Below are 113,421 nucleotides of genomic sequence, written 5' to 3'. Positions count from 1 at the left end.
GCTGTGCGGGCCTACTGGGTCTCAAACACAATACGCGCCCGCGAATCCCCCATCGGCAGGCCCATGTTCAAACGATTTTTCCGGCTCCGTGGCGAAGCGCGCCAGGCCCGCGACGGCAAGCGCATGCTCGCCGCGATGCAGGCGCTTCAGGCCGCGGACGACAGCGCCCGCCTGCCGGCGCTGGCCGGAATCATCGCCTGGCTGCGGCCCGACGATGCCGAAGCAGCGGAACCCGCGCGTCAGCGTCTGCAGGCGCTGACCGAGCTGATGCGCACCGATGCCGCCTCACGCGCCGCGCTGCGTCACGCGCTGCTGTGGCTGGTGCTGCAGAAGCAGCCGCTGCGCCTGCTCAGCGATTCGGGCGTGCTCACCGGCGAAGGCCTGGTCAGCGGCCTGTGGCGGCGCATGACGCAGGGACTGCTGCCCGAGGAGCTCGACCCCGCACAGCTCAAGGACGCGGTCAGCCTGATCTTCCGGCGCGACGACGACCATCTGTGGGTGGCCGCGATCGACGACGACCAGTGGATTGCCTTGCTCGATGCACTCGACCTCGGCGCCCTCGGAGCGCTGTCGAATCAGACCCCGCCGCTGCAGATTCTTGAAGCGATGCTGGTGGTCTCCTACCGCATTGCCTCGCTGGGTCTGGAGCCGGAACTGGTGCGCAACCATCCGGCGATCGAGCGCTACGAGTCGCCGTTCCTGACCCAGAACGTCGAGATGCGTCAGTTCATCGACGAGCGCAAGGCGGCGCAGCTCGACAAGCGCGAGCCGACGATCGACGACAAGCATCTGCTCGTGCTGCTCGATCAGTGCGAACAGATCATCAGCAAGGTCCGCAAGCAGGCGGCGCAGACCGGCGCCAGCGTGAGCCTTACCGTGCTGCTGGCGCGCCTGGCGCAGAACATCGCGCGCCTCAAGCTGATGCTGCAGCTGCTCGAGGGGCGGCCGGTGCACGAGCTCAACGAGCTGCGCGTGCGTTTCTTCAAGCAGATCGTGCGTGCCGAGAACCGGCGCAACCACGTGTCCGAGATGTGGGCGCAGACCGTCGATCTGCTGTCGACGCGCATCGTCTCCAATGCCAGCAAGGCCGGCGAGCAGTACATCACCAGCAGCCGCGCCGAATTCTTCGCGCTGTTCCGCTCGGCGATGGGCGCCGGCCTGATCGTCGTGCTGGCGTCGCTGGCGAAGATCGCGCTGTTCGACGACGGCCGCTCGCCGATCGGCCAGGCGCTGGTTTACAGCGCGGTCTATGTCGTCGCATTCGTGCTGATGTACGTGTTCCATTTTTCGCTGGCGACCAAGCAGCCGGCAATGACGGCGCATGCGATCGCGCAGACGCTGGAGGGCAACGCCGACAGTGCGGGCAGGCGCATGGCGGCGCTCGCCGATCTGGTGGTGCGGACCTTCCGCAGCCAGTTCATTGCCTTGCTCGGTAATCTGATCATCGTCGTGCCGCTGGCCTTGTACGTGGCCCAGGTCTACTGGTGGCAGCACGACAAGCACTATGTCGACGCCCACAAGTCCGCGGCGCTGCTCGCCGAGGTCAACCCGCTGAGTCCGCTGGTCTGGTTCTGGGCCGCACTGACCGGCATCTGCCTGTTCGCGACCGGCCTGATCTCCGGCTACTACGACAATCGCGCGGCCTACGATCGCGTGCCGCAGCGCGTCGCCAAGACGCGCTGGATCCGCCGTCTGCTTGGCAAGGGTGGCGCGGCGCGACTCGGCGCCTATATCGAGAACAATTTCGGCGGCCTGATGGGCAGCATCCTGTTTGGCGTGATGCTCGGCTCGTTCGGCGCATTCGGCCGCATCTTCGGCCTGCCGATCGACACGCTGCACGTGACCTTCACGTCGGCGAACACGGTCTATGCGCTGTCCGCCGCGACGCAGCCGGCGGCGACCCTGGCGCTGTCCGCGATCGGCGGCATTGCCATCATCGGCCTGCTGAACCTGCTCGTGAGTTTCATCCTCGCGCTATACGTCGCGATGCGCGCGCAGCGCGTGAAGTTCGATGCCTGGCGCGCCTTGCTGCGGGCGCTGGGAAGCCATGCGCTCAGCCGTCCGCTGGAATTCTTCTGGCCGCCGCGTGATGTTGTGGTTGCGGTGGATGAGGAAGCGCCGGCGAAGTAGAGCGGCGGCGTCGGTGCGGGTCTCTCGATACACCGTGCGCAGGCGCACGGCACTCGAGACGAACGGCGCTTTTGCGGTCGTCAGGCACAACAAAATCCGTTCGTCTCGAGTGCCGGCGAAGCCGGTGTATCGAGAGACCGCAGCCCAACTACATCGCGGCCTTGGTCGACGCCGCGTCGAAGATCTTCTCGGCGTTGGCCGCCAGAAAATTACGGAAGATCAGCGGCTCGCCATCTTGTTGCCAGAGACGATGGCCATCGGCATCGCTGGCCTGGCCGCGTTCGATGATCTCGACAAACTGCTTCTCGGTCTGCGCCACACCGTTGCCGCCATCGGCTTCCAGCACCGGCGTGTCCATCGTCGCCGCCAGTGTCGCGGTCTGCCGCAGCATCGTGCCGGGTGCGCCCTGGATCGCCGGCAGCAGGCGGAAGCCGCGCGTCTGCATGGCCTGCGCCATTGCCTCGATGCCGGCGAAGCCGGCGGCGCGAACGTCGATCGTCACATGATTGAAGTCGGGACCGAGCGCCATCGCGCTGGCGGCTTCGCCGGAGATTCGCGCCACCGCGTCCAGCGTCGCTCGTTGCAGCGGCGGGCCGTTGCGGGCCATCAGCCGGTCGACAAACAGCGCCACGAAGCGCTGGCCATCGGTCGCGCTCAATGCCCCCTGGGTTTCGAACTGTTCGATCAGTGCGAGCAGCGGCGCATGATCGACAGCCGCCGCCTGCAGCGCGTTGTCCTGACGGATCAGCGCGGCGACCTCGGCGGGGAAGGCATCGAGATCCACCTGCGAAACGAAAATCTTGAACTGCGTCGAGTCCTCGCCAATGACCTGCAGGTCGCAGGACACGAGCTTCTTGGCGGGAAAACGGTAGTCGCGCTCGCGGCGCAGACCGAGCACCTGCGCGGCACGCAGAAACAGCTGGGTCGTCGCGGGATCGGTGGTGCGGATTGCACCGTGGTCGTTGCGGAACTGTCCGCCCTGTTCCTGGACCAGGGCCTGCAGGCGGACGAAGTCCGGCACGTTGCGCGCGAATCGTGCCGTCGCGTAGTCGACGAAGGCCTGGCGCAGTGCGCTGGAAGTCAGCATGGCGGTCATGCGGTCCGCTCCTTCGATGGGTGGCGCACGCGCAGTGTATCCAAGCGATGCTCTGTCGTAGCATGGGAAAACCCTGAGACCCGGACGTTGTGATCTACCAGAAGCACTGCCCCGGCTGTTTCGTCGACAAGAACAGCCTGCCCCTGTGTCCGCATTGCGGGTACTCGGAGTCGGCACCGCGTTCGCCGCTGTACCTGCCGCACGGCCTGGTGATCGGCGGCCAGTTCCGCATCGGCCGCGTGCTCGGTCAGCCCGGCGGTTACGGCATCAGCTATCTGGCCTGGGATGTCCACCTGCAGCAGCGCGTGGCGATCAAGGAATACCTGCCCAAGGCGCTGGCCGGGCGGGCCGCCCGTTCCTCCGACGTGCAGGTGCACGCGCCCGAACACCGCGGTGCCTTCAACGAAGGTCTGGAGCACTTCGTGCACGAGGCGCGGCTGCTTGCCCGTCTCGATCATCCGAACATCGTCAGCGTGCGCAGCTTCTTCCGCGCCCACGGCACGGCGTATCTGGTGATGGACTATTACGAGGGCGTCAACCTCGGCGATTACCTCGGCGCGCTTGATCAGGGCCGCGTCGATGCGAGCACCGCCGTGGCGCTGCTCGGGCCAGTGCTGCTCGGTCTGGACTTCGTGCATCGCAAGGGCATCGTGCATCGCGACATCAAGCCGCAGAACATCTACCTGGCGACGGGCGGCCGCGCGATCCTGCTCGACTTCGGCGCGGCGCGGCAGCAGGCCAACGAGACGATTCGCAGCGGCATGGCGGTGATGCTGTCGGAGGGCTATGCACCGCTCGAGCAATATCAGCGCAACAGCGAGCAGGGCCCGGCGACGGACATCTACGGCGTTGCCGCGACGCTGTTCCGGATGATCACCGGTGCGCCGCCGCCGCCGGCGCCAGAGCGCATCGGCCGCGATGCGGTGGCGGCGCGCAAGGATCTGCAGCCGCCGGCGTTCGCCGTTGTCCTGCGGCGCGGGCTCGCACCCAAGGCGCAGGACCGCTACCCGACGGCTGCCGCGTTTCAGGAAGCCCTTTTCGAAGCACTCGATCTGCCGGGGGCAGCGTCGTCAGCAACCTCGATCGGGATGCCGGGTTCGCGCCTCGCGCGCCTGCGCGCTGCCTGGCGGCAGTCGCGCTGGCGCGGTACCGAGCTGATCGCCGCGGCGATCGTGATCGGCGCGGCGATGATTGCCCTGGCGCTGCGCTTCAGGCCCCTCTGAGGGCGTCGACGATCGGCAGACGCGCTGCGCGCACCGCCGGGAACAGGCCGCCGATCAGGCCCATCGCCAGCGCCCAGGTCAGGCCCTGCTTGACTAGTTCCGGCGTCACGCGGAAGTCGAAGGCCACCTGGCTGAAGGTCTGGAAGTTCAGCGTATTGACGGTGAAGCCGTTGAAGAACAGATAAGCGCCGGCCGCGCCGACCACGCCGCCGGCGAGCGCCAGCACCAGCGATTCGATCAGCACCGAGATCACGACCGGCAGGCCGCCGAAGCCGATCGCGCGCAGCGTTGCGATCTCGACGCTGCGCGTCGCGACGGCTGCGTACATGACGTTGAGCGCGCCGAAAACCGCGCCGATGCCCATGATCACCGCCACCGTGTAGCCGAGCACGTTGATCATCGTGTGCAGGCTTTCCGAACGCGACGCGTAGTAATCCGGCTCGCGCTGCGCCGAAACGACCATGCGCGGATCGCTGGTCATGGCGTCCTTGAAGGCCTGGAAGGCTTCGGGATTTTCGAGCTTCACCGACACCGAGTTGTAGGCGGGGCGGCGCGCGATCGTCATCAGCACTTCGGCGTCGACCCACAGCTCGGACTGGTGCACATCGCCTTCGGTCTCGAAGATGCCGACGATGTTCCAGGGGCCGTCGCGGACATCGACGGTGCCGCCGATCTTGAGGTTCTCGAACTGACCGGCGAGGCCGCGGCCGACCACCACATCACGCGTGCCCGGCGTCAGCATGCGGCCTTCGACGATCTTGAATTCCGGACGCAGGCCGATGCGGGAAATGTCGGTGCCGCGGACGACGACGTTGTTCGGCGAGTTGGAGCCGGGCTTGGCAACGTCGGTCAGCAAGTAGACCTCGGCGAGCGATAGCGGCCGGCCATCGGCGCCGTCGGCGACGCCGGGCGCGTCGGCGATGATCTGCGCCTGCTCGCGGGTGATGACGCTGCCGAGTTCGTCGTTGGAGCCGCCGCGCAGCACGATCGCGCGCTCGACCGTGCCGGTGCCGCCGAGCGTGGCTTCGAAGCCGGCGCCCATCGACAGCAGCGCGACGAGCACGCCGACAACGCCGGCGATGCCGATGACGATGACCATGGAGGTGCCGAGGCGCGCCGGGATCGAGCGCAGGTTCATGCCGGTGACGGCGATGACTTGCTTGAGGGTATTTGACATGGTGTGTTCCTCAGTGCGCTGCCAGCGCATCGACGATCTGCAGGCGCATCGCGCGCAGCGCCGGCGGCAGGCCGACGATCAGCGCGAGCAGCAGCGCCAGGCCGAAGGCGCCGGCCATCGTTGCCGGCGTCAGCGTGAGGCCGGAGAAGCCGGGCATCTGCGCGGCGATGCCGGGCAGCATCAGCGCGGCGAGGCCGATGCCGAGCGCGGCGGCGATCAGGCACAGCGCCGCCGATTCGGCGAGCACCAGACTCAGCACCTGCACGTCGGAATAGCCGAGCGTCTTGAGCACCGCGAGTTCCGGAATGCGCTCTCGCACCGACTGCATCATCGTGTTGCCGGTCAGGAACAGCAGCGTGAAGAACACCGCGCCGATGATCGACGACATGATCAGGCCGATGTCGCCCATCTGCTTGGCGAACGATTGGTTGAAGGCCTTCTCGGTGCTGGTGCGCGTCTCGTTCGGCGAGTTGGCGAACAGCGCGTCGATCTTCTTGATCATGTCCTCGGTCTGCGCCGGGTCGTCGATTTTGACGACCATCCAGCCGACCGTGCCCTTGCCGAACTGGCGCGCCTCGTCGAAGTAGTCGTGATGGAACAGCATCATCTCGAACGCGGTGCGGTCCTTCGGGTTCTTGGTATCGAAGATGCCGACCAGGTCGAACTCCCAGTTGTTCGAGCCGTTCGCGAGCGGCCAGATGCCGGCGATGATCGGAATGCGGTCGCCGATCTTGAAGCCGTAGCGATCGGCGAGGGTCTTGGCGATGATCGCGCCGGTGCGCGTGTTGAGCATCGCCTGCTTCTGGTCTTCCGGCAGCACCATCTCCGGATAGATCTCCAGATATTCCTTGATCTGCGTCGGGAACTGCGGGAAGAAGTTGCTCTCCTTCTGGTAGTAGCCGCCGAACCAGCCCTGGCCGGCGACGCTGTGCACACCGGGCAGGCTGCGCACCTGCTGCAGATGGCCCTGCGGCAGCACCTGGGTCAGCGAGTAGCGGCCGGTCGTCACTAGGCGATCCGCGCCGGCAACCTCGAAGCCCGCGTTGAACGCCGCGTTGACGCCGGACAGCAGCGCGTAGAGCAGGAACGCGACGAGGATCGACAGCATCGTGAAGATCGTGCGTGGGCGGCGCCTCCACAGCGCGGCCCACACGAGTGGGAAGTACTTCATGCGGCGTTCTCCACCAGCGCGCCCTTGTCGAGATGCAGCGTGTGGCTGGCGAACTCGGCGGCCTTGGCGTCATGGGTGACCATGACGATGGTCTTGCCGTGCTCGCGATTGAGCACCTGCAGCAGGTGCAGAACCTCATCCGCGGTCTTGCGATCGAGGTCGCCCGTCGGTTCGTCGCAGACCAGCAGCGTCGGATCGGCGACCAGTGCGCGGGCGATCGCGACGCGCTGCGCCTGACCGCCGGAGAGTTCGTTCGGCTTGTGCTTGGCGCGTTCGGCGAGGCCGACGACGCCGAGCGCGATCTGCACGCGCTTCATGCGTTCCGAGGACGACAGCGATGTCAGCAGCAGCGGCAGCTCGACGTTGCGCTCGGCAGTCAGCACCGGCAGCAGGTTGTAGAACTGGAACACGAAGCCGACGTTGTTGGCGCGCCAGCGCGTCAGCTGCGCGGTCGACATCTGGTCGAGACGTGCTTCACCGACGCGCAGCTCGCCGCTGGAGGGCTTGTCGAGTCCGCCGATGAGATTGAGCAGCGTGGTCTTGCCCGAGCCCGATGGCCCCATCAGCGCGAGGAAGTCGCCCTTGGCGATGTTCAGATCCAGGCTCTGCAGCACTTCGACCTTCTGCTTGCCGCGGACATAGCTCTTGGAGACGCCGCGCAGGCTGACAATGGCTTCGCTCATGTGAATGCTCTCTCAGGCGTACAGAATGTGATTAATTGTTTACAAATAAATATAAAAGACGTTACTTCTTCTCATCCGGCTTGGCGATCTCGATCAGCATGCCGTCGCTGAATTTCGAAAGATCGCCGACCGCGAGGATATCGCCCGCAGCCAGGCCGCTGACGACGCGGACGTCGCTGCCGACCGTGCCGCCGACGCGCACCGCACGGCGTTCCAGCTTGTCGTCGCGGACCACGAAGACCACGCCCTGGTCGCCGTTCTGCTGCACGGCATTGCGATCGGCGAGCACGCCGGTCGGGGCCGCGGCGGTGCCGTCGGTCTTGGCGGCATCGCGGAAGGCCACTCGCACGCCCATGTCCGGCAGGATGCGCGGGTCGCGCTGCTTGAAGCCGACGCGCACCTTGACCGTCGCCTTCGAGCGGTCGGCGGTCGGGATCACCGCGACCACCTCGGCCGGAATTTCCCAGTCCGGATAGGCGTTGAGGCGCGCAGCGACCGGCTGACCGGGGCTGACGCGGTTGATGAAGTTCTCGTTGACGTCGACTTCGATCTCCAGCGATTCCATGTCGACCAGCGTGCCGATGCCGGTGCGGGTGCCGTCGCCGCCGGCCGACAGCGGCGAGATCATTTCGCCCGGCTGCGCGTTCTTGACCGTGATGACGCCGTTGAACGGTGCGCGCACGACGGTGTCCTCGACGTTGCGCTGCTGCACCTGCACGCCGCGCTCGGCGACCTCGACGTTGCTCTGCGTGCTGGCCAGCCGCGCGACCTGCGCGTCGTAGGTGGCCTGCGCGGTGTCGAGTGCCTGCACGCTGACCAGCTTGCGTTCGGCGAGCTCGCGCGTGCGCTCAAGCTGACGCTGCGCCTCGGCCTGCTGCACGCGGACTTCGACCAGCTGAGCGCGTGCGGCGGCAAGCTGGGCATCTGCCAGCTGCTGCTGGGCGACGGCATTGATGTCGTCGATGCGCGCCAGCACATCGCCGGCCTTGACCGCCATGCCTTCCTCGACCAGCACTTCGACGACCTTGCCGGTCACCTTGGAGGACACGGTCGCCTGACGCCGGGCAACCACGTAGCCGGACGCGTCAAGCACCGAAGCCTGGGCGCCGCCGCCGGAGGGCAGGGCACGTACGGTCGTTGTCTGGATGACCATGTTGCCGGAGCCGCCAAGCAGCCAGACCAGCAGGCCTGCGACGACCAGTGCGGCCAGGCCGACCCATAGCCACAGGCGCTTGCCGCCGGAAGGGCTATCCAGGTTGTTGCCACGATCTATTTTCAACTGGCCCAGCAGGGCAGAAGTGTCATTCATTGGGAGTGTGGAAGGCGGGGCAGGAACCTGCCGGAACGTGCTAATCCAGCGGCGAAGTGTGCCGACTTTCGCGGTGCGCGGCCAGCGCTGGTTTCTGACAGTCAAAGGGCCTGGCCGCGTATCGCCGGACCGGCCGATCCCCGCATAATCTGCGGGCGGCCATCCGGCCGCGGTTGTCCGCACAGGGGCCGTCCTTTCTCCATGAGCGCCGTCGTCACTGCCCAGAATCCCGCCGGCAACGGCCGCCCCAGCTGTCTGATCATCGGCGCCGGTCCCGGCATCGGTCAGGCGGTCGCGATGGCTTTCGCGAACGAGGGCTACAACATCGGCTTGCTCGCGCGGCATCGCGAACACCTGCGCGAGCACTGCGAGGCCATCGAGCAGAAGACCGGCCGTCGCGCGCTCGCGGTTGCCGCGGATGCTTCGGACGATGCTTCGCTGCAGGCTGGCATCGAGACCGTACGCTCGACGCTCGGCGCGCCTGATGTGCTGGTCTACAACGTCGCCTCGCATGCGCCGGGCCGGCCGCTGAGCGTTTCGCTCGACCATGTGGTCGCCAACTTCAAGGTCAACGTGGTCTCCGCGCTGCTGGCCGCACGGTCGGTGGCGCCGGCGATGATCGAGCGCAAGCGCGGCACGATCCTGTTCACCGGCGGCGGCTTTGCGTACGAGCCGGCGGCCGACTACAGCTCGCTGTCGATGGACAAGGCGGCGCTGCGTTCGCTGACCTACACGCTGGCGCAGGAGCTCGGCATGCATGGCGTGCACGTAGCGACGGTGACGGTCTACGGCTTCATCCAGCACGGCACGCATTTCGATCCGACGCGCATTGCTGCTTCGTACATCCGGCTGCATCGCCAGCCGAAGGGTCATTTCGAGACGGAAGCGATTTACAAATAGCCGATGAGCGCCAATCCCGCCTTCCCGCTGATTCGCGACACCGCCGCATTGGCGGCGCGCGAGTTCGACGTGCTCGTCATCGGCGGCGGGATCTATGGCGCCTGGACGGCCTATGACGCGGCGAGCCGCGGATTGTCCGTCGCGCTGATCGAGCAGAACGACTGGGCGTCCGGCACGTCATCGGCGTCGAGCAAGTTGATCCACGGCGGCCTGCGCTATCTGGAGCATTATGAATTCGGCCTTGTGCGGCATGCACTCAAGGAGCGCCGCACGCTGTACGGCATCGCGCCGCATCTGGTGCGGCCGCTGAACTTCGTGCTGCCGATGTGGAAGGGCCCGCGCGCGAGCCCCTTGATGATTTCCGCCGGACTCGTGCTCTACGACCTGATGGCCTATGGCCGCCAGCCGGTGCCGCGCCACAAGTTTCATCGCCCGCGCGAGCTGCTCGCGCGCTATCCCTTCGTCGATCCGCAGCGCCTGCTCGGCGGCTTCCGTTATGGCGACTGCCAGGAAGACGATGCGCGCGTGACGCTGGTCGTCGTCGCCGCCGCGCAGGCCAGCGGTGCGGTCTGCGCGAACCGGCTGCAGGCGGAAGCGCTGATCGAGGCGCAGGGGCGTGTGGTCGGTGCGCGCGCGCGCGATGTCTCGAGCCGGCAGTCGCTCGAGATTCGCGCGAAGGTCGTCGTCAACGCAGCCGGACCGTGGGCGCCCGGGCTGCTCGGTGCCGCGGCTCCGAAGGTCAAGCTGATCAAGGGCACGCACCTGGTGCTGCCGGCGATTGCCGGCTGCAACGAAGCGTTTCTGCTGACCGCGGCGGATGGCCGCGTGTTCTTCGTCATTCCCTGGTACGGCCGCACGCTGGTCGGTACGACCGAGCAGCAGATCGACGGCCCTGCGCAGGCGGTTCCCAACGACGACGAGACCGGCTACCTGCTCGACGGTGTGCGCCGCGGCCTGCCCGGCATCAACTGGACCGAAGCCGACGTCATCGGCCGCTTTGCCGGCGCGCGCATGCTGCAGGCCGAAGATACGGAATCGCTGGCGGCGGTCACCCGCGAGTTCGAAGTGCTGACGCCCAAACCCGGGCTCGTCATGCATGTCGGTGGCAAGTTCACGACCTCGCGCAGCGACAGCACCGAGATCGTCGACAAGGTGTTCCGCCTGCTCGACCGCAAGTCGCCGCGCTCGCAGACGCACGATCGAACCTTGCCCGGCGCGCCGCCCGAGCCGTTCGAACACTGGCAGTCGCAAGCGATCGCCGATCTGGTGCATGCCGGCGTCGACACCGAAGCGGCGCGCTGGCTGTCGCTGCGCCACGGCACCGGGATTGCCGCGATCCTCAAGCTGATTGCCGAGCGCCCGGCGCTGGTGCAGCGCATCGACGCCCGCGCGCCCTTCATCGCCGCCGAGGCGGTGCACGCGGTACGCGCGGAAATGGCCGGCAGTCTCGAGGACGTCGTGCGTCGCCGCATGCCGCTGTCGTTGCTGGTTGAGGATCAGGCCTGGCGGCCGGCGCTGCTGGAGCTGCTGCGCGCCGAGAACCCGGACATCGCCGACTCTCGCTAGGAGCCGGCTTGCCGGCTCCTAGCAGGTCTATCAGGCCGGTTCGGCTTCGGGGGCCAGCGGAATTTCCACCGGGTCGCCCAGGAACTTCGGCTGCGTGCGCAGCAGGAACAGATCGAACACCGCCTTCGTGCGCGCGAGAATCTCGCGCGGCGGATTGCGCATGCCCATGCCGCCGTCGCTGGTGGCGGGCGCCAGATAGGCGACCACATCCATGCCGAGCTTGCGGCTCAGGAAGATCGCGCGATAGCTGTGATAGCGCTGGGTGACGAGCGTGTAACGGGTCAGGCCGAAGATGGCCTGCGCGCGCATCACCGAATCGAGCGTACGGAAGCCGGCGAAATCCATCGTGATCGCGGTTTCCGGAATGCCGAGCTTGACCAGCTCCTGATACATCCGGCGCGGTTCGTTGTAGGTCTCGTCCGGGTTCGCACCGCTGACGATCAGATGGCGAACCTTGCCGTTCTTGTACAGCTCGGCCGCCGCGGTGATGCGTCCGCGGAACTCCGGACTCGGCTTGCCGCTTTCCAGATACTTGCTGGTGCCAAGCACGAGGCCGACGTCGTTGAACGGCAGCAGCGCCCAGTTCGTGTACATGTACGCGTCGGTGCTGTTGATGACCCAGCGATTCGACAGCAGGACAACGAGCACGAGCGCGCTGGCTCCCATCAGGATCCAGCGGCGCAGCAGACGGCGGGCAGACGGTCTCAAGCGCACAGACCCCACAGCAGGTAGCCGAACAGGCCGAGCTGCACAAAGTAGAAGGTTGCGCGGATCATCACCAGCCAATGCGAAACGCCGATCAGGTGCACGACGCTTTGCGCGATACGCGCATACAGCACCCAGCAGGCGACCGCGTCGACCATCGGCGACTTGCCGATCGTCGCGGCGGCCAGAACGATGACGGCGAAGATCGGCAGATTCTCCAGCGTGTTCAGGTGCGCGTGCTCGGCACGGCGGATCAGCCCGGGGCGGTCGGCCTCGGTGCCGCGGCCCCAGCTGTTGGCAGGCTTGCCGCGCAGCGTCTCGATGCCACGCCACAGCACGACCAGCAGCACCAATGCCAGCGTCCAGGCGGTGTAGCCGATCAGCGCGGTCATTCCAGTCATCTGTGTTCTCCCGATGTTTTGCTTGTCGTGGCAGCCGCGCCAGCGCGGCCATATCCCGTCATTCTAGGGTCTGCGGCATTTGCCGGCGCGGCTTAGCGGCGCGCCGGCATGCGGAACATCAGATCAACGTTGCGATCGCTCGCCGTGCCGACCCGCACGCCGCCCTGCGCGCACAGGGCGGACAGGTTGGCTTCGCTGATCGCGGCGGCGACGGCAGCCGGATCTGTCAGATAAAGCGCACAGCGGTCGTCGGCTTCGGCCAGCGGCTTGGATGCGGCGAACTGATGCTGCAGCACCGACGCCCTTATCGTACCGCTGCCGTCGCCATTGTCGAGCAGTTCGAGCAGGCGCTGTTCCTGCGGATGATCGATCAGCGACGCGCTTTCGATCTGCCAGAAACCCGTGCAGGCGCCTTCCTGCTTGCAGGCGACCGGGGTCTCGACCGTGCCGTTGCTGCCGATGCCGTTTTCGACCTTGAACGCGCGGATGCGATGTTGGTGCGTATGGCCGGCGACCCAGGCGACGACATGCGGCCAGCTGGCCAGCTCGGCATCGAGTTGGGCCGCGGTGACTTCGATGTTCACCAGCGCGCCGAAGATGCCGTACTCGGCGAACGTCAGGTCCGGATGGTGCGAGAAGATCAGTGCCAGCTGGCCGCGGCTCGACGATGCGGCGAGTTCCGCCTGCAGCCACTCGAACTGGACCTGGTCGATGCTGCCGTCCGACAACGCGAACGGATTGCGCAGCACCGACAGCGGAATGCGCGGGTCGACGCCGTCGATGATCGTGTTGAGCACGATCAGGCGCACCTTGCCGCCGGCGGCATCGGTCGCGTAGTGGCCGTCGTTGCGCGAGTCGTCGTCCATGCGCCGCGCGGTGTCGGCGTAGTTGAAGCCGTGACCGACCGGACCCGGCACCGGATTCGTGACGAAGAACTCGTCGATGAACTCGTGCGCGTCGAACATGTAATGCCGCCCGGTCAGCAGCGAGATTTCGTTGAGCGGCGTGGTGATCGCCACGGTGCCGCGCAGGTAGCCGTCGTGGTTGCCGAAGGCGACGTACCAGGGCATGTCGAGCGCGACATTCGCGCAGCCGGGGCCTTCGCTGCAGCGCAGGACTTCCGGCATGCCGGGTGCGCGCGTGAAGGTCTGGCGCGCCGGATCGATCGAGCCGTCCGCGGCGCGACCGGTCAGTGCGGCCTGCTCGGTCGCCAGCAGCTGGCGCACGCTGCGAGTCAGGATCAGCTGGAAGCTCGGGTCGGTCGGATCCGGATCGGCGGTCTGCGTATCGGCGATGCCGCGACCGGTGAAGCGCGTGCATTGCGTCGCGATCGCCGATTCGGAGGCGCCGGCACCCAGATCTGCGACGCACTTGGCTTCGAAGTCGCTGACCCGGTCGAACGTGCCGTCGAGATTGTCGATGAAACGGCGTGTCTCGGCGACGGTCGTCAGATCGGCGCTGTCGCCGGTGACGATCATGAATTCGGCCGGGAACTGCGCATTGCATTCGTTGACGCGGACGATCATGTCGTTCATGACCTCGTCCGTGTACTCCTCCTGCAGGCGCTGAGCGGCCTCGAAGGTCGGCGCCAGCGGATCGAGGATCGATGCGCCGTTGATCGCCTGCGCCTCGTCGTCGAGGATGTGATCGTCGGTGAACTGCACGAAGCGCAACAGCAGCTGGGCATCGTCGCGCCGCTGGCCGGCAGCCAGTTCATTGCGCGTCACGTAGGCGTCGCTGGCGATCGCGGTGCAGCGGGCGATACCGCCGCCGCTGCCCATGTCGTCCGGCGAGCGGGCATCTTCGCTGCAGCCCGCCAGCGCGACGACAAGCAGCCATGCAGCAAGCAGATTTGTCTGTCTCATTATTGTTTTCTCCCCAGCAGGTGCCACTCAACTCAACGGGTCAGTCTGCGCATTCCTTGCTCCAGGCCGGCGAGCGTCATCGGAAACATGCGCTCCTTTCCAAGCAGTTCCTGCGTGACCTGGATCGACGGCGAATACTCCCAGTGTGACTGGGTCTCCGGGTTGAGCCAGACCAGATGCGGGAACACGTCCATCACGCGCTTGAACCAGACGGCGCCGGGCTCTTCGTTCCAGTGCTCGACGCTGCCGCCGGGGTGGACGATTTCATACGGGCTCATCGTCGCATCGCCGACGAAAATCACCTTGTAGTCCGGCGTGTACTTGTGCAGCACGTCGTAGACCGGAATCTTCTCGGAGTGCCGACGGTTGTTGTCCTTCCAGACGCTTTCGTAGAGGAAGTTGTGGAAGTAGAAATATTCGAGATGCTTGAACTCGGTCTTGCAGGCCGAGAACAACTCTTCACAGACCTTGACGTGCGGGTCCATCGAGCCGCCGACGTCGAGGAACAGCAGCACCTTCACCGCGTTGTGGCGCTCCGGCACCATCTTGATGTCGAGATAGCCGGCATTGCGCGCGGTCGAGGCGATCGTGTCGTCCAGATCCAGCACGTCCGGCGAACCCTCGCGCGCGAAGCGGCGCAGCCGGCGCAGGGCGACCTTGATGTTGCGCGTGCCCAGCTCGATCGTGTCGTCGAGATTGCGGTACTCGCGCTTGTCCCAGACCTTGACCGCGGATTTTTGTCCGCCCGGCCCGCCGATGCGCACGCCCTCGGGGTTGTAACCGCTATTACCGAACGGTGAGGTGCCGTTGGTGCCGACCCACTTGTTGCCGCCCTGGTGGCGTTCCTTCTGCTCGGCGAGGCGCTGACGCAGGGTTTCCATCAGCTCGTCGAGCCCGCCGAGCGCCTTGAGCTTGGCTTTCTCTTCCTCGCTGAAATGGCGCTCGGCCATCTGCCTGAGCCATTCCTCGGGGATGTCGCCGAACATCTCGCCGGTAATCGCTTCGACGCCCTTGAAGTAGGCCGCGAAGGCCTTGTCGAAGCGGTCGAACTGCGACTCGTCCTTGACCAGCGTCGTCCGCGCCAGATGGTAGAAATCCTCCAGCGAGAAGATCGCGACGTGACGCGACAGCGCCTGCAGCAGCATCAGGAATTCGCTGAGGCTGGTCTTGAGTCCGGCTGCGCGGAGGGTGAAAAAGAATGTGAACAGCACCGGGGCGACCTCTTGTGCCAAGCTGCACCATGGGTCTGCATTGTAACGGGCCGCGGCCGGGCCTGAAGTCTGCGAGACGGGGGAGACGATGGCGGCAATTCACGAGGCGCTGCGCGCGGCGGACCGGCATCTGCTGGCCTGCGATCCGGTACTCGCTCCGCTGGTCCGGCAGTACGGCCCCTGCGGCCTGGTGACACGCCGCCGCGAACCGTTCCAGGTGCTGTGCGCGTCGATCATTTCACAGCAGATTTCCAGCCGGGCGGCGGACACCATTCATGCGCGGGTCGTCGCCGGCTTCGGCGAGCGCGGCAAGATCAGCGCGGCGCTGCTGGCCGCCGCCGATTTCGACACCTTGCGCGCCTGCGGCCTGTCGCAGGCCAAGACCAAATGGCTGCAGCATCTGGGCGCGCAGACGGCCAGCGGCGCGCTCGACTTCAAGCGTCTGCGCAGGATGGACGACGAAGCCGCGATCGAAGTGCTCGACGCGCTGCCGGGCATCGGCCGCTGGACTGCCGAGATGTTCCTGATCTTCGCGCTGCACCGGCTCGATCTGTTCGCGATGGACGACGTTGGTCTGCGGCGCGGCGTCGACATGCTCTATGGCAAGGGGCGCAAGCTGGCGGAGCCGCGCGTGCTGAAGATCACCAGCGTCTGGGCGCCGTATCGGTCAGTGGCGAGCTGGTATCTGTGGCGCTACGCCGACGGCCAATCGGAGACCTGGGCCTGATTCCACGCAGTCCGTTCACATCGAACGCCCGGTTCGTAGGATGGGCCGCAAGGCCCATCGCCCGGTGTCGAGCTGCGAACACGATGGGCCTAGCGGCCCATCCTACGGCGCTTTGCGGCGGCTCAGGCTGCGGCTTTGCGCGCTGCGGACAGCGGCGTCACCTTGCCCGAGGTCGTGCCGGCCTGGTTGAGATGATCGAGCTGGATCCAGCGCAGGACTTCGATACGGCCGTTCATGTCTTCGGTCAGCGCAGTGCAGGATTCAACCCAGTCGCCGCAGTTGTAGTACATCACGCCGTCGATCTTGCGCGCTTCTGCGTTGTGGATGTGCCCGCAGACGACGCCATCGAGGTCGCGGCGGCGGCATTCCGCCGCCAGTGAATCCTCGAAGGTCGAGACGATGTTCACCGCGGTCTTGACGTGCTGCTTGGCGAAGGCCGACAGCGACCAATAGCCCATGCCGAACTGGCGCCGCACGCGGTTGAACCAGTAGTTGAACTTCATCGTGCCTTCGTAGATCGCATCGCCGGCCAGTGCGATCCACTTGTGATAGCGGGTGATGACGTCGAAGAAGTCGCCGTGCGTCACCAGCAGCTTGCGGCCATCGGCGGTTTCGTGGATCGCTTCGTTGACGAGGCGGATGTTGCCGATCTCCAGCTTGTAGTCGACGAACTTGCGCAGGAACTCGTCATGGTTGCCGGTGACGTAGATCACGTCGGTCTCGCGCTTGGCCTTGGTCAGGATCTTGCGCACGACGTTGGTGTGTTCCTGTGGCCAGTACCAGCCGGTCCGCAGCTTCCAGCCATCGATGATGTCGCCGACCAGGTAGAGCGTGTCGCAGGTATGGCTCTTGAGGAAATCGACGAGGTGCTCGGCCTTGCAGCCGGCGGTGCCGAGATGGACGTCGGAAATCCAGATCGTGCGGTAGTGCGTGGTGCCCTCGCTGCGCTTCGCGGAAGGCTTCTTGTTTTTCGTTCGCGTCGTCTTGTCTGTCTTCATGCGCGCGACTATCGCCGAGGGCAATGTGCGAGATATGACAGGAAAATGAAGTTTGCATGACAGTGCCGGCCACGCGGCGGTGGCCGGTCTGCCGTCGATATCCCGTCAAGGGAGAGATCACATCGAACGACACAGGCCGGACAGCAGGGGCAGCGCGGCGAATGAACATTCCGCACCCTCGGGCGCGACGAACAGGTTGCCGATAGCAGCATGGAGCGCATCGATCATCGGAACCAAGGTCGGATCCGTCTTGCTGCCTTCGCTGGCCTGCGCAGTGTCCAGAACCGCGAGGACGGTTGGCAGCAGATCGCTTTCGACCGGCGCGAGAACCGCCGCCAGTGCGCTGTCGAGCGCGGCGGTCTGTGCCGGAGTCGCGGCGGTTCCGACGCTGCTCTGCCAGAGGCTGCCGTAGTTGGCGACGCTGATGCGGATCGGAAAGCCGATCAGATCAGGCTGTCCGGCGTGGCTTTCGATCGCGCGCACCGGCAGCACCTGGGTGGCCGTGTTGATCAGGGTTTGTTCGAGCTGGATGCGCAGACTCTCACCGATCGCCGCCGGGTCGTGACTGAGCACGGCGGCGAGCACGGCGCTGTTGCTGGTGAGCGCGACCGCCACCGTATGCAGGATGCCGCCAACGATCGGGGTGCGTCGCGCTTCGAGGGGAACGCGCTGCAGGCCGAGCTGCATCGCGTAGTCGATGTCCGCGAGCAGCTCCGCGACCCGCTCGACGCTCAGGGGTTCGGTTCCGGCCTTCGGATCGTCGTGCCTGTCGACCAGGGTGGCAACGCGAGCCAGCAAGGGGCCTAGCGTGGTTCCCAGCGGCTCGAATGGCGTGCCGACCAGCGGATTGTCGTTGAAGCCGATCTGTCCGAGGCTGGCGCTGCTGTCCACGCAGCCCTCACCGCCGCCGGCCAGGGCCTGCAGCAGCTGCGTCAGATTGATGGCGACGCTGCCGAGCAGATTGGTCAGTTGCTGTTCGTCGGGGCGCAGAGAGGTGTTACCGCCACTGCGCTGGCTCTGCTGGAGCTGCGCGAACGCACTGTCGGCAATATCGAGAATGTTGTGGCTCACGATCGCGTCGGTACAGCGCAACAGGGCTTCGAGCGGCGTGCCGGCGACGGCGCTGGTGACGGGGGTCAATATGGAGGTGCCGAGCCGGGTCTGTGCGGTGTCCAGAGGTCCGTCGACCGACTGGACGCTGATGACTCCGTCGCCGCCCTGGTCCTGCTCGGCCGTCAGCGCCGCCGGTTCCGGCGCGGCAGCGTTATCGGGTTTTCCGGTGCAGCCGCTGATGAGCGCAACGACGCCAATGACAGCTGCAGAAATCGATCGATTCAGCATGGTCATCCCTCCGATATGTATGTCTTTTTGTGTCGCTGAAAATCAAAATACAAGAACACAAGGGGCAAAAGGTACTTATCTGACGAGCGGCACTCAATGTATCCAAGTGCAGCGACAAACCAGTTAAAAATCAGTCCTCTGAAATTCACTCCTAAGGGGAACAATGAAGCTTCTACGCCCGCTAATACTGGAAATTAGTCAGTAGTTTGAGAAAGATCAGAAATAGTCGATCTGGAAAGAAAAACGGGCCGCGAGGCCCGTTTCCCCTACCGCTAGACGGCGCTGCTCAGACGAGTCCGCAGAGGCTGCCCAATAGCGGCAGTCCAGCAAACGGGCAGGTCTCGCCGCCTTCACCACCCTCACCACCACCACCCAGGCTACCGAGCAAGCCCTGAAGCACGCCGGTGACTGCATCAATGACCGGCGCCAGCGGCGTGCCGGCGAGCGGATTGCCGAGATCCGGGACGCCACCACCCAGTCCGCCGGTCAGCGCTTCGGTCAGTGGTCCGAGAATGGTTGGCAGCAGGCCGTTCTCGATCGGATCGAGCACCGGCTCAAGCACGCCACCGAGCAGGGTTTCCAGTGCCGGCGTCGTGATCGTGCCGACCGCATTCGCGACAGTCGCGGAGAACGTGGCGACGGCGGCTTCGATCGGGCCGCTGATCGCGCCCGGCTGGCCGGCCTGGTCTTCGATCATGCGCACCGGCAGGATGTTGGTCAGCGCGTTGACGACCGTGTTGTTGAGCAGGGTCTGCAGGCCCGCCGTCGTGCCGGTCGCGTTGTAGACGAGCACCGAGCCCATCAGATTGTTGGTGTCCTGCAGGGCAGTCGATACGGTCGTGAGCACGCCGCCGACGACCGGTGTTTCGTAAGCCTGGGCCGGAATCTGCGCCAGAGCGGTCTGCATCGCGGTATTGAGCTGCGAGATCAGCGTGGAAACCTGGCTGAGCTGCAGGTCTTCTTCTTGGCCGTCGTAGCTGTCGAGCACGGTCGCGATCTGCGCGAGGACGGGGCCGAGCTGGGTGCCGAGCGGTTCAAGCGGCGTACCGACGAGCGGATTGGTGCCCGAAGCAAAGCCGATCTGGCTGAGTGTGAACGTGCTGGCGAGGCAACCGCCGCCGGTGTCGGCGAGGCCCTGCAGCAGCTGGGTCAGATTGGCGGCAAGACCTCCGAGCGAGGCGGCGAGTGCGGCCGGATCCGGACTCATCGACACCCCGCCGCCATTGACCAGACTGGTCTGCAGCTGGGCGAGAACTGTGTCGGCGAGATCGAGCGTGCCCTGCGTGACCGTTTCATCGGCGCAGCGCACGACGCCTTCCAGCGGTGTGCCGGCGACGGCAGTGCCAAGCTGACCGAAGACGCCGCTGAGCTGATCCTGCACCGGGTCCAGCGGACCGGCGACGCGCTGGCTGACGATGAGGCCGTCGCCATTCTGCGTGGTCGGCGGCGGGGTCGGTGCCGGAGCGTCGGAGCCGCCGCTGCTGCCACCGCAGCCGGTGAGGAGAAAAGCGCCGCCGACGGCGGACGCGAGCAGAATCTTTTTGAACATGGGGGACTCCGGTTGAGCGGGGGTGATGACGAACCCAATCTACAAAGCGGAATCCGGATAAAGAGGGCGCAGCGATTGAACGGTGCGGTCGTGGCGAACCAAAGGTCGTGAGCGCGATAGTCAAGACCGCTGGTCGCGTCGCAACTGCAACAGGTCGCCGATATGGGTAGGACGATGCCTGACAGCGCGCGCACCGTCTCGATCGGCAGGCAAAAAAATACCCCGCCGTAGCGGGGTATTTTCATGCAGCGGACTGCTTACTCGGCGACGAGCACGCCGTCGGTGCAGACTTCGTGCAGGTACAGCGCTTCCGCAACGTCTGCCGAGAGCAGACCGGAAGCCAGGCTCACCGCAACGCGGTTGTACGGCTGGCTGACCTTCATGCCGACCATGGCGTACGGATCGCCCACCAGCGGCAGGCCGAGCAGTTCGATCGACGTCGCGTCGAACGTGGTGCTCTCGAGCGCGATGTCGTTGTTGTACGTCGTGACGGTCACGCCGGTCAGCAGGCCCAGATTGACGAGGCCACGCGGGAACGAGATGGCTGCGACGGCGTACTTGCCGGCAGCAATCGTCGAGCCACCCGGGGTGTAGACGTTCTGCTCGATCGTATCGATTGCGGTGCCGAGCAGGCTGGCCGTCAGCGTGTAAACCGAGGCGGTGCGGAGATCGGCGTCGATCGCCTTGTCCGGGCTCGTCACGCTGTTGAGCAGCGAGGTGGCGCTGCCGCCGCCCAGCATGTTGACCAAATCCGTCAGCGGGCCGCCGACCAGGCCGTTGGCACCGACGTCGGTGCTTGCGCCGAAGTCGCTGTTGAAGGCTGCACGGCACAGGAAGCGCCTGCCGCTGGTGCCGCCGGCGACGTCGGTCTGATCGCCGCTGCCGGTGCCATCGTCTTCGACAACCTGATTGGCGACATCCTCGAGACCCGGCGTACCGACCGAGTTCGGGATGCCGGTATCGTCGTTGTCCACGGTGCCGGAATCGCCGTCGGTACCTTCGACTTCGCCGGTCTGGTCGTCAATGCCATCGTCGCCGTTGATGGGCGAAGTGCCGTTGCCGTTCGGGCCGCCGTTGGTGGAGCCGTCGGCGTCAGCCTGGCAGCCCGACAGTCCGGCGACGAGGAACGCCGCGATCAGGGTCGTCTGGAAAATCTGTTTGATCATCATGATGTGATTTCCTGTTTTCGATTGCCGTGCGGCGTCTTAGTTGAGAATGCGCAGTTCAACGCGACGGTTGCGCTCGCGGCCTTCTTCGGTGTCGTTGGTGTCGCGCGGCTCGGACTCGCCGTAGCCCTTCACGCTCACCTGCGTATCCGGAATGCCCTTGGAGACGAAGTAGTCCTTGACGGACTGTGCACGGCCTTCGGACAGCTTCTGGTTGTATTCGTCCGAACCGATGTTGTCGGTGTGGCCGGCGACTTCAACCAGCATATCCGGGTACTTCACGAGAATGCCGGTCGCGTAGTCGAGAATCGTCTCGGCGTCCGGACGCAGGCGGGTCTTGTTGAACTCGAAGGTGACGCCCTTCAGCTCGATCGTCTTGTCCAGCGGGCAGCCGTCGCCATCGACGCGCGTGCCAGCCGGGGTATCCGGGCACTTGTCCTTCTCGTCCACAACGCCGTCACCGTCGGAATCGGTCAGGCCGGTCGGGACCTGCACGACTTCAACCGATTCGGTCGCCGCGACTTCGACCATCTGCTCTTCGAACAGCGGGATCTCGATACCGAGATTGACCTGCGGTTCGCTGTAGCCGTCCATGAAATCGTCGTAGATGTAACGCGCTTCACCGCGGATGCGGATCTGGCCGCGCTTGGTCACCGGACCGGTGACGAAGCCGAGGCCTGCATTGGCCGTCCAGCTCCAGTCGTCTTCGGTGTCCGGCAGCGCGTCGTTGTAGGCCGCGGCGGCGCCGATCAGGAAGAACGGCGTGAATTCGGCGCGCGAGCCGAACGAGTAGGTCAGGTCGAGGTTGAGACCCGAACGGTAGTAATCGACACCGTTCGACTTGTCGGTCTCATAGTTGTCGAAGAAGCCACCGACTTCGTAGCCCCAGCTGCTGTCCTGTTCCTTGTGACCGTAGAACAGACGCAGGCCGGTGGCATAGTCGAGGTCTTCGCCGCCGCGGTCTTCGTCCGCGAAGGTGTAGCCACCCAGAATGCCGATATAGGCTGGCGAAACCAGCTTGTTGGTAGTCTCCGCGAGGGCCGGAGCAGATACCAGGGCGCCGGCCATGCCGGCGGCGAGAATTGACGCGATCTTCTTCATGACAACCCCTGTCCTTTGTTGTTGTGAACTCACTGTGTACAAATGCCTGCTGCCAATACCTGCTGCGCAGCATTTGGCTGCGCATCGTCCATAGTGCCGCTGACTCACAGCTGAGCGATATGGACAATTCTTTGCGCGCGAGCCCGGGCCGCGGCTCGCGGGGACCACTTATATCGGTGTTTTCCTGCCTAACGTCTTCATTGCACTTGCCGGTTGATCCTGCGGGCGCTGGGGGGCGCGCGATGAACACAGCGAGCGGTTGGCAGGTGAGTCGCTATTGCGGGGATCGCTCCCGCGCCTTTACAACCCCCTGCGTTCCTCTTGGTAGATCCTGGTTCCTGCACGGTGACGGGCCGCCAACGACGCAGTAGACAGCTGGTAAATCAAGCCTAAGTAGGAACAATTACAGCTATTAGTAGCATAGGTCGCATGCCCTTGCCACGACCCGCAAGAAACTTGCGGGTCGGTTGCACCAAAGCGGTGCGAGCAAGGATGGCGAGCCCAATCGAATGAGCGGAATTGATTAAAACTGATACTTCACGAAAGCCTGGGCGTAGTCGCGGTCGCGGTACAGATTGTGTTCGCCGCCGCCGAAGAACCAGGTATAGCCCAGCGTGAACGACAGCGAGCTGCGATAGCGGGTTTCGATGTTGAGCAGCATCTGCTTGCGTTCGTCGACGAAGTTCTCGGCCGGTCCCGGCGCGGTGCCGTTGACGTCGTGCGACCAGATCATGAACGGCTGGATGCTGAAGGGACCGTAGACGCCCTCGTATTTCCAGATCGCGATCAGGCGATAACCCCATGAGAACTTGTCGACGTAGCCGTCGAGGTCGGCCTGCGTCGGATTGAAGCGCAGACCATCGACACCGACGAGGCAGGTCACGGTCGACGAGCAGGCTTGCTGCGAGCCATCGGCACCGGTGCCGTCGGCGCCGGCGCTGGCATGCGTGAAGATGCCCGGCGCTTCGATCTGCAGTTCGTCGAGGTCCGGCAGGCCCGGAATCCACACCGCACCGAATTCACCGACGAGCTGGATCTGATCCGCGCCGAAGGGATTGTCGGTGTTGCCGAACAGCTGGGTGAAGCCGAGGTTGAACTGGAAGGTCTCGAACTTTTCCCAGCCCTGGATGTAGCCCGGGTTGCTCGAGTTCAGCGGACGGTTGAGGTCGGTCGGCGCATTCTCGCCGGCGACGCCGCCGCGATAAGGAATGATGAAGTTCGGGAACGAACGCGCCGAGCCCGGTGCGTGGCCGAGCAGGATGTTGATCGTGTCGTTGAAGCCCGCGTAGTCGCTGGAGCCGTACCAGGGGCTCTGGCCGATGCCGCTGTGGCTGCCGTCCTCGTAAAAACCGGAGCCGGCGGTGGAGCCGGCGCAGTTCAGGCTCGGATCGTGGCAGCGCGTCAGCGTCGGGCCGGCGGCGGCGAACGACAGGTCGGCAATCGCGATCTGCAGCGGCTGGGCCGGACGGTAGGCCACTTCACCCTGCACCGAAATCTCGCCGAAGGTGGTGTTGAAGCTGGCGCCGAACATCTGCAGGTCTTCGGGATACTCGAACTGAATCATCGCGCTGTCGAGCGGCACCGCGTTCGACAGCGGCGCATTCGGATTGCCGCCGAGCAGCAGATCGGTCAGCACGCCGAGCGCGGCGACCGGATTGGCGAGGATGGCCGGATCGGTGATGCCCAGATCGTTGATCAGGATGCCCGGGTTGGCGAGGATCAGCGGCAGCGAATCCTGCAGCAGCTGGGTGCGCGCGCTGGCGATCGCCATGACCGGCAGATTGTCGCAGGCCTGCAGGAAGCTGACGGTGCTGTTGGCGTCGATGCCCAGCGAATTGCCTTCGCGGCGCGCGCACGAGGCCTGCGTCGAGTAGAAGCTGACGTACGGCAGCTTCGAGTGATAGTTGATGAAGTACAGACCGAACTCGGTGCCGTTGTTGAGATCTTCGGCGTAGTACTTGAAGGCGACACCGAACTGGCCGGAGTCCTTCGCCTCGTTGTCGCGCACGCGCAGCACGGTGGCCGAGGTGTCGGTGATCAGCGTCAGCGGATTGTCGAGGAACACGCCGAGCTGGTCCGGATCTTCGGCCGAACCGCCGAAGCTCAGGTTGGCGTTCATGACCGCGTTGTTGGTGCCGATGTCGGCGAAACCGAAATAGCTGCCCGGCGTCGGCGCTTCAACCGGTTCCCACTCGTACTGGTAGTAAGCCTCGACCGTCGCGTTCTCGAACAGATCGGTGCTGAGGAAGATCGAGCCGGTTGGCGTGAAGACTTCCTCGACCTGGAAGCCGATGCGATAGAGGTTGTTGGCGATGACCGGGTTGGCCTGGTTGACGCTGCCGATGGCGAGCAAGGTCGACTCGCCCCAGTTGACGATCTGGCGGCCGATCTTGAACGTCAGCTCCTTTTCGCCCCACAACGGCAGATGGCCGTAGAAGTTGAAGTCGAGCAGCTGCAGGTTGGTGCCGACCTGGTTGAGGATTTCACCGTCGGTGCGCTGGTTGCGCACCACGCCGCCCGGGCCGAAAGTCTGATCGTAATAACGGTTGGCGATCGGATCGCCGCGGAAGCCGACTTCGTCGACGTTCTCGGCGGTGATGCGGTTCGGGTGGTACTCGGTGAAGTCGTTGTTGACGAAGTCGTAGAAGTACAGCCACTTCGCGAAGAAGCCGAAGTCGCCATAGGTCAGGTTGAGATCCTGCGTGACCTTGAGCAGGCCCGAGAGCATGTCGTGCTTGTCGTAATTCAGGTTGCCGTCGTCCGCGCGCATCGAGGCCATGCCGGGCGACGTGCGGATGCGCTCGCCCGGATAGCTCTGCGCCTGGAACAGGCCCTGGCAGGACTGGTACTGACGGGTGCAGACCAGCGGATCGAGGTTGGCCTTGCCGACCAGATCGTGAGCGCGATCCTGCATGCGCCAGCCGCCGCCGAGAATCACGGTCGTGTTGAGCACGCCCTCGATGTCACCGTCATCGTCGACCTGGAAACTCAGGGCCTGGACCGAAGCGCTGTTGAGCAGGAGGAATACGGCGGCGAGCAAGCCGGCGGATCGACGGATGGTCTTGTTCATGGCGTGATCTGTATCGCAACGGTGCATGGGGGATAGCGACGGGCTCCCATGCCTGTCGCAATGCACAAAACAATATCACGCAGATGTAACTTCCGGCTGCATTTTTGTGCAGCCGGAAGCGTTGACAAAACTTACTTATCGATGTGCCTGGGGTTGAGCTTTCGGTATGGGGCATCGGCCTCGGGCCCCAGCTTTCCGCTCAGCGACAGCGCCTTGCCGTGGCGCATCACATCCATATTCACGGCACTGCCTTGCGCGTTGGCGAGTTGTTCCCAGGCCGCGACCGGACTCGCGACCGAGCGGCCGTTGATGCGCTGGATGACATCGCCGCTCTTCAACGCCAGCGTGCCGCCGGCCGGTGCGCGCAGTACGAGCACGCCGTCCTTGGTCCTGAAATATCCGGCCAGTTCATCGTCGATGCGTGCCAGCTGCAGTGCCTGTCCGCCGTCGGCATCCGACCATGACCAATGTTGCGGCGGCACCGGCGGCACCGGCGGAATCACGACATTGATGTCCTTGTCCTCGTGCCAGTCCATCATCGACTCCGGTGCGATCGCTTCGACCGGCCGCGTGGCGATGACCTTGGTGCTGCCGCGTTTGCCGTCGCGCTTGTAATCCAGCGTGACCGGATCGCCGGGCTTGAGCGGCTCCATCACCGACCACAGCCGCTTGGACGGCGTGGTTTCATCGACGGCGGCGAGGCCGACCCCGTTGGCGACGAGCAGCAGGTCGCCGGTTTTGATGCCGGCCTTGTCGGCGCCGCTGCCGGGCGTCACGCCGGTGATCAGCACGCCGGCCGAGCGGCCTTCGACTTCAGCGCCATCGGTGATCGTGACGCCGAGCATCGCGCGGTCGGGATCGGTCGCGAACTCGTAAGCGAAGGCTTTCGGATTGCTCAGCTTCTGCTCGCGGCTGATACGCACCATCTCTTCCGCCGCGCGCTTCATCTCGGCCTGGGCCCGCTTCATCTCCGCGCGCGCACGTTCCATCTCGGCCGCAACCTGCGGGCTCGGCGCCTGCGGTGCGACCGGCGCGCTTGGCGCCAGAGGCGCTTCGGGAGCTTTGGGCGCCAGCGGCGCGGTCGGCGCGCTGCCGGCGAGGGCCGGGCCCAGCTGCAATGCCAGGGCGAAGGCCGTCGCAGCGCTCGCGACGCTCAAGGGCATTCGCGCATTCATAGGTTCCACTCCTGTGCCGCGGTATTCGAGGCCTGCGGACGATTGCCGAGGCTGGCGGCGCGATGGGTTTCGACAAGGCGCGACATCAGCGCGACGCGGTCCTGCCACAGACGGCGTGCGCCATCGGCGTCGGCATGATTGAGTTGCAGATCGACCATGGCGAGGCGGCTTTCCAGCGTCTGCGTTGTCGCCGCCAGGCGGCCGTCCCAGACCACGACCTGCGGGCGTACCTGGGCGAGATCGCTTTCCAGCGCACGCGAACGCGCCATCAGGCCGGCGATGGCGCCGTCCGCGGCCTGCGCCGTCGCGACGTTCGTGGCCGGGGCGGATTTGAGCGTCGATGCGAGCGGCGCGGTGGAAGCGACGGGGGCGACGGGGACGTACGCCAGCCAGCCGGCCGCGATCATCGTCAGCACCGACGCGGCAAGCGCCAGCGGCGTGGCGCTGCGCCGCCGACGGCGCGATGCGACGGGTTCAAGCTGCGCCTGCAGTCGCGACCAGCCATCGGGCGGCGGATCGAACTCGGGCAGTGCCCGCAAGGATTCGGACAAGGTGCTCATGGCAATGCTCTCAACGAGGGGGCCGCGAGTGCAGGGCGGCCGTCATCCAGTGCGACCCGCAGGCGCGCATGCGCCCGCGACAACTGGGATTTGGAGAAGCTGGCGGTCTTGCCGCACAGCTCGGCGATTTCGGCGTGGTTGTAGCCTTCGACGTGATACAGCCACAGCACCGCGCGCGGCATCGGCGGTAGCAACTGCAGCGCACGTTCCAGATCGAGCTGACACAGCGCATCGACGCTCGGGGCGTCTTCGTCGATCAACAGCTCCGGCTCGAACAGCTCCAGCCAGCGCCGGCCGGCGCGCAGGTGCATCAGCGACTCGGTTGCGCAGATGCTGCGCAGCCAGTGACCGAAGGCCGCTTCGCCGCGGTACTGATGCAGCGAGCGGAAAGCGCGCAGGAAGGTGTTCTGCATGACGTCGGCCGCGGCGTCGGGACATTGGGTCATTCGACGCGCGAGGTTGTAGACCGCCCGCTCGAACTGGCGGTAGATCGAGGCCTGGGCCGCGCGCACGCCGGTCCGCAGCTGATCCATCAGCTCGGCGTCTATCGCAAGGTCAAAGCCCGTTCCCATCGCGGTTCCCATGGCTCCTTAGATGCCGCGGATCGAAAAAGGGTCGCAAGCCGCTTATCCGGCCGAAGGCGGCAGTCCGTGGCGTGTCAGGAAAGACCGGATCAGCGGTGCAACCCTGTCCGGATCTTCCTGCATGAAGCAGTGCCCGCCCGCAACTTCGATGGCCTCGAGCTGGGGCATGCGCCGGCCGACCATCGCGACCGACTTTCGCATGAAAGGGTAGCTGTCGCGGCCATGGATCAGCAGTACCGGGCAGTGAACATGCCGCAGCATGCGCCAGGGATAGACCGGGTTCTCGAAGATCGAGGCTTCCTGCTCGCGCGGGCAGCACAGGATGCGTTCGTCGCCGTCGTCGCGGGTCGCGTACTCGACGAAACAGTCGAAGCCCGCATCGCTCCAGTTGCGATAGATGCCGCGGTTATGCAGGCGTTGATGGCATTCCTCGCGCGTCGCCCAGCGGTCGCGCCGGCGCCGGGTCGCGACCGCCATCGGGTTGCGGCCTAGCCTGGAAGACAGCCAGGACAGTGCCCAGGTTGCCGGCGGCAACAGGATGGGATCGAGCAGCACCAGCACCTTGAACAGCTGCGGATTGCGCGCGGCGACGGCGAGCGTCACCGCGGCGCCGAAGCTGTGGCCCATGCCGATCAGCTGCGGCTGGATCAGGTTCTGCTCGCCGATGACCGCGGGGATCCGGCGGATGATCTCGGCGGTCCCGGAGTAGTGCGCCGGCGCGTCGCTCGCGCCATGGCCTTCGAGGTCGTGGCAGAACAGGCCATAGTCGGGCAACAGACGTCCGAGCAGCGGCCAGTACACACCGCCGCAGAAGCCGTTGCCGTGGACGAAATGCAGCATGGGCTGGCGCAGCGGCGTGCGCCGGCCGCGCAGCGTCGGCCCCTGCCCGGCACTGGACTGCCAGGCGGTGGTGGTGTCGACAAAGCCGCGCGCGGAAAGATCGGACATCGCGGAAAATCAGAGCGGAATCGAAGCGCGATCTTACGTGAGCTAGGTGAACAAGGGGCCGATGCGCGCGGCGTTGCGCCCGCGCTTCTTGACGGCGTACAGATGCGTATCCGCGCTGTGATAAAGCTCGGACATTGGCAAGCTGCCGTCGGAGATGACGCCGCCGATGCTGGTCGTCAGCACGCCGAGCGGCGCGTCGACGTTGCTGATCGCAAGGCCGGCGACTTCCGCCACCAGATTCTCCAGCAGGCGCCGGCCATCGTCCTCGTTGCAGTCGTAGAGCAGGATCGCGAACTCTTCGCCGCCGAGACGGGCGACGACATCGAGCGGGCGCCGGCCGAACTGGCTGAACAGCACGCCGACTTCGGCCAGCACGCCGTCGCCGAAGTCGTGGCCGTAGCTGTCGTTGATGCGCTTGAAATAGTCGAGATCCGCCAGCGCGAAGACGATGGGCTTCTGTTCGCGCCGCGCCTGCGCCGCGGCGGTTTCGAAATGCTGCTCGAACGAGCGGCGGTTGCGCAGACCGGTCAGCGGATCCTGATAAGCCTGGATCTGCAGCAGGCGCCGCGCAGCCCAGCTACGTCGCCGTGTGGTTTCCATCCACAGCGCAGCGACGGCCGACAGGCCGGCAAGACAGATTTCGCCGAGCCACATCGACGGCGTGCGCAGCCGCGCATCCATCCAGTGTTCGCAGGCCAGCACGACGGCGAAGTACACCGCGATGATGATCAGCACGCGGACGAAGCGGAAGCCGCCGAGGATGCAAAGGCCGACCGGAACGGCGATGGCCATCGAGTGATCGAGGTCGACGCCGCGACGCGCGCATTCCGTCCGCAGATATTCGATGGCGATGACGATCAACAGGCCCGCGATCGTGATGATGCCGCTGGACGAGGCGCGGTGCGGCTGCAGCCAGCAACTCGCCGCGGCAATCAGACTGCAGGGCAGCACGATGCCGTAGGCCACCGCGCGCAGCAGCAGCGAAAGCTCGTCGGATACGCCGAGAAACCATTCCGCCCAGAACGGGATGATGCCGAAGATCAGCGTCGGGATCAGGCTCAACAGCGTACGAACGTGGTTGGCGGTGACTCGCCATTCGTTGCGGTATTGGTTTTCGACTTCGGCGGGGAAGCTCAGCACCGAGCCGGCGCTTTTCGAGATGGTTTCCAGTGCGCGTACCGTCGGCAGCGTCAGCTCATGCGCGGACGCAGCCTGACTCGCCGCGGCCCTGAGGCCGCGGTGGCGCAATCGCATGAAAACGTTCGCGCTCGTCGCGCGTCCCGCCGCTCCGTCAAACACGCTGTCCGCACACCCCCGAACGCAGCGCATTGAGGCGGCAGCCTCAGCGGTGATGCGTCCTACGTTGTATAGCCGCTGATGCGCCGCCGGAGACAGGCGACCTCAAGGCCCCCCGGCCCAGCCCGTCCTGCGTGCGCAGGCCCGCATTCTATGTGAAACCCGGGGCTGCGGCCTGCCTAGCCCTGGCGCAGGAAATCCGCGATCAGGCGGCCGGTTTCGAGCGGCGCATCGAAGTGCAGCATGTGACCGGCATCGGCAATCGTGACGTCCCGGCGTTCGCGGAAGCAGGCGCGGCGCTCGGCATGTTCCTCGGCGCTCAGGGCCTGGGCGAGGGCCGACTTGCCGGCGTCGATGAACAAGGTCGGCGCCGTGACCTGGCGCCAGATTTCCTTCGATTCGGCGGCGCGGTACAGATGCGGCATCGGCAGATGGTGCTTGGGGTCGGCCAGCAGGCGGATGCGGCCATAGGCGTCCTCGGCGCCCCAGCAGCGCGCGATGAACAGCGCCCGCTCGGGCGTCAGCTGCGGGTGCTGGACGCGGACCCGCTCGGCGAGGTACTCGAAGGACTGATACGTCCGGGTCGGCGGTTTGCCGGGCCAGATATCGACCCAGCGGCGCAGGTGCTTGGGAGCCAGCCGGGCTTCCATGTCGGGCAGGAACAGACCGTCGAGGCAGACCAGGTGGCTGACCTTCTGCGGACGCATGCCCGCGTACAGGCTCATGATCTGCGCGCCCATGCTGTGGCCGACCAGGACCAGCGGCGTGCCCGGCGAGAAATGGTTGACCAGGCCGTCCAGGTCGGCGACATAGTCCTGGAACCAGTAGCCGTCGACAGGCCACTGGCTGTGGCCGAACCCGCGCCAGTCGGGCGCGACGACGCGCCATTCGGCCAGCAGCGGCTGGACCAGGTCCTGGAACGTCGCCGAGACATCGAGCCAGCCGTGGCCCAGCATGACGATCGGCCTGGCCGGGTCGCCCCATTCGCGGACGTGGTGGATCAGGCCGCGCAGCCGCAGAAAATGCGAGCGGCTGGTGACGGCCGGCGGGGCGGGCGCGGGCTGCAATTCAGTGGTATTCATGGCGGGCGCAGTATACGGAGGCTTGCCCGCCCTCCGGCCGGTCACGCCGAACTGGCAAGCCTTTTGCGCGCAATAGCGGCGATTCGACCCATTACGAAGGCTCATGTCCATACACGTTGCCCTGCATCACCAGACCCGCTACAGCTACGACCGGCGGGTCGGCATGTCGCCGCAGATCATTCGCCTGCGGCCGGCACCGCACACGCGGACCGAGGTGCTGAGCTACGCGCTGCACATCTCGCCGGACCCGCATTTCATCAACTGGCAGCAGGACCCCTTCGGCAACTGGCAGGCGCGCGTCGTCTTCCCGGAGAAGGTCAAGGAATTCGTCGTCACGGTTGATCTGGTCGCCAATCTTTCGGTCATCAATCCTTTCGACTTCTTCGTCGAGGAAGACGCACAGAAATTCCCGTTCAACTACGAGCCGACGCTCAAGGCCGAGTTGCTGCCGTATCTGCGCCAGCAGCGCCCCGCCGGCCGTCCGCGCTACTCCACGGGCCGCGAGCTGCAGAAGTTCATCGACGGCGTCAGCCGCGAGCCGATGTCGACGACCAACTTCCTGGTCATGCTGAATCACAAGATCCAGCAGGAGATCAAATATCTCGTGCGCATGGAGCCGGGCGTGCAGACGCCCGAGGAAACCCTGACGCTGGGCTCGGGCTCATGCCGCGATTCGGCCTGGCTGCTGGTACAGGTGGCCCGGCATTTCGGCCTGGCGGCGCGTTTCGTTTCCGGTTACCTGCTACAGCTCAAGCCCGATGTGAAATCGCTGGACGGACCGAGCGGTGCGGAAGCCGACTTCACCGATCTGCACGCCTGGGCGGAAGTCTTCGTGCCGGGTGCCGGCTGGCTCGGTCTCGACCCGACCTCGGGTCTGTTCGCCGGCGAAGGCCATATCCCGCTGTGCGCGACACCCGAGCCGTCGTCGGCGGCGCCGATCACCGGCGCGGTCGACGAATGCGAGGTCGAGTTCGGCCATGAGATGCGCATCCAGCGCATTGCCGAAGTACCGCGCGTCACGCTGCCGTTCAGCGAAGCATCCTGGCAGCGCGCCGATGCGCTCGGCGCCAAGGTCGACGAGCAGCTTATCGCCGACGATGTGCGCCTGACGATGGGCGGCGAACCGACCTTTGTCGCCGTCGACGATGCGCAGGCCCCCGAATGGAACACCGCCGCCGTCGGTCCGACGAAATCGCAACGCGCGCTTGATCTGGCGCTGCAGCTGCGCGAGCAGCATGCGCCGCAGGGCTTGCTGACCTACGGACAGGGCAAGTGGTATCCGGGCGAATCACTGCCGCGTTGGGCCTACACGCTGTACTGGCGTCGCGACGGCCAGCCGCTGTGGCGTCAGCCGATCCGCTCGCCCGATCTTGCCAAGCCGCCGACGCTGCTGCAGGCCAACCAGTTCATGCTGGGTCTGACGCAGCGTCTTGAACTCGATCCGCGCAATGTCGTCGAGGCCTACGAGGACACGATGCACTACCTCGTGCGCGAGCGGAAACTGCCGATCAATCTCGATCCGAAGGACAACCGCCTGACCGATCCGGAAGAGCGCGCGCGCCTGCTGCAGGTTTTCGAACGCGGCCTTGGTACGCCGCGCGGCTACGTGCTGCCGGTGCAGCGCTGGCAGGCCGCCGCGCGCTGGATGAGCGAACGCTGGCTGTTGCGCACCGGCAAGATGTTCCTGATTCCGGGCGACTCGCCGCTTGGCTTGCGCCTGCCGATCGATTCGCTGCCGGCGGTGCCCGGCGGCGGCGTGCCGATCACCTGGCCGGCCGATCCCTGGGGTGTCACCGGCGAACTGCCGAAGCCCGATCCGCGCCGCCAGCCGTATCTGCAACTGCGCGGTCGCTCCGAAGCCGAGAAGGCCGCGGAACAGGCGGCGCAGAAACTCGGCAAGGAGCCTGAGAAAAAGCCGCCGCCGCGCGGCACCTACCTGAACGGCAACAACGTGCGCACCGCGTTGACGGTGGAGTCGCGCGATGGCTGGCTGTGCGTGTTCCTGCCGCCGGTCGCGCGCGCGGAAGATTTCATCGAGCTGATCGCGGCGATCGAGGACGTTGCCGCCGAAACCCAGCTGCCGGTGCGCATCGAAGGCTATTCGCCGCCAACGGATGCGCGCCTCGAACTGCTGAAGATCACGCCGGACCCGGGTGTCATCGAAGTCAATGTGCAGCCGACGCGTGGCTGGGCCGAACTGCGCGACAACACCGAATCGCTGTACGAGCTGGCACGCCAGCGGCGCCTGACCGCGGAGAAATTCCTCATCGACGGTCGCGCCGTCGGTAGCGGTGGCGGCAACCACGTCGTGCTCGGCGCCGCGACGCCGCCGGACTCGCCGTTCCTGCGCCGGCCCGACGTGCTCGGCAGCATGATCCGCTACTGGCAGAACCATCCGTCGCTGTCGTACCTGTTCTCCGGCCTGTTCATTGGCCCGACGTCTCAGCACCCGCGCGTCGACGAGGCGCGCGACAGCCAGCTGTACGAACTGGAGATCGCGCTGTCGCAACTGCCGCGCAAGGGCAGCAACGTGCCGCCCTGGCTGGTCGATCGCATCCTGCGCAATCTGCTGGTCGACCTGACCGGCAACACGCATCGCGCCGAGTTCTGCATCGACAAGCTGTACTCGCCGGACAGCCCGACCGGGCGCCTTGGTCTGGTGGAGCTGCGCGGCTTCGAGATGCCGCCGCATGCGCGCATGAGCCTCGTGCAGCAGCTGTTGATCCGCGCACTGGTCGCCTGGTTCTGGCGTCAGCCGTACACACAAGCGCTGGTGCCTTGGGGCACGCAGCTGCACGACCGCTGGATGCTGCCGCATGACAACTGGCAGGACCTGCGTTCGGTGCTCAAGGATCTGCGCGGCGCGGGCTTCGCCTTCGAGGACGAGTGGTTTGCCGCGCAATTCGAGTTCCGCTTCCCGCGCCACGGCGTATTGCGCAGCGACGGCATCGAGATCGAGCTGCGGCATGCGCTCGAACCCTGGCCGGTGCTCGGCGAAGAGCCCGGCGGCGGCGGTACCTCGCGCTTCGTCGATTCGTCGATCGAGCGCGTGCAGATCATGGCGACCGGCCTGACGCCGGGACGCCATGCGATCACCGTCGGTGGGCGCGAGCTGCCGCTGCGCAGTACCGGTGTGCAGGGTCAGTACGTCGCGGGTCTGCGTTATCGCGCCTGGCAACCGGCGTCGTGCCTGCATCCGACGATCGGTGTGCAGACGCCATTGATGTTCGACCTCTACGATCGCTGGAGCGGTCGCGCCGTCGCGGGCTGCACGTATCACGTCGCGCACCCGGCGGGCCGCAACTACGACAGCTATCCGGTCAATGCCTTCGAAGCGGAGGCGCGTCGCATCGCGCGCTTCCAGCCCTGGGGCCACAGTGCCGGACCGTATCGCCTGTATCCGGAGCGGCCGAATCCGAACTACCCCTGCACGCTGGATCTGCGTTTACCGGCACCCTGGCTTTGAGCCTTACGGACTGAGTCGCGTTGCGCGCAGGTCGAAGCGGATCGCGACCGGGTCCTGCACGGCGATGACGCCGCCGAGGATCGACAGCGGCGTCACGCCGAACTCGGTCTGCCGCAGCACCAGCTCGCCGCGGGCGCGCAGCAGCAGCTCGTCGCGCTCGACCTGCAGCAACAGCTCGCGTTCGCGGCGCACGCCGTGCATCTCGACCGCCACCGTCGCGACGAGCATCGGCCAGTCACCGGCGACCGCCAGGGCGCTGACACGCAGCGCCGGGAACTCGTCGGCACCGAGCACGCGCGGGCCGAGCATGTTCTTGCGCGTGCCGCTGATGTCGGACTCCGACCGCGTGCCGGCGAAATTGCCGCCGGTCTGCTCGCGCAGCTTGGGATCGTCGATCCGCAGTTCGTCGAAGCGGAACAGCAGATCGAAACGGGCGTCGGCCGCGGCGTCGCCGGCAACGCTCACATACCCCTCGAAGCGCGGCGCCGACAGCACATGATTGTGTCCGAGCCTGGCCGCCTTTCCGCCGCGAAAAACATAGATGCGCAGATCCGACGCGGCCGGATCGACGCGCCAGACCTGGGCGCCGCCCGCCAGCAGCGCCTGGTAATCGGCGGCTAGATCGACGCTGGCCGTAGCGGCGGGCGCATCTGCAGCAGGCTGTGGCGCAGGGGTCTGGCAGGCGCCCAATGTCAGGGTCAGCACTACAACGGCCAGACCGCGCGGCGTCTTCATCCGCCCAGCCGTCCGCCGAGATAGGCGCCCATCAGGTCGAGCCGATCGTTGCCCCAGAACAGGGTATCGTCGACGAAGAACGCCGGCGCGCCGAAGACGCCGCGACGCACGGCTTCCTCGGTGTTGAGCTTGAGCTGGTCCTTGACGGCCGGATCCTGAGCCAGCGCCAAGCTTGCCTGTGGATCGAGGCCCAGCGCGCTTGCGATCTCCTGCAGCACTTCGGATTTGCCGATGTCTTCGCCGCGCCCCCAGTACGCCTGCATCAGCGCCTGGGCCCAGCGGCCGCAGTCCTGCGCGGGCAGGCCGCAGGCAATGCGCATTGCAGTGATGCTGTTGGTCGGGAACACCGAGGGCATCGTCAGCGGCACGCCGTAGTAGCGCGACCATAAGGTCAGATCGCGGAACATGTACTTGCCCTTGGCCTGCACCGTGATCGGCGGCCGGTTGCCGCTGGCTTCGAGCACCTTGCCGAGCAGCATCGGCTTCCAGATCAGGGTCGTGCCGTGCTTTTGCGCCAGCGGTTCGATCTGGGTTGCCGCGAGATAGGTGTAGGGACTGACCGCGTCCCAGTAGAACTCGATGTTACTTGGCGGCATGGCGCGGAGGTCCGGGAGAGGATGCGGCAGTCTTGCACGCTGGTTTTCGGCGGCACAAGTTATGCATGAGGGGGTGGGCGGCGGCAGCGGCGGCGCAGATTCCTTAAACTGCGCGCTGGCGAGACGTCGACGAGCGGTTCCGTCAGCGCTGCTACTAGCGGTTGATAACCTAAAAAAGCTGAATACGAATGACTTATTGCGTCGCCATCAAGGTGAATGAGGGACTGGTTTTCGCAGGCGATACCCGCACCAGCGCGGGTATCGACGATGTCCGTACCTACAACAAGCTGCATGTCTTCGAATTTCCGGGAGACCGGGTTTTCGTCGTGATGTCGGCCGGCAACCTCGCGACGACGCAGGCCGTGCTCGCGACGATCAAGCGCGATCTCGACAACCCCAACGCCACGACCAATCTGCGCAGCGTGCGTCACATGTACGACGCCGCCGAGTACGTCGGCTCGGTATCGGTCCGCTCGCAGAAGGAAACCGCGGACAAGATGCAGTTCGGCGGCACCGTGGATCTGCGCACGACGCTGATCCTCGGCGGCCAGATCCAGGGCGAGGAGCCGGCGCTGTATCTGATCTATCCGGAAGGCAATTGCATCTCGACGTCGCCGGAAACGCCGTATCTGCAGATCGGCGAGAGCAAGTACGGCAAACCGATCCTCGATCGCGCCATCAACGTCAACACATCGATGGAGGACGCCGCGCGCTGCGCGCTGGTGTCTCTGGATTCGACGATGAAGTCCAATTTGTCGGTCGGTCCGCCGCTGGATCTGGCGATCCTGCCGCGCGATGCGCTGCGCATCACCCACACGCTCAGACTGGATCTGGATACGCCGCTGCTGGCCGGGATCCGCGAGGCCTGGGGTCGTCAGCTGCTGCAGGCCTTCCGCAGTCTGCCGCGCTTCGACTGGGAAATGCCGGAAGCGCAGCAGAGCCTGATTCAAAACGATCCGTAGGCGCGGCTGCGGTCCGGCCGGACTCTGCGCGGTCTGCGCAGAGTTTTCTCAGGCGGTGAAGTAGCTCTCGGCCAGCGAAGCGTGCAGGTTGCCGATGCCAACCTGAACTTCGTCGATCCATTCGTGCAGGCCGCTCTCGAGCAGGTGCTCGATGTTGGCGTCCTGAACCAGCGCACGGACGCGTTCCAGCGCACGCTCGGGCGACCGGCTGGTCGGCAGATGCGGCAATGTGCGGCCGATCAGACTGAAGCAGTACATCACCGAACGCGGAAACTCGCGGCTCTGCAGCAGGAAGCGCAGCACTGCCGTGCCGGACACGCGCGAGCGCTCGTGGCGACGGTACATGTGATACGCCGTCAGCGACTGCAGTGCGCTCATCCACTGAAGATTCTGGAACGAGCGGGTCAGTTCGTCGCTGGTGCGCGAGCTTGAGAAACTGGCGGCGCGGACATCGATGATGCGCGTCGTCATGTCGGCTTGTTCGAGGCTGGTTCCCAGGCGCATGAACTGGTAGCCGACGTCGTGGCTCATGCTCGCGGTGACGATGCCGTAGGTCATCAGCGATGTGTCGACGACCTGTTGCAGCAGGCCCTGGCGCTTGCCGCGGCCCAGCGATTTCTCGCCGATGTCCTGCAGATGCATATGCAGATTGTTGATGTGCTCCCAGGTTTCCTGCGGCATCGATTCGCGCACGGTGCGAAGAATCTCGCGGGCGCTCGACACCGAGCGGGCGATCGAGCCGGCGTTCTCGGTATCCAGCAGCAGAAAGCGGACGACGTCCATTTCGTTGTAGCGTTCATCGTAGCGCTCGACGAACGAGGCGCCGACGCCGAGGATCTCGACCAACGTCGACCAGCCGACGTCGAGTTTGCGCGGCATGTCGAGCACCAGATCCGAATGCGTTGCGAGCAGACGGGCGGTGTTCTCGGCGCGCTGCATGTAGCGGCCGAACCAGTACAGATCTTCAGCGACACGCGACAGCATCAGCGGGTGCTCCGGCGCGGCGTCGACGATTGACTCTGCGATTGAGTCTGGCCTTGTGTCTGCGCCTGCGTCGACATGAGATCGGCATCGTCGTCCAGATCGACGATCCAGGTGTCCTTGGCGCCGCCGCCCTGCGAACTGTTGACGACCAGCGAGCCTTTCACCATCGCCACGCGGGTCAGACCGCCGGTGGTGACATAGGTCGAATCGCCGCGCGAGAGAATGAACGGCCGCAGATCGAGGTGGCGCGGATCGACGCCGTCCGGCGTCAGCGTCGGGGCGGTCGACAAGGCCAGCGTCGGCTGTGCCATGTAATTGCGCGGATCGGCTTCGATCAGTTCGGCGAACTTGTCGCGCTCTTTCTTCGTCGAACGCGGGCCGATCAGCATGCCGTAGCCGCCGGATTCATTGGCCGGCTTGACGACGACCTTGTCGAGGTTGGCGAGCACGTGATCGCGATCTTTCTTGCGCATGCACAGCCAGCTCGGCACGTTCGGCAGGATCGGGTCCTGGTCGAGGTAGTAGCGGATCATGTCCGGCACGAAGGTGTAGACGACCTTGTCGTCGGCCACGCCGGCGCCAGGCGCGTTGACCAGTGAGACGTTGCCCTTCAGCCAGGCGCGCATCAGGCCTTTGACGCCGAGCATGGATTCCGGGTTGAACGCCTCGGGATCGAGGAACAGATCGTCGATGCGGCGATAGACCACATCCACCCGCTTCGGGCCGTAGACGGTGCGCATGTAGACGATGTCGTCGTCGCCGACGAACAGGTCGGGGCCCTGCACCAGTTCGATGCCCATCTGGCGTGCCAGCCAGGAGTGCTCGAAGTAGGCCGAGTTGAAGATGCCCGGCGTCAGCAGGACGATGCTCGGTTTGTTGCCGGGTCGCGGCGACATTGCCGCCAGCATGTCGTAGAGCTGCGCGGGGTAGTCGTCGACCGGCAGGATCGCGCCGGTCTCGAACAGCTCGGGAAACACGCGCTTGGTGACCAGTCGGTTCTCGACCATGTAGCTGACGCCCGAAGGCACGCGCAGGTTGTCTTCGAGCACGTACATCGTGCCGTCCTTGTCGCGGACCAGATCGGAGCCGCAGATGTGCGCCCAGACGCCGCCGCGCGGCGTCATGCCGACGCACTGCGGGCGAAAGTTCGCCGAATCCTTGAGGACGCTGGCAGGGAAGATCTTGTCCTTGACGATCTTCTGCTCGCCGTAGATATCCTGGATGAAGTGGTTCAGTGCCTGCACGCGTTGCTGCAGGCCGCGCTCGGTGCGCCGCCATTCGGTGCTGGTGATGGTGCGCGGGATGATGTCGAAGGGCCAGGACCGGTCGACGTTGCGGCCTTCGGAGTAGACGGTGAAGGTCACGCCCATGGTCTTGATCGCGAGTTCGGCGGCCAGCCGGCGTTCCGAAAGCTCGGCGCTGGTCAGCCCGGCGAGGTAGTCCGCGAGGCGCCGGGCACTGGGGCGTGGGACCCCGGAGTCCTGGATCAACTCGTCGAAGAATCCCTCGCTGCGGTACCGGGTCCAATCAATCGCCATGCCGCAGTGTGCTCCATCCATATGACTTTATTTGCCCATTCCGGGTGTCCAGGCCAATCAAGCAAAACGCGAGCCAACCTGAGCTACAGTGCACCGGAAAGGAGCATGGGGGTCAATTTACTCCTGCGTCACCTCGGTACGGCTGGCTACCGTCAAACCGCCCCGGAACAAGGAATGCGCGGCGCAGCCGTGTACAATCCGGCAATTCACTGCCGACGTTATGACCCAGAAAAAAGCGCTTGAATTCAAGGGTCGCATGCTGTCATTGACGCGTGCTCGGATACTCGACCCCGATCTGTCCGCCATCACCGCCCAGCTCAAGGACTTCGCCCGCCAGATGCCGCAGGCGGTCAAAGGCATGCCCGTCGTCATCGAGGCCGATGCCCCGCTGAACCTGCCCGAACTGGTCACGGCGATGCGCGAGGTCGGCCTGCAGCCGCTCGGCGTCGTCGACGGTCCGCTCGCCGAATCGGCCAGGCATCTGGGTTTTGCAGTGCTGCCGGCGGAGGCCGCCGGGCGGACTGCACGAGCCTCCAGCCCCGTCGAAGCCGCAGCGCCGGCCGAAGCGCCGGCGCCGGTCGCGCCGACGGCGCGCCGGTCGACCCGGATCATCACCGACCCGGTCCGCTCGGGTCAGCAAATCTACGCGGCGGACAGCGACCTGATCGTCCTCAACACGGTCAGCGCCGGCGCCGAGATCGCGGCCGATGGCTGTGTACACGTCTACGGCACCCTGCACGGACGCGCGATAGCGGGCGCCCGCGGCGACCAGACGGCGCGGATTTTCTGCCGCCGCTTCAAGTCGGAGCTGGTCGCGGTGGCCGGCGTCTACGCGGTGGCCGAGCAGATGCAGGGTGAGCTGCGCAATCAGTCCGTGCAGGTCTCGCTGGCCGACGGCAAACTTGTTTTCGACAAGCTCGACATCGCCTGAGGGCAGGTCGCAGCGTTCGGATGGTTCGTTATTTTTTGGTTTCCGCAGGAGCAGGGCATTGGCAAAGATCGTCGTAGTCACATCCGGCAAGGGCGGCGTGGGCAAAACCACCACGAGCGCTTCCTTCTCGACCGGCCTCGCGATGCGTGGTCACAAGACGGTCGTCATCGATTTTGACGTCGGCCTGCGCAACCTCGACCTGATCATGGGCTGCGAGCGCCGCGTGGTGTTCGACTTCGTCAATGTCATCCAGGGCGAGGCCAACCTGCGCCAGGCCCTGATCAAGGACAAGCAGCACGAGAATCTCTTCGTGCTGGCCGCCAGCCAGACCCGCGACAAGGATGCGCTGAGCACCGAAGGCGTCGGTCGCGTGCTTGAAGAGCTGGCCAAGGATTTCGACTACATCGTCTGCGACTCGCCGGCCGGCATCGAAAAGGGTGCGCATCTGGCGATGTACTTCGCCGACGAGGCGCTGGTCGTCACCAATCCGGAAGTCTCGTCGGTGCGCGATTCGGATCGCGTGCTCGGTCTGCTGTCAAGCAAGACTAAGCTGGCCGAAACCGGCAAGGGCCGCGTCAAGGAGCATCTGGTCCTGACGCGCTACAACCCGGCACGTGTCGAGAAGGGCGAGATGCTGTCGGTCGACGACGTCAAGGAAATTCTCGCGATTCCGCTGCTCGGCGTGATCCCCGAGTCACCCGCCGTGCTCAGCTCGTCGAACGCTGGCACCCCGGTCATCGCGACCCCCGACAACGACGCCGCCCGCGCCTATGACGATCTGGTCGCCCGTTTCCTCGGTGAAGCCCGTGAGCATCGCTACCTCACGGTCGAGAAAAAGGGCCTGCTCGGCCGCCTGTTCGGAAACTGAGGAGGCTGATATGGATTGGCTGAAATTTTTCCGCAACGAATCCAAGCCGACGGCCTCGCTGGCCAAGGAGCGCTTGAAGGTCGTCGTCGCGCATCAGCGTGAAGGCCGCGCCAACGGCCCGGTCTATCTGCCGCGCCTGCGCGAAGAACTGCTGCTGGTCGTGCGCAAGTACGTGCAGGTGCCGGACAACGCAGTCCATGTCCAGGTCCAGCGCGAGGATGGCCTCGAAGTGCTGGAAATGAACATCACGCTGCCGGACGTGACCTGAGACGTCTAGTAGGCCGTCCTGTCCGGCAACTGAGCCCAGGCCCGCATGACGGCCTGGGCTTCGCTCATGACGAGCCGTTCGCGCAGCAGCGCTGACGCCGGGGCTGACCCCGAGCCTTCGAACAGCCGATACAGGTCGTCATCCTGAAAGCCGGCCGCCGCCGCGTCGGCGCGATCCGCGGCATAGACGATCCTTGAAATCTGCGCCCAGTGCGCCGCCGACAGACACATCGGGCAGGGCTCGCAGGACGTGTACAGCGTTGCGCCGTCGAGATGAAAACGCGTCAGCGCCCGGCTCGCCGCGCGGATCGCAACGACTTCGGCATGCGCGGTCGGATCGTGGCTGCGGACGACCTGGTTGCTGCCTTCGCCGACGATGCGGCCATCAACGACCACCACCGCACCGAAGGGGCCGCCGTCGCCGCTGGCGAGATTGCCGCGCGCAAGCTCGATCGCTCGCCGCAGGAAGTCCAGATCGTTCACGGCTCAGGATTTTGCTTCGACCGTGACCAGCCACTGACGCAGGCTGACCGGTCCGGCGTTGTCCGAGAATGCGCCATCGGCGGCATTCAGCAATTCGTTGACGCTGCGGCCCAGCGGCTCGTTGCCCAGCGGCGTCGGTACGGTGGTCGTTCCGGCTCGCACGAGCCGCCACAGGCGCGAGAGGTCGACGGAGTCGAGATCGATGCCCGGCTGCAGCTCGGCGCGGTCGCTGCCGGTTTCGGCGAGCACGCCGTGATAGACCAGCACGTCGATCACGCGGGCGACGTGCTCCGGCTCGGCGTTCAGCGCCAATGACAGCTCGTCCGGTGTGTACGGGTGCTCGCCGCGCATGAATCGACGCCCGACCAGACCCATGATCATCAGAGACAGGTACTCGCTGGCGCGGCACGACAGGGTTGCCGGCGTGCGGCGTTGCTTGAGGTGCTCCGGATGCTGGATATAGAACGCGAGCTGGCAGCCGATCAGCAGGATCAGCCAGCCCAGCTGCAGCCAGATCAGCAGGAAGATCAGGATCGCGAAGCCGGAATAGATCGCGTTGTAGTTCGAGGCGCCGGAAACGAAGCTTGCGAAGATGGCGCTGCCGCTTTGCCACAGCACACCCGCCAGCAGGCCGCCGCTGACGGCCGCGCGCAGGCGCACGCGGGTATTCGGCACATAGATGTACAGGAAGCTGAAGGCGCCAATGATCAACGCGTAGGGCAGCAGTTTGGTGCCGAGGTAGATCAGCAGGCCAAAAGGTTCGATCGCCGTGATCCGGGCGAGAAATTCGCTGTTGAGAACGGTGGCGGTCAGCCCCAGTGCGGAGAACACGGCCACCGGGCCGACCATCAGCACGGCCAGGTATTCGCCCAATCGCTGCGATAGCGGCCGCGGTCGCTCGATGCGCCAGATGTAGTTGAACGCCGACTCGACTTTCTGGATCAGCGACAGCGCCGAATAGAACAGCAGTGCCACGCCGAGCGAACCGAGCACCCCGACGCGGATGTTCTCGACGAAGCCGATGATGTTGCCGCTCAGCGCCGTAGCCTGATCGCCGAGCGGGCTGAGGAATTCCAGCAGCAGCGGTTCCAGCGCGTTATGCGCACCGAGCGCCTTGAGAACCGAAAACGCCAGCGCCAGCATCGGCACCACGGATAGCAGGGTCGTGTAGACCAGGCTCATCGCACGCATCGTCAGCTGGCCGTCGAGCAGGTCGCGGCCGAGCACGAAGGCATACCGGCCGGCATTGACCCAGCGGCGGGGATAGCGCTTCGCCGTCTCGAGATCCCACAGCAACTCCCGGACGTTCTTGAGAAATTTGTTCATGTTCAGAGGATAGCAATCGGGCCGCGGGCTGCGGTGGTTGACAGCCTTGGGGTCGGCTTTTATGATGCGACGCAGCAAATGTTGCGGTGCAACATTTATCCGATTGTTTTATCGAGCAAAAGCTTTTTTGTTCCCTGTATCTGGAGATGACCATGAATGTTGAAACGCTTGTTAATGATGTGAAGGTTCGTGCCGACGTCGTCGTTACCCGCGGCCAGGATGTCCTGGAAGCCGGCGTCGATGCGATCAAGGCTGTCAATGCCATCGTCGTCGATGGCGTGCAGGAACTGGTGCAGACCCAGGTTGCTGCCGGCAAGGAACTGGTTTCGCTGGCCCAGGCCAGCTTCGAGAAGGCGCGCGCTGACGGCATCAAGGCCGTTGCTGCCAACCCGATCGCCTACATTCCGGAAGGCAAGGGCACCGTCGTCGCCGTCTACAACGACAGCGTCGCCACCGTGACCAAGACCGGCGAGCAGCTCGCCAAGACCGTCACGAGCAGCTTCGAGACGATCACCGCCAAGATCAACGGCCAGACCCTCGCCAAGCCGGCTCGCGCCGCGAAGAAGGCCGTGCGTAAGGTTGCGACCAAGGCGAAGAAGGCTGCGAAGGCTGCTGCCTAAATCGTCAGTGACTTCGCGTCGGTCCTCGGACTGACGCAAAAAAGGCCGGGAGATTCGTCTCCCGGCCTTTTGCTTTTTGTGCGCTTGTCGCTGCGCCGCGAACCCGCCTAGGCGGCAGGTTTTGCGCGCTTGGCGCGGCGCTTCTTGCCCGGCTTGGTTTCCTCGGTCGTCACGCCCTCGGCGATGCGCACGCGGGCGATCAGCTTCTGCAGCGCCGGATTCTTGCGCAGCGAATCGAGGTTTTGCTTGACGAAGCCGGTGGCATCGAACTCGCCGGCCGCATCGATCTTCTGGCGGACGAACTCGATCACGTCGTCCTGCAGTCCGGCCACATCCGGCAGGCCGAGAAAGCGTCGCAGCTCATCCGGGCGAACATCGATTTCGATCTTGATCTGCATGCTGGGCTCCGGGCTTGGAAAGAGGACGCCGCGATCAGGCGCGGGCGGCGACGACGAACAGTCCGATGACGCAGGCCTGACCGATCATCCAGACCAGCGAGCGCAGCGTGGCGCGGTCGGCGATGTAGAGCAGGCCGAAGACGATGCGGCTGGCGATGAAGCCCAGCGCGAGTTGGTCGGCCGTGGCGTTTGGGCCGGCGAGCAGATGACAGATGATCGCACCGGCCGCGAACAGCGGAAAGACTTCGAGCGTGTTGAGCTGCGCCCAGTATGAGCGCTGGCGCCAGCCGCTGAGCTGGTCGAAATAAGTGCGCGGCTTCGCGTTGTCGAAGCGCTTGCTCCACTTGGCGCCGAACGCAAAGGGCAGATGGATCAGGCCGCCAGCCAGCACACACCACAGGGCAATCGTCATTTCTTGTCCGTCGTCGAATAGGTCAGCGGTAACTTGCCGCGAGCATACCAGTTCGAATTGCGGCGGCGACGTGGGGGCTATTTATGCAGCGTCCACCATTGGGACGCGCCGGACATCATCATCTCGACGGCGATGGTGACGAGGATCAGGCCCATCAGTCGCTCGATCGCGGTCAGGCCGCGCTCGCCGAGCAGGTCGCGCAGGCGGGTGCTGCCGAGCATGACCGGCAGGCACAGGCCCCAGGCCAGCAGTACCGCGCCGACCCATTCCATCCAGCGCGCCGGTTCGCGGCTCATCAGCAGCAACACGGTCGCCAGCGCCGACGGACCGGCCATGTAGGGGATCGCCAGCGGCACGATGAAGGGCTCGGCGCTGACTTCCTCGTGCAGGCTGTTGTCGCGCGTCGGGAACACCATGCGCAGCGCGATGATCATCAGGATGATGCCGCCGGCCACCGACAGTGCCGGCTCCGACAGGCCGAGCAGGCGCAGCATCTGGCCGCCGAGAAACAGGAACAGCAGCAGCGCCGTCAGTGCGATCAGCATCTCGCGCAGGATCACGCGCTGCTGGCGCTCGCGCGGCACGCGCTTGAGCGCCGACATGAACAGCGGAATGTTGCCCAAGGGGTCCATGACCAGGAACAGCAGCACGGCGGCCGAAGCGAAGGTCATGGGCGGTCTCCGGAACTCAGACGCCGGTCAGCAAGCGCTGCGCTTCGCGATACTTCGCCGCCGACCGGTCGAGAATGTCCTGCGGCAGCTGCGGACCGGGTGCGGTCTTGTTCCAGTCCAGCGTCTCGAGGTAGTCGCGGACGAACTGCTTGTCGAAGCTCGGCGGGCTGATGCCCGGGCGGTACGTGTCGGCCGGCCAGAAGCGCGAGGAATCCGGCGTCAGCACTTCGTCGATCAGATGCAGCTTGCCCTGCTCGTCGAGCCCGAATTCGAACTTGGTGTCGGCAATGATGATGCCGCGTGCGCGCGCGTACTCCGCGGCTTCGGCATAGATGCGCAGCGTCGCATCGCGCACCTGCGCGGCGAGGGCAGTGCCGATGCGCTTTTCGACTTCGGCATAGTCGATGTTCTCGTCGTGGCTGCCGACCGGCGCCTTGTCGGCCGGCGTGAAGATCGGTTGCGGCAGGCGATCGGCAAGCTGCAGGCCCGAGGGCAGCTTGATGCCGCAGACCGCGCCGGTGGCCTGGTAGTCCTTCCAGCCGCTGCCGATCAGATAGCCGCGCGCCACCGCCTCGATCGGCAGGGCCTTGAGTCGTTTCGCGACAACCGCGCGGCCTTCGATCTGCGCGCACTCGGCGGGCGTCAGCCAGTCCGCAAGATTCACGCCCTCGGCGAAATGGTTCGGCAGGATGTGCGTGAAGCGCTTCATCCAGAACTCGGTCACGGCAGTCAGCACGATGCCCTTGCCCGGGATCGGCTGCGGCAGGATCACGTCGAAGGCCGACAGCCGGTCGCTGGTGACGATCAGCAGATATTTTTCGCCGAGGGCGTAGATGTCGCGCACTTTGCCGCGATGCAAGCGCGGAACACTGCTGATGCTCGATTCGTAAAGGGCGTTCAATTCGGCGGTCCGTTTGTCTGATTTGTCTGACAACTTCAGGCGCGCATTGTGGAGAAGCTGAACAGGGGGGTAAAGCCCGCATCTTGCAGGCTGCATCATTGACGAAGTTTCAGCCCGGGTTCAGTCCCCCATGGCTACGGTCGAGTCCGACCCAATAGCGATGAGAATCTGGTGACGGACCGCATCTTCAACGGCGTCGCGATACTGGCCCTGATGGCGCTGGCATTCCTGGCGGGGAGCTACGCGATGCTGGCGCAGCGCTTCCCGTATCAAGGTCTGCATGATGCGTATCGAGCCGGCAAGGCGCTGATCGACCAGAACCGCGAACTGAAGTCGGCGCACACGACCAATCTGTGGCAGCCGGCGCGCAGCGAACGGCGCGGCGTGACGGTGGCCGATCAGGGCGCGGCGCAAGCCGGCTACACGATCTACACCTCTGGACATACGCAGGCGGCGTTCCTGATCGACCTCGAGGGCCGCCAGGTCCATGAATGGAAGATGCCCTACAGCGCGATCTGGGACGACTCCGCAGCGCCGCGTCATCCGGTACCGGACGAGCGCACTTACTTTCGCAAAGTCCATCTCTATCCGAACGGCGATCTGCTGGCGATCTACGATGGCATCGGCGACACGCCGCATGGCTACGGCCTGGTCAAGCTCGACAAGGATTCGCGCGTGCTGTGGAAGTATCTCGAGCGCGTGCATCACGATCTGGCGGTCGCCCCGGATGGGCGCATCTTCGTGCTGACGCACGAAATCACCCATGACCCGATTCCGGAGCGCGAGAGCCTGCCGCCGCCGCGCATCGACGACTTCATCGTCGAGTTGTCGCCCGACGGCAAGCCGCTGCGCAAGCTGCGCCTGATCGACGCCATGCGCGCCGGCGACTACCTGCGCCTGCTCGATGCGCTGCCGGGCTATCTCGCCGAGAGCGGCGATTACCTGCACACCAACGACGTCGAGTTCGTCGACGACGCGGCCGCCGCGAAATTTCCTTTCCTGCGCGCGGGACAGCTGGTGCTGTCGATGCGCGAACCCGGCGCGCTGGTCGCACTGGACATGGACAGCGGCACGATCAGCTGGGGCATCCGCGGCCCCTGGGTCGGCCAGCACGATCCGGATCTGCTCGCCAACGGCCACATCCTGCTGTTCGACAACAACGGCCAATACAACGGCAGCGGCCGTTCGCAGGTCATCGAGTTCGATCCGCAATCCGGCGGCGTCACCTGGCGCTACGGCGGCAGCGCGGAGCATCCGCTGGAAAGCGTCATCCGTTCCTGCCAGCAGCGTCTGGCAAACGGCAACACCCTGATCACTGAATCCGACGGAGGTCGCTTGCTGGAGGTCAATGCGGCCGGAGACATCGTCTGGGAATACGTCAATCCGGTTCGAGCCGGTGAGGCGGATCGCCTGATACCGATCGTGTCATCGGCACAGCGCATCACCCCGGACGCCCTAGATCCCGATTTCCGACAGCAACTTGAAGCTGAGGAGAGGAGTTCATCATGAAGAAGTCATCGAATGTTCTGTTTGTCGTTGCCCTGTTGCTGGCCTTGCCGGCGGAAGCCTACGTTGGGCCCGGTGCTGGCCTGAGCTTGCTCGGCGCGCTGTGGGCCGTGGTCGTTGCAGTGTTTGCCGCGCTGTTCTTCGTCGTCATGTGGCCGGTGCGGCGGATGATGAAGCGGCGTCAGGCGGAGCGGGTCAGCACCGCGATCGATCCGGTAACGCCGGGTCATTCCGGCGTTGCGAAGTAGGCGGGCCTGGCCATGGACCTGCTCGAACTTCCCGTAGGCCTGCTGGGCTGGGCCGATGCGCAGATCGCGCCGCTGCTGCCGCGCATCGCGCGGCTGGTGATGTGGAGCGCCGTTGCCGGCGCGCTGACGATGCTGATCTACGCCGCGCTGTCGCCGCAGCAACGCATCCGCAAACTCAAGTCGGAGCTGGTCGTCGCGCGCCGCGATCTCGACCAGTTCGACGGCGAGTTTGCCGATGCCTGGCCGCGCATGCGACGCATGCTGTCCCTGGCGTTCGCCCAGCTGGGCCTGGTCATCGGGCCGGCGGGCGCGGCGCTGGCGCCGATGGTGCTGGTGGTCGGCTGGATCGCTCAGACCTACGGCTACGTGTTCCCCGCTCAGATCGAGCAGGTCCAGGTCCGCACCGAGCCCGCATTGCTCAGCGCGCAGTTGATTCCGCCGCAGGGCGAAAGCAAGCCGCGCCTGGCGCTGACCGATCTGCACGGTCGCGACGTCGGCGAGATCGAATGGGCCGAGCCGCGGCCGGTGCTGGAGAAGCGGACCTGGCAGGCGGCACTGGCGGGTAGTCCGCTGGGCTGGTTGCCGGAAGAGCTGCCGATCGACCGCATCGAACTCAAGCTGCCGGAGACCGAGTATCTGAGCTGGGGCCCGGGCTGGATGCGCGGCTGGGAGTTCACGTTCTTCACCGTGCTGACGCTGGTGGCGCTGAGCCTCAAGCGCGTGCTGCACCTGCAGTAGGACGTGCGCATGAACTCGCCCGTCGCAGTTGCGCATCCCTTTGAAGTTCCGGACTGGACCGACCGCCTGGCCGGCTGGGTCGCGGCATCCCCCGGCTTCTGGCAGAAGCTGGGTCGCCTCGAAACCCGCTTGCTTGAAGATCGCATCGCCGCGGTCCGCGTCGCGGCGCCGATCTATGTCTGCGGCCTGGCCCGCTCCGGCAGCACGATCCTCCTGGAATTGCTGGCCACTCACGACGACACCGTGACCCAGGCCTACCGGGACTTTCCGCTGGTGCACACGCCGTACTTCTGGAACCGCTTTCTCGACCGCGCGCAGCGCGAGACGGTGGCGGTCGAGCGCGCTCATGGCGACGGCATCCTGGTGACGCCGGAGAGCCCCGAGGCGGTCGAAGAAGTGCTGTGGATGAGCTTCTTTCCGCGCTTGCACCAGCCCGGCGCCCTTGATGTGCTCGACAGCGACACCTGGGCGCCGGAGTTCGAGCGCTATTACGACGAGCATCTGCGCAAGCTGCTCTGGTTGCGCCAGGGCCAGCGCTATCTGGCCAAGGGCAACTACAACAGCACGCGCATGCGGTATCTGGCACGTCTGTATCCGGATGCGCGTTTCGTGGTGCCGTTGCGCGAGCCGCTGGCGCATGTTGCGTCCTTGCAGCGACAGCATCAGCGCTTCTGTGCCCACCACGCGGCGGATCCGAAGGCGCAGCGTTACATGTCGCGGCTCGGCCACTTCGAGTTCGGCCTCGACCGCCGCGCGGTGCATACCGGCAATGCAGCGCGCTACGAGGCGATCCGCAATGCCTGGGCACGCGGCGACGACATCGAGGGCTATGCACTGGCCTGGGATGACCTGTACCGGCACATCGCCGATCAGCTCGACGCCAGCCCGAGCCTGCGCGCGGCGACGCTGATCGTGCGGCACGAGGCACTGTGCGACGCCCCCGAAGCGCAGGTGCGGCGCCTGTTCGACCATTGCGGCTTGCCCCTGGAGCCGGGCGCCCAGACCCGGCTGGCCGCGAGGGTCCAGGACGAGTCGACGGCGACGGCGCTGACGCAGGCGCAGCGGCAGCACATCACCGAGCTCACCGCGGAGACGTTGCGGCGCTACCAACGATATTGAGCAGCCGCGGCGGCCAAGATCGGCAATAATGCGCGCCTCCTCCGCGTGCCGACCGATTTCCATGGCCAAGCTAGCCCCGATGATTGCGCCCAGCATCCTGTCCGCCGACCTTGCGCGGCTCGGCGAGGATGTCGAAAAAGTGCTCGCCGCCGGCGCCGACATCGTCCATTTCGATGTCATGGACAATCACTATGTGCCGAACCTGACGTTCGGGCCGAGCATCTGCGAAGCGCTGCGCAAGTACGGCATCAAGGCGACGATCGACGCCCATCTGATGGTCGAGCCGGTCGATGCCCTGGCCGAGTCCTTCGCCAAGGCCGGCGCCGACTACATCACCTTCCATCCCGAAGCGTCGCGGCATGTCGACCGCAGCCTGCAGGCGATCCGCGGCATGGGCTGCAAGGCCGGGCTGGTGTTCAACCCGGCGACACCGCTGGATGTCCTGCGCTATGTCATCGACAAGGTCGACATGGTGCTGATCATGTCGGTCAACCCCGGTTTCGGCGGCCAGAGCTTCATCCCGTCCGCGCTCGACAAGCTGCGCGAGGCGCGCAAGCTGATCGACGCCAGCGGCCGCGAAATCCGGCTGGAGATTGACGGCGGCGTCAAGGTCGACAATATTGGCGCCATTGCCGCCGCCGGTGCCGACACCTTTGTCGCCGGCAGCGCGATTTTCGGCAACAAGGATTACGCCGCTACAATCGCTGCGATGCGCGCAGAGATTGCCAAGGTCGGATAGAGACGGAACGTGAATCGGGAATCAGCAGGAAACAAGTCGTGGCGATGGTGGTGATTCACCGCTAGGGGCAGCTTTGCCCGCCGTTCACGATTCCTGTCTACACATCCCGTATTCCAGTCCAGCCATGACCTACAACCGCATCGCGCTGACGCGCGAACTCTCCGGCGACCTCGATACGCCGGTCAGCGCCTACCTCAAGCTCACCCGCAACGGCGCGCAGCCGTACGCCTATCTGCTCGAATCGATGCAGGGCGGCGAGCGCTGGGGCCGTTATTCCTTCATTGGCCTGCCTTCGCGCGAAGTGCTGCGCGTCAGCGGACGGCACATTGAAGTCACTCGCGACGGCGCCGTCGTCGAACAACTCGAATCTGCCGATCCCATCCAGTGGGTCCGCGACTACGCGGCGCGCTTGCGCGTGCGGCCGGATTCCGGTCTGCCGCGCTTTTCGGGCGGCCTGGTTGGCTATTTCGCCTACGACTGCGTGCGTTATTTCGAGCCCAAGCTGGCCGCGACGCAGAAAGCCGATCCGCTAGCCACGCCCGACATCCTGCTGATGCTGTCGGATGAACTGGTCGTGTTCGACAGCCAGCGCGCGAGTCTGATCCTCGTCGTCCATGCCGATCCCGACAACGCGGCCGATCTCGCGCGGGCACGGCAGCGCCTCGACGAGATCGAAGCCCAGCTGACGGCGCCCGCCGGCTTCGTCCACGCGCCACTATCGACCGCGGACGCCGGCACGAACTTTCAGTCGTTGTTCGGCGAAGAGCGCTTCAAGCAGGCGGTCGACCGGATCAAGGATTACATCGCCGCCGGCGATTGCATGCAGGTCGTGCCGTCGCAGCGCCTATCCGCGCCGTTCGAGGCCGAACCGCTGCAGCTGTACCGCGCGATCCGCCGGCTGAATCCGTCGCCGTATCTGTACTGCCTCAACCTGGGCGATCACCACGTCGTCGGTTCCAGCCCGGAAATCCTCGTGCGTGTCGAAGACGGCGAAGTCACCGTGCGCCCGATCGCCGGCACGCGCCCGCGCGGCGCGACGCCGGAACAGGATCAGGCGCTGGCCGCAGAGCTGCTCGCCGACCCAAAGGAGATCGCCGAGCACCTGATGCTGATCGACCTCGGCCGCAACGATGTCGGTCGCGTCGCCGAGATCGGCCAGGTGCGTGTCACCGAGCAGATGGTCATCGAACGCTACAGCCACGTCATGCACATCGTCTCCAACGTCAGCGGACGGCTCAAGAAAGGGCTCGATGCGCTGCATGCGCTGGCCGCGACGTTCCCGGCGGGCACGCTGTCCGGTGCGCCGAAAGTGCGGGCGATGGAGATCATCGACGAACTCGAGCCGGTCAAGCGCGGCATCTACGGCGGCGCGGTCGGCTATCTCGGCTGGGACGGCAACATGGACACCGCGATCGCAATCCGTACCGCGGTCATCAAGGACGGACAGGTTCATGTGCAAGCCGGCGCCGGCGTCGTCGCCGATTCGGTGCCGCAGTCCGAATGGGACGAAACCATGAACAAGGCGCGCGCGATGATGAAAGCCGTCGCACAGGCTCAGGCGATTCCTGCGTTCGCCAAGGCGGGGAGCTAGTCATGTTGCTGATGATCGACAACTACGACAGCTTCACCTTCAACCTGGTCCAGTACTTCGGCGAACTCGGCGCGGACGTCAAGGTCGTGCGCAACGACCAGATCAGCGTCGATGAAGTCGCGGCGTTGAAGCCGCGCCACATCGTGCTGTCGCCCGGACCCTGCACGCCGAATGAAGCCGGCATTTGCCTGGAGCTGATCGACCGCCTCAAGGGCCAGTTCCCGATCCTCGGCGTGTGCCTGGGGCATCAGTCGATGGGCCAGGCCTTCGGCGGCGTCGTGACGCGCGCGCGCGAAGTCATGCATGGCAAGGTCAGCCAGATTCATCATGCCGATGCCGGCGTGTTCCGCGGCTTGCCGACGCCGTACACGGCGACGCGCTACCACTCGCTGGTCGTTGCGCGCGACACGCTGCCGGACTGTTTCGACATCACGGCCTGGACGCAGCATGCGGACGGCTCGATGGACGAGATCATGGGCTTGCGCCACAAGACGCTGCCGATCGAAGGCGTGCAGTTCCATCCGGAATCGATCCTGACCGAGCATGGCCACGCGCTGCTGAAGAATTTCCTGGAGGCCTACTGATGGCGATTACCCCGCAGGCGGCGCTGCAGCGCGCGATCGAACATCGCGAAATCTTCCATGACGAGATGGTCGACCTGATGCGCCAGATCATGCGCGGCGAAGTCTCGCCGGTGATGATGGCGGCAATCCTGACCGGCTTGCGGGTCAAGAAGGAAACCGTCGGCGAGATCGCCGCGGCGGCGCAGGTGATGCGCGAGTTTGCGCGCACGGTGCCGCATCCCGCGGGTGCCGATCTGAGCCACATGGTCGACATCGTCGGCACCGGCGGCGATGGCGCGCACAGCTTCAACATTTCGACGGCGTCGATGTTTGTCGCCGCCGCAGCCGGCGCGCGGGTGGCCAAGCATGGCAACCGCAGCGTGTCGTCGAAGTCCGGCAGCGCCGATGTGCTCGAGGCGCTCGGGGCGCAGATCGATCTGCAGCCCGAGCAGGTGGCCGAAAGCATCGCCGCCTGCGGCATCGGTTTCATGTTCGCGCCGAATCACCATCCGGCGATGAAGGCGGTGGCGCCGGTGCGCCGCGAGATGGGCGTCCGTACGATCTTCAACATCCTTGGGCCGCTGACCAATCCTGCCGGCGCACCCAACATCCTGATGGGTGTGTTCCATCCGGACCTCGTTGGCATCCAGATCCGTGTGCTCGAAAGATTGGGCGTGCAGCGCGCGATGGTCGTCTGGGGCAAGGACGGCATGGACGAGATCACGCTCGGCGCCGGCACGCTGGTCGGCGAACTGCGCGATGGCGTGCTGCGCGAATACGAAATCCATCCCGAAGAGTTCGGCGTGCAGATGGCGGGCAGCCAGAACCTGCGCGTCGCCGATCCGGCCGAGTCGCGGGCCAAGCTGATCGAGGCCTTGGAGAACAAGGACGGCGTCGCGCGGGACATCGTTGCGCTCAATGCCGGTGCCGCGCTGTACGTGGCTGGTCTTGCCGATTCGATCGCCGACGGTCTCAAGCTGTCCCGTCAGGCGCTCGCCAGCGGCAAGGCGCGCCAGCAGCTCGATCAGTTCGTGCAGGCGACGCAGCGCATCAAGGGAGCGGCCTGATGGCCGACATCCTCGATCGCATCCTCGCGACCAAGCGCGAGGAGATTGCCCGCCTCAATGTGCGTTACACGCCGGGCGATCTGGAGCGGCTGGCGCAGAACGCCGACGCGCCGCGCGGGTTCATCAAGGCGCTGCAGGGCAAGGTCGACAAGGGCCGTGCCGGCGTCATCGCAGAGATCAAGAAGGCTTCGCCGAGCAAGGGCCTGATCCGCGCCGATTTCGATCCGGCCTGGCTTGCGCGCGAATATGCGCACGGCGGGGCCGCCTGCCTGTCGGTGCTGACCGACGAGCAGTATTTCCAGGGCCACAACGCTTTTCTGGTGCAGGCGCGTGCGTCCTGCGGCCTGCCGGTGATCCGCAAGGATTTCCTGATCGATGAGGCGCAGGTCGTCGAGGCGCGCACACTCGGTGCCGACTGCGTGCTGCTGATTGCCGCTGCGCTCAGCGCACCGCGGCTGAAAGCGCTTTACGACTGCGCGCGCGTCTGGAACATGGACGTGCTGGTTGAAGTGCACGACACGGACGAACTCGATCGGGTCCTCGGTGCTGGGCTCGGTGCGGGGCCGGGCGACGGCTGGCTGCTGGGCATCAACAACCGCAACCTGCGCACCTTCGAGACGCGTCTGGAAACGACGCTGGACATGCTGCCGCGCCTGCCTGCGGGGCTGGGCGTCGTCACCGAAAGCGCGATCGGCACGCGCGACGACGTCAACCGCATGCGTGAAGCCGGCGTGCAGCGTTTTCTGATCGGCGAATCGCTGATGCGGCAGTTGCGGCCGGGAGCCGCACTTGTCGAACTGATGGGTGGCTAAAAAGCTCAGCGACTCGGCGGATTGATGCCGAGAATCAGGATGCTGCGCCCCTGCGACTGCACCATGCCGTCTTCCTCGAGCTTCTTCAGCACGCGGCCGGCCATTTCGCGCGAGCAGCCGACGAGGCGGGCGAGTTCCTGACGCGAGGTACGGATCATCGTGCCGCGGGCGTGGGCAACGGCGCCGGGCTTCTTGATCAGGTCGAGCAGGGTGTGCGCCATGCGGCCGGCGACGTCGAGAAACGCGAGGTCGCCGAGGCGGCGGGTCGTGTCGCGCAGGCGCGCGGCGAGCTGGCCGGCGACGGCAAACATGATGTCCGGATATTTGCTGACCAGTTCGCGGAAGCTCTGGTAGCCGACTTCAGCAACCAGTGTCGGCGTGCGCGTGCGGACGATCGCCGTGCGCAGCTGCTGATCCGGAAACAGGCACATTTCGCCGAAGAAATCGCCCGGTCCGAGGTAGGCGAGCACAATCTCACGCCCGTCATCGTCCTCGAGCATGATGCTCACGGAGCCTTCTAGCAGCAGATACAACGACTGCGGCTGATCGCCGGCGTGGATGATCGTGTGCTTGGGGGAGAAGCTGCGCTTGTGGGCGCCGGCGATGAACGCCTGGACCGGCTCTTGTGCGAGTGCTGGATTCGGCATGTTTGTGGTTGTATTTGCGATTTTGACTGAAAATAGCATATCCCTAGCGGGTTCCACTGCGGGTTTAGCGCCGGAGAGCCGGGTTTGAAAGCACGAGTCAAATGGGTAGAAAACGCCAGCTTCATCGCCGAAAGCGGGAGCGGGCATTCGGTGGTTCTCGATGGCCCGCCGGAGATCGGCGGCCGCAATATCGGCGCGCGGCCGATGGAACTGCTGCTGATGGGTGTCGGCGCCTGCTCGGCCGTCGACGTGACGCTGATCCTCAAGAAGGCGCGTCAGCAGGTGCGGGATTGCTGGGTCGACCTGGAGGCTGAACGGGCCGAGACCGAGCCGAAGGTCTTTACCAAAATCCATCTGCATTTTGTCGTCATCGGCACCGATCTGGTCGAAAATCACGTCAAACGAGCCGTCGAGCTGTCGGCCGAGAAATACTGCTCGGCGTCGATCATGCTCGCCCGCGGCGGCGTCACGATCAGCCACGACTATGAGATCCGCGCCGCCTGAAGCGTGCGTGGATGGCTGCCCGAATGGGTCAGTCATGGTTTTGTCGTCGATTTACCGCATAATTCGCGGTTCTCGGACGCCGGCCCCGGCTGGCGTCCCCCTCTGCTGACCGGAGTACTGCATTGGCCAAGGCCAAGCCCAAACCGACCAACAAACCGAATCTGAAGCTGCACGGATTCAACAATCTGACGAAGTCGCTGTCGTTCAACATCTACGACATCTGCTATGCGCGGACCAAGGAACATCAGCAGGAATACATCGAGTACATCGATGAGGCCTACAACGCCGAGCGCCTGACCGCGATCCTGACCGAAGTCGCCAACATTGTCGGTGCCAACATCCTCAACATCGCGCGCCAGGATTACGATCCGCAGGGCGCTTCGGTGACGATGCTGATCTCCGAGGGCCATCACGATGGTCTGCCGACGCCGGGCAAGCCGAGCGCCAAGGCCAAGACCAAGGGCAAGGCCGGCACGAAGAAGAAGGATTCGGTCGTCGCGCACCTCGACAAGTCGCACATCACGGTGCACACCTATCCGGAAACCCACCCAGATGCCGGCATCTCGACGTTCCGTGCGGATATCGACGTGTCGACCTGCGGCAAGATTTCGCCGTTGCGCGCGCTGAACTATCTGATCAAGTCCTTCGAGTCGGACATCGTCGTCATGGACTACCGCGTGCGCGGCTTCACCCGCAACGTGCGCGGCATGAAGCACTTCATCGACCACAACGTCGAGTCGATCCAGGACTTCCTGTCGGCGGACATCAAGAACCGCTATCAGATGATCGACGTCAACGTCTATCAGGAATTCATCTTCCACACGAAGATGCGCCTGAAGGAGCTCGACCTCGATACCTATCTGTTTGGCGAGGGCGCGTCGGAACTGCCGCCGCGCGAGTCGAAGAAGATCCGCGATCACGTCAACCGCGAGATTCTGGAAATCTTCTACGGCAAGAACATCCAGCGCTGAAACCGCGCCGGGATCGAAAAAGGCAGGCTTCGGCCTGCCTTTTTTGTGGGCGCCCGCCGAGGCGTTTAGAGTGTCCGGCATGCACGACCACCCGCACAACGATCACGCCGCGCACGACCACAAGCACGGTCATGCGCACGGCCGCGGCCATGAGCACAACCATGATCACGATCACGGCCACAGCCACGGCGGTCTGAGTGCGCATGCCGGGGTGACGAGCGCGACACGGCTCAAGCTCGCGCTGGGCCTGACCGCGTGTTTCATGGTCGCCGAGGTTATCGGCGGCCTGTGGTCAGGTTCGCTGGCGCTGCTGGCCGACGCCGGCCACATGCTGGCCGATGCGTTTGCCCTCGCGCTGGCCTTGTGGGCCCAGGTGCAGAGCCGCCGCCCGCCGGACGCGATGCGCTCCTACGGCTACCACCGCATGCCGGTGCTTGCGGCGTTCGTCAACGGCCTTGCGCTGCTCGCGATTGCGGCTTGGATCAGTGTCGAAGGTGTGCTGCGCCTGCTGGCGCCACCTGAAATCGCCGGCGACATCATGCTGTCGGTCGCGATCGGCGGACTCATCGTCAATGCACTGAGTTTCTTCATCCTCCACGGCGGCGCCGAAGAGGACATGAACGTGCGTGGCGCGATGCTGCACGTGGTGGGCGACTTGCTCGGTTCCATCGGCGCGATCGTCGCGGCGATCGTCATCCTGTACAGCGGCTGGACGCCGATCGATCCGCTGCTGTCGATTCTGGTCGCCTTGCTGATCGTGCGCAGCGCCTGGCGCATCGTCCGCGAATCCGCGCATGTACTGCTGGAAGGTTCGCCGGAGACCTTCGATGCCGTCGCGTTTTCCGCGGCGCTGCCGGCCGGCGTCAGCGGTGTGACGAGCGTGCATCACGTGCATCACTGGATGCTGACGCCGGAGCGTTCGGTGATGACGCTACACGCGGTGCTCGCCGAAGGCAGTGTCAGCGATGATGTCGTGGCAAGGATCAAGACCTGGATTCATGCGCACCACAAGGTCACGCACATCACCGTGCAGATCGAGCATGGGCGTTGTGCTGATGACGGCGATAATGTGCAGGGCTACCGTCCAGGTTGCGCGCCGTAGCCCGGGTGCAACCCGGGGTTCACCCGGGCTACAGGTATACGCTAGATTCGGTACGCGCCGAACTTCATGACCCGCGCGACCTGACGCATCAGCGTCTTGACCGGCGATGGCAGTTCGCTGGCGCCCGCGGCGCGCGCTTCGGCGCCGTGACGCTCCTCGTCGCTGCGCATCTGTTCGAGGATCGCGCGGCTGCGCTGATCTTCCGCGGGAATCTGCTGCAGGTGTTCGCCCAGGTGTTCGGCGACCTGGCGTTCGGTCTCGTCGACGAACCCCAGGCTCCAGCGATCGCCGGCCAGCGCCGCGACGGCGCCGATCGCCAATGATCCCGCATACCAGACCGGCTCCAGCCGGCTGGGCTGCTCGCCGAGCTCGTGCAGGCGCTCCTCGCACCAGCGCAGATGGTCGCGTTCCTCGCTGGCGGCGGCGAGCAGGTGCTCACGCAGTGCCGGATCGCGCGCGACGAGCGCCTGGCCGTGATACAGCGCCTGCGCGGCAACCTCGCCGGCATGATTGATGCGCATCAGGCCGGCGATGTGACGGCGGCTGTCGTCGTCGAGCGGGTTTTCGCTGCGCGCCGCCGCGGGATTGGCCCGCGTGGCGCCGTCGGAGCGCTTGGCCCACGTCGACAGGCCGCGGTTGAGCGAGGCGAGGAAGCGGTCGGTGGGGCTCAGATGGCGCTGCATCGGCGCAGTTTACGTCCGCCGCCCTGGAATTTCCGGAAATCGGCCGCCCAGCGACTACAATCCCTGTCCCGCTTGCCGCCGCCTTCATCCCGACCGTGCAGCTGAAGCCGCATCAACTGAACGCGCATCTCTCCAAATCGCTGGCGCCGATCTATCTGGTCGCCGGCGAGGAGCCGCTGCTGATCCAGGAAAGCCTCGACGCGATCCGCGCCGTGGCGCGTGCGCGCGGTTTCAGCGAGCGCGAAGTCCTCGACGTCGAACGCGGCTTCAACTGGCAGCAGCTGGCCGACAGCTGCGCGAGCATGTCGCTGTTCGCCAGCCGGCGGATCGTCGAAGTGCGCATGGCGGCCGGCCCGGATGCGACGGGCGCCAAGATGCTGCAGGAAATCGCCGTGCGCCCGCAGGACGACGTGCTGCTGCTGGTCGTCTGCGGTCCGCTGGAGTCGCGCGCCCGCTCGGCGGCCTGGTTCAAGGCCCTGGAGACGGCTGGCGCGAGCCTGTATTTCTGGCCGATCAAGGGTGCCGACATCGTGCCGTGGATCGAAAACCGCCTCAGCAGCGCGGGCGTCAAGGCGGATGCCGAGGCGATCAGGCTGCTCGCCGAGCGCACCGAGGGCAATCTGCTTGCCGCGGCGCAGGATGCCGCCAAGCTGGCCCTGCTGTTCCCCGGCCATACGGTCAGTGCCGACGATGTCACCCAGGCGGTGGCCGACAATGCGCGCTTCCAGGCGTTTGACCTGAGCGACCGCGTGCTGGCCGGCGATGCCGCCGGCGCCGTGCGCAGCCTCGACCGCATGCGCGAAGAAGGGCTCTCGCCGCTGGAAATCCTCGGCGCGCTGATGTGGAACCTGCGTCAGCTGATCAAGGCGACCGTCGCCTACGCCCGCAGCCGGGATGCCACTGCGGCCTGTGCCAGCGCCGGTATCTATGCGTCCCAGCAGCAGAAATTCCTGCGTGCTGTGCCGCGCAGCCGGCCGGGCGAGGCGATGGGCTGGTTGCGCCGCGCGGCGCGGATCGACCGTCTGGTCAAAACCGGCCAGGAGTCTGCCGCCTGGGAAGAATTGATAACATTGGTCCTTGCCGCCAGTGGGGCGGCGCTCCAGCCAACACAATGAGTCCGTCTGTTACCAAAGCTGCACCCAAGGCCAGGAACGACAGCATCGCCGCCGACATGCGCGAGCGGGGCGTCAAGGCGCGCGCCGCCGCGCGTGCGATGGCGCGTGCCGACACCGGCATGAAGAACGCCTGCCTGTTCGCCCTGGCGCAGATCCTGGTCGACGAGGCCAAGACCATCCTGGCCGCCAACGCCGTCGACATGCGCGAAGGCCGGGCCGCCAAGCTCGACGAAGCCATGCTCGATCGCCTCGAGCTGACGACCAGCCGTATCCAGGCGATGGCCGATGGCGTGCGCCAGGTCGCCGCGCTGGCCGATCCGGTCGGCGAGCTGATGAACATGAAGCTGCGCCCGTCCGGTATCCAGGTCGGCCACATGCGCGTGCCGCTGGGCGTGGTCGGCATCATCTACGAATCGCGCCCGAACGTGACGGCCGACGCCGCCGCGCTGTGCCTGAAGTCCGGCAACGCCGCGATCCTGCGTGGCGGTTCCGAAGCGCTGCGCTCCAACCAGGCGATCGCGCGCTGCATCGAGCGCGCGCTGACCGATGCCGGTCTGCCGAAGGATGCGGTGCAGGTGCTCGACATCACCGATCGCCAGACCGTGACTGAAATGGTCTCGATGCCGGAATACATCGACGTCATCATTCCGCGCGGCGGCAAGGGACTTGTCGCTGCGGTGTCGTCGGCCGCGCGCGTGCCGGTCATCAAGCATCTGGACGGCGTCTGCCACGTCTATATCGACGCCGATGCCGATCGCGAGAAGGCGATGGCGGTGGCGGTCAACGCCAAGACGCAGCGCTACGGCACCTGCAACACGATGGAAACCCTGCTGGTCGACAAGGCGATCGCCGCCAAGCTGCTGCCGGAGCTGGGGCAGATCTACCAGGACGCCGGCGTCGAGCTGCGTGGCTGCGCGGCGACCTGCAAGCTGCTGGAAGATGCGATTCCGGCGACCGAGGAAGACTGGTACACCGAGTACCTCGCGCCGATCCTGTCGATCCGCATCGTCGATGGCCTCGACATGGCGATCGACCACATCGAGAAGTACGGCTCGCATCACACCGACTGCATCGTGACCGAGAACTACAGCAAGCTGCGCCGCTTCGTCCGCGAAGTGGATTCCAGCTCGGTGATGGTCAATGCCTCGACGCGTTTTGCCGATGGCTACGAGTATGGTCTGGGCGCCGAGATCGGCATCAGCACCGACAAATTCCATGCGCGCGGTCCGGTCGGCCTCGAGGGCCTGACCAGTCTGAAGTGGGTTGTGCTCGGCGACGGTAACGTTCGTTGATCGCCCGACCCGCGGTCCGGCTTGAGCGCCGATGAGATCCATCGGCATTTTCGGCGGCGCGTTCGCACCTTTCCATAATGGTCACCTGCGTCTTGCGATCGAAGCGCGCGAGCGCCTCGGCCTGCAGCAGGTGCGCCTGATTCCGACCGCGCATCCGCCGCACCGGCCCGACTCGCGCGTGCATCCGCAGCGCCGGCTGGAATGGCTCAAGGCTGCAACGCGTCGCGAGCGCGGACTGGTGGCGGACGACACCGAACTGCTGCGCGACGGTCCGTCCTACACGGTCGATACGCTGCTGACGCTGCGCGAGCATTTTCCGAACAGTTCGCTGGTGTTGCTGATGGGCAGCGATGCGTTTGCGCATCTGCACGCCTGGCACCGCTGGCGCGAACTGCTCGGCATCGCCCATCTTGCGGTCGTGTCGCGCCCGGGCGCCGCGCTTGAAGCTTCGGCGCAGACCCGTGAGCTGCTTGGCCCCTGCGCGCAGGACGTCAGCGAATTGCAGAACGCGCCCTGCGGTCGCTGGTACCGCTTCGAAGTGCCGATGCTGGATATTTCCTCGACCCGGATTCGCCGTCTGCTGAAGTCCGGACGCTCGGTGCGCGGGCTGGTGCCCGATGCCATACTCAACGCTATGACCGCCGCGGATGTTGCGGCGCTGACTCAGGATGACGATGCCACAACCCACTAAAGCCAAGCCCACCACCCTGTCCAAGATCGTCGTCAACGCGCTCGAGGACCTCAAGGGCCAGCAGATCACCGTGCTCGACGTCCAGAAGCTGACGACGGTCACCGACACGATGATCATCTGCACCGGCACTTCGAACCGCCATGTGAAATCGCTGGCGCAGAACGCCGCCGAGGACGCCAAGAAAGCCGGCTTCCGGCCCTTGGGCATGGAAGGCGCGGACACCGGCGAATGGGTGCTCGTCGATCTCGGCGGCGTGGTCGTTCACGTGATGCAGGCGCAGGCCCGCGCGTTCTACCAGCTCGAGAAGCTGTGGACCGTCGAGGAAGAAGTGCCGCAGCCGATGCCGCGTCCGAAGACGGCGAAGCCCGCCGCGAAGAAATCCGCAGGCAAGGCAGCACCGGCGAAAAAGTCCGGCAAGGCGGCGCCACGCAAGGGGCCAGGCGGCAAGCCGGCACCGGCCAAGAAGCCGGTGGCGAAGAAAGCTGCGGCCACCAAGCCGGCGGCGAAGAAACCGGTCGCCAAGAAGCCCGCGGCAAAGTCAGCGGCGAAGAAAGCGCCTGCCCGCAAGCCGGCCAAGAAATCCGCGCGCTGATGGAATGAGTGCGGCGTGCGTATCCATCTGATCGCAGTGGGTACGCGCATGCCGGCCTGGGTCGAAACGGCCTGGGCCGACTACTCCTCGCGGCTGCCGCATGAATGCCGGCTCGAACTCGTCGAGATCGCGCCGGCACAGCGCGGCAAGAACGCCGATATCGAGCGTGCCAAGCAGCAGGAAGGCGAGAAGATTCTCAAGGCAATCCCGCGCGACAGTTTCGTCATCGCACTCGATGAACGCGGCGAAGCGCTGAGCAGCCCGCAATGGGCGACCGAGCTGCAGAAATGGATGCAGTCGGGCCGCGACACCTGTCTGCTGGTCGGCGGCCCGGATGGTCACTCGGCGGAAGTGCTGGCTCGCGCGGATCGCAAGTGGTCGCTGTCGAAGCTGGTATTGCCGCATGCGCTGGTGCGCGTCTTCGTGGCCGAGCAGCTGTTTCGCGCCTGGAGCCTGCTCAGCAACCACCCCTACCACCGCGCCTGAGCGGCCGCGGACACTGTCCGGTGGACTGTCCGCAGCTGTCGCGCGGACAGCGGACGGTCCCAGTAGTCAGCAATTAAAGCAATATAAATCAGGTACTTGATCTGAAGGCACGCTTGGCACGCGCTTCGCAATAAGAGGCTTACATCCTCACAGCGGAGCCCGCCATGTCGAACCGTAAGCTGACCTCTCTCGCCCTTGTCCTGATGCTGTCGGTGCTGCCGGCGAGCTTCGCCCATGCATCGGAACCCACGCTCAGCGATGTCATCGCCGCGCAGGGTAATGTCGCCCTGCAGCAGATTCGCAGCGAAGCCGCGCATAGCCTGCCGGGCCGCCTCAAGGCGCAGATCGCGCTGCCGCCGCGGGCGAACGGCTATTACGCCGACGAAGCCGGTGCCGCGCACGATGCCAAGCTGCTGTATGTCGAGATGGACGCTGCTCAGTTTGCAAACGAAACCTGAGCGGCAGATCGACGCACTTGCGCGATGCCGAGCTGATCATCCGAGCCATCGTCCGGGTCATTGCCAAGCGATGATTTGCGCAAGAATTTAAGTGACCAAAAAGTAGCATTTCGCAGAAGCATCAGCGCAGGTAGGAAAAGCTCTGACGCTTCGAGCGCGGCCGCAAATTTTCTGTAGAACGACGCAGACACTAAGAGTATCTTGCGCAGGACTTAAGTCTCGCGATGATTTCTCTAACGATGGTCCGCAACTCTGCGTTCTACACCGGTTGGCTACTGGCGATGGCAGCCGCGCTGACCTGTTGGACGGCATTCGGCGGCGCGCCGGCACCAGCGACATCCGACGGATTGAATACTTCGGCGGAGTACATCGTCGGCTTTGTTCGCCACGTCCGCTGGAAAGCTGAAGATCGACTGCCGGCCTGGCAGATCTGCGTCATCGGCGATCTGCCGCGCGATCAGGAACGCGCCTACGTTGGACGCACCGTTCGCGGCAAGCCTTTCGCCGTCAGCCACATCGAAGCCGATGCCGCGCTCGACGAGTGCCAGGTACTCGACCTCACCGCAGCCAGCAACGAAATCGCGGATCAGGTCCTGTCGCGCATCCGAAAAATGCCGATCCTCGCCGTCGGCTCCGGTGCCGGCTTCTGTTCCGCCGGCGGACAGATCTGCCTGCACCTCGCGGTCGATGGACCGCAGCCGCGGCGGAAATTCGAGGTCAATCTTTCGACGATCAAGGAATCCACGCTGGAAGTCAGCGCACGCCTGCTGACGGTCGGCATGGTTCGCGCGGCCAGCGACCACGAACGATGAGCGCGAAAACATCAAGCAACGAATCCGCGCCGGCGACCGGATCGGCAACGATCTCCGCGGCGCATATCGGACGAGCGCTGCTGGCGATCTCGACGCTGGCGATTCTGGTCGTCGGCGCTGGCGCGTTTCTGCTCAGCTACGACTCCTTGCATCAGCAGACGGCGCGCAATCTGCAGGCGCTGATCAGCTTTGCCGCGAGCGAGAGCAGTAGCGCGATCGAGTTTCGCGACTCGGAAACCGCGGCGGAAATCCTGCGGTCGATCCCGCGCGAAGTAGGCCTTACGGCCGCCGAGATTCGCGACGAATCGAACGTCGTTCTGGCGCGCTTCGAGCGGCATCCGGAAGGCCTGCTCGGCGTGCTCGCCGGTCTGGTCGGTATGGAGCGCGTCGAGCAGGATGTCTTCCTCGAAGGACGACGCATTGGCAGCGTCATGCTCGAAGGTGGCGCCGAGCCGATGGTAAGTACGCTGCTGGGACTGCTCGCCTGGCTCGTCTTCGGCATGATGCTGTTCGCCGGCTGCGCGCTGATCGTGGGCCGTACATACACCGTTCGTTTCACCGAACCGATCTACCAACTGCGCGAGATCGTCCAGCGCATGATCGAACATCGCGACTTCAGCCAGCGCGCGCCGGCGTCGTCGCTCGCCGAGGTCGAGGATCTGCGCCTCGAGTTCAACGTGCTGCTTGAGGAAATCGGACTGCGGGACCGCCGCCTGACGCAGAGCAACGAGGCGCTGCGCCGGGCTGCATATATCGATGTGCTGACCGGGCTGCCGAACCGCGCAATGTTCGATTCGATCCTGCAGACGACGATCGACAGCTGCAATCTCAACGATGGTCGCGCCTGCCTGTTCTATCTGGACATCGACGCGTTCAAGTTGATCAACGACACCTTCGGTCATGCGGTCGGCGACGAGCTGCTGAGCCGCATCGCCGCGCGCCTGGGCGCGTGGCGCGAGCACGAGACCTTCGCAGCGCGGCTTGGCGGCGACGAGTTTGTCCTTTTGCTGTCGCCGCTACGCCAGCACGCCGATCTGGACGCGATTCTGAGCGAATTGCGTGCAGCGCTCGAGCAGCCCGTGCATCACGCCAATGTCGTGATCAAGCCGGGGGTGAGCATCGGTACGGCAATCTATCCGGACGTCGCAGGCAATCCGGAAGATCTGATGCACCAGGCCGATCGCGCGATGTACCTGATCAAGAACGGCAATCATCGGCGCGGCCAGGTGACCCAGTGGCAGATGATTGCCGGTGCCGCTGAAGCCGCGATCAATCCAAAGCCGGAGATCGGCGGGAAGACCCGGGAGATGGCATCGCGTCCCGGTTTCGCCGAGCCGGTCCGCGAGGTACTCAGGCAGCACTGAATCAGCGCTTCACCCGCCCGCGAATCTGGTCCGCACGACAGGTCGTCGCGGTACGACCCACCCGAATGGACAAAGAACCATGAACGGAAAACATAGAACACAAGGGAGTCACGCTCGCACGCCTGCCGCATTCGCGGTCTTGCTGGTCTGGGCTGCGTTCACGTTGAGCGGCTGCGCCAGTCTCGCGGACCGGCAGGCGAAAACGCTGGCCGGGCTCGGATTTCAGCCCGTCACCGACGGCTGGCAGTTGACGCTGCCGGAGCGCATCTCCTTCGAGTTCAACAAGGCAGATCTGGCTCCCGAGCTGCGCAGTTCAATTGCTGACGCCGCGCGTCAGTTGCTGGCTGTCGACATCGACCAGCTGCGTGTCGAAGGCCATACCGACAACATCGGCGCACGCGAATACAACAAGGAACTGTCGTTGCGGCGCGCCGAAAGCGTCGCCGCCGTCCTCGTTGCGTCGGGATTCTCCAAGGAGAACGTCGAGAGCGAAGGCTACGGCGCCGACCAGCCGGCAGCCGACAATGCTAGCGAAGAAGGTCGCGCGCAGAATCGGCGCGTCGAGATCATCGTGACGTCCGGCGTACTCGCCGCGCCATAGCGGCAACACCTTTCAGGCCATATCCCCGCGCAGCTCGCGAACCTTTGCTTCGAGCAAAGCAGCGCTGGCCTGTGCGGCCGGAATCGGCGGGCCGGCGACGATTTCCACGCGCGACCAGAAGCGACGCGGCAGGCGCGCGCGCTTGAGGAAATTGTCGCGGCGCGAGAACAGGCTGCCCCACAGGCCGCGCAGAGCGACCGGAATCACCGGCACCGGCGTTGCAGCGAGCACACGTTCGACGCCGGGGCGGAATGTGGTCATCTCGCCATCCATCGTCAGGCCGCCTTCGGGAAAGATGCCGATGACGTCGCCTGCCTTCAAGGCCGCTTCGATATCCGCAAAGGCCTTGGCCATCAACTCCGGATCTTCCTTCGATCCGGCAATCGGGATTGCCTTGGCGGTGCGGAAAATGAAGTTGAGTACCGGAATGCGGAAGATCTTGTAGTACATGACGAAGCGCACCGGCCGGCGGATGTTGCCGCCAAGGATCAGCGCATCGACGAAGCTGACATGGTTGCAGACGACGACCGCCGGGCCCTCGTCCGGAATGTTTTCCAGCCCCACCTTGCGGATGCGGTACAGCGTGTTGATGAGCATCCAGATCATGAACCGCATCAGGAACTCGGGCACCAGCGAGTAGATGAAGACGGCGACCGCGGCATTCATCAGCGCGGTGGTCAGCAGCAGTTGCGGAATCGTCAGGCCGGCCTTGAGCAGGACGATCGCCAGCAAGGCGGCGACGACCATGAACAGCGCGTTGAGAATGTTGTTGCCGGCGATGATGCGCGAGCGATGGCTGGCCTCGGACCGCGTCTGGATCAATGCGTAAAGCGGCACGATATAGAAGCCGCCGAACACGCCAATGAGGAACAGATCCCACAGCACGCGGTGGCTGGCGGCGATCTGCATGAACGCGCCGGCCGAAATGTTGGCGGCCGCAACGGCCGGCTGCGCGAAGAAAAGATCGATGCCGAAAAGCGTCAGGCCGATGGAGCCGAGCGGCACCAGGCCGATCTCCACCTTGTGCCCGGACAGGCGTTCGCACAGCAGGGAGCCGATGCCGATGCCCAGCGAGAATACCGTCAGCAGCAAGGTGACGACGGTTTCGTCGCCGCCGAGCACGGTCTTGGTGTAGCTCGGCAGCTGCGACAGGAACATCGCGCCGTAGAGCCAGAACCAGGAGATGCCGAGCACCGACAGCAGCACGGTGCGGTTGGTCTGCATGAAGCGGAAATTGCGCCAGGTCTCGGTCAGCGGATTCCAGTTGATGCGCAGGTCCGGCGCGGCTGCGGCTGCGGGCGGAATCCAGCGCGACGCGAGATAGCCAAGCACGGCGAAGAACACCACCGCTGCGCTGACCGTCGTCGCGCCGCCTTCGCGCGCCATCAGCCAGCCGCCCAGCATCGTGCCGAGCAGAATCGCGAGGAAAGTCGCAGCCTCGACCCAGGCATTGCCGCCAACCAGCTCGTGTTCCTGCAGATGCTGCGGCAGGATCGAATACTTGACCGGGCCGAACACCGCCGCCTGGGCGCCAAGCAGGAACAGCGTCGTGAACAGAATCGGCAGGCTGGTCAGGACCAGGCCGGCGACGCCGAGGCACATGATCAGAATCTCAGCCAGCTTCACCGCACGGATCAGCTGCGCCTTCTCGTATTTCTCGGCAATCTGACCGGCCGTCGCAGAGAACAGGAAGAACGGCAGGATGAACAGGCCGCCGGCGAGATTGATGTAGTAGTTGATGTCGTCGGCCGACAGTCCGACGATGCCGAAAGTCACCAGGATGATCAGCGCATTCTTGAAGACGTTGTCGTTGAACGCACCCAGCGTCTGGGTCAGGAAGAAAGGCCCGAAACGCCGCTGGCCCAGCAGGCCGAACTGACTCTTCTCTTCGCCGCTCATGAACTACCCCCAATCGTCATGCGCACAAGCATAGCGCCTGTGCGGCTGGCGGGCTTTGCGGCATGATCGGGCTATGAAACGACAGGCCGACTGGCTCCTGCAGGAGCTGCCGCAGCTGGAGCGCGAAGGTGTACTCGACGCTGCGACGGCAACGCGATTGCGCGAGCGCTATGCGAATCGCGACGCGGCTGGCGGTTGGACCGGCATCGTATTTCCGCTGCTGGGTCTGCTGCTGATCGGCCTGGGCGTCGTGCTGCTCGTCGCGCATAACTGGGATCAGCTTTCGCGTCCGCTGCGCCTGTTGCTGGCATTTGCACCGCTGGCAGCCGGCCAGTTCGCCTGCATCCGCGTGACGATGCGCGACGCTTCCCTGGCGTGGCGCGAAGCCTGGGCGGCGTTCACTGCACTGGCGTTCGCCGCCGCCCTCGCGCTGGTCGGGCAGATCTATCACTTCCCCGGCGATCTCGATCGCTATCTGCTGACCTGCGGTCTCGTGGCGCTGCCGCTGGCCTACCTGATGAACGTCAGTGCCGTGCTCGTGCTGTGCGCGGCGGCATTCACCGGCTGGAGCACGATCGGCGGGGGGTTCGGTTGGAGCGGACCTGCGGGCGTCGAGGCCTGGCGCATGCTCGGTACCTTGGCGCTGTTCGCATTGCTGGCGCCGCAGGTCTGGCGACTGGCGCGATCGGCGCCGGCATCGAACGATTCGCTGCGCTTCAATGCGCTGCTCGCGGCCCTGGTTCCGCTGTTCTTCGTCGCGGTGCTTGGCAATCTGCTGCGTTCGCCGGCACTGGGGATCTGGTGGTTCGTCGAGCTCGGTGCGCTGCTGGTGATGCTCGATGCACTCATGCGCGATGCGTCGCTGTCGATCTGGCGCCGGCCGCTCGCACTCTACGGCGGACTGGCGACGACCTGGGGTGCGCTGCTCGGCAGCTTCCCCGAGGCCTGGCGCATGGAATGGTCGGTGCAGGCGCTCGAGGCGGTGCCGCAGCAGTGGACCGTGCTGATCGTCGGCATGGCCTTGCTCGCAGTGCTGAGTTGGCGCGCGCTGCAAGGCGGCAAGCCGCTGGCTGCGATGCAGATCATTCCTGCGCTGGTCATGGCGCTGGTGGTGTGTACAGACGTCGAACCCTGGGCGGTTCACCTGGCGATCTTCATGACGCTGTATGTCCTGGTGCTCGGGCTCGCCCGCGTGCGCGTCGGCATTGCGCAGCGTGATCAGGGCCAGGCCACCGGCGGCTTGCTGCTGATCGCGGCGCTGATCCTGTTGCGCTTCCTCGACACCGAATGGTCGTTCACCGCGCGCGGCATCGCGTTCTTGCTGACCGGTGCGGCGTTTCTAGCGGCCAACGCCTGGATGCGCCGCAAGGTGCGTGCATGAAGACGCAGAGCCAGCGACGCGCGCTGTTGCTGGGACTGGCCGCGTTGTGCCTGATCCAGTGGTCGATACCGCTGGCTCTGATTCACCGCGGACAGACGGCGCTGGAACAGGGCATGCCGTACAAGTTCCGCACCGCACCGGTCGATCCTTCCGATCCGTTCCGTGGGCGTTACGTGATTCTCGATTTCGAGGCGGCACTCGTGCCGTCGACGCATATCGATCCAAGCTTGTACGAGGGGCAGCGCGGCTATGCGTCCATTCGCCTCGACGCCAATGGATTCGCGCAGTTGCATACGGTCAAGGCAACGATGCCGGATGCAGGCGACTATCTGCCGGTGACGGTGCTGTGGAAGGATAGCGAGCAGACCCGGTTGCGCCTGCCGTTCGATCGCTACTATCTTGACGAAGAGCAGGCGCCCCAGGTCGAGCAACGCTATCGCGAGAGCAATCTGCGGCTGGGGCCGGATGAGGAACCGCTGCCCAGCGCGCAGCCGACCTACGCGACCGTGCGCGTCCTTGACGGTTACGCCGTCCTCGAAAATCTCGTGCTTAATGGCGAGCTGGTGAACAGGGCCCAGTGAGTCCAGTGAACCGTTTAACCGGGCGGTGCAGATCGCGGATAATGCGCGTCTCCTGAAGCACGTCCCGTCATGTCCGTTCTCAACATCGCCGCTTATCGCTTCGTCACCCTGCAGAACCTCGAGGAGCTGCGCGAGCGTTTGCTGACCGCGGCGGAAGCGCGGGAGCTGAAGGGTACGATTCTGCTCGCCGATGAAGGCATCAATCTGTTCCTCGCCGGCAGTCACACCGGGATCAAGGCATTCATCGCGGCGCTCGACGCCGATTCGCGTCTGGCACATCTGACGCTCAAGCGCAGCGAATCCGCGACACAGCCGTTCCGCAAGATGCTGGTCAAGATCAAGCGCGAGATCATCCGCATGGATCAGCCGCAGGTGCAGCCGGCGCAGACGCCGGCGCCGGCGGTCACGCCCCGGCAGCTCAAGGTCTGGCTCGATCAGGGCCACGACGATGGCGGGCGCGAAATCGTGTTGCTCGATACGCGCAATGCCTTCGAGGTCGACCATGGCACGTTCGACGGCGCCATCCATCCCGATATCGCGAAGTTTTCCGAGTACCCCGACAAGCTGCCGCCCCCGGAAGCGTTTGCCGGCAAGACCGTCGTCACCTTCTGCACCGGCGGCATCCGCTGCGAAAAAGCCGCGCCGTGGATGCTGCAGTCGGGCTACGACCGCGTGCTGCAGCTGCAGGGCGGCATCCTGCAGTACTTCGAGGACTGCGGCAGCGCGCACTTTCACGGCGACTGCTTCGTCTTCGACGAGCGCCGCGCGCTCGACGGCGATCTGAGACCTACCAACGAGGACAGCGCATGACGCCGAATCCCGCTTATGTCGCCGCGCTCAAGGAGAGCGTGCGTAGCGCCGACTATCCATCGCTGATCGGCATGACGCTCGGCGACATTGCATTCGATACCTGCCGCATCGACATCGAACTCGGCCAGCGCCACCTGCAGCCTTTCGGCATCGTCCATGGCGGCGTGCTGGCGACGCTGATCGACACCGCGACGTTCTGGGCCGGCTTCCTGCGGCTGCCGGACGACTGCGGCCTCGTCAACGTCGATCTCAAGCTCAACTATCTGAAAGCCGTCAGCCAGGGCCGGCTGCGGGCGGAAGGGCGTTGCCTGCGCGCGGGTCGCGTCATCAGCTATACCGAAGCGAGCATCTTCGATGAGCGCGACGAGCTGGTTGCGCACGGTACGTCGACGCTGATGGCGCTGCCCGGCAAGGGCCTCAAGCTGGGCGTGTCGAAGTTTCTCGACTGATTCGGAGCGGCCGCGTTATTCCGGCGCGGATCCCTGCAGCTTCAGCGCCAGGTCGTACAGCTCCTTCTTGCGGCCGCCGCTGATCTCGGCCGCGAGGCGCGCTGCGGTCGATAGGGGCAGTTCCTTGATCAGCAGACGCAGCATGCGTTCGACGTCGATGCCGACACCCGCGGCGCTTTCCGCGGCGCCTTCGATCAGCAGCACGAATTCGCCGCGCTCACGATTGCTGTCGGCGGCGATCCAGCCGGGCAGTTCGCTGGCGGGCAGGGTGACGCTCTGCTCGTGCAGCTTCGTCAGTTCGCGGGCCAGGCACACCGCGCGCGCGCCGTAGAGCGCCGCGAGATCGGCGGCGGTGTCGGTAATCCGGTGGCTGGATTCGTAGAGGATCAGGGTCCGGGTTTCGCCTTGCAGTTCCTGCAGGCGCTGACGCCGAGCCGACGACTTGGCCGGCAGGAAGCCTTCGAAGACGAAGCGGTCGCTCGGCAGGCCGGAGACCGACAGCGCGGCCACGGCGGCGCAGGGCCCGGGAATCGTGATCACCGGCACGCCGGCCGCGCGCGCGGCGCGGACCAGCACAAAGCCCGGATCGGAAATCAGCGGCGTGCCTGCATCCGAGATCAGTGCCAGCGCCTTGCCGTCCTGCAACGCGCCGATCAGGCTGGCGCAGGCGCTGGATTCGTTGTGGTCATGAACCGCGGTCAGCGCGGTGCGGATGCCGTAATGCGCCAGCAGCCGTGCGCTGTTGCGGGTGTCCTCGGCGCAGATGCGGTCGACTGCGGCGAGGACCGCCTGTGCCCGCGGCGACAGGTCGCCGAGATTGCCGATCGGGGTGGCCACCACGTACAGGTGGCCGGGTTCCGCGGCGCGGCTGGAAGTGCTCATGGGCCGGCGCCTGCCGCAAGTGTGCATGTCATACTTGGGATTATGGTTCCAACGCCCGCCGCACCCCAAACCCTGCGTGGCCTGCAGCGCTTGCTGGCGCTGAGCCTGGCGGCCTGCGCCGCCGCCTGCGTCAGCCCGATTCCGCAGCCGGACAGCGGCAATCGGCCGGCGCCGCCGGTCGCTGCGCCGAACCTGCCGACGCCCATGCCGGAGCGCGTCCAGGCCTGGCTCAACGAGCCTCCGCCCTATGCCGCCAACGCCAGCGGCAGGATCGCGCTGCTGCTGCCGCTGAGCGGCTCGTTCGCGGCGAATTCGACAGCGGTGCGCGACGGTGTCATGGCGCGGCATTTCGCGGATGGCGCGCGCGACGAGCTGCGCGTCTACGACACCGGCGCCGGCGTCGATCAGCTGCGGGTTGCGTATCAGCGCGCGCTGAACGATGGCGCGTCGATGATCATCGGGCCCTTGATCAAGGAGCAGGTCGCGCAGCTGGCGGCGCTGCGTCCGCCGGTGCCGGTCATCGCCCTGAACTACCTCGATGCACCGCCGGGCAGTCCGACGCCTTTCAATTTCTATCAGCTCGGCCTCGCCCCGGAAGACGAAGCGCGCTCCGCGGCCGACGACGCGGTGCTGCAAGGCCTGCGCCGCGCGGTCGCGCTGGTACCGGAAGGCGACTGGGGAACCCGTGTGCTGGCGGCGCTGCAGACGCGCCTGCAGCAGTGGAACGGCGCACTGGTCGCGAGCGCACGATATCGCCCCGGCGTCAGCGACCAGACCGATCTGATTTCGCAGCTGATGGGCGTCAACACCAGCGAGGAGCGGCACAAATCGCTGACCGCGGTGATCGGCGTCAAGAGCGAGTTCGATGCCAAGCGCCGCGACGACATCGATTTCGTCTTCCTCGCCGCCAAGAGTGCCGATGCGCGCATCCTGATGCCGCAGCTGCGCTTCTATCGCGCCAGCGATCTGCCGCATTACGCGACTTCGCTGGTCTACAGCGGCAAGGTCGATCGCGATCTGAGCGGCCTGCGCTTCTGCGACATGCCGTTCATGCTCGACCAGTCTGGCGAGCTGGCCGTCGAGCGCGATCGCGCCCAGCGGCTGCCGTGGGTGGCCGGCACGCCGCGCCTGTATGCACTCGGTTGGGATGCCTATCGCGTCGCGACTGCGCTGCGTAGCGGCCAACTGCGCGTCGGCGATGCTGCGCAGGGCGCGAGCGGCCGTTTCGAGTGGAGCGACAGCAGCGCCCTGCTGCGCCGCCTCGAATGCGCCGAGATGCGCGACGGTGTTCTGCTGCCGCCCAAAGCGCCGGTCGCGGCAGTCGTTCGGTAACCATGCGCGGCGGCGACGCGGAAGCCGCCGCCGAACGCCTGCTGCAATCGCGGGGCCTGCGCAGCGTCGAGCGCAATTTCCGCTGCCGTGGCGGTGAACTGGATCTGATCATGCTCGACGGCCAGACCCTGGTCGTCGTCGAAGTCCGTGCGCGCGGCAACAGCCTTTTCGCCAGTGCCGCGGAATCGATCGACCATCGCAAACAGGCCCGCATCATCCGCGCGACCCAGCTGTACCTCGCCAGTCATCCGCAGTTCGCCCAGCACCTGCTGCGTTTCGATGTCGTGCTGTACGACGGCGACGGCCCGGGCGAGTGGATACGTTCCGCGTTCGACGCTTCGTAGGACCATGTTGGCCTGACGCCCGCGAGGGGTTCAGAATGTGGCCATGAGTTCAGCCAGCCCGTCGATCCAAGCCGCTGCGCCGCTGCCCGATGCGGCCTTGCGCCGCTTGCGCGAGCACTTTCCGGCGGAGGCGCTCTATACCGATCCCGCCGATTGTCTGGCTTACGGCTACGACAATTCCAAGCGCATGGCGATGCCGCAGGCGGTCGTGCTGGCGCGCTCACATGACGACGTTGTTGCCGTCACGAAGATCTGCAATGAATTCGCGCTGCCGCTGATCGCGCGTGGGCGCGGCACCAACACCACCGGCGCGACGGTGCCGATCCATGGCGGCATCGTGCTGTCGCTGGAGCGGATGAATCGCATCCTGCGCATCGTGCCGGGCGACCGGCTGATCGAATGCGAGGCGGGTGCGCTCAATGGCGACGTCCAGGCCGAGGCGGCAAAGTATGGCCTGTTCTGGGCGCCGGACCCGACCAGCCTGGCGTACTCGACCGTCGGCGGCAATCTGGGTTGTTGCGCCGGCGGACCGCGCGCCGTGAAGTACGGCACCGCGCGCGACAACGTGCTGGGTCTGCGCGCGGTGACCGGCGCCGGCACTTCGATCAAGACCGGCTGCACGACGACCAAGGGCGTCGTCGGCTATGACCTGACGCGCCTGCTGGTCGGCAGCGAAGGCACTTTGGCGATCATCACCGAGGCGACGCTCAAGCTGTTGCCGAAGGCGGCGTGCACGAAGACGGTCCGCGCCTGCTATGTCGACGTTGCGGCAGCCGCTGAAGCGGTGGCGCGCATCATGGGGCAGGCGGAGACGCCGAGCGCGTTGGAGTTCATGGACGGCGACGCGGTGCAGCTCGCCGAGGCTTACCAGCCGACCGGCATTCCGCCCGGCGTCGGTGCGTTGCTGCTGATGGAAGTCGACGGCAGTGCGGATTCGATCGACGCCGCCCTGCGCGCGGTGTCGGCGGCGGCGAGCGGTGCGGGTCTGATCGAGCTGAAGACCGCGGAGACCGCAGTGGAAATCGAAACGCTGTGGACCTGTCGCAAGGCGCTGTCGCCGTCCCTGCGCAAGATCGCGCCGAAGAAGGTCAACGAAGATGTCTGCGTGCCGGTCACCAGGTTGCCCGAACTGGTTGCCGGCCTGACCGAGTTGTCGCGCAAGCACGGCATACGCATCGTCAATTTCGGCCATGCCGGCAACGGCAACATGCATACCAATCTGCTCGCCGATCCGGAAGATCCGGCGCAGATGAAAGCGGTGCACGCCTGCCTCGCCGAAGTGTTCCGCCTCGTGCTGGCGCTGGAAGGCACGCTGTCCGGCGAACATGGGGTCGGCATCGAGAAGCGCGATTACGTCGGCTGGGAAATCGCCAGCGATACGCTGGACGTCATGCGTTCGCTCAAGACCGCGCTCGATCCGCGCGGCATCCTGAATCCCGGCAAGGCCTTGCCGGGAATTTAATCTCTGATCGGAGCGGGCATGCCTTCCTCGTTGGTCATCCGGCGTTTTGCGCAGCGCGCTGCGCAGATGCTGTTTCTCTCGCTGCTGATCGCGGCCTGTGGCGATGGCTCGTCGCCCGGCGGCGGAGCGGCTGCGGGTGCATGGCCGCCTTCGCAAGCGGGCGAATCGCCGCCGCCAGCGCCTCAGGAAATCGAGGCCGTCATCGGCAACCTCGATGCTTTGGCCGAGCTACTGCCGCGCGATGCCGTCGCGCGGCTATTCGATCCGCTGGCGCTGGGCGCGACGATTGCCGACATCAGCGATCCAGGCCTCGCCGCGTTCACCGTGCGCGCGACACTGGCGCAGCTGCAGGACGGTTCGCGTCTGGATCAGGTCTACCACTGGTACGGCCATCCGGATTACAACGATGCGGTGGCGCTGGTGCCGGTGACGTTCGACAACCGCTACGGTACGGCGCTCTACGGCGAGATCGTGCTGCCGAAGCGCGGCACGGTGCCGCCTTCTTCCGGTCCGTTTCCCGTGATTCTGGCGCTCGAAGGCTTGAACACCAATGTCGCGATGTATCGCTGGTGGCATCAGGTGTTTGCCGACGCCGGCTATCTGGTCTTCGCGTTCGATTTCAGTGGCCAGGGCCATTCGGCCGACGAAGCCACAGGCGACCCCGGCGACAACATCACCGAAGCGCAGGATGCGCTCGACTGGCTGTTGAACGAGTCGCCGGTGCGCGATGCGCTCGATCGCAGCCGCATCGGCGTGATCGGCCACAGCATGGGCGCCATTGCGACGCTGGGCCTGCAGGCCGTCGAGTCGCGTCTGCGCGCTGCGGTCGCCGCGGCGCCGATCAGCGAGGCTTCCGCGCCGTTCGACCGCAATCCGATTCCGGTGATGATCCAGACCGGCGATCACGATGGGCCGGTCGCGCCGATTCCCTTCCTTAATCCGGCGATCGTGCGGCCGGTCTACGAGAAGCTCGAAGGCGACCGTGCTTTCATCGTGACCGAAGCGGCTTCGCATGCGCAGCACACCAACTACGCGCTGCTGCCGACGTCGCGCTGGGGCCACGAGATTGCCGCACGTTACTCGCTGGCCTGGATGGATTGGCATCTGCGCGGCGATCCAGCGGCGTTGCCGCTGCTGCGCGAGGCGCACCCGCATCTATCGTTCCTGTGGGACAGCGAAGTGCGGATCGATGGCGAAACCGCGGTGCTGCGCGGTGCCGGACCGCTGGCGAGGTAGCGCCCGCCGTCGGCTTACTTGACGACGCGCAGCTGCGGCCGCTTCGGCTTCGGCGGTTCCGGCTCGGGCGGCGCGCTGGCCGCGGCTTCCGCTTCGGCGGCTTCGGTGTCGCCGAAGATGATGCCCTCGCCGTTTTCGCGTGCGAATGCGGCGATCACCGCACCCGACGGCACCTGGATGTCATAAGGCTGACCGCCGAAGCGCGCGGAAAACCAGATCGGCTCGATGTCCAGATTGAGGTTCTGCACCGCGACCGGGCTGATGTTCAACGTGATGCGGCCGTCCTGGATGAACTGCGTCGGCACGACGACGCCAGGGTAGTCGGCGGCGACGAGCAGGTGCGGGGTGTAGCCGTTGTCGCAGGCCCAGTCGAAGATGGCGCGGATCAGATACGGGCGGCGTGATTTGGTCATTGCTGCGATTGGGGGGAGTGACGGACTGCGAAAGCGAGCGGATCGCCGGTGCGGAAATGATTAGGGCCTGTTAACGCTATGGCAATCGCTGCGACGGAGACCGTTTTGGCGCAGCGCAAGGAACGAGGAGCGCGGTGTACTTGACGCACATAAGCGACGAATGACGCGGCGATGCGCCAAAACGGTCCCGCCCCTTCGGGGTGCCACGGGATTTGCGGCCATGCGGCGTTCCAGCCTCCTCATTTGGAGTCACCAAACTTCGTCGACCGGGCCTTGCCTGGCCGCAAATCTCGTGGCATCGCAGCGATTGCCATAGCGTTAACAGGCCCTAGCGCAGGCAGGCCTGGATGCTCGGCCGCGCGAGGACGCGTTCAATGTAGCGCAGCAGCAGGGGATCGGCCGGCAGCTTGATCTGCAACGCGCTCAGCTGCGACAGCAGCGCGCCCCAAGCGCAGTCGGCGAGATTGAAATCCAGGCCCATGCACCAGCCGCGTTGCGGGAAATAGGCGCTGCTGGCCATCAGGCTGTCGGTCAGTTGCTTGCGCTGGGCCTTGGCGGCCGGTGCGCGCGGGGCATCGATGATCGCCTGCGCCAGCGGCAGCAGTTCGTGTTCCATGCGCGACAGCATCATCCGCAACAGCGCGCGGGCAGCGGGGTCCTGCGGCGTCAGGCGCGGATGCGGATATCGCTCGTCGAGATACTCGCAGATGATGCCGGCCGGATAGATCACCGCATCGCGGTCGGCCAGCGTCGGTAGCGTCAGCGTCGGATTGAGCACGACCAGATCCGGATGCGGTTTGCTGCCGGGCCTGACCCACTCGGTGCGGGCGTGATCGACGTCCTTTTCGGTCAGGACGATGCGTGTCCACAGACTGCCGAAATTCGCCGGACTGCAGAACAACGTGAGGCCGGCACGCGCGCCAGGGCGCGTCTGCATCACGTATTTGCTTTTGGCGGGTATCGACATATCAAAAAAAAACGGCGCCGTTCATGCCCCAGTGATACAGCATGAACGGCGCCGTTGTCATCTTGACAGCTAGTGAACGTCTTTCCAGTACTCGCGCTTGAGCAGATAGGCGAGCCAGGTGAACAGCATCAGGAACAGGATGGCCTTGACGCCGGTACCGACGCGCGTCAGCGCACCCGGCTCGGCGGCATAGGCCATGAAGTTGACCGTGTCGGCGACAAACTTCTGGAATTCCTTCTCGTCCATCGAGCCCTTGGCCACCAGCGTGAACGGGGCAGGCTTGTGGTGCCCGCCGCCATGCTCGCCTTCGGCGGCGTGCTCGCCAGCGGCAGCTTCGCCGTGGCCCGCAGCCGGAGCTTCGTTCTTGACCTGTACGCCCTGCAGCGCACCGAGGACGTTCGGCATCGACGCGCCCGGCAGCATCAGGTTGTTGGTGCCCAGCGGACGACCGCTGTCGACGTAGAACGTCATCAGGTAGTTGTAGACCCAGTCCGGGCCGCGCATGCGGGTCTCGACCGTCAGATCCGGCGGATTCGCGCCGAACCAGGTCGACGCAGTCTTCGGCATCGACGACAGGATGTGATCACCGACCTTGCTGCTGGTGAACATCAGGTTCTTTTCGAGCAGGTCTTCCGGAATGCCCAGATCGGCGGCGAGACGCGCATAACGCAGGTGCTGCATCGAGTGGCAACCCGAGCAGTAGTTCATGAAGTTGCGCGCGCCGCGCTGCAGCGACGGCTCGTTGCCGAGGTCCGCTTCGAACTTGTACGGCATCGCATGACCGCCGGCCGCATGCGCGGTCCCGGCGACGAGCAGTGCGCCGGTCAGTGCCAGAGTACGCAACATGAGATCAATGCGCTTCATAGGTCACGCGCTCCGGAACCGGCTTGGTCTTGTCGATTTTTGTGTAGACGGGCATCAGCAGGAAGAACGCAAAATAGATGAACGTTCCGATGCGGGATACCAGCGTGCCGACTGGGCTCGGCGGCTGCAGGCCGAAGTAGCACAAGGCGATGAACGACACCGTGAACAGCGCCAGTGCGGTCTTGAAGATCGGGCCCTTGTAGCGCACCGACTTGACCGGCGAGCGGTCCAGCCAGGGCAGCGCGAACATGACGAGCACGGCGCCGAACATGCCGATGACGCCGAGCAGCTTGTCCGGAATCGCGCGAAGGATCGCGTAGAAGGCACCGAAGTACCAAGCCGGCGTGATGTGCTCCGGCGTGACCAGCGGATTGGCTTCCTGGAAGTTCGGCTTCTCGAGGAAGTAGCCGCCGCCATCCGGCGCGAAGAACACGACGCCGAGGAAGATGATCAAGAACACGCCGACGCCGACCAGATCCTTGACCGTGTAGTACGGATGGAAGCCGATGCCGTCGAGCGGGATGCCGGTCTTCGGATCCTTGTGCTTCTTGATCTCGACGCCGTCCGGATTGTTGGAGCCGACTTCATGCAGTGCCAGCAGGTGGGCAACCACCAGGCCGACGATGACGAACGGCAGCGCAATCACATGCAGCGAGAACAGGCGGTTGAGCGTGGCATCCGACGGGATGTAGTCGCCCTGCACCCAGATCACGAGGTCCGGGCCGATCACCGGGATCGCGCCGAACAGCGAGATGATCACCTGCGCGCCCCAGTAGGACATCTGACCCCAGGGCAGCACGTAGCCGGCGAAGGCTTCGGCCATCAGCGCCAGGAAGATCAGGCAGCCGAACAGCCAGATCAGCTCGCGCGGCTTGCGGTACGAGCCGTACAGCAGGCCGCGGTACATGTGCAGGTAGACGACGATGAAGAACGCCGAGGCGCCGGTCGAATGCAGATAGCGGATGACGTTGCCCCAGGGCACGTCGCGCATGATGTATTCGACGCTGTGCCAGGCCAGCGTGGCGTCCGGCTTGTAATGCATCGTCAGGAAGATGCCGGTCAGCAACTGGTTGACCAGGACCAGCAGGGCGAGCGAACCGAAGAAGTACCAGAAGTTGAAGTTCTTCGGCGCGTAGTACTCGGTCAGATGATCCTTCCACATCTTCGTGAGCGGGAAGCGATCATCGATCCAGCCGAGAACGCCGGTCGTCTTGTGCGGGTTGGGAACGATGGCCATGTTTATGCAGCCCCCACTTGGTCTTCACCAACGACGATGGTGTGATCGCCGTCGTAGCGGTGCGGCGGCACAACCAGGTTCAGCGGTGCAGGCACGCCCTTGTAGACGCGGCCGGAGAGGTCGAACTTGGAGCCGTGGCAGGGGCAGTAGAAACCGCCTTCCCAGTTCGGGTCGATGTCCGCGGCCGGATGGTCCGGACGGAACACCGGCGAGCAGCCCAGGTGAGTGCAGGAGCCGACCATGACCAGCATTTCCGGCTTGATCGCGCGGGCTTCGCCCTTGACGTAATCCGGCTGCTGCTTCTCGGCGCTTTCCGGATCGCGCAGCTGCGCGTTGACCTTGGGCAGAGATGCCAGCATTTCCGGCGTGCGCTTGACGACCCAGACCGGCTTGCCGCGCCAGGCGACGATGATGCGTTGGCCGTCTTCGATGTGGCTGACATCGACGGTGATCGGCGCGCCTAACGCCTTTGCGCGTTCGCTCGGCTTCAGCGACGCGAGAAACGGCCAGACCGCCGCTGCCGCACCTGCACCGCCAACGACCGTGGTCGTCAGCGTCAGGAAACGGCGTCGACTGGGATCCACGCCTTGATTGCTCATTGAACAAAGCCCCTTCGAGGAGATGATGATGAAATCCGCGAGGCGCAAGCACACAAAAATGGCGCAGTCAGGTGCCTGGCTGCGCTGTGCTTGGCCTAACCGCAACAGTATAACGGCAGGGTCAGGCCGGGGGTAAGCCTTGATTTTGCAAAATTCCGTGGTGGCGCAATCCGCGCCGGCCCCGGCGGCTCAGGACAGCAGGCCCCGCAGCGCGGCGAACCGGACGACTTCCGCGGTGTTTCGCAGGCCGAGCTTTTCCATCATGCGGGCCCGGTGGTTCTCGGCGGTCTTGACGCCGATGTCGAGAATCTGCGCGATTTCCTTCGTCGTCTTGCCCTGGATCACCAGATGGAAGGTCTCGCGCTCGCGTGCGGTCAGGCTTTCATAGGGGTCGGTGCTGATGCTGCGACCGCGGCTCTGGCGGTCGGCGAGGGCCTTGGTCGCGCGCGGCCCGAAGTAGTTCTGGCCGCCGTGGATGGCCTTGATCGCGGTCATCAGCTCGGCCACCGAGGTGTCCTTGTTCAGGAAGCCATTCGCGCCCGCACGCAGGATCGGCAGGATGTACTCGTCTTCCTCGTGCACCGTCAGGACCAGCGTGCGGGTTTCCGGTAGTTCGGCGCGGACGCGCTTGACGACCTCGAGGCCGGACATGCGCGGCATCGAGATATCCGTGACGACGACATTCGGCTGGGTCTTGAGCGCCAGCTCCATCGCCTGGAAGCCATCCGGCGCCTGGGCGACGACCTGGCATTCGCCGGTCTCTTCGAGCATGGAGACCAGGCCTTCGCGGACGATGGTGTGGTCGTCGGCGACCAACAGGCGGATCGGAGTCATGGGGGTCTGCGTTTGGGGGTATGGGACGCGATTTAACGACGGTCGCCGGGGTCCAAGCCTAGCGTCATTTGTACGGCGGTGCCCTGGTCCGGAATCGACTTCACGTCGATGCGTCCGCCAAACAGCTCGGCACGGTCACGCATGCCGCGCAGGCCGCTGCTGCCGCCGCCGCGCTCGCTGTCGGTCACGGCCTGGGTATCGAAACCGCTGCCATCGTCCTCGACCCGCAACACCAGGGTGTCGCCGCGCCGCTGCAGCTTGATATGAACCGTGCTGGCGCTGGCGTGGCGGATCACATTGGTCAGCGCTTCCTGCGTGATGCGGAACACAAGGGTTTCGATGTCGGGATGCAGGCGCTCTTCGTCGAGGCCGGATTGCAGGTCGATGGCCAGTCCGGTTCGCTCGGCGAGCGTGCGCACCAGCCAGTTGAGCGCGGCGTCGAGGCCGAGGTCGTCAAGCAGGGTCGGCCGCAGCAGGCGCGACAGCTCGCGCGTGTCGTGCAGGGCGCTGCGGGTGACTTCCAGCGCATCGAACAGCCGGTGTTCCAGGCCGAGATTGCCGGCGCCGCGGGCGTCGTCGAGGATGCGCTGCAACTGGTTGGCGACCGCCGTCAGCGTCTGGCCGATGCCGTCGTGCAGTTCGCGCGCAAGACGGCGGCGTTCTTCTTCCTGAACGTGCCAGACCGATTTTGCGAGGGTGCGGAAACGGCGTTCGCTGCGGACCACCGATTGCAGCAGACGCTGGTTGTCGGCGGTCAGCGCCTCGACCTGGCGCAGCACCGCCTGGCGGAAAGTCTCGCCGCTGTCGTTGGCGCTTGAGGCGAGGCCGGGGTCAGCTGAGGCCTTGCGCTCGGAATCCATGACCGGATTGGCCGACCGGATCAGCCGGCGTGCCTGTTGGCGAATTCTTGGAGGCTGGCGGCGAGCTTGGTCAGTGCCGATTCCTGGCTGGCGGCGCGTATCGCCAGCGCCGCCTGATCGGCCAGCGCGCCGAGAATCTCGGCATCCAGCGCGGACAGCGCCCGCGGTTCGTCTTCGCGCAGCAGGCACAGCGCGCCGCGCTGGCCGGAGCCGAGATCCAGCGGCAGGGCGACCGCCACCGGGGCGTTGTCCTGTCGTTCGAAGCTTTCCAGCATGACGCCCTTGCGGTCGACCAGGCCGAGCTTGTCGTGGGCCATCGCCTGGTGCAGCGCCGGTGCGGCGCGGCCGAGGGCAGCGTCGATCAATTCCTTGGGGCCGATGCGGCAGGCGCAGGCGACATCGAGGCTACCGTTGTCGCGGGTCTGGAGAATGAAGCCGCGGTCGGCGCCGATGACATCGCAGGCCGAGCGCAGTGTATTGCGCAGCACCTGCTGGGCGGCCTCGCTGGCGATGCTGCGCGGCCAGCTGATGACGCTGCGGCGGACACGGTGAGCCTGCTGGCGCAAGCCACCATTCGATGACAACGCCCGGCTGCCGCGAGCCAGGTTGGGCGGTTGGTGAATCAACAAGTCAGTTCCTCCAGTATTGAGCACTGCGTACCGCAAGTTGCATGCCACTGGTTGCACCACTACGTCGGTGGTGCGGCTAATGTCGGGCGAGTGTATCAGATGAATTTACCGCCGCGTTTCGGGTATTTCGCAAGCCCGCGGATTGACCATTTCGGCACCGGCCGAGCCTGCTTCAGGGCTCGCTGTCGAGGCCCAACTTCTTGATTCTGTATCGCAATGAGCGGAAGGACATGCCCAGCAGTTCCGCCGCGCGTGTCTTGTTGTAGCGGGTGCGGACGAGGGCGTCGCGGATCGCCTGGCGTTCCATGTCGTCCATCTGTTGCTCGAGTCCGGACGGTGTTGGTGCAGCGGACGGCGGACGCAGCTGCAGATCGGCCATCGTGATGCGCTCGCCGTCGCACAGGGTCATCGCGCGTTCGAGCACGTTTTCCAGTTCGCGCACGTTGCCGGGAAACGGGTACTGGCGCAGCCCTTCGCTGGCATGCTCGTCGAGCTGCGGCACGCGGTCCATGCCGGCATCGCGCGCAATGCGCCCCAGGATGTGCCGCGCGAGTTCGGGAATGTCGCCGGCGCGTTCGCGCAGCGGCGGCGTACGCACCGCAATGACATCGAGCCGGTAGAAGAGGTCCTGACGGAACTGACCGGCGCGGACCAGCTCGCCGAGATCGCGGTGGGTGGCCGAGATGATACGGACATTGACCGGCAGTTCCTGTTCGGCGCCGACGGCGCGGACCCGCCGCTCCTGCAATGCGCGCAGCAACTTCACCTGCATATGCATCGGCAGCTCGGCGACTTCGTCGAGAAACAGCGTGCCGCCCTCGGCGGCCTGGAACAGCCCCGACTTGTCGCGATGCGCGCCGGTGAAGCTGCCTTTCAGGTGGCCGAAGAATTCGCTCTCCATCAGTTCGCCGGGAATCGCGCCGCAGTTGACCGCGACAAACGGCGCCGCGCTGCGCGGACCGCTGCTGTGGATCAGTCTTGCGACGAGTTCCTTGCCGGTGCCGGATTCGCCGGAGATATGCACCGGCGCCTGGCTGCGCGCGAGCCGGCTGATCATGGCGCGCAGCTGGCGGATGCTTTCATGCGAGCCGAGCAGACCGCCGCCGGGTTCGGCCGGCGGCGGCGTGCCGCGCAATTTGAGCGCGGTGTCGACCAGCTTGCGCAGCGCGGCAACGTCCACCGGCTTGGACACGAAATCGAAAGCGCCCGCCTTCAGGCTGTCGACCGCGGCCTCGGCATTGCCGTACGCGGTGATGACGGCGACCGGCGTCTGCGGCGCCAGGCGCTGGATATCGGCCACCAGGCTGATGCCGTTGCCGTCCGGCAGCCGCATGTCGGTGATGCACACATCGAAGGTCTGTTTCTGCAGGCGCTCGCGCGCTTCGGCCAGCGTTGCGGCGGCATCGGTGCGCAGGCCCATCCGCGACAGCGTGATCTCCACGAGTTCGCGGATGTCGGGTTCGTCGTCAACGATCAGGACGCAGGGAGTGGTCATGCGATGGCGGTCGTCGTGGGCGGCGTGCGGCCCCTGAAGCGGATGCGGAACATGGCGCCGTGCCGGCTCGGGACGTGATTGATGCGGGCCTGATTGTATTCACAGAGTTCGCGGCACAGATACAGCCCCAGGCCGGTGCCGCTGGCGGTCGAGGTGAAGAACGGCTCGAAGATGCGCTCATGCATTTCGGGCGGAATGCCCGGGCCGTCGTCGAAGACATCGAGGATCACCGCGCCGTCGTCGTCGCTGAGCGAGGCCTGCATCATGACCGTGACCGCCCGCTGGGCGCGGCCGCCGTGACCGAAACTGTTGTCCCAGAGATTGAACAGCACCTGCTGCAGGTGCTCGGTGTCGAACTGGATGTAGAGATCGGCCGGCACGTCGGTCAGCTCGATCGGGCGCGCGGACTGCGGATAGCTCTCGTGATAGAGCGAGGCGGTGCGGGTCAGCCACTCGCGCAGGCGCAGACGCACCTGATCGGCGCTGCTGCGCCGCGACAGATCCAGTACGTCGCGGACGATGCGTTCGATGCGTGCCGCATGACGCTGCACCATTTCCAGCAGGCGCTGGTTGCCGGCATCGAGCGCGGTCGACTCGGCGAGCAGCTGGCTGGCCTGGGTGATGGCCGACAGCGGATTGCGGATCTCGTGGGCGATGCCGGCCGACAGACGGCCCAGCGCGGCGAGCTTGATCTGCTGCGCCTGCTCCTGCAGCTGGCTGGCGTCTTCGAGCGACAGCAGGATCTGCGCCTCGGCGCCCCAGCCCAGACGGGTGAAACGCACCATCAGCTCGCGGCCGCTGCGGTGCATCGCCAGCGGCAGGGCATTGTCGCCGCGGCCCTCGCGCCACTGCTGCAGCGCTGCGTGGAGGACCGGCACCGCCTGCGGCAGGTTCGCGCCCGGCAGCAGGTCATCGCCGACCAGCCGGCGTCCCGCCGCGTTGGCGACGCGAACGCGGTTGCCCGAGTCGACGACCAGTACGCCGGTCTGCATCGATTCGATGATGTTTTCCGATAGCCGCGACAGATTGACGAACTCGCTGCCGACACGTTGCGCCACCGCCTCGGAGCGGCGTGCGCGCTGCGCCACCGTGTTGGCGACGAGGCTCGAGACGAAGAACATCAGGCCGAGCAGTCCGGTCTGCGAATAGTCTGCGCTGTCGAGCGTGTGGGTGTCGATCTGGTGGATCGCTTCGGCGCCGAACATTGTCAGCGTCGCCATCGCTGCGTGGACCGCGGCCAGGCGCGGACTCAGCACCAGGCTGCTGCCGACCACTGGCGGAACCAGCAGGATGCCCAGGCCGCTGCTGATGCCGCCGGCGCCGTAAACCAGCGTGCCGATCGTCAGCAGGTCGACCGCCAGATGCAGATGCGCCTGAACGCGCACGCGCGGGCGCCGGAACGCACCGAGCAGCAGCAGTACCAGCGCGAGCAGCGCGTAGGCGAGGCAGCCGTAGAAAAAGGTGGTTGGCTTGAGCAGGCCGAAGAATTCCGGCGCAAAGCCGCTGCGGTGCAGGGTCAGCAGGGTCGTGACCAGCAGCAGGCGATACGGTCCGAGTACCGCGAGGATGCGCCAGTCTTCGGTGCGCTCGCCGACGACCGGCGCGCGCACCGGCATCTTCAGGGCCGCCGCGGCAACCGCGTCATTCACTGCAGCGGCCGCAAGTTCCTTTTGAATTCAGCACTTTCGCGGGCATGTGCGTGCCGCACTTGGCGCATTGCGCCATCGGTTCGTAAAGCTCGTCGCGGACATTGTTCTGCGGCGCCGCCGGCTGCTGAAGCTGCGCGCGCACCTGGCGAAAAATGCGCCAGACCAGCCAGGCAGCTGCGACGAGCAGCAGAATTCTCAAAATTGTCATGGCAAACGCCTCCGTGAGCGCCATTGTAGGACCAATGACGCGCCGATTTGGGGCAGTCGGGATGCTGAATCCGCGGTGCGGGTCGGCCGATGTTACGGGGTCGGCCGGCGTTTTTTGCTTCACGGCGGGATGTAAGTAAGAATGCCGCGCGTTCATGTAGCCAGTTTGATGTCACTTACCTGCTCCGCGCAGGCGCAACATCCCCAAAACGGACGACAAGATCGGCGACGCGTTCCAACGGCGGAACGGTCCCTGAGCTTTTTCTGTTCCGCCGGATTTGCGGCAGCGCCTTTGAGGAAGTGCCCAAACGGGCTACTGCGACGAACCGGCCCAAACAGAGAAGCAGCATGAATCTGCATGAATATCAGGCAAAGGAAATTTTTGCGCGCTACGGCATCGTCGTCCCCAAGGGACAGCTGGCGACCAGCCCGGAAGGTGCGCGCGCAGCGGCGAAGCAGATCGGCGGTGAGCGATTTGTAGTCAAGGCGCAGGTTCACGCAGGCGGCCGCGGCAAGGCCGGCGGCGTCAAGCTGGTCGACGGCTTCGATGCCGTCGAAGAAGCGACCAAGAAAATGCTGGGCCAGCAGCTGGTCACGATCCAGACCGGCCCCGAAGGCTTGCCGGTCAACAGCGTCTGGGTCGAAACGCCGTCGGCGATCGCCCGCGAGCTGTATGTGTCGGTGCTCGTCGATCGCTCGCGCGAGCGCATCGTGTTCATGGCTTCCGCCGCCGGCGGCATGGACATCGAGGAAGTGGCGCACAACACGCCGGAAAAGCTCAAGCACGTCTATGTCAATCCGGCCGCTGGCCTGCAGCCCTATCAGGCGCGCCAGCTCGGCTTCTTCATGGAACTGAACAAGACCCAGGTTGATCAGTTCACCAAGATCCTGATGAACCTCTACCGCATGTTCGTCGACCTCGACGCCGCGATGGTGGAGATCAATCCGCTGATCGTGACGAAGGACGGCGACGTCATGGCGCTCGACGCCAAGATCAACTTCGACTCCAACGCGATGTATCGCCAGAAGGCGATCGCTGAAATGCGCGACTTCTCGCAGGAAGACGAACGCGAGCGCGATGCCTCGAAGTACGACCTCAACTACGTGACGCTCGACGGCGACATCGGTTGCATGGTCAACGGCGCGGGCCTGGCGATGGCGACGATGGACATCGTCAAGCTGCACGGCGGCCGTCCGGCCAACTTCCTCGACGTCGGCGGCGGCACCACGGCTGAGAAGGTGACGGAAGCCTTCAAGCTCATCACGAAGTCGCCCGAGTGCAAGGCGATCTTCATCAACATCTTCGGCGGCATCGTGCGTTGCGACCTGATTGCCGAAGGCATCATCCAGGCCGTCAAGCAGATCGGTCTCAAGGTGCCGGTCGTTGCGCGCCTGCAGGGCACCAACATGGACAAGGGCCGCGAGATGCTCGCGAGTTCGGGTCTGAAGATCACGCCGGTCGATGACCTGACCGAAGCCGCGAAGACCGTGGTCAAGCTGGCCAAGAGCGCCTAAAGCGCCAGCGCCCCAGAAAGAACCAGAGATAGCACGATGAGCATTCTGATCAACAAAGACACCAAGGTGATCTGCCAGGGCTTCACCGGCAAGCAGGGCACCTTCCATTCCGAACAGGCGATCGCCTACGGGACGCGGCTGGTCGGCGGCGTCACGCCGGGCCGCAGCGGCAGCCAGCATCTGAACCTGCCGGTGTTCGACACCTGCCACGACGCCGTCGCCAAGACCGGTGCCGACGCGACGATGATCTACGTGCCGGCGCCGTTCGCCGCCGACGCGATCCTCGAAGCGGCGGATGCCGGCATCCGCGTCATCGTCTGCATCACCGAAGGCATTCCGGTCAATGACATGGTCAAGGTCAAGGCCGCCCTGCGCACGCAGTACAAGAACTCCGTGCTGATCGGACCGAACTGCCCGGGCGTCATCACGCCGGGCGAGTGCAAGATCGGCATCATGCCGGGCCACATCCACAAGCCGGGCAAGATCGGCATCGTGTCGCGCTCCGGCACGCTGACGTATGAAACGGTCTACCAGACCACGCAGAACGGCCTGGGCCAGTCGACCTGCGTCGGCATCGGCGGCGATCCGGTGCGCGGCTGGGGCTTCATCGAAGTCATCGAGCAGTTCGAGAAGGATCCGAACACCGCCGGCATCATCATGGTCGGTGAAATCGGCGGCGCCAGCGAAGAAGAAGCGGCCGACTACATCAAGGCCAACGTCAAGAAGCCGGTCGTCGCGTACATCGCCGGCGTCACCGCGCCGCCGGGCAAGCGCATGGGCCACGCCGGCGCGATCATCTCGGGCGGCAAGGGTACGGCCGACGAGAAGTTCGCCGCGCTCGAAGCGGCTGGCGTCAAGACCGTGCGCTCGCCGGCGGATCTCGGCGCGGCGATGCTGTCGCTGCTGAAGTAACGCTGGAAAAACGCGTAGCAACAAACAAGGCGGGCGTAGACTGTTCTCAGTCGCGCCCGCTTTTCTTTTGATGCAGGGACGCCATGGCACAACCGCTAAAGATGGCGCTGGCCCAGATCAACCTCTGGGTTGGCGATGTGGAAGGCAACGTCGACAAGATCATCGACGCCGCCAGGCATGCGCGTGATGAACTTGGTGCAAGCCTGCTGGCCTGTCCCGAACTGTCGCTGATCGGCTATCCGCCGGACGACCTGCTGCTGCGTTCGGCGATGCCGCGCTTGATCGACGAGGGCGTGCAGCGCCTGCTGCGTGAAGTGCAGGGCATCACCATCATCGTCGGCCTGCCGGAATTCGCTGGCCACAGCGCCGGCATGCGCGCGACCTATAACGCCGCCTATGTGATCCGCGATGGCCAGATCGTCGCGCGCACGCGCAAGCAGTTGCTGCCGAATTACGGCGTGTTCGACGAGCGTCGCCACTTCACGCCGGGCAACAGCACACTGGTGTTCGAACACGAAGGCCGGCGCCTGGGCCTGTGCATCTGCGAGGACGTCTGGGGCAGAGCGCCCGCGGCAGCGGCGCGCGCGCAGGGCGCCGAACTGCTGATCAACATCAACGCTTCGCCGTTCGATATCGAGAAATCTGCGGCACGCCGCCGCGAGCTGGCCCAGCGCGTCGCGGAAAATTCATTCCCGATCGTCTACGTCAACTGCGTCGGAGGCCAGGACGATGTGGTCTTCGATGGCGACTCGATCGCTGTCGACGGCGACGGTCGCCTGGCTTTTTCGGCACCGCTGTTCGAGGAAGGCATCTTTGCGCTGACTTATGCCGATGGCCGTTTCAGCGGCGCGCTGCGGACCGAGCTGCCCGAAGAAGCGGTGGTCTGGCGCGGCCTGGTCCAGGCCGTGCGCGACTATGTCAATCGCAACGGCTTCCCCGGCGCACTGGTCGGCATGTCCGGCGGCATCGATTCGGCCATCGTCGCCGCGGTCGCCGCCGATGCGCTCGGTCCGGAACGGGTCTGGGGCGTTTCGATGCCTTCGCGTTACACCGCGCAGATGTCCAACGACGATGCGCGCCTCCAGGCCGAGGCGATGGGCATCCGCTATTCGACGCTGCCGATCGAATCGGTCTTTCAGGCGGTGACCGGCACACTGGCCGAAACCTTCGCCGGCAAGGCGGTCGATCTGACCGAAGAGAACATCCAGTCGCGCAGCCGCGGCGTGCTGCTGATGGCGCTGTCGAACAAGTTCGGCCAGGTCGTGCTGACGACCGGCAACAAGAGCGAGATGGCGGTCGGCTACGCGACGCTGTACGGCGACATGTGCGGCGGTTTCGCGCCGTTGAAGGACGTCTACAAGACCCTGGCGTACCAGCTCGCGCGGTATCGCAATACGATTTCGCCGATCATCCCCGAGCGCGTGATCACCCGGCCGCCGAGCGCGGAGCTGCGCGAGGACCAGAAGGATTCGGATTCATTGCCGCCCTACGAGGTGCTGGATCCTTTGCTCGAAGCCTATGTCGAGGATCAGCTGTCGATTCCGGAGATCGTCGCGCTCGGCTTCGACGAGGCTGTCGTCAAGCGCGTCGCCGCGCTGGTGCGACGTTCGGAATACAAGCGTCGCCAGGCGCCGCCGGGGCCCAAGATCACGCGTTGCGCCTTCGGCCGCGAGCGGCGCTATCCGCTCACCGCGCAGTACGGCGACATCTGAGAATTGAAGGATGGGCCGTGAGGCCCATCGTTTCAGCCGGCAACTGCGCAGCGATGGGCCTCGCGGCCCATCCTACATTCAGCTTTTTGCCGGCGGCGCGTCGACGGGCGTGACGGCTTCGTTGAGCTTCTCGGTGACCGCCGAAGCCAGATAGGCCTCGCGCAGCTTGCGCGCATCGGTTGCCTGCGGAAGCAGATCCAGCGCGGTGTAGCTCTCCTCGAGCATGGCCAGTGCCTGGATCGTCGCCGGGGAGCCCGGATACTGGGCGACAACCTGCTCGGCGCGCTTCGACGCGGCGACAAACGCACCGCGACGGAAGTAGTACTCGACGACGGTCAGTTCGTGCTGCGCAAGGCGATTGCGCAGGAAGATCATGCGATCGCGCGCATCGGCCACGTAAGGGCTCTGCGGGAAGCGCTGGATCAGCAGGCTGAAATCGTCGAACGAGCGGCGCAGGTTGCTGGTGTCGCGGCGCGTGGTATCGAAGCCCAGTGCCTCCGAGATGCCGGCGTCGCGACCGAAATTGACCAGGCCCTTGATGTACTGGACGTAGGCGGTGTTCTCGCTGCGCGGGTAGTCGCGCATGAAGCGGTCCGCCTGCGCCAGCGCTTCGTCGGCCTGGAAGTTGCGGTACAGCGCATAGATGCGCTCGACCTGGCCCTGCACCGCGTAATCGGTGAACGGATAGCGCAGGATCAGCGTGCCGTAGCGCTGCACCGCCGTCGCAAAGTCGCTGGATTCCAGCGACTCGCGGGCAAGTCGGTACAATTCGCTCGCCTGGAGGCGCTGTTCGCGCGTGCTGTACTGCTCCGGCTTGAACGGATTCTCGGCCGGCAGGCGGTCGGGATTGGAACTGCACGCAGCGCTCAAGGCTGCAAGCGCCGCAACGGCGACAATGCGGAAATTCATTGGCTAATCAGAGTGTGGAAAATGGCTTTGCTGAGACTGCAGGCGCGACGCGAGTATAGCCGATGACCGCCAGTCAACCCGACGACGATAACGACCTGCAGCAGCGCGCCGAAGTTCCCGAGGAAATGGACGGCCTGCGGCTGGATGCCGCCTGCGCCAAGCTGTTCCCGGATTACTCCCGCTCGCGCCTCCAGGCCTGGATCGACGGCGGGCGCCTGCGCGTCGACGGCGAGGTCGTGACCCGCCAGCGCGAGCCGGTCAAGGGGGGCGCCCAGTTGCTGCTCGATGCCGAGGCCGAGGAGGATTTCCGCGTCGGCCCGCAGGACATCCCGATCACCGTGCTGCATGCCGACAAGGACATCCTGGTCGTCAACAAGGAAGCCGGCTTGACCGTCCACCCGGGCGCCGGCCAGGCGGACGGTACGCTGCAGAACGCCATCCTGTACCACTATCCGCAGGCGGCGTCCGTGCCGCGCGCCGGCATCGTCCATCGGCTCGACAAGCAGACCTCGGGCCTGATGGTCGTGGCGCTGAACCTCAAGGCGCACACCAAACTGGTGGCCGAGCTGCAGGCCCGCGAGATCCGCCGCGAATACGACACCCTGGTGCAGGGCGAGCTGATCGCCGGCGGCACGATCGACGAGCCGATCGGCCGTCATCCGCGCGACCGTCTGCGCATGGCGGTCACCGATCACGGCGGCCGCGATGCGGTGACTCATTACCGCATCGAGGAGCGCTACAGCCAGTTCACCCGGCTGCGGGTGCAGCTGGAGACCGGCCGCACCCATCAGATCCGCGTTCACTTGGCGCATATCCGCTACCCGATCGTTGGCGATCCGGTCTATGGCGGCTCGCTGCGCGGCAGCGGCCTCGATCCGGCCTTGCGCGACGCCCTGCGCGGGTTTTCGCGCCAGGCCCTGCATGCGCGGGCGCTTGAGCTGACCCATCCGGCCAAGGGCAAGCGCCTGAGCTGGAGCGCCGAGCCGCCGGAAGACATGCAGTCGCTGTATGCGCTGCTGCGCCGCTATGCCGCGCGTAGCGCCTGAGGCCGGGCGCCGATGAGCGCGGCCTGGGTAGACGCGGACTGGCCGTCGCCGCCGGGTGTCCGGGCGCTGCAGACCCTGCGCAGTGGCGGGGCCAGCGTCGCGCCCTACGACAGCTTCAACCTGGCGACCCATGTCGGCGACGATGCCGTGACGGTCGCCGGCAATCGCGAAAACCTGCGCGCAGCGCTGCAGCTGGCCGAGCCGCCGCGGTGGCTGCGGCAGGTGCATGGCGTGCGCGCCGTTGCCTTGCCCGATCCGGACGCGGAGCCGGAGGCGGACGCCGCCTGGACGACGCAGCCGGGCATTGCCTGCGCCGTGCTGACCGCGGATTGTCTGCCGGTGCTCTTCAGTGCCCTCGACGGCTCCGCCGTGGCGGCCGCGCATGCCGGCTGGCGCGGCCTGGCCGACGGCGTGCTCGAAGCGACGATGGCGGCGATGCCGACCTCGCCCGGCAAGCTGCAAGCCTGGCTCGGCGCGGCGATCGGCCCCCAGGCCTTCGAGGTGGGTCCGGAGGTGCGCGCGCGCTTCGTCGACGACGACGCGACATTCGCGGCCTGCTTCACGCGCGGTCGCGACGATCGCTGGATGGCGGATATCTACGCACTCGCGCGTGCCCGCTTGCAGCGTGCCGGAATCGCCGCGGTCTACGGCGGCGGTCGCTGCACCTACAGCGAAACGGATGCCTGGTTTTCCTTTCGTCGTGCGCCGCGCTGCGGACGAATGGCGAGCCTGATCTGGATCGACGCTGCGGTGCAGCGTCGGTAGTAGATACATCCTGAATCTTGCATGGGTGGCGCGCTTCGGTTGCGCCACTGCTAGGCGTCTGTTAAAAGTTGCTGAGGTGATGGTGTTCACGACAGAGCACCGCATTCCTATTTGAAGAAACCGCATACAGGTTTCGTGCATTCGGAGGAGGACCAGGCTCAGCGTTGACTAGCGCCGTGCCCGAGTTTTCGGCCAATGCCTGTGTGCGCAACTGACTGACTCGGGGGAGCAGGGAAATGATGCAGAAGATTGGGTCGCGGGTTCTGGCGCGGATGGCGGGTTCGCTCGCCGCCATGGCCTTGGGCTACAGCGGCGCTGCCAGTGCGCTGAGCTTCGATATCGGCGAAAACGAGATCCGGCTGGAGAATCTGGTCACGATCGGCGCCTCGTGGCGCATGCAGGATCGCAACACCAGCCTGATCAGCAAGTCGAATCTCAATCCGGGCCTGTGCGTCCGCCGCGTCGGCGACGATCGCGATCCGAGCACGCCGGAGGGCAACGACGGTCCGGATCCGGGCGGCAACAACTTCTTCATGGGCGACACCTGCTCCGGCACCGTCGAAGACCCGGAATTCGGTAGCCGCAACAACTTCTACGTCGCCCAACCGGGCAGCTTCCAGCCCAACAACGACGACGGCAACCTCAACTTCGACAAGCGCGACATCGTCCACGCGACGGCCAAGCTGACGAGCGATCTCAACTTCGACATCGCCGGCTTCAACGTCTTTGCCCGCGGCATCTATTTCTTTGACGCCAACTACGACGGCTTCAAGGAAACCCATCCGGATACGACGTTGCAGCCGTATCGCACCGCGTACCCGGACGGCTCGATCGACGTCAACGGCACCGATGTGCAGATGCTCGACTACTTCGTCAGCAAGACGTTCGAGATCGACGAACGCCTGGTCAGCATCAAGGTCGGCAACCAGGTGCTGAACTGGGGCGAGAGCGGCTTCCTAGCGCTGAACAGCCTCAACACCGTCAACCCGCTGAACCAGGCGCTGCTGCGCATCCCCGGCTTCGATATCAAGGAACTGTTCCTGCCGGTGGGCATGGTGACGGTCAACGCGCAGGTCGCCGAAGGCCTGAACATCGAGGCCTTCTACCAGTACGACTGGGAGCCGTTCGTGCTCGATCCGGTCGGCAGCTTCTTCTCCAGCGCCGATATCCTCGGCGAAGGTGCGACCTACACGATGCTGTCGTTCGGCCGCGCGCCGCAGGATCCGCTCGAGCTGTACGAACCCTGGCGCAATCCGGACGATCCGGCCTCGGTGCTCGGTTCGCGTTCGGACCGTACGATGAAGCGCGACTTCGAATTCGAGAAGGGTCTGCGTCCGGACAATGGCGGCCAGTACGGCGCGTCGATCAAGACCTATTTCGAGAACATCAACAACGGTACCGAAGTCGGTCTGTACTTCGCCAACTACCATTCGCGCCTGCCGACGGTCGGCATCCTCGCTGCCGATTCAAGCTGCCTGCCGGACGAATCCATCGTCGGCGAGCTGCCGGTGATCGGTGGTCCGCTCGGCCAGATCCTCGGCGCGCTGCCGACGCAGACCGCGCTGAACCTGCTGACGCTGATCAATCCGGTCGGCGACTGTCGGGTTCCGGTCGGCAACCTGCTCGCGGCGGCCGGTATCCCGGGCGCGACCGTCGGGCCAGCCACCGGCCCGCTGGATGGCCTGCCGGTCGGTTCGATCCGCTATTTCGCCGAGTATCCGGAAGACATCCGCGTCTACGGCATCTCGTTCAACACGACGCTCGGCGACATCGCCTGGTCCGGCGAGTACGCGTTCCGCGACAACATGCCGATCCAGATCCACACGACGGATCTCGTGTTCGCGGGTCTGCAGCCGGCGTTCCCGGCCGTGGACTTCAGCCTCGAGCCGATCGCCACGCTGCCGGGCCGTCGCACCGCGGCACCGGACTTCGTCTCCGTCTATCGCGGCGTCGAGTACGGCCCGGGCGACTACATCCGCGGCTACGAGCGCATGAAGGTCGGTCAGCTCGGCACGACGTTCATCAAGACCGTCGGCGGCGACAATCCGATCAATGCCGACCAGATCACGCTGCTGCTCGAACTGGGCATGACCCAGGTGTTCGACATGCCGGGCCTCGACGAACTGCAGTTCCAGGGCGCCGGCGTCAACACCCACATCTCGTCGGGCGCCGACGGCAGCGTCGGTATCAATCCGATCGACGTGCGCACCGATCCGAACGATCCGACCACCAACGGCAGCGATCCGAACCTGCGCCAGAATCCGACGGCACAGAAGGGTCTCGATGGCTTCGGTACGGACATCTCGTACGGTTATCGTTTCGTCACGCTGACCAAGTACAACGACGCGTTCCTGGGCGTGAACCTGGAATTCCTCGCTGCGCTGTTCCACGACGTCCAGGGTGTTGCGCCAGGCCTCGGTCAGAACTTCGTCGAGGGTCGCAAGCAGATTCTCGGCGGCGTACGCTGGGACTTCCTGACCAACTACACCGGCGAAGTGCGCTACACCTGGTTCACCGGCGGCAAGGGTCGCGATGTGACCAGCGACCGCGACAACGTACTGCTGTGGCTGGGTTACCAGTTCTAAGCGCAGCCTCATCAATGCATACAGGACCGCATGGGTCAGCTTAAGAAAGACATCAGCGGCAAGCCTGCAAGTTTGATCCGGACCATGGCCGCAGTCGCGATGACTGCGGCCATGCCCGTTCTGCTGCTGCTGCCGGCCACGGCCGCCGCACGCGTCAGCGAAGATCAGGCCGCGCAGCTTGACGCGACATTGACGCCGGTCGGCGCCGAGCGCGCCGGCAATGCCGAAGGCACGATTCCAGCATGGACCGGCGGCCAGACTGCCGTGCCGGAATGCTTCCAGGGCGAAGGGATGCGCTACTGCGATCCCTATCCGGAGGACCAGCCGCGCTTCACGGTGCGGGCGGAAAATCTACTGCAGTACGAGAAGTGGCTGACTTCGGGGCAGATCGCCCTGCTGCGCAAGCACGCGGACACGTACAGCATGCCGGTCTACGGCACCCGGCGCAGCTTCGCGAATCCGGATTTCATCTACGCCGCGACGCGCAGCAACGCATTGAGCGCCGAGCTGCGCAACAACGGCGAAGCGCTGGCCGGCGCGGTGACCGGTATTCCGTTTCCGGTGCCGGCCAATGGGCATGAGGTCATCTGGAACCACAAGACGCGGTATCGCGATCTGGCGGTGCGGCGCTGGAAGAACCAGTTCGCCGTCTCGCCGTCGGGCGACTACAGCGCCGTCAAGCTGCGTGAAGACGCGCGCTACCGCTACAACGAGCCGGGTCTGAGCATCGAGGCGCTCGACAATCTGCAGCACGAACTCGTGCAGCTGATCACCGAGCCGCCGCGCCTGGCCGGCTCCGCGCTGTTGATCCGCGAGACGCTGGATCAGGTCAAGGAACCGCGCGCCACCTGGCAGCGCAGCCCGGGGCAGAAGCGCCTGCGGCGGGTGACCAATCTCGGCTACGACACCCTGGGCACCGGCGCCGACGGCTTGCGCACCAACGACCAGATCGACAGCTTCAACGGCGCAATGGATCGCTACGACTGGAAGCTGATCGGCAAGCAGGAACTGCTGGTGCCGGCCAACAGCTACCGCCTGCACAGCGATGCGCTGACCTACAGCCAGGTGCTCGGCAAGCGGCATCTGAACCAGGCGCTGACGCGCTACGAGATCCGCCGGGTCTGGGTCGTCGATGCGACGCTGCGCGCCAGCGCCGCGCACATCTACAAGCGCCGGCGCTTCTACGTCGACGAAGACAGCTGGCAGATCCGCGTGGTGGATATTTACGATTCGCGCAACGAACTGTGGCGCGTGCAGGAAACCCATACGCTGGTCGCCTACGACAAGCCGTACGAGCTGGCGGTTGCGGAAACCGTGTACGATCTGAAGGACAATCGCTATCTGGCGCAGGCGCTCGACAACGAGGATGCCGAGGTCGCCAGCGTCGTATTCGACGAAGATGCTTTCGAGCCTGGCGAAGTTTCCAGCCTGGCCGCCAAGCTCGCCAAGGAAGCAAAGAACGACTAGCCCGGTGGCGGAGCAGAGCGTCGCAAAGACGACGCGCCGTCGTCGCACAGAATTGATTGAAGAGGAAAGCCGATGAACCTACAAAAAGCACTGTGCGCGGGCTGCATCGCTGCAGGCTCGATGTTTGCGTCGTTCAGCGCGTTGGCGCAAGACGAGGCTGCAATCGATGCAACGACCGATGCGACGGCGGCTGCCGACGCGCCGCCGGCGGTATCGCTGCCTTCCGAACTCATGCGTCTGAGTCCGGCCCGCTTGCTGCTCGACATCGTCAATACCGGTGCGCATCTGGTTGCCGTCGGCGACCGCGGCGCGATCCTGGTTTCGAACAACGGCAATGACTGGGCCCAGGTGCAGACGCCGACGCGCTCCACCTTGAATGCCGCAGCCTTCGCCGACAGCAACAACGGCTGGGCGGTCGGTCACGATGCGGCGATCCTGCACACGAAGGACGGTGGCAAGACCTGGGATCTGCAGAACTTCCAGCCGGAACTCGAAAAGCCGCTGCTTGATGTACTGGCGATCGACGCCAACACCGCGTTCGCGGTGGGCGCTTACGGCCTGCTGCTGCACACGACCGACGGTGGTTCGAGCTGGAACGAAGTCGATACGCCGATCCGCGAGGATGAGCTGCATTTCAACTCGATTGCGCGCCTCAACAACGGCGATCTGTTCATTGCCGGCGAGCAGGGCAAGCTTGCCTTCTCGGCCGATGGCGGCACGACCTGGACCGCGCTCGAATCGCCGTACGAAGGCTCCTATTTCGGCGCACTGCCGCGCGGCGACAAAGGCGTGCTGATCTTCGGTCTGCGCGGCAATGTCTACGTCAGCGAAGACGGCCGCGGCGGCTGGACGCCGATCGACCTCGGTTCGGTTGCCACGCTGTTCGGCGGCGCATTGCTGCCCGACGGCAGCCCGGTGCTCGCCGGTCTGGCCGGCAACGTGCGCCACATCGGCACCGATGGCACGGTCAGCAAGATTCCGGTGGTGGTCAAGGAAGTCGACGCCAAGGGCAACAGCCAGCTCAAGGAACGCACCGGCACGCTGAGTGCCGTGCTGCCCTTCGGCGAAAGACTGCTGCTGGTCGGCGAGAACGGCGTGCTCAGCGTCGCGATGAAGCTTTGAGCGGCCGCGCGCCTGCGAGGAATTGGATATGAGCGAAAACGAACAACTGACCACCACCCAGAAGATCCTGCGGCTGTTCGAGCCGCTGATCTATGCCCGCCGCAGCCTGACGATGGGCATCCTGCTCGTGATCACGGCGGTGCTGTTCTGGCAGATGCTGCAGATCCGCAGCGACGCCGGCTTCGACAAATCGATCCCGCTCGATCACCCGTACATGAAGGTGCTCAAGCAGTATCAGGCCGAGTTCGGCGGCGCCAACTCGGTGCTGGTCGCACTGATCCAGAAGGACGGCAAGGGCGAGATCTACAACGAGGCCTTCCTCAAGACGCTGAAGACGGCGACCGACGAAGTGTTCTTCCTGCCGGGCGTCGACCGCTCGCGCGTGTCGTCGCTGTTCACGCCGGACGTGCGCTTCCTGGAAGTCGTCGAAGGCGGCTTTTCCGGCGGCAACGTCATTCCTGCCGAGTACCAGCCGACGCAGGAAATGTTCGACCTGGTCAAGGCCAACGTGAACAAGGGCGGTCACGTCGGCCGCTACACGACCAAGAGCCAGAACGGCTCAATGGTGTTCTCCGAACTGATGGAGATCGACCCGATCACCGGCGAGAAGCTCGACTACGCGCGTGTCGCCGATCTGCTCGAAGACCGCGTGCGCGGCCGCTTCACCAGCGAGACCAAGTTCGTCTACAAGCTCACGGAAGATTTCACGTCGGAAGACGGCCGCGTCCAGCTCAAGGCCGGCGAAGTCGTCGACGAGAATTTCGTCGATCCGGGCTGGAAGCTGCGCTTCAAGACGCTGCACGCCTCGCGCACGCTGCCCGATGACGGCGGCACCGTGCAGGTCGCGATCAAGGGCAGCCTGGTCGATGTGGAGACGGCGCCGAATCCGCAGTACAACCCGGATCTCGACGTCCACATCCTCGGCTTCGCCAAGGTCGTCGGCGATGTCATCGACGCGACGATGATGGTCGTGATGTTCCTGATCCTCACGCTGTTCATGACCTGGCTGCTGCTGTGGGCCTACACCGGTTCGATGAAGCTGGCGATCCTGCCGCTGGTCTGCGCGGTGACCGCGGTGATCTGGGAGTTCGGCCTGCTGCGTCTGTTCGGCAAGGGCCTCGATCCGTTCGCGATCCTCGTGCCGTTCCTGATCATTGCGATCTCGGTGTCGCACGGCGTGCAGTACGTCAACGCCTGGGTCGGCGAAATGACGCTGTTCAAGCGCAACAGTTTCGATGCCTCGCTGCACACCTGGCGCCGCCTGGCGGTGTACGGAACGATGGCGATCATGACCGGCTTCGTCGGTTTCGCGCTGATTGCGGTCATCCCGATCGACATCATCCGCGAGATGGCACTGAACGCCTCGCTGGGCATGTTCGCCATCTTCATCACCAACAAGGTGATGATGCCGATCTGGCTGACCTGGGTCGACATCGGCGATCCGCAGGCCTTTGCCGAAAAGCAGGAGAAGCGCGACAGCGTGTTCGACCCGCTGTGGCATCTGCTGTCGAACATGGTGCGGCCGACGCCGGCCATCGTCGCGATCATGGTCGGCAGCGTGCTGCTCGGCTGGAGCCTGTGGGAAGGCAAGAACCTGCAGGTCGGCGACAGCCAGGCCGGCGTGCCGGAGCTGCTGCCGGATTCGCGCTACAACAACGACACCGCGGCGGTCACCAGCAACTTCGCGATCGGCACCGACATCTTCAAGGTCATCGCCGAGACCGATGCCGAAGCCTGCATCAAGTACGAGGTGATGGCGCAGATCGACCGCTTCGCCTGGCACATGGACAACACCGAAGGCGTGCAGTCGACAATGTCGCTGCCGTGGGTTGCCAAGCAGGTCAATGCAGCGTTCAACGAAGCCAATCCGCGCTTCAAGATCTTGCCGCGCAACCAGTACACGATGGTGCAGGCGATCACGCCGATCCCGACTTCCTCCGGCCTGCTCAATCCGAACTGCTCGGCGATGGCGGTGTTCCTGTTCACCAAGGACCACAAGGCGACGACCCTGTCGCGCATCGTCAGCGAAGCCAAGGCTTTCAATGACAGCAACGCCGCGGAGTTCTTCGCCGTCCACAAGGACGTCGACAAGGCCTACTGCGACGGCAAGACCGAAGCGCGCCGCGAAGTCGGCGTGCACACGGTCGCCGCGCAGAAGTACGCCGAGAAGCTCAAGAAGCAGCGCAAGGGCATCAGCGATTCCGAGGTCGAGGCCGACGAGGGCTACAAGAAGCTGGTCGCCACCCGGCAGGAGGCCGAGACGGCCTATGCCGCGATGGGCAAGAGCTGCCCGGTCAATTTCGCGCTGGCCTCGGCCCAGGTCGGCGTGATGGCGGCCACCAACGAGGAAGTACATCGCCTGGAGAAGCCGATCCTGCTGATCGTCTACGCCGGCATCATTGTCTGCGTGTTCCTGTCGTTCTTCGAATGGCAGTCCATCGTCTGCATCATGTTGCCGCTGGCCCTGGTGTCCTGGATGGCCTATGCGGTGATGGCGGTGCTCGGCATCGGCATGAAGGTGGCGACGCTGCCGGTCGTTGCCCTGGCTGCGGGTGTCGGTGTCGACTACGGAATCTACGTTTATGCGACCTTGGCCGACGCGACGGCGGCCGGCTTCAAGCTGCGCGAGGCCTACTTCAAAACCCTCAAGCTGACTGGCAAGGCGGTGGTCTTCACCGGCCTCACGCTGGCTCTGGGCGTGGCGACCTGGCTGTACTCCGGCCTGCAGTTCCAGCGCGACATGGGCAAGATGCTGGTCTTCATGTTCACCGCCAACATGTTCGGCGCGATTCTGCTGCTGCCGGCCATCGCCTCGATGATCCTCAAGCCCAAGGAACTGGCGCCGGGTGAAGTGCCGGTGTTCAAGCCGCGCCACTGATCCGGTCGCGGATGTAAAGGCAGGCCCCGCCAGTGAGCGGGGCCTTGCCGTTTGTAGGGCGAGCGATGACGAGCTTGACCTACACGACAGCCCGCGTCGCTTTCTCCATAATCCTGCTCTCGCCGGCCCTGAGTGCCGGCCAGCCGGTCAGCCTGTGAATTCGAGGTCCATGATGTCGACTCGCCGCAACAAAGCCTGGAGTCTTGCCGCCAGCCTGCTGATCGCCGCCGGCACAGCCAATGCGCAGTCTGTTGCCGAGGCTCCGGCCGCCCCGGCTGGCCCCGCCGTGACCGCTGTCGGCGACCTGCTGACCGTCTGCAACGATGCGCTGCAAGCCAATGCCGCGTATCGCGCCGCGCGCGCCCAGTACCGGGCCGCGCTGGAACTGCTCCCGCAGGCGACCGGCAAGCTGCTGCCGCAGCTGGGCCTGCGTGCACAGTACGACTGGATCAACGAATCGATCGAGGGCACCTATTACGGGATTGTCGACTACGACAACCGCGACGAGTTCGACCGCGTGTTCTATGGGGCTCAGCTGACGCAGGCGCTGTACCGTCCCGAGCTGATCGCTGAACGCAAGGAAGCCAAGCTGAAGATCTCGCAGGCCGAGCATGTTCTGCAGGCCCAGCAGGATGCGCTGCTGATCCAGGTCGCCGAGGCTTACTTCGGCGTGCTCGCGGCCAGCGACGCCGTTGCGTTCTCGACGGCCGAAACCCAGGCGCTCAGCGGCCAGCTGGATCAGGTGCGCATCCGCGTCGATTCCGGTCTGGTGACCGACGCCGATCTCAAGGGCACCACCGCGCTCTACGAGCTCGCGCTCGCGCGCGAGGTCGACGCACGCAACGCGGTGGCCAACGCCGCGGCGCGTCTCGAGGCAATCACCGGCCGCAGCTATCTCGCGGTCAAGCGCCTGCCGCTGAACATCACGCTGCTCGCGCCCGAGCCGGCGGACGAGAACGTCTGGATCAAGCGCGCCGAGACCGACAATCCCGGGGTGCTCGCACAGCGCCTGGGCGTCAGCGTTGCCGGCCTCCAGCAGCACAAGGTCGATCGCCTGGCCTGGCCGAAGATCGATCTGGTCGGTCTGGCCTACGATCTTGACGCCGGCGGCGGCGCGACCGGCGAGCGCGACGAAGTGCAGCAGCAGATCGGTGTCGTGCTCAACATGCCGCTGTATGCCGGCGGCCAGATCAGTGCCACGCGACGCCAGGCCGAAGCGATGAGCGAGCGCGCCGCGGCGCTGCTCGACGACGGCGTCTCGGACATCATCCGCGACACGCGCATTGCCTACCGCAACGCCACCGCCGGACTGACGCGCGTCAACGCCCTCAAGCGCGGTCTCGATGCGACGATTGCCTACGAAGCGGCGACACGCTCGGGCTACGATGCCGGCACGCTGCCGAGCACGGATGTTCTCGAATCGGTGGAACGCCGCTTCGCCGCGGAGCGCGACTACGCGCTCGCGCGCTACCAGGTCCTGCTCAGCTCGCTGCGGCTCAAGCTGCTCGCCGGCAACCTGCTGGTTGCCGACCTGGCGCAGATCAATCGCATCCTTGTCGATCCGCTGCCGACGCCGCCGGAATCCTCACCCAGCGCGCCCTGAAGCCACACTGGTACGGCACCCGGCTAGCGCGCGCTGTACCCGCCATCCACCGGCAGCAGATGGCCGTGGATGTAGCGGGCCTGTTCCGAGCATAGCCACACGGCAGCGTCGGCCACTTCTTCGGCAGTGCCGATGCGGCCTGCGGGATGCAATGCGAGCACGGCACCGACGTCTTCCACCGCGCGTTCGCGGAAGCGTGCGCCCATGCCGGCGTCGATCAGGCCGGGGCAGACGGCGTTGATGCGGATGTTCTGTTTCGCGTAGCTGATCGCCGCCGATCGCGTCAGACCGGCGATGGCGTGCTTGCTCGCGGTATAGGTTGCGCTGATGCCGCCGCCCATGCCGAAGACCGAACAGTTGTTGACGATGCGGCCGCCGCCCTGTTCCAGCATCCAGCGGATCTGGTGCTTCATGCACAGGAAAGTGCCGCTGACATTGGTGCGCATGACGCGCTCCCAGTCGGCGTCGTCGACGTCCGCGAGCGGGGTGCGCAAGCTGCTCGCGCCGGCGTTGTTGAAGGCGGCATCGAGCCGGCCGTAGCGGTTGCGGACCTGCGCCAGCATGCCTTGCACGGCAGCGCTGTCGCCGACATCGACGATCAGGGTCAGCGCGTCGAACCCATCCTGCTGCAGCTGTGCTTGAACGTCCTGCGCGGCGTCGCTATTGATGTCGGCGATGGCGATGCGATAGCCGGCCCGCGCGAAGGCGACAGCCGCGGCGCGACCGATGCCGCCGCCGCCACCGGTGATCAGTGCAACTGGGCTGTCGCTGGGGTTCAAAACTGCGCTCCGGATCGGTGCAACGTAGGAAGGGGCCTACATTAAACACCGCCGGAGCGCCGGCCGCATGTGGGGGTACCCCCGACAGCGGCGTGCTGGACCTTCCGCCCGGGGCTATCTCGAATGGCGCAGGAAGAAGTCGACGATCTGGGTCGCCGCGTTGTAGTCGGTCGTGTTCTTGCCAAGCAGTCTCGGCAGCAGCGTCTTGCCGCCCGGCCACTGGTGGCCGACGCCGGCCAGACCGCACCACTGCACGTCGTTGCCGGCGGCGCAGCCCTTGAGCGTGGTGCAGGTGGCGGCGCCGCTCTGCAGGCTGACCGTGCCTTCCGTGCTGCAGCCGTTGCGCGCGGCGAGCAGGCCGACGACGGTCTTCACCGCCGGGCGGAAACTGTCTTCGACCGAACCGCCGTCCCAGGGAATGCGCGGATCGTCGCGGCCCTGGATCAGCAGCGTGGGCGTGCCGCGTGCCGGCTTGCAGGACGGCGTCATGATGCCGCCGGCAACGCTCGCGATTGCCGTGAAGATTTCCGGCTGCTCGCAGGCGACGCGGTGCACCATCATCGCGCCATTGGAGAAGCCCGCACCGTAGACGCGCTTGTCGTCGACGGCGACCTTGGTCTTGATGTCGGCCACCAGATTGGCCATGAAGGCGACGTCGTTGACGTTGTTCTCCATCGGCTTCGCGCAGCAGGTGCCGGCATTCCAGGCCCGGCTGATGCCGTCGGGGTAAGCCACGATGACGCTGCGCGCGTCGGCGACGCGGTCGAAGCCCGAGACCTCTTCCATGTTCTCGCCGGTGCCCCAGCCGCCATGCAGGGCGACGAGCAGCGGCATCGGCTTGCCGGCCTGATAGCTCTTCGGCACATACAGCAGATAGCTGCGCTCCTGCGCGCCGCTGCGCATTTCGTACTCGACGGCCTTGCCCGGCTGCTGGGCCTGCGCCGGAGCGGGGAGGGAGCAGGCGACCAGTGTCCCGTAACCGAGCGCAAGCAGGAATGCGCCGAGGGTGCTGCGTGCGGAGAGGAGATTCATACAGGCCTTTTTACGTAGGAAGACAATCCGGATCGGTTATTCTGAGCAACCGGGGATGAACATGCCATGAAATGGCCGGCCTGTGTTTCAGGGACGACGAAAGCCCACCCGGGGCGGCCCGACACCTTGTGCGTCATGGCTGACGGGTTCTGAGGTCAAAGTTCGATAGTTGCTGTGTGTACTGTCTGTCAAGCTGCAGCCCCCGGGTCGTACTCGCGGACTGCAGGGGAGTGGCGATGCGGCCAAGCGAGCACATGAAAATACGGGCAAATCTGATGCGGCTGGCGATGTGGACGACCGGCAATGCCGCGGCTGCGATGCCGAGAGTCCTACCTCGCCGTTGACGATGTCGCGATCCCGATTCCGCAAGTTTGTCTGCGCGCGCGCCGAGCCCGGCGACGGCGGCGTTGCCGTGTGGGCCGACGGCACCGCGGAGCCAGTCATTCTCAGCGAGGGCGACTATGCGCTGGCCCAGTTGCACGACGGCAGCCGCAAGGCGCCGCAGGTTCATGCCGCCGCCATTGCCGCCGGCCAGTCGATCACGCCCTCGGCGCTGGAAGGTTTTGTCGCCCAGTTGTCGCAGCGTCACCTGATGTTCCGCGGCACGCACGAGACGCTGCCGCCGCCGGCGCTCAGCGACGAGGAGCAGGTCACGCTCGGCTGGCTGGGCGGTTTGCCCAATCCCCTCGCGCGGCCCGCCCTGGCGCTGGCGCCATCGTCCATTCCCGGTTCGCGCGTCAGTCCCGGCATGACCGGCAGCCTCACCGGCCTGATCACCGGCCGGCGCGGCCAGCCGAACCAGTTCGACATCCCCCTGTCGCCCAATCCGTTCCTGATGCTCGGACGCCTGCTGATCTGGCCGATCAGCTCGGTGTGGGCGCTCGCCGCGTTCGTCAGCCTGTTTGCCGGAGCCATCGCGCTGCTGGTTGCGCACCATCTGGACTGGCAGGCCATGTCGGTCGGTCTGTTCGGCAGCTATCGCGCCATCGCCACCGGCATCATCAGCGCCTTCCTGGTCAATCTCTGCTCGATGTCGGCCCGCGCGGCGGCCATCGAGCGCTACACGCCGGCAATGCCGCGCATTGGCCTGGTGCGCGGCGTGTTCGGTATCCCGCGCCTGTTCGTCGATACCTCGGGCGCCGCCGAGGCCGCCGAGCGTATCGGCCGCATGCGGATCGTCGGCAGCGGCCTGGTCGGCACGGCGGCGCCGATGGCCTTGTCGATCCTGATCTGGTTCCTGTTCGTCGACACCCAGCTGTCGATCGCGCGCTTCTGCGTCGGCCTGACGATCGTCACCGGCATCTCGCTGCTGCTGCGGCTCAACCCGCTGCTCAAGTACGACGGATACTTTCTGCTGAGTACCGCGGTCGATGTGCCGGACATCCGCGAACGTTCGATCGGCGCGCTCCTCGGCCTGCGCCATCGCGCCTGGTCGATCGCGCTGCGGCGCATCCCTTATCGCGTGCTGCTGCTGTACGGCGTCGCGATGGTTGGCTTCATGGTTCTGTTGGCGGTGTTGTTGCTGTGGCTTGTCGGTGGATGGCTGAGCGAGCGGTTCCACGGCATCGGTTTTCTTGGGATTTTGAGCGTCATGGGGGTTTACATGGTCAAGCAGTACACGCGCGTAGTGGCGGATCGCAGCTCGATGGGTCACATCAAGCGCCCCTGGAAGCCGACGCGCAAGCAGAAGATCATCGCCGGCGTCGTCGCCGCGATCTGCGTGATGCCTTATCCGTACTCGGCCAGCGGCGAGTTCAAGGTACTGCCGCACGATCGCGCCGAAGTGCGCGCACTGATCGCCGCGGACGTGCGCGAAGTGCTGGTGCACGAAGGCGATACCGTCAAGGCCGGTCAGGCGATCGCGCGCCTCGACGACTCCGCGCAGCGCGCTCAGGTCGCCGCGGCGGAAGCCGACTTCGCCAAGCTCAGCGCCGACCTGGCATTGGTCAAGAACGGTGCCAGCAGCGAAGAGATCGAAGTCGCGCGCAGCCGCGTCGCGACGGCGAAGGCCGCCTCGGAGCTCGCCGAGCGCACGGCGCGCCGCGTCACGACCGCCTACCGCGGCAAGTCGGTGACGCCGCAGGAACACGAGCGCGTGCTCGGTGCGGCCGAGGTGGCGCGCCAGCAGCTCGCCGAGGCGCAGCGTCAGCTCGATCTGGTCGGCAGCCCGGCGCGCGACGAACGCCTGCGCGCACTGGAAGCCGATGTGCAGCGCGCCAAGGCGCAGCTGGAATACTCGAAGCAGGAGCTGGCATACACCCGGGTCACCGCACCGATCGACGGCCGCGTCGTCTCGTCGGAGCTGCAGTTCGCCTTGGGGCGCTATCTGGCGCGCGGCGACCAGATCGCCACCGTCGTCGACACCGGAGAACTGCTGGCCGACATCCGCGTGCCGGAATCCTCGATCGCCGACATCGCGCTGGATGCCGAAGCCTCGCTGAAGCCCTGGGCTTATCCGGCGTCCAGCTTTGAGGGCCACGTGCGCTCGGTGGCGCCGGAGGCCGAGGAAGGCGCCTACGGCCAGGTCGTGCGCGTGCAGGTCGTGCTGCAGGATCCGGACAACCTGCTGAAGACCGGCATGACCGGCAATGCCAAGGTCGATGCCGGCTGGAGCATTGTTCTGGTTGTCTTCACGCGCGCGATCTCGCGCTTCCTGCTCGTCGAGCTGTGGTCCTGGATTCCATGATCGACGCAGTTCCGGGGGGGCTCGGCGAAGGCGATTTCCGCCTGACCTGCGACAACGGCTTCGGCGATGGCTGGAACCACTATGCGCACAGCATGGCCTGGTTCCGCGACCGTCTGTACGTCGGCACGTCGCGGGCTTCGCTGGCCGCGCAGCGCCAGGCGATCCCGACGCCGCGCCTGTTCCCCTGGCCGATCCTCGCGCCGGACGATCTCTACGACATCGACCGTCGCGCGCAGATCTGGGCGTATACGCCGCAGACCGATACCTGGGAGCTGGTGTATCAGGCACCGACCGTCGCCGGTACCAACGGCCGCGAAGTGCCGAGCTACATCGGCCTGCGCGGCATGACGGTGTACAAGGACGCCGGCGACGCCGAGCCCTGTCTCTATGTCACGACCTGGTCGCCGCACACCGCGCATTCGCCGGACCTGCTGCGCACCGCCGACGGCCGCCACTTCGCGCCGGTCACGCGCCCGCCGTTCGCGCCGACGGTGCGCGCCTTCCGCACGCTGCAGCCGTTCCAGCAGCGCCTGCACATCAGTCCGACCGCGTCGGGTTCTGCGAAGGGTTTTCTGCAGGACATCAGTTCGGAAGCGGTGATCTACGCCAATTCCGATCTGCGCACCGATCAATGGGTGCCGGTCAGCGAAGAGGGCTTCGGCAATCCGGACAACGTCACCGTGTTCGAGATGGCGACCTACGACGGCCATCTCTACGGCGGCACCATCAATCCGAACACCGGCGGCGAGCTGTGGAAGACGCGCGGCGACAGCCTGCCGTATCGCTGGGAGCCGGTCATCGTCAACGGCGCCGGCCGCGGCCGTCTCAACGAAGCCGCGGCGACGATCTGCGAGTTCAAGGGCGCGCTGTACGTCGCCTTCGGCATCATCAACGGCGGTTATCACCGCGGCGCGCGCGTCGGTCCCGCGGCGGCCGAGGTCACGCGCGTTTGGCCGGACGGCTCCTGGGATCTGCTGGTCGGCGAAGCCCGCATGACCGATCAGGGCCTGAAGTATCCGCTGTCGGGTTACGGCCCCGGCTTCGACAGCCTGTTCAACGGCTATGTCTGGCGCATGTGCGTGCACGAAGGCTGGCTCTACGCCGGCACCTTGAACTGGACCAACACGCTGCCTTATCTGCCGATCGGTTTCTGGCCCGAAGACCTGCTGACGCTGGTGCAGCGTTGGGGCGCGGAGAATCTGGTTTCGCATTACGGCGGCGCCGAACTCTGGCGCACCCATGACGGCATCCACTGGGAGCCGGTGACGCGCTCGGGCTTTGGCAACAAGTTCAACTGGGGCTTCCGCACGCTGGCGTCGACGCCGCACGGCCTGTTCGTCGGCACCGCGAACCCCTACGCACCGAACGTTGCGGTCAAGCGCGATGGCGAGTGGTGCTACGTCGACAATCCGCGCGGCGGCTGCGAGGTCTGGCTCGGCCAGTTCGCCGCGTGAGTACGCCTCCCGCACCGGTCTTCATCCTCGCCGCGCCGTATTGCGGCGCCGCGCGTCTGGCGCAACACCTCGCGCGGCATCCGGCGCTGTATGCGTTGCCGGAGCTGTGTCTGTTCATGGCCGATCGTGTCGACGATCTGCTCGACATCTACCGCATCAGCCAGGGCACGCATGCCGACGGTCTGCTGCGCGCGGTCGCCCAGCTGCAGTTCGGTGCGCAGCGCGATGCCGAAATCGACGCCGCGCGCGACTGGCTCGCGCAGCGTCGCGGCGGCACGGTCGGCGAGCTGCTGGCTGAACTGGCCGCACTGATCGCGCCGCGGCGGCTGGTGATCCCCGACAGCGAGTCGCCGCTGCGGCCGATCGACCTGTGGCGCCTGCGGCGGCATGTCGCCGGTGCGCGGGCGATCCAGCTGGTGCGGCACCCTTGGACGCAGGGCTGCCTGATGTCGCATTCGCTGCGCCAGCGGCTGTTCGTGCCGCCGGACTTCAAGGATCACAGCTGGGATCCGCCGATGGCCGATCCACAGATTCCCTGGCTGCGCTGCAACGCCAACATCGAGGCGTCCTTCGGGTCGTCCCCCGAGCTGATGCGGCGCCTGCGCCTCGAAGCGCTGGAGTCTGTCCAGAGCCGTGCCGGCGCCTTGGCGACGCTGTGCGAATGGATCGGTGTGTCTGCAGCACCGGACATCGTCGAGGCCATGTGCAAGGCAGATGACTGGGTCTTTGGCGACTACGGTCCGCGCGCCGCGCCTTACGGACTGGAAGCGGAGATGCTGGCGCCGCCGCCGCGGGCGGAGCGCGAACGCGCCAGGCAGGTCGCGCTGAACCTGCCGTTGCCGTGGCGGCCCGATGCGATCGGTTTCGATGTCAGCGTGGTCGCGCACGCCCAGCGCTACGGCTACTGAACGGCGCGCGGTTCCTCAGGACAGCGCGTAGGCGGTGCCGATCGTATCGGGACTCAGCGTCGGCATGTCGTCGCCGCGACCGGCGGCGGCGAACCACGCGGCGTTGTCCGTGCCCAGCCTGGGTCCACGGCCCTGCACGCCACCGCCGCCTCGCGCAAAGCGGAACGGCAGGCCCGGAAAACGATCGCCGCCGGCTTCGAGAAACCATTGGCGCGCCGCCAGCTGCGCATCGGCTGCCAGGTCGGCGCTGGTCATGACGACGGCAGCGGCAATGCCGGCTTCCTGCAGTTCACGTTCCGCGGCAAAGGCGTCGCGCGCTCGCAGCCACTCGCCGATACGCGCATCGAGTTCATCGTGCGCACCGCGGCGGAGTGCGGCGCTGGCGTAGCGCGGATTGCCGGCCAGCGCAGCGCCGCCGATCAGGCGCGCGAAGGCCTGCCACTGTTCATCGCTGCGCACGCACAGCGTCAACCAGCGGTCTTCGCCGGCCGCGGCATAGCAGCCCTGCGGCGCATGGACCGCATGACGGTTGCCGCGCGGCGCGGGCTGCACGCCGCGACGCGAGCCGTCGAGAAAGTGCTCGCCGACAAACCAGCCGGTGGTTTCGTTCTCGGACAGGTCGATCCACTGACCCAGGCCATCGCGCTCGCGCTGCCACAGCGCCGTCATCGCGGCGCAGAGGCCCATGATGCCGTTCATGACGTCCATCTCGCGCACGCGGAACCAGGGGCTGCGCGCGTCATACGCGGTCAGCGATTGCAGGCCGCTGACCGCTTCGAGCGTGCCGCCGTAGCCGCAGTAGGCGGCGTAGGGGCCGGTTGCACCGAAGGCCGACATCGACAGCAGCACGAGCCGCGGATTCAATGCCTGGAGGCGCTCATAGCCATAGCCCTTGCGCTGCATGACGCCGGGGCGCGAGTTCTCGATGACGAGGTCGGTGCCGCGCACGAGTTCGTCGAGCACGGCGCGATCGGCGTCGCGCTTGAGGTCCAGCGTCAGCGACTGCTTGCCGCGGTGCAGCTGCCAGAAGCGCGGGTGATCGTTGATCTTCTCGACGTAGCCGCCGCGCATGCCGTCGAGGCGCTGCGGATACTCGATCTTGATGACCTCGGCACCGTAGTCGGCGAAGAAGCGCGCGGCATGCGGTCCCGCCCAGTCGTGCGTGAAGTCGAGGACGCGCAGGCCGGTGAAAGGGGCGGGTGCCTCAGCTTGTGCAGCAGACAGATCGCGTTTTGGGTCGCTATGGACTTCGCCGGCAGCCGCGTCCTGCCAGCCGCCGCGCTGCAGCCGGAACGGTGCGCCCGGCATACGCCCACCGCCGGGGGCCTCGACGAAATAGCCGCGCGCCGCGTGCTGCGGATCGGCGAGCGCTTCGAGCATCGACTGCAGCGGCGCCCAGGCCAGGCCGGCGCGCTGGCCGGCGGCGAACAGGTCCTGGCGCGTCTGTGTCGCCAGCCAGGGCTTCATGAGCGCCTCGGTCTGGGCGCGGTGGGCGATGCGGCCGCCCATCGCTTCGAGCTTGGGCGACAACAGTTCCGGCGCGCCGAACATCGTCGCCGCCTTCAGCCAGTGGCGGATCGGGCCGCCGACGATCGCCGCCTCGCCATCCGCGCAGGCGTAGGTGCGCCAGGGCACCATCGCGTGCTGGTCGCCGTTGCGCCGCGCGACCTTGCCGGTCGCGAGGTGTTCCATCAGCGCGACCTCGTAGTTCTCCATCGCCGCCTCGACGATCGCCAGGTCGATGACGTCGCCGCCGCCGTCGCGGGCGCGGCGCAACAGCGCCATCAGGCAGGCGCAGTAGGCGTTCATGCCGGCCGTCAGTTCGGCGATGCGGGGTCCGGCGTGCAGCGGTTCGCGCGCGCCGTCGCCGGTCGACTGCATCAGTCCGGCGGCGGCGTACAGCGTGATGTCGTCGGCCTGCCAATCGCGCTTCGGGCCGCTGAGGCCGTGGGGCGTGATGCGGCAGATCACCGCCTGCGGATTCAACGCATACAGCCGTTCGGCATCGAAGCCGGCGGCGTCGAGGATGCCGACACCCCAGGCATCGATGATCACATCGGCGCGCGAGAGCAGCGGTTCCAGCGCGGTCGCGTTCGTGCCGGCGGGGAGTTCGCGCTTGCCGCTGTGAAACCAGCTGCGCGCCGCGTCGTCGAGCGCCGCGTCGTGGCCGCCGGGCAGGCGCTGGACCTCGGCGCCGAAACCGGCCATCAGCTTGCCGCAATAAGCGCCGGCGACGTGGCCGCTCAGTTCCAGCACCCGCAGATTGTTGAGGCTCGACATAGGCTTTCAGTGTAAAGCCAGCAGCGCGCGGATCTCGTCTTGCACGCGCTGCGGCTGGCTCAGCGGGAAGAAGTGCCCGGCGTCGGCGAGTTCGACGTAGTGCGCCTGCGGCAGCAGTTCGTGCAGGCGCCGGCCCGAATGCACGCAGCGCGACAGCGCGCCGTACATCAGCAGCACCGGCATGCGCAGCGCGGCGATGGCGGCTTCGCTGATGCCCGGCTCGTCGAGTTCGGCGCGGGCGCTGGTATGGTCGAGCAGCTCCAGCCAGGCCTTGGCCGCGCGCGCGGCGCCGCGGCCTTCGCCGAACGGCGTGAAGTCGTCGCGGGCGCTCGGCAGCTTGCCGGCCAGGCGCATGCGCGCCGCCGCTTCGAGGAACAGATAGCCGACCTGCGGCAGATTTTCCCAGTCGGCGTCGTGGGTCGCGGCGACCTCCCTCTCGGCGGCGCTGATGACCGGTGTGTCGTGCAGGCGCAGCAGCGGCTGGATGCGCGAAACGCGGGTGTCGATCAGGCCCAGGTGACTGACGCGGCCGGGGGCCATGCCGGCCAGTTCCAGCGCCGCCGCCCCGCCGTAGCTGTGTCCGATGACCGCTGCGGTTTTCACCGACAGCGCGTCCATCAGGCGCAGTGTATCCTCGGCAAAATCTGCGGGGCGGTAACCGCTCGCCGGGCGCTCGCTGTAGCCGTGGCCGCGCAGATCGAACAGGGTCACCCGGTAGCGGTCCTGCAGCGCGACGGCCGTCGCGTACCAGAACGCGCGGTTGGTGGCCAAGCCGTGGATCAGCACCAGGTCCGGGCCTTCGCCGAGTTGTTGCGCGGCGAGTTTGGGTGCGGCGCTCATGCGAGCGATGCCCACGGGTGGTCAGGGCCGAAAGAATTTTGGAGAGAGCAGGAATGTTGTCCGCGCACAGTCAGGATGTCGTCACCCACTACACGCGGCGCCACACGGGCCGCGACGGCCTGTTCGGCGACCAGCCGTTTGCCAACTACGGTTACTGGACGCGGCCCGGCATGACGCTGGAGCAGGCGGCCGAGGCGCTGACCGAAGTCGTCGCGACGGCGGCGGGCCTGCGTCCGGGCGATACGGTGCTCGACGTCGGCGCCGGTTACGGCGCGGGCGCGGTGATCTACGCCAAGCGCTGCCGGCCGGCGTCGATCGTCGGCATCGACATCACGCCGGTGCGCATCGAGGAAGGCAAGAAGTACGTCGCCGGCCACGGCCTGTCCGACATCATCGACCTGCGCATCGACAGCGCGACCGCGATGAGCTTTGCCGATGCGACCTTCGACAAGGTCGTCTCGGTCGAATGCGCGTTCCATTTCGATACGCGCAAGGATTTCCTGCGCGAAGCCGCGCGCGTGCTCAAGCCCGGCGGCACGCTGGCGCTGACCGACATGATTCCGCGCCGCGGCGTCGACCCCGCCAGCTACATGCGCGGCGAGAAGACGCTCAACAGCGGCGTCTGCCTCGACAACATGGACAACGCCTACGACGCCGATGCCTACGCCGCGATCCTGCGCGAAGTCGGCTTCGAGGCGGTGCGCGTGGAGTCGATCGTCGAATGGACGCGCCTGCAGTTCGCCGCGACGCTCGATGCAATGGGCGAGGCGCGCAGCGACGACACCGGCGCGGCCTGGCGCCGCTCGGCCGCGCGCCTGCGCGAGATGGTCGCGCTCGGCGAGGATTACGTGCTGGTCGTTGCGCGCAAGGCGCGCTGAAGCGGCCGTCTGCATCCAATCATTCTT

Annotated in this window: 105 protein-coding genes; 54 read left to right on the top strand and 51 right to left on the bottom strand. The window is 65.6% G+C overall.

The genetic code is table 11. The features are described 5' to 3' along the window. Positions 1 to 63 precede the first annotated feature (63 nt). Positions 64 to 2,130, top strand: coding sequence for a site-specific recombinase (locus AC3WUF_RS20230; RefSeq protein WP_492429047.1), 2,067 nt, complete (start codon positions 64 to 66; stop codon positions 2,128 to 2,130). 148 nt (positions 2,131 to 2,278) lie between these two features. Here the strand turns inward: AC3WUF_RS20230 and AC3WUF_RS20225 are convergent, their stop codons facing one another. Continuing rightward, a complete protein-coding gene (locus AC3WUF_RS20225; protein WP_492429045.1) occupies positions 2,279 to 3,226 on the bottom strand; it encodes a 2-oxoadipate dioxygenase/decarboxylase family protein in 948 nt (315 codons plus the stop codon). 89 nt (positions 3,227 to 3,315) lie between these two features. Between AC3WUF_RS20225 and AC3WUF_RS20220 the strand changes: the two genes are divergently transcribed. Beyond that, a complete protein-coding gene (locus AC3WUF_RS20220; protein WP_492429043.1) occupies positions 3,316 to 4,449 on the top strand; it encodes a serine/threonine protein kinase in 1,134 nt (377 codons plus the stop codon). On the opposite strand, the gene AC3WUF_RS20215 is transcribed toward AC3WUF_RS20220, so the two are convergent. The 4 genes from AC3WUF_RS20215 to AC3WUF_RS20200 form a co-directional block, all read right to left on the bottom strand. Continuing rightward, positions 4,436 to 5,626, bottom strand: a complete 1,191-nt coding sequence (locus AC3WUF_RS20215; RefSeq protein ID WP_492429041.1) for an ABC transporter permease — start codon at positions 5,624 to 5,626, stop codon at positions 4,436 to 4,438. The genes AC3WUF_RS20220 and AC3WUF_RS20215 overlap by 14 nt on opposite strands. Before the next feature lie 10 nt (positions 5,627 to 5,636). Next, positions 5,637 to 6,797: an ABC transporter permease gene (locus AC3WUF_RS20210; protein ID WP_492429039.1), complete on the bottom strand. Its 1,161-nt coding sequence runs from the start codon at positions 6,795 to 6,797 to the stop codon at positions 5,637 to 5,639. Then, positions 6,794 to 7,480: an ABC transporter ATP-binding protein gene (locus AC3WUF_RS20205; protein WP_492429037.1), complete on the bottom strand. Its 687-nt coding sequence runs from the start codon at positions 7,478 to 7,480 to the stop codon at positions 6,794 to 6,796. Before AC3WUF_RS20205 ends, AC3WUF_RS20210 begins: the two co-directional genes overlap by 4 nt. Positions 7,481 to 7,541: 61 nt before the next feature. Continuing rightward, entirely contained in the window at positions 7,542 to 8,789 is a 1,248-nt protein-coding gene (locus AC3WUF_RS20200; RefSeq protein WP_492429035.1) for an efflux RND transporter periplasmic adaptor subunit, read from the bottom strand. Positions 8,790 to 8,990: 201 nt separating this feature from the next. Between AC3WUF_RS20200 and AC3WUF_RS20195 the strand changes: the two genes are divergently transcribed. After that, positions 8,991 to 9,689, top strand: coding sequence for an SDR family NAD(P)-dependent oxidoreductase (locus AC3WUF_RS20195; protein ID WP_492429033.1), 699 nt, complete (start codon positions 8,991 to 8,993; stop codon positions 9,687 to 9,689). A 3-nt stretch (positions 9,690 to 9,692) separates the two neighbouring features. Next, a complete protein-coding gene (locus AC3WUF_RS20190) occupies positions 9,693 to 11,255 on the top strand; it encodes a glycerol-3-phosphate dehydrogenase/oxidase (protein ID WP_492429031.1) in 1,563 nt (520 codons plus the stop codon). Between the two features lie 30 nt (positions 11,256 to 11,285). Here the strand turns inward: AC3WUF_RS20190 and AC3WUF_RS20185 are convergent, their stop codons facing one another. The 4 genes from AC3WUF_RS20185 to AC3WUF_RS20170 all read right to left on the bottom strand — a co-directional run bounded on the left by AC3WUF_RS20185 (position 11,286) and on the right by AC3WUF_RS20170 (position 15,437). Next, complete coding sequence (locus AC3WUF_RS20185) at positions 11,286 to 11,963, bottom strand: SanA/YdcF family protein (protein WP_492429029.1); 678 nt, start codon at positions 11,961 to 11,963, stop codon at positions 11,286 to 11,288. Then, positions 11,960 to 12,361 carry an MAPEG family protein gene (locus AC3WUF_RS20180; protein WP_492429027.1) on the bottom strand — a complete coding sequence of 134 codons (402 nt, stop codon included), beginning with the start codon at positions 12,359 to 12,361 and terminating at the stop codon, positions 11,960 to 11,962. The genes AC3WUF_RS20185 and AC3WUF_RS20180 overlap by 4 nt, the downstream gene beginning before the upstream one ends. Before the next feature lie 92 nt (positions 12,362 to 12,453). Beyond that, positions 12,454 to 14,226 (bottom strand): metallophosphoesterase family protein, encoded by a 1,773-nt coding sequence (locus tag AC3WUF_RS20175; RefSeq protein WP_492429025.1) that lies wholly within the window; start codon positions 14,224 to 14,226, stop codon positions 12,454 to 12,456. A gap of 32 nt (positions 14,227 to 14,258) precedes the next feature. Further along, entirely contained in the window at positions 14,259 to 15,437 is a 1,179-nt protein-coding gene (locus tag AC3WUF_RS20170; protein ID WP_492429023.1) for a vWA domain-containing protein, read from the bottom strand. A gap of 88 nt (positions 15,438 to 15,525) precedes the next feature. Between AC3WUF_RS20170 and AC3WUF_RS20165 the strand changes: the two genes are divergently transcribed. Further along, positions 15,526 to 16,164: a DNA-3-methyladenine glycosylase family protein gene (locus AC3WUF_RS20165; RefSeq protein WP_492429021.1), complete on the top strand. Its 639-nt coding sequence runs from the start codon at positions 15,526 to 15,528 to the stop codon at positions 16,162 to 16,164. A 122-nt stretch (positions 16,165 to 16,286) separates the two neighbouring features. On the opposite strand, the gene AC3WUF_RS20160 is transcribed toward AC3WUF_RS20165, so the two are convergent. From AC3WUF_RS20160 to AC3WUF_RS20105, 12 genes are all read right to left on the bottom strand, one after another. Further along, positions 16,287 to 17,162, bottom strand: a complete 876-nt coding sequence (locus tag AC3WUF_RS20160) for a UDP-2,3-diacylglucosamine diphosphatase (protein ID WP_492429019.1) — start codon at positions 17,160 to 17,162, stop codon at positions 16,287 to 16,289. Between the two features lie 117 nt (positions 17,163 to 17,279). Continuing rightward, complete coding sequence (locus tag AC3WUF_RS20155; protein WP_492429017.1) at positions 17,280 to 18,503, bottom strand: hypothetical protein; 1,224 nt, start codon at positions 18,501 to 18,503, stop codon at positions 17,280 to 17,282. Positions 18,504 to 18,789: 286 nt separating this feature from the next. Continuing rightward, positions 18,790 to 20,052, bottom strand: coding sequence for a hypothetical protein (locus tag AC3WUF_RS20150; protein WP_492429015.1), 1,263 nt, complete (start codon positions 20,050 to 20,052; stop codon positions 18,790 to 18,792). Between the two features lie 257 nt (positions 20,053 to 20,309). Then, positions 20,310 to 21,221, bottom strand: a complete 912-nt coding sequence (locus tag AC3WUF_RS20145) for a hypothetical protein (RefSeq protein ID WP_492429013.1) — start codon at positions 21,219 to 21,221, stop codon at positions 20,310 to 20,312. Positions 21,222 to 21,257: 36 nt separating this feature from the next. Further along, positions 21,258 to 22,319 carry an OmpA family protein gene (locus AC3WUF_RS20140; protein ID WP_492429011.1) on the bottom strand — a complete coding sequence of 354 codons (1,062 nt, stop codon included), beginning with the start codon at positions 22,317 to 22,319 and terminating at the stop codon, positions 21,258 to 21,260. 523 nt (positions 22,320 to 22,842) lie between these two features. After that, positions 22,843 to 25,389 carry a DUF1302 domain-containing protein gene (locus tag AC3WUF_RS20135; protein WP_492429009.1) on the bottom strand — a complete coding sequence of 849 codons (2,547 nt, stop codon included), beginning with the start codon at positions 25,387 to 25,389 and terminating at the stop codon, positions 22,843 to 22,845. Positions 25,390 to 25,520: 131 nt separating this feature from the next. Next, a complete protein-coding gene (locus AC3WUF_RS20130; protein WP_492429007.1) occupies positions 25,521 to 26,564 on the bottom strand; it encodes a PDZ domain-containing protein in 1,044 nt (347 codons plus the stop codon). After that, on the bottom strand, positions 26,561 to 27,124 hold the full coding sequence (locus AC3WUF_RS20125) for a hypothetical protein (protein ID WP_492429005.1): 564 nt from the start codon (positions 27,122 to 27,124) through the stop codon (positions 26,561 to 26,563). Before AC3WUF_RS20125 ends, AC3WUF_RS20130 begins: the two co-directional genes overlap by 4 nt. After that, the gene (locus AC3WUF_RS20120; RefSeq protein ID WP_492429003.1) at positions 27,121 to 27,657 is read right to left on the bottom strand and encodes an RNA polymerase sigma factor; all 537 of its coding nucleotides are present in this window, start codon (positions 27,655 to 27,657) and stop codon (positions 27,121 to 27,123) included. Before AC3WUF_RS20120 ends, AC3WUF_RS20125 begins: the two co-directional genes overlap by 4 nt. 93 nt (positions 27,658 to 27,750) lie before the next feature. Continuing rightward, complete coding sequence (locus AC3WUF_RS20115) at positions 27,751 to 28,656, bottom strand: alpha/beta fold hydrolase (protein WP_492429001.1); 906 nt, start codon at positions 28,654 to 28,656, stop codon at positions 27,751 to 27,753. Positions 28,657 to 28,698: 42 nt separating this feature from the next. Next, positions 28,699 to 29,910 (bottom strand): GGDEF domain-containing protein, encoded by a 1,212-nt coding sequence (locus AC3WUF_RS20110; protein ID WP_492428999.1) that lies wholly within the window; start codon positions 29,908 to 29,910, stop codon positions 28,699 to 28,701. A 221-nt stretch (positions 29,911 to 30,131) separates the two neighbouring features. After that, the gene (locus tag AC3WUF_RS20105) at positions 30,132 to 31,034 is read right to left on the bottom strand and encodes an alpha/beta fold hydrolase (RefSeq protein ID WP_492428997.1); all 903 of its coding nucleotides are present in this window, start codon (positions 31,032 to 31,034) and stop codon (positions 30,132 to 30,134) included. 103 nt (positions 31,035 to 31,137) lie between these two features. Between AC3WUF_RS20105 and AC3WUF_RS20100 the strand changes: the two genes are divergently transcribed. After that, complete coding sequence (locus AC3WUF_RS20100) at positions 31,138 to 34,500, top strand: transglutaminase family protein (protein WP_492428995.1); 3,363 nt, start codon at positions 31,138 to 31,140, stop codon at positions 34,498 to 34,500. Between the two features lie 3 nt (positions 34,501 to 34,503). Here AC3WUF_RS20100 and AC3WUF_RS20095 read toward each other — a convergent pair whose 3' ends face one another. Next, entirely contained in the window at positions 34,504 to 35,235 is a 732-nt protein-coding gene (locus AC3WUF_RS20095) for a hypothetical protein (RefSeq protein ID WP_492428993.1), read from the bottom strand. Next, positions 35,232 to 35,831, bottom strand: a complete 600-nt coding sequence (locus tag AC3WUF_RS20090; RefSeq protein WP_492428991.1) for a 2-hydroxychromene-2-carboxylate isomerase — start codon at positions 35,829 to 35,831, stop codon at positions 35,232 to 35,234. The genes AC3WUF_RS20095 and AC3WUF_RS20090 overlap by 4 nt, the downstream gene beginning before the upstream one ends. 188 nt (positions 35,832 to 36,019) lie before the next feature. Between AC3WUF_RS20090 and AC3WUF_RS20085 the strand changes: the two genes are divergently transcribed. Then, the gene (locus tag AC3WUF_RS20085) at positions 36,020 to 36,793 is read left to right on the top strand and encodes a proteasome-type protease (RefSeq protein ID WP_492428989.1); all 774 of its coding nucleotides are present in this window, start codon (positions 36,020 to 36,022) and stop codon (positions 36,791 to 36,793) included. A gap of 48 nt (positions 36,794 to 36,841) precedes the next feature. Here AC3WUF_RS20085 and AC3WUF_RS20080 read toward each other — a convergent pair whose 3' ends face one another. Beyond that, positions 36,842 to 37,777, bottom strand: coding sequence for an alpha-E domain-containing protein (locus tag AC3WUF_RS20080; RefSeq protein ID WP_492428987.1), 936 nt, complete (start codon positions 37,775 to 37,777; stop codon positions 36,842 to 36,844). Continuing rightward, entirely contained in the window at positions 37,777 to 39,309 is a 1,533-nt protein-coding gene (locus tag AC3WUF_RS20075; RefSeq protein WP_492429087.1) for a circularly permuted type 2 ATP-grasp protein, read from the bottom strand. The genes AC3WUF_RS20080 and AC3WUF_RS20075 overlap by 1 nt, the downstream gene beginning before the upstream one ends. 226 nt (positions 39,310 to 39,535) lie before the next feature. Between AC3WUF_RS20075 and minC the strand changes: the two genes are divergently transcribed. From minC to minE, 3 genes are read left to right on the top strand one after another with little or no spacing between them, the layout of a single operon-like run. Further along, entirely contained in the window at positions 39,536 to 40,246 is a 711-nt protein-coding gene (gene minC, locus AC3WUF_RS20070; protein ID WP_492428985.1) for a septum site-determining protein MinC, read from the top strand. A 58-nt stretch (positions 40,247 to 40,304) separates the two neighbouring features. Then, positions 40,305 to 41,114 (top strand): septum site-determining protein MinD, encoded by an 810-nt coding sequence (minD, locus tag AC3WUF_RS20065; RefSeq protein WP_492428983.1) that lies wholly within the window; start codon positions 40,305 to 40,307, stop codon positions 41,112 to 41,114. 10 nt (positions 41,115 to 41,124) lie between these two features. Then, on the top strand, positions 41,125 to 41,382 hold the full coding sequence (gene minE / locus AC3WUF_RS20060; RefSeq protein WP_492428981.1) for a cell division topological specificity factor MinE: 258 nt from the start codon (positions 41,125 to 41,127) through the stop codon (positions 41,380 to 41,382). A gap of 5 nt (positions 41,383 to 41,387) precedes the next feature. On the opposite strand, the gene AC3WUF_RS20055 is transcribed toward minE, so the two are convergent. Both AC3WUF_RS20055 and AC3WUF_RS20050 read right to left on the bottom strand, forming a co-directional pair. After that, positions 41,388 to 41,864 (bottom strand): nucleoside deaminase, encoded by a 477-nt coding sequence (locus AC3WUF_RS20055; protein ID WP_492428979.1) that lies wholly within the window; start codon positions 41,862 to 41,864, stop codon positions 41,388 to 41,390. A 3-nt stretch (positions 41,865 to 41,867) separates the two neighbouring features. Beyond that, positions 41,868 to 43,190 carry a YihY/virulence factor BrkB family protein gene (locus AC3WUF_RS20050; RefSeq protein WP_492428977.1) on the bottom strand — a complete coding sequence of 441 codons (1,323 nt, stop codon included), beginning with the start codon at positions 43,188 to 43,190 and terminating at the stop codon, positions 41,868 to 41,870. 152 nt (positions 43,191 to 43,342) lie between these two features. On the opposite strand from AC3WUF_RS20050, the gene AC3WUF_RS20045 reads away from it, so the two are divergent. After that, a complete protein-coding gene (locus AC3WUF_RS20045; RefSeq protein ID WP_492428975.1) occupies positions 43,343 to 43,810 on the top strand; it encodes a hypothetical protein in 468 nt (155 codons plus the stop codon). Between the two features lie 107 nt (positions 43,811 to 43,917). On the opposite strand, the gene AC3WUF_RS20040 is transcribed toward AC3WUF_RS20045, so the two are convergent. From AC3WUF_RS20040 to AC3WUF_RS20025, 4 genes are all read right to left on the bottom strand, one after another. Next, complete coding sequence (locus AC3WUF_RS20040; protein WP_492428973.1) at positions 43,918 to 44,208, bottom strand: hypothetical protein; 291 nt, start codon at positions 44,206 to 44,208, stop codon at positions 43,918 to 43,920. A 34-nt stretch (positions 44,209 to 44,242) separates the two neighbouring features. Further along, complete coding sequence (locus AC3WUF_RS20035; RefSeq protein WP_492428971.1) at positions 44,243 to 44,620, bottom strand: MAPEG family protein; 378 nt, start codon at positions 44,618 to 44,620, stop codon at positions 44,243 to 44,245. 77 nt (positions 44,621 to 44,697) lie between these two features. Further along, on the bottom strand, positions 44,698 to 45,291 hold the full coding sequence (locus AC3WUF_RS20030; protein ID WP_492428969.1) for a MarC family protein: 594 nt from the start codon (positions 45,289 to 45,291) through the stop codon (positions 44,698 to 44,700). A 16-nt stretch (positions 45,292 to 45,307) separates the two neighbouring features. Next, positions 45,308 to 46,192 (bottom strand): phosphoribosylaminoimidazolesuccinocarboxamide synthase, encoded by an 885-nt coding sequence (locus AC3WUF_RS20025; protein WP_492428967.1) that lies wholly within the window; start codon positions 46,190 to 46,192, stop codon positions 45,308 to 45,310. Positions 46,193 to 46,363: 171 nt separating this feature from the next. Between AC3WUF_RS20025 and AC3WUF_RS20020 the strand changes: the two genes are divergently transcribed. From AC3WUF_RS20020 to trpC, 9 genes are all read left to right on the top strand, one after another. Continuing rightward, positions 46,364 to 47,701, top strand: coding sequence for an arylsulfotransferase family protein (locus AC3WUF_RS20020; protein ID WP_492428965.1), 1,338 nt, complete (start codon positions 46,364 to 46,366; stop codon positions 47,699 to 47,701). After that, positions 47,698 to 47,946 (top strand): hypothetical protein, encoded by a 249-nt coding sequence (locus AC3WUF_RS20015; RefSeq protein ID WP_492428963.1) that lies wholly within the window; start codon positions 47,698 to 47,700, stop codon positions 47,944 to 47,946. Before AC3WUF_RS20020 ends, AC3WUF_RS20015 begins: the two co-directional genes overlap by 4 nt. A 12-nt stretch (positions 47,947 to 47,958) precedes the next feature. Beyond that, entirely contained in the window at positions 47,959 to 48,684 is a 726-nt protein-coding gene (locus tag AC3WUF_RS20010) for a hypothetical protein (RefSeq protein WP_492428961.1), read from the top strand. A 9-nt stretch (positions 48,685 to 48,693) separates the two neighbouring features. Continuing rightward, a complete protein-coding gene (locus AC3WUF_RS20005; protein ID WP_492428959.1) occupies positions 48,694 to 49,803 on the top strand; it encodes a sulfotransferase family protein in 1,110 nt (369 codons plus the stop codon). Between the two features lie 79 nt (positions 49,804 to 49,882). After that, positions 49,883 to 50,542 (top strand): ribulose-phosphate 3-epimerase, encoded by a 660-nt coding sequence (rpe, locus tag AC3WUF_RS20000; protein ID WP_492429085.1) that lies wholly within the window; start codon positions 49,883 to 49,885, stop codon positions 50,540 to 50,542. Between the two features lie 124 nt (positions 50,543 to 50,666). Beyond that, on the top strand, positions 50,667 to 52,133 hold the full coding sequence (gene trpE / locus AC3WUF_RS19995; RefSeq protein WP_492428957.1) for an anthranilate synthase component I: 1,467 nt from the start codon (positions 50,667 to 50,669) through the stop codon (positions 52,131 to 52,133). A gap of 2 nt (positions 52,134 to 52,135) precedes the next feature. Beyond that, entirely contained in the window at positions 52,136 to 52,717 is a 582-nt protein-coding gene (locus AC3WUF_RS19990) for an anthranilate synthase component II (protein ID WP_492428955.1), read from the top strand. Beyond that, positions 52,717 to 53,763, top strand: coding sequence for an anthranilate phosphoribosyltransferase (gene trpD / locus AC3WUF_RS19985; RefSeq protein ID WP_492428953.1), 1,047 nt, complete (start codon positions 52,717 to 52,719; stop codon positions 53,761 to 53,763). Before AC3WUF_RS19990 ends, trpD begins: the two co-directional genes overlap by 1 nt. Further along, a complete protein-coding gene (gene trpC / locus AC3WUF_RS19980) occupies positions 53,763 to 54,575 on the top strand; it encodes an indole-3-glycerol phosphate synthase TrpC (protein WP_492428951.1) in 813 nt (270 codons plus the stop codon). The genes trpD and trpC overlap by 1 nt, the downstream gene beginning before the upstream one ends. Positions 54,576 to 54,580: 5 nt before the next feature. Here the strand turns inward: trpC and crp are convergent, their stop codons facing one another. After that, the gene (gene crp / locus AC3WUF_RS19975) at positions 54,581 to 55,222 is read right to left on the bottom strand and encodes a cAMP-activated global transcriptional regulator CRP (RefSeq protein WP_492428949.1); all 642 of its coding nucleotides are present in this window, start codon (positions 55,220 to 55,222) and stop codon (positions 54,581 to 54,583) included. Positions 55,223 to 55,306: 84 nt separating this feature from the next. On the opposite strand from crp, the gene AC3WUF_RS19970 reads away from it, so the two are divergent. The 3 genes from AC3WUF_RS19970 (at position 55,307) to AC3WUF_RS19960 (ending at position 57,799) form a co-directional block, all read left to right on the top strand. Then, on the top strand, positions 55,307 to 55,726 hold the full coding sequence (locus tag AC3WUF_RS19970; RefSeq protein ID WP_492428947.1) for an OsmC family protein: 420 nt from the start codon (positions 55,307 to 55,309) through the stop codon (positions 55,724 to 55,726). A gap of 122 nt (positions 55,727 to 55,848) precedes the next feature. Then, positions 55,849 to 56,697, top strand: coding sequence for an adenosylmethionine decarboxylase (gene speD, locus AC3WUF_RS19965; protein ID WP_492428945.1), 849 nt, complete (start codon positions 55,849 to 55,851; stop codon positions 56,695 to 56,697). A gap of 79 nt (positions 56,698 to 56,776) precedes the next feature. Then, positions 56,777 to 57,799, top strand: coding sequence for a cation diffusion facilitator family transporter (locus AC3WUF_RS19960; RefSeq protein WP_492428943.1), 1,023 nt, complete (start codon positions 56,777 to 56,779; stop codon positions 57,797 to 57,799). A 41-nt stretch (positions 57,800 to 57,840) separates the two neighbouring features. Here AC3WUF_RS19960 and coq7 read toward each other — a convergent pair whose 3' ends face one another. Next, positions 57,841 to 58,482: a 2-polyprenyl-3-methyl-6-methoxy-1,4-benzoquinone monooxygenase gene (gene coq7, locus AC3WUF_RS19955; RefSeq protein ID WP_492428941.1), complete on the bottom strand. Its 642-nt coding sequence runs from the start codon at positions 58,480 to 58,482 to the stop codon at positions 57,841 to 57,843. Between the two features lie 95 nt (positions 58,483 to 58,577). On the opposite strand from coq7, the gene holA reads away from it, so the two are divergent. The 9 genes from holA (at position 58,578) to yfiB (ending at position 65,893) form a co-directional block, all read left to right on the top strand. After that, positions 58,578 to 59,597, top strand: coding sequence for a DNA polymerase III subunit delta (gene holA / locus AC3WUF_RS19950; protein ID WP_492428939.1), 1,020 nt, complete (start codon positions 58,578 to 58,580; stop codon positions 59,595 to 59,597). Further along, on the top strand, positions 59,594 to 60,889 hold the full coding sequence (locus AC3WUF_RS19945) for a glutamate-5-semialdehyde dehydrogenase (RefSeq protein ID WP_492428937.1): 1,296 nt from the start codon (positions 59,594 to 59,596) through the stop codon (positions 60,887 to 60,889). The genes holA and AC3WUF_RS19945 overlap by 4 nt, the downstream gene beginning before the upstream one ends. 31 nt (positions 60,890 to 60,920) lie before the next feature. Next, the gene (nadD, locus tag AC3WUF_RS19940; protein WP_492428935.1) at positions 60,921 to 61,580 is read left to right on the top strand and encodes a nicotinate-nucleotide adenylyltransferase; all 660 of its coding nucleotides are present in this window, start codon (positions 60,921 to 60,923) and stop codon (positions 61,578 to 61,580) included. Beyond that, positions 61,564 to 62,172 carry a ribosome silencing factor gene (gene rsfS / locus AC3WUF_RS19935; protein ID WP_492428933.1) on the top strand — a complete coding sequence of 203 codons (609 nt, stop codon included), beginning with the start codon at positions 61,564 to 61,566 and terminating at the stop codon, positions 62,170 to 62,172. Before nadD ends, rsfS begins: the two co-directional genes overlap by 17 nt. Before the next feature lie 15 nt (positions 62,173 to 62,187). Further along, entirely contained in the window at positions 62,188 to 62,658 is a 471-nt protein-coding gene (gene rlmH, locus AC3WUF_RS19930) for a 23S rRNA (pseudouridine(1915)-N(3))-methyltransferase RlmH (RefSeq protein WP_492428931.1), read from the top strand. 164 nt (positions 62,659 to 62,822) lie between these two features. Then, positions 62,823 to 63,116, top strand: coding sequence for a hypothetical protein (locus tag AC3WUF_RS19925; RefSeq protein WP_492428929.1), 294 nt, complete (start codon positions 62,823 to 62,825; stop codon positions 63,114 to 63,116). A 239-nt stretch (positions 63,117 to 63,355) separates the two neighbouring features. After that, positions 63,356 to 63,928: a YfiR family protein gene (locus AC3WUF_RS19920; RefSeq protein ID WP_492428927.1), complete on the top strand. Its 573-nt coding sequence runs from the start codon at positions 63,356 to 63,358 to the stop codon at positions 63,926 to 63,928. After that, positions 63,925 to 65,292 (top strand): diguanylate cyclase domain-containing protein, encoded by a 1,368-nt coding sequence (locus tag AC3WUF_RS19915; RefSeq protein WP_492428925.1) that lies wholly within the window; start codon positions 63,925 to 63,927, stop codon positions 65,290 to 65,292. Before AC3WUF_RS19920 ends, AC3WUF_RS19915 begins: the two co-directional genes overlap by 4 nt. 139 nt (positions 65,293 to 65,431) lie before the next feature. After that, complete coding sequence (gene yfiB / locus AC3WUF_RS19910; protein WP_492428923.1) at positions 65,432 to 65,893, top strand: outer membrane lipoprotein YfiB; 462 nt, start codon at positions 65,432 to 65,434, stop codon at positions 65,891 to 65,893. 12 nt (positions 65,894 to 65,905) lie between these two features. On the opposite strand, the gene AC3WUF_RS19905 is transcribed toward yfiB, so the two are convergent. Next, complete coding sequence (locus AC3WUF_RS19905; RefSeq protein ID WP_492428921.1) at positions 65,906 to 67,792, bottom strand: MFS transporter; 1,887 nt, start codon at positions 67,790 to 67,792, stop codon at positions 65,906 to 65,908. 73 nt (positions 67,793 to 67,865) lie between these two features. Here AC3WUF_RS19905 and AC3WUF_RS19900 point away from each other — a divergent pair, with 73 nt between their 5' ends. From AC3WUF_RS19900 to AC3WUF_RS19885, 4 genes are all read left to right on the top strand, one after another. After that, positions 67,866 to 69,173: a DUF2157 domain-containing protein gene (locus AC3WUF_RS19900; RefSeq protein WP_492428919.1), complete on the top strand. Its 1,308-nt coding sequence runs from the start codon at positions 67,866 to 67,868 to the stop codon at positions 69,171 to 69,173. After that, the gene (locus tag AC3WUF_RS19895; protein WP_492428917.1) at positions 69,170 to 69,754 is read left to right on the top strand and encodes a GDYXXLXY domain-containing protein; all 585 of its coding nucleotides are present in this window, start codon (positions 69,170 to 69,172) and stop codon (positions 69,752 to 69,754) included. Before AC3WUF_RS19900 ends, AC3WUF_RS19895 begins: the two co-directional genes overlap by 4 nt. A 69-nt stretch (positions 69,755 to 69,823) precedes the next feature. Continuing rightward, positions 69,824 to 70,564: a sulfurtransferase gene (locus AC3WUF_RS19890; RefSeq protein ID WP_492428915.1), complete on the top strand. Its 741-nt coding sequence runs from the start codon at positions 69,824 to 69,826 to the stop codon at positions 70,562 to 70,564. Further along, positions 70,561 to 71,013 carry a PaaI family thioesterase gene (locus AC3WUF_RS19885; RefSeq protein WP_492428913.1) on the top strand — a complete coding sequence of 151 codons (453 nt, stop codon included), beginning with the start codon at positions 70,561 to 70,563 and terminating at the stop codon, positions 71,011 to 71,013. Before AC3WUF_RS19890 ends, AC3WUF_RS19885 begins: the two co-directional genes overlap by 4 nt. A gap of 15 nt (positions 71,014 to 71,028) precedes the next feature. On the opposite strand, the gene rsmI is transcribed toward AC3WUF_RS19885, so the two are convergent. After that, positions 71,029 to 71,895, bottom strand: a complete 867-nt coding sequence (gene rsmI / locus AC3WUF_RS19880; RefSeq protein ID WP_492428911.1) for a 16S rRNA (cytidine(1402)-2'-O)-methyltransferase — start codon at positions 71,893 to 71,895, stop codon at positions 71,029 to 71,031. A gap of 42 nt (positions 71,896 to 71,937) precedes the next feature. Between rsmI and AC3WUF_RS19875 the strand changes: the two genes are divergently transcribed. From AC3WUF_RS19875 to AC3WUF_RS19860, 4 genes are read left to right on the top strand one after another with little or no spacing between them, the layout of a single operon-like run. Next, on the top strand, positions 71,938 to 73,227 hold the full coding sequence (locus AC3WUF_RS19875) for a penicillin-binding protein activator (RefSeq protein WP_492428909.1): 1,290 nt from the start codon (positions 71,938 to 71,940) through the stop codon (positions 73,225 to 73,227). Between the two features lie 2 nt (positions 73,228 to 73,229). After that, a complete protein-coding gene (locus tag AC3WUF_RS19870; RefSeq protein WP_492428907.1) occupies positions 73,230 to 73,571 on the top strand; it encodes a YraN family protein in 342 nt (113 codons plus the stop codon). A gap of 43 nt (positions 73,572 to 73,614) precedes the next feature. Continuing rightward, entirely contained in the window at positions 73,615 to 75,033 is a 1,419-nt protein-coding gene (locus AC3WUF_RS19865; RefSeq protein WP_492428905.1) for an FAD-binding oxidoreductase, read from the top strand. 18 nt (positions 75,034 to 75,051) lie between these two features. After that, positions 75,052 to 76,269, top strand: coding sequence for an alpha/beta hydrolase family protein (locus AC3WUF_RS19860; protein WP_492428903.1), 1,218 nt, complete (start codon positions 75,052 to 75,054; stop codon positions 76,267 to 76,269). A gap of 14 nt (positions 76,270 to 76,283) precedes the next feature. On the opposite strand, the gene AC3WUF_RS19855 is transcribed toward AC3WUF_RS19860, so the two are convergent. The 11 genes from AC3WUF_RS19855 to AC3WUF_RS19805 all read right to left on the bottom strand — a co-directional run bounded on the left by AC3WUF_RS19855 (position 76,284) and on the right by AC3WUF_RS19805 (position 86,048). Further along, on the bottom strand, positions 76,284 to 76,682 hold the full coding sequence (locus tag AC3WUF_RS19855) for a ClpXP protease specificity-enhancing factor (protein WP_492428901.1): 399 nt from the start codon (positions 76,680 to 76,682) through the stop codon (positions 76,284 to 76,286). Positions 76,683 to 77,010: 328 nt separating this feature from the next. After that, complete coding sequence (locus tag AC3WUF_RS19850; protein ID WP_492428899.1) at positions 77,011 to 77,619, bottom strand: glutathione S-transferase N-terminal domain-containing protein; 609 nt, start codon at positions 77,617 to 77,619, stop codon at positions 77,011 to 77,013. Positions 77,620 to 77,718: 99 nt separating this feature from the next. Next, complete coding sequence (locus AC3WUF_RS19845) at positions 77,719 to 78,495, bottom strand: cytochrome c1 (protein ID WP_492428897.1); 777 nt, start codon at positions 78,493 to 78,495, stop codon at positions 77,719 to 77,721. Between the two features lie 4 nt (positions 78,496 to 78,499). Further along, on the bottom strand, positions 78,500 to 79,750 hold the full coding sequence (locus AC3WUF_RS19840) for a cytochrome b (RefSeq protein ID WP_492428895.1): 1,251 nt from the start codon (positions 79,748 to 79,750) through the stop codon (positions 78,500 to 78,502). A 2-nt stretch (positions 79,751 to 79,752) separates the two neighbouring features. Then, positions 79,753 to 80,349 carry a ubiquinol-cytochrome c reductase iron-sulfur subunit gene (gene petA / locus AC3WUF_RS19835; protein ID WP_492428893.1) on the bottom strand — a complete coding sequence of 199 codons (597 nt, stop codon included), beginning with the start codon at positions 80,347 to 80,349 and terminating at the stop codon, positions 79,753 to 79,755. Between the two features lie 189 nt (positions 80,350 to 80,538). After that, the gene (locus AC3WUF_RS19830; protein ID WP_492428891.1) at positions 80,539 to 81,183 is read right to left on the bottom strand and encodes a response regulator transcription factor; all 645 of its coding nucleotides are present in this window, start codon (positions 81,181 to 81,183) and stop codon (positions 80,539 to 80,541) included. Between the two features lie 32 nt (positions 81,184 to 81,215). Next, positions 81,216 to 82,043 (bottom strand): sensor histidine kinase, encoded by an 828-nt coding sequence (locus tag AC3WUF_RS19825; RefSeq protein WP_492428889.1) that lies wholly within the window; start codon positions 82,041 to 82,043, stop codon positions 81,216 to 81,218. Positions 82,044 to 82,063: 20 nt separating this feature from the next. Next, on the bottom strand, positions 82,064 to 82,609 hold the full coding sequence (locus AC3WUF_RS19820) for a GAF domain-containing protein (protein WP_492428887.1): 546 nt from the start codon (positions 82,607 to 82,609) through the stop codon (positions 82,064 to 82,066). Positions 82,610 to 82,844: 235 nt separating this feature from the next. Further along, positions 82,845 to 84,167 carry a sigma-54-dependent transcriptional regulator gene (locus tag AC3WUF_RS19815; RefSeq protein WP_492428885.1) on the bottom strand — a complete coding sequence of 441 codons (1,323 nt, stop codon included), beginning with the start codon at positions 84,165 to 84,167 and terminating at the stop codon, positions 82,845 to 82,847. Next, positions 84,164 to 85,816 carry a sensor histidine kinase gene (locus AC3WUF_RS19810; protein ID WP_492428883.1) on the bottom strand — a complete coding sequence of 551 codons (1,653 nt, stop codon included), beginning with the start codon at positions 85,814 to 85,816 and terminating at the stop codon, positions 84,164 to 84,166. The genes AC3WUF_RS19815 and AC3WUF_RS19810 overlap by 4 nt, the downstream gene beginning before the upstream one ends. After that, the gene (locus AC3WUF_RS19805) at positions 85,809 to 86,048 is read right to left on the bottom strand and encodes a PP0621 family protein (protein ID WP_492428881.1); all 240 of its coding nucleotides are present in this window, start codon (positions 86,046 to 86,048) and stop codon (positions 85,809 to 85,811) included. Before AC3WUF_RS19805 ends, AC3WUF_RS19810 begins: the two co-directional genes overlap by 8 nt. 323 nt (positions 86,049 to 86,371) lie before the next feature. On the opposite strand from AC3WUF_RS19805, the gene sucC reads away from it, so the two are divergent. From sucC to AC3WUF_RS19790, 3 genes are all read left to right on the top strand, one after another. Next, complete coding sequence (sucC, locus tag AC3WUF_RS19800; protein ID WP_492428879.1) at positions 86,372 to 87,538, top strand: ADP-forming succinate--CoA ligase subunit beta; 1,167 nt, start codon at positions 86,372 to 86,374, stop codon at positions 87,536 to 87,538. Positions 87,539 to 87,574: 36 nt separating this feature from the next. After that, positions 87,575 to 88,450 (top strand): succinate--CoA ligase subunit alpha, encoded by an 876-nt coding sequence (gene sucD, locus AC3WUF_RS19795; protein WP_492428877.1) that lies wholly within the window; start codon positions 87,575 to 87,577, stop codon positions 88,448 to 88,450. A gap of 83 nt (positions 88,451 to 88,533) precedes the next feature. Continuing rightward, positions 88,534 to 90,162 (top strand): NAD+ synthase, encoded by a 1,629-nt coding sequence (locus AC3WUF_RS19790; RefSeq protein ID WP_492428875.1) that lies wholly within the window; start codon positions 88,534 to 88,536, stop codon positions 90,160 to 90,162. 78 nt (positions 90,163 to 90,240) lie between these two features. Here the strand turns inward: AC3WUF_RS19790 and AC3WUF_RS19785 are convergent, their stop codons facing one another. Further along, positions 90,241 to 91,071, bottom strand: a complete 831-nt coding sequence (locus AC3WUF_RS19785) for an outer membrane protein assembly factor BamD (protein WP_492428873.1) — start codon at positions 91,069 to 91,071, stop codon at positions 90,241 to 90,243. Positions 91,072 to 91,133: 62 nt separating this feature from the next. Between AC3WUF_RS19785 and rluD the strand changes: the two genes are divergently transcribed. The 7 genes from rluD (at position 91,134) to AC3WUF_RS19750 (ending at position 102,537) form a co-directional block, all read left to right on the top strand. After that, a complete protein-coding gene (gene rluD / locus AC3WUF_RS19780; protein ID WP_492428871.1) occupies positions 91,134 to 92,117 on the top strand; it encodes a 23S rRNA pseudouridine(1911/1915/1917) synthase RluD in 984 nt (327 codons plus the stop codon). A 12-nt stretch (positions 92,118 to 92,129) separates the two neighbouring features. Next, a complete protein-coding gene (gene pgeF / locus AC3WUF_RS19775; protein WP_492428869.1) occupies positions 92,130 to 92,882 on the top strand; it encodes a peptidoglycan editing factor PgeF in 753 nt (250 codons plus the stop codon). Positions 92,883 to 93,118: 236 nt separating this feature from the next. Beyond that, positions 93,119 to 95,467, top strand: a complete 2,349-nt coding sequence (locus AC3WUF_RS19770; protein ID WP_492428867.1) for a DUF1302 domain-containing protein — start codon at positions 93,119 to 93,121, stop codon at positions 95,465 to 95,467. Positions 95,468 to 95,551: 84 nt separating this feature from the next. After that, positions 95,552 to 96,934 (top strand): DUF1329 domain-containing protein, encoded by a 1,383-nt coding sequence (locus AC3WUF_RS19765; RefSeq protein ID WP_492428865.1) that lies wholly within the window; start codon positions 95,552 to 95,554, stop codon positions 96,932 to 96,934. 72 nt (positions 96,935 to 97,006) lie between these two features. Next, a complete protein-coding gene (locus AC3WUF_RS19760) occupies positions 97,007 to 98,056 on the top strand; it encodes a WD40/YVTN/BNR-like repeat-containing protein (RefSeq protein WP_492428863.1) in 1,050 nt (349 codons plus the stop codon). Between the two features lie 28 nt (positions 98,057 to 98,084). Further along, complete coding sequence (locus AC3WUF_RS19755; protein WP_492428861.1) at positions 98,085 to 100,934, top strand: efflux RND transporter permease subunit; 2,850 nt, start codon at positions 98,085 to 98,087, stop codon at positions 100,932 to 100,934. Positions 100,935 to 101,106: 172 nt separating this feature from the next. After that, a complete protein-coding gene (locus tag AC3WUF_RS19750) occupies positions 101,107 to 102,537 on the top strand; it encodes a TolC family outer membrane protein (RefSeq protein WP_492428859.1) in 1,431 nt (476 codons plus the stop codon). 23 nt (positions 102,538 to 102,560) lie between these two features. On the opposite strand, the gene AC3WUF_RS19745 is transcribed toward AC3WUF_RS19750, so the two are convergent. Together AC3WUF_RS19745 and AC3WUF_RS19740 are read right to left on the bottom strand one after the other, a co-directional pair. Beyond that, positions 102,561 to 103,316 carry an SDR family oxidoreductase gene (locus AC3WUF_RS19745; protein WP_492428857.1) on the bottom strand — a complete coding sequence of 252 codons (756 nt, stop codon included), beginning with the start codon at positions 103,314 to 103,316 and terminating at the stop codon, positions 102,561 to 102,563. Between the two features lie 114 nt (positions 103,317 to 103,430). Beyond that, the gene (locus AC3WUF_RS19740) at positions 103,431 to 104,348 is read right to left on the bottom strand and encodes a CE1 family esterase (protein ID WP_492428855.1); all 918 of its coding nucleotides are present in this window, start codon (positions 104,346 to 104,348) and stop codon (positions 103,431 to 103,433) included. Positions 104,349 to 104,694: 346 nt separating this feature from the next. On the opposite strand from AC3WUF_RS19740, the gene AC3WUF_RS19735 reads away from it, so the two are divergent. From AC3WUF_RS19735 to AC3WUF_RS19725, 3 genes are read left to right on the top strand one after another with little or no spacing between them, the layout of a single operon-like run. After that, positions 104,695 to 107,034, top strand: coding sequence for an HlyD family secretion protein (locus AC3WUF_RS19735; RefSeq protein ID WP_492428853.1), 2,340 nt, complete (start codon positions 104,695 to 104,697; stop codon positions 107,032 to 107,034). Then, positions 107,031 to 108,488, top strand: coding sequence for a hypothetical protein (locus tag AC3WUF_RS19730; protein WP_492428851.1), 1,458 nt, complete (start codon positions 107,031 to 107,033; stop codon positions 108,486 to 108,488). Before AC3WUF_RS19735 ends, AC3WUF_RS19730 begins: the two co-directional genes overlap by 4 nt. Beyond that, entirely contained in the window at positions 108,485 to 109,396 is a 912-nt protein-coding gene (locus AC3WUF_RS19725; RefSeq protein ID WP_492428849.1) for a hypothetical protein, read from the top strand. Before AC3WUF_RS19730 ends, AC3WUF_RS19725 begins: the two co-directional genes overlap by 4 nt. 15 nt (positions 109,397 to 109,411) lie before the next feature. Here AC3WUF_RS19725 and AC3WUF_RS19720 read toward each other — a convergent pair whose 3' ends face one another. Together AC3WUF_RS19720 and AC3WUF_RS19715 are read right to left on the bottom strand one after the other, a co-directional pair. Next, complete coding sequence (locus tag AC3WUF_RS19720) at positions 109,412 to 111,676, bottom strand: CaiB/BaiF CoA transferase family protein (RefSeq protein ID WP_492428847.1); 2,265 nt, start codon at positions 111,674 to 111,676, stop codon at positions 109,412 to 109,414. 6 nt (positions 111,677 to 111,682) lie between these two features. Continuing rightward, positions 111,683 to 112,516: an alpha/beta fold hydrolase gene (locus AC3WUF_RS19715; protein WP_492428845.1), complete on the bottom strand. Its 834-nt coding sequence runs from the start codon at positions 112,514 to 112,516 to the stop codon at positions 111,683 to 111,685. A gap of 53 nt (positions 112,517 to 112,569) precedes the next feature. On the opposite strand from AC3WUF_RS19715, the gene AC3WUF_RS19710 reads away from it, so the two are divergent. Continuing rightward, entirely contained in the window at positions 112,570 to 113,394 is an 825-nt protein-coding gene (locus tag AC3WUF_RS19710) for an SAM-dependent methyltransferase (RefSeq protein WP_492428843.1), read from the top strand. The last annotated feature ends 27 nt before the right edge of the window (positions 113,395 to 113,421 follow it).

The organism is Fontimonas sp. FW305-C-3 (assembly GCF_058783185.1).
Note: the sequence above shows the minus strand (reverse complement) of the source record. Positions and strands in the feature narration are given on the sequence as shown.

Coding starts and splice junctions, on each gene's coding strand:
- AC3WUF_RS20045 (WP_492428975.1), top strand. CDS start 43,343: ATGAATGTTGAAACGCTTGTTAATGATGTGAAGGTTCGTGCCGACGTC.
- AC3WUF_RS19770 (WP_492428867.1), top strand. CDS start 93,119: ATGATGCAGAAGATTGGGTCGCGGGTTCTGGCGCGGATGGCGGGTTCG.
- sucD (WP_492428877.1), top strand. CDS start 87,575: ATGAGCATTCTGATCAACAAAGACACCAAGGTGATCTGCCAGGGCTTC.
- trpC (WP_492428951.1), top strand. CDS start 53,763: ATGGCCGACATCCTCGATCGCATCCTCGCGACCAAGCGCGAGGAGATT.
- AC3WUF_RS20145 (WP_492429013.1), bottom strand. CDS start 21,221: ATGATGATCAAACAGATTTTCCAGACGACCCTGATCGCGGCGTTCCTC.
- AC3WUF_RS19900 (WP_492428919.1), top strand. CDS start 67,866: ATGAAACGACAGGCCGACTGGCTCCTGCAGGAGCTGCCGCAGCTGGAG.
- AC3WUF_RS19720 (WP_492428847.1), bottom strand. CDS start 111,676: ATGTCGAGCCTCAACAATCTGCGGGTGCTGGAACTGAGCGGCCACGTC.
- AC3WUF_RS19845 (WP_492428897.1), bottom strand. CDS start 78,495: ATGTTGCGTACTCTGGCACTGACCGGCGCACTGCTCGTCGCCGGGACC.
- AC3WUF_RS19840 (WP_492428895.1), bottom strand. CDS start 79,750: ATGGCCATCGTTCCCAACCCGCACAAGACGACCGGCGTTCTCGGCTGG.
- AC3WUF_RS19760 (WP_492428863.1), top strand. CDS start 97,007: ATGAACCTACAAAAAGCACTGTGCGCGGGCTGCATCGCTGCAGGCTCG.
- AC3WUF_RS20015 (WP_492428963.1), top strand. CDS start 47,698: ATGAAGAAGTCATCGAATGTTCTGTTTGTCGTTGCCCTGTTGCTGGCC.
- AC3WUF_RS20160 (WP_492429019.1), bottom strand. CDS start 17,162: ATGAAGACAGACAAGACGACGCGAACGAAAAACAAGAAGCCTTCCGCG.
- AC3WUF_RS20140 (WP_492429011.1), bottom strand. CDS start 22,319: ATGAAGAAGATCGCGTCAATTCTCGCCGCCGGCATGGCCGGCGCCCTG.
- AC3WUF_RS20115 (WP_492429001.1), bottom strand. CDS start 28,656: ATGTCCGATCTTTCCGCGCGCGGCTTTGTCGACACCACCACCGCCTGG.
- AC3WUF_RS20205 (WP_492429037.1), bottom strand. CDS start 7,480: ATGAGCGAAGCCATTGTCAGCCTGCGCGGCGTCTCCAAGAGCTATGTC.
- AC3WUF_RS20190 (WP_492429031.1), top strand. CDS start 9,693: ATGAGCGCCAATCCCGCCTTCCCGCTGATTCGCGACACCGCCGCATTG.
- AC3WUF_RS19750 (WP_492428859.1), top strand. CDS start 101,107: ATGTCGACTCGCCGCAACAAAGCCTGGAGTCTTGCCGCCAGCCTGCTG.
- AC3WUF_RS19740 (WP_492428855.1), bottom strand. CDS start 104,348: ATGAATCTCCTCTCCGCACGCAGCACCCTCGGCGCATTCCTGCTTGCG.
- AC3WUF_RS20215 (WP_492429041.1), bottom strand. CDS start 5,626: ATGTCAAATACCCTCAAGCAAGTCATCGCCGTCACCGGCATGAACCTG.
- AC3WUF_RS20080 (WP_492428987.1), bottom strand. CDS start 37,777: ATGCTGTCGCGTGTCGCTGAAGATCTGTACTGGTTCGGCCGCTACATG.
- AC3WUF_RS19830 (WP_492428891.1), bottom strand. CDS start 81,183: ATGACTCCGATCCGCCTGTTGGTCGCCGACGACCACACCATCGTCCGC.
- nadD (WP_492428935.1), top strand. CDS start 60,921: ATGAGATCCATCGGCATTTTCGGCGGCGCGTTCGCACCTTTCCATAAT.
- AC3WUF_RS20090 (WP_492428991.1), bottom strand. CDS start 35,831: ATGCCGCCAAGTAACATCGAGTTCTACTGGGACGCGGTCAGTCCCTAC.
- AC3WUF_RS19850 (WP_492428899.1), bottom strand. CDS start 77,619: ATGCAGACGCGCCCTGGCGCGCGTGCCGGCCTCACGTTGTTCTGCAGT.
- AC3WUF_RS20175 (WP_492429025.1), bottom strand. CDS start 14,226: ATGAGACAGACAAATCTGCTTGCTGCATGGCTGCTTGTCGTCGCGCTG.
- AC3WUF_RS20230 (WP_492429047.1), top strand. CDS start 64: ATGTTCAAACGATTTTTCCGGCTCCGTGGCGAAGCGCGCCAGGCCCGC.
- AC3WUF_RS19715 (WP_492428845.1), bottom strand. CDS start 112,516: ATGAGCGCCGCACCCAAACTCGCCGCGCAACAACTCGGCGAAGGCCCG.
- AC3WUF_RS20180 (WP_492429027.1), bottom strand. CDS start 12,361: ATGACTGGAATGACCGCGCTGATCGGCTACACCGCCTGGACGCTGGCA.
- AC3WUF_RS20030 (WP_492428969.1), bottom strand. CDS start 45,291: ATGACCTTCGCTTCGGCCGCCGTGCTGCTGTTCCTGGTCATGGACCCC.
- AC3WUF_RS20150 (WP_492429015.1), bottom strand. CDS start 20,052: ATGTTCAAAAAGATTCTGCTCGCGTCCGCCGTCGGCGGCGCTTTTCTC.
- crp (WP_492428949.1), bottom strand. CDS start 55,222: ATGCCGAATCCAGCACTCGCACAAGAGCCGGTCCAGGCGTTCATCGCC.
- AC3WUF_RS20155 (WP_492429017.1), bottom strand. CDS start 18,503: ATGCTGAATCGATCGATTTCTGCAGCTGTCATTGGCGTCGTTGCGCTC.
- AC3WUF_RS19755 (WP_492428861.1), top strand. CDS start 98,085: ATGAGCGAAAACGAACAACTGACCACCACCCAGAAGATCCTGCGGCTG.
- AC3WUF_RS20085 (WP_492428989.1), top strand. CDS start 36,020: ATGACTTATTGCGTCGCCATCAAGGTGAATGAGGGACTGGTTTTCGCA.
- AC3WUF_RS19790 (WP_492428875.1), top strand. CDS start 88,534: ATGGCACAACCGCTAAAGATGGCGCTGGCCCAGATCAACCTCTGGGTT.
- AC3WUF_RS19805 (WP_492428881.1), bottom strand. CDS start 86,048: ATGGCGCTCACGGAGGCGTTTGCCATGACAATTTTGAGAATTCTGCTG.
- AC3WUF_RS20135 (WP_492429009.1), bottom strand. CDS start 25,389: ATGAACAAGACCATCCGTCGATCCGCCGGCTTGCTCGCCGCCGTATTC.
- AC3WUF_RS19945 (WP_492428937.1), top strand. CDS start 59,594: ATGAGTCCGTCTGTTACCAAAGCTGCACCCAAGGCCAGGAACGACAGC.
- AC3WUF_RS20095 (WP_492428993.1), bottom strand. CDS start 35,235: ATGAAGACGCCGCGCGGTCTGGCCGTTGTAGTGCTGACCCTGACATTG.
- coq7 (WP_492428941.1), bottom strand. CDS start 58,482: ATGCAGCGCCATCTGAGCCCCACCGACCGCTTCCTCGCCTCGCTCAAC.
- AC3WUF_RS19915 (WP_492428925.1), top strand. CDS start 63,925: ATGAGCGCGAAAACATCAAGCAACGAATCCGCGCCGGCGACCGGATCG.
- AC3WUF_RS19875 (WP_492428909.1), top strand. CDS start 71,938: ATGGTTCCAACGCCCGCCGCACCCCAAACCCTGCGTGGCCTGCAGCGC.
- petA (WP_492428893.1), bottom strand. CDS start 80,349: ATGAGCAATCAAGGCGTGGATCCCAGTCGACGCCGTTTCCTGACGCTG.
- AC3WUF_RS19990 (WP_492428955.1), top strand. CDS start 52,136: ATGTTGCTGATGATCGACAACTACGACAGCTTCACCTTCAACCTGGTC.
- AC3WUF_RS19925 (WP_492428929.1), top strand. CDS start 62,823: ATGTCGAACCGTAAGCTGACCTCTCTCGCCCTTGTCCTGATGCTGTCG.
- AC3WUF_RS19765 (WP_492428865.1), top strand. CDS start 95,552: ATGGCCGCAGTCGCGATGACTGCGGCCATGCCCGTTCTGCTGCTGCTG.
- AC3WUF_RS19825 (WP_492428889.1), bottom strand. CDS start 82,043: ATGGATTCCGAGCGCAAGGCCTCAGCTGACCCCGGCCTCGCCTCAAGC.
- AC3WUF_RS20010 (WP_492428961.1), top strand. CDS start 47,959: ATGGACCTGCTCGAACTTCCCGTAGGCCTGCTGGGCTGGGCCGATGCG.
- AC3WUF_RS19865 (WP_492428905.1), top strand. CDS start 73,615: ATGAGTTCAGCCAGCCCGTCGATCCAAGCCGCTGCGCCGCTGCCCGAT.
- AC3WUF_RS19735 (WP_492428853.1), top strand. CDS start 104,695: ATGTCGCGATCCCGATTCCGCAAGTTTGTCTGCGCGCGCGCCGAGCCC.
- AC3WUF_RS20105 (WP_492428997.1), bottom strand. CDS start 31,034: ATGAATACCACTGAATTGCAGCCCGCGCCCGCCCCGCCGGCCGTCACC.
- AC3WUF_RS20100 (WP_492428995.1), top strand. CDS start 31,138: ATGTCCATACACGTTGCCCTGCATCACCAGACCCGCTACAGCTACGAC.
- AC3WUF_RS19885 (WP_492428913.1), top strand. CDS start 70,561: ATGACGCCGAATCCCGCTTATGTCGCCGCGCTCAAGGAGAGCGTGCGT.
- pgeF (WP_492428869.1), top strand. CDS start 92,130: ATGAGCGCGGCCTGGGTAGACGCGGACTGGCCGTCGCCGCCGGGTGTC.
- trpD (WP_492428953.1), top strand. CDS start 52,717: ATGGCGATTACCCCGCAGGCGGCGCTGCAGCGCGCGATCGAACATCGC.
- AC3WUF_RS19905 (WP_492428921.1), bottom strand. CDS start 67,792: ATGAGCGGCGAAGAGAAGAGTCAGTTCGGCCTGCTGGGCCAGCGGCGT.
- AC3WUF_RS20225 (WP_492429045.1), bottom strand. CDS start 3,226: ATGACCGCCATGCTGACTTCCAGCGCACTGCGCCAGGCCTTCGTCGAC.
- AC3WUF_RS20165 (WP_492429021.1), top strand. CDS start 15,526: ATGGCGGCAATTCACGAGGCGCTGCGCGCGGCGGACCGGCATCTGCTG.
- AC3WUF_RS20195 (WP_492429033.1), top strand. CDS start 8,991: ATGAGCGCCGTCGTCACTGCCCAGAATCCCGCCGGCAACGGCCGCCCC.
- AC3WUF_RS20050 (WP_492428977.1), bottom strand. CDS start 43,190: ATGAACAAATTTCTCAAGAACGTCCGGGAGTTGCTGTGGGATCTCGAG.
- trpE (WP_492428957.1), top strand. CDS start 50,667: ATGACCTACAACCGCATCGCGCTGACGCGCGAACTCTCCGGCGACCTC.
- AC3WUF_RS20040 (WP_492428973.1), bottom strand. CDS start 44,208: ATGCAGATCAAGATCGAAATCGATGTTCGCCCGGATGAGCTGCGACGC.
- AC3WUF_RS20035 (WP_492428971.1), bottom strand. CDS start 44,620: ATGACGATTGCCCTGTGGTGTGTGCTGGCTGGCGGCCTGATCCATCTG.
- AC3WUF_RS19890 (WP_492428915.1), top strand. CDS start 69,824: ATGTCCGTTCTCAACATCGCCGCTTATCGCTTCGTCACCCTGCAGAAC.
- AC3WUF_RS19860 (WP_492428903.1), top strand. CDS start 75,052: ATGCCTTCCTCGTTGGTCATCCGGCGTTTTGCGCAGCGCGCTGCGCAG.
- rsfS (WP_492428933.1), top strand. CDS start 61,564: ATGCCACAACCCACTAAAGCCAAGCCCACCACCCTGTCCAAGATCGTC.
- minE (WP_492428981.1), top strand. CDS start 41,125: ATGGATTGGCTGAAATTTTTCCGCAACGAATCCAAGCCGACGGCCTCG.
- AC3WUF_RS19785 (WP_492428873.1), bottom strand. CDS start 91,071: ATGAATTTCCGCATTGTCGCCGTTGCGGCGCTTGCAGCCTTGAGCGCT.
- AC3WUF_RS20200 (WP_492429035.1), bottom strand. CDS start 8,789: ATGAATGACACTTCTGCCCTGCTGGGCCAGTTGAAAATAGATCGTGGC.
- AC3WUF_RS19870 (WP_492428907.1), top strand. CDS start 73,230: ATGCGCGGCGGCGACGCGGAAGCCGCCGCCGAACGCCTGCTGCAATCG.
- AC3WUF_RS19730 (WP_492428851.1), top strand. CDS start 107,031: ATGATCGACGCAGTTCCGGGGGGGCTCGGCGAAGGCGATTTCCGCCTG.
- AC3WUF_RS20125 (WP_492429005.1), bottom strand. CDS start 27,124: ATGAGCACCTTGTCCGAATCCTTGCGGGCACTGCCCGAGTTCGATCCG.
- AC3WUF_RS20130 (WP_492429007.1), bottom strand. CDS start 26,564: ATGAATGCGCGAATGCCCTTGAGCGTCGCGAGCGCTGCGACGGCCTTC.
- sucC (WP_492428879.1), top strand. CDS start 86,372: ATGAATCTGCATGAATATCAGGCAAAGGAAATTTTTGCGCGCTACGGC.
- AC3WUF_RS20110 (WP_492428999.1), bottom strand. CDS start 29,910: ATGCGATTGCGCCACCGCGGCCTCAGGGCCGCGGCGAGTCAGGCTGCG.
- AC3WUF_RS19960 (WP_492428943.1), top strand. CDS start 56,777: ATGCACGACCACCCGCACAACGATCACGCCGCGCACGACCACAAGCAC.
- rpe (WP_492429085.1), top strand. CDS start 49,883: ATGATTGCGCCCAGCATCCTGTCCGCCGACCTTGCGCGGCTCGGCGAG.
- AC3WUF_RS19920 (WP_492428927.1), top strand. CDS start 63,356: ATGGTCCGCAACTCTGCGTTCTACACCGGTTGGCTACTGGCGATGGCA.
- AC3WUF_RS19710 (WP_492428843.1), top strand. CDS start 112,570: ATGTTGTCCGCGCACAGTCAGGATGTCGTCACCCACTACACGCGGCGC.
- AC3WUF_RS20120 (WP_492429003.1), bottom strand. CDS start 27,657: ATGGATCAGCTGCGGACCGGCGTGCGCGCGGCCCAGGCCTCGATCTAC.
- AC3WUF_RS19815 (WP_492428885.1), bottom strand. CDS start 84,167: ATGACCACTCCCTGCGTCCTGATCGTTGACGACGAACCCGACATCCGC.
- rsmI (WP_492428911.1), bottom strand. CDS start 71,895: ATGAGCACTTCCAGCCGCGCCGCGGAACCCGGCCACCTGTACGTGGTG.
- rluD (WP_492428871.1), top strand. CDS start 91,134: ATGACCGCCAGTCAACCCGACGACGATAACGACCTGCAGCAGCGCGCC.
- AC3WUF_RS19895 (WP_492428917.1), top strand. CDS start 69,170: ATGAAGACGCAGAGCCAGCGACGCGCGCTGTTGCTGGGACTGGCCGCG.
- AC3WUF_RS19855 (WP_492428901.1), bottom strand. CDS start 76,682: ATGACCAAATCACGCCGCCCGTATCTGATCCGCGCCATCTTCGACTGG.
- AC3WUF_RS20210 (WP_492429039.1), bottom strand. CDS start 6,797: ATGAAGTACTTCCCACTCGTGTGGGCCGCGCTGTGGAGGCGCCGCCCA.
- minC (WP_492428985.1), top strand. CDS start 39,536: ATGACCCAGAAAAAAGCGCTTGAATTCAAGGGTCGCATGCTGTCATTG.
- AC3WUF_RS20005 (WP_492428959.1), top strand. CDS start 48,694: ATGAACTCGCCCGTCGCAGTTGCGCATCCCTTTGAAGTTCCGGACTGG.